Raw genomic sequence first — 95,108 nt, forward strand, 5'->3', positions numbered from 1 at the left:
GTAGGTCGATGCCGAATTTAGAAGAGAGAGCGAGTTCAAAAGACTCGCTCTTTTTGTATTTGGACGGTAATTTGTATTATTCATGACTATTTTCATTTAAGGATTTACGACTTCGGAGGGCAGTATGAAGAAGTTTGTGTAATTTTGTAGATAGAAAAGCGTAAAAATCAGAATAATATCCAAAATGCGCATTGCGTGTTTCTGATAACTTTGTTGTATTTATTGCGCATATTTAGGAGTTAGGTGCAATTTGCGGATTGCTCAACTTAATTTTGGAAATAACTCATTAATAAATTGATAATTAATAGAAAAATGAAAAAAGTTTTTGTGATTCTTTTGACTGTTTTTACGGTAACAAGTCTCTCGTTTGGACAAAATGCAAATAAAGTTTTAGAAGAAGGTAAACTTTTATATCGTTTAGAGAAAGCTTCTTGGTATGGAACGGACATATTCTTAGAGAAGTTTGCACATAAAAAAGATATTGCGGGTGGCTACCTATCCTACATGAATGAAAAAAATCAAATTGTCAATATCTTTTTTGAAAAAGGAAATCCGTCTCAGATTTTAGTTCGATTTGAGTTTGAAAGTATGCCTCAAACAAATCCAATAAAAATTGACACTATAAATCAAATTGCGACACAACAAGAAATGGATTTGATCGCAATTAGACAGGAAGCTGTTCAGCAAGTCTATGAAAACAAAGAGGGATTTTTCACCTTTTACGAAAACACGTCTCTAAATTTTATCCCATTGATTAGAAATGGTAAAAAACAAGTTTTTATTTTGACAGGCTCACAAGTTCCCAATGTAGTAAATATTGGGAATGATTACTTATTAATTTACAACAAAAAGCATAAGTTGACAAAAAAAGAAAAACTACACAATACACTTCTTCAGTTTAAAGGAAAATCTGATGACCCTGAAAATCCAATAACTTCAACACACCATTCTCACATTCTTTCGGATATAATTAACTCTACTGACATTTGTACGTTACTTTTATATAAGGATTTTGTAGAATGGAAACAACATTATGTAATTAGCAAAAAGTATGTGTCAATTTTTGACTTGGAAAAAGAGGATCTTGTTGTTTTAACAAGAAAAGCATGGGATAAGATAGCAAAATTTCAAGAAAAAAAACAATAAAAGCACCCAACAAGCGTAACCGTTTCGCAACCCTCAAAATCCTCTCAAAAAAACTGCCAACCTTGCCAAAACCGATTTCAAATAAACCGTTTTAAGCGAGGTTTGTTTTTCTCCCTGAAGCAAACCACAGCAGAATAACGCATAAAACGCCGAAATCGCCTGTTTTCAGCTATAATTCCTTTCTTTGTAATCGGAATTGATTTCAAAACATCAGTTAAGAACAGGTTCTTTACCGAAATCAAAATCGGTATAGGTACTTAATGCCGTTTTGAAACCCGACTAACTTCATTCACTCGACTAACAGTATTGAGTGAAGCTCGTTAATCGACCGCTATCTGTGTTCAACCGCTCGCTTTTCCATAGGCTTTTGAGAGAGAAGCCATGGCTTATTAGGGCATTTTCTTTACGCAATACTCCGTACGCTAAAAATGCCCCAATAAGCCGAGAGACTTGGCCCCTCCGGACACCCTGTAATAAGCAAATTTTTAATCGACATTTTCCGGTAAAGTTAAATCGACAAAACGAAGTCGAGACAAAGGGTTAATGCTATTAATTATATTGTTGAATATAAACGATTTATATTTTTTTTGGCACTACTTATTTTTTATTGAAAATGGATTTTCTGTTTCTCATACTATAGCTTTGTCCAGAGAGTTTTATAACCTCGCAGCGATACAAAAGTCTGTTAAGGATTGCGGAGGCGAACACTTCATCGTCCAGTGTTTTTGCCCACTCTGTCGGAGCCTTGTTCGTTGTGATTATCAATGAGGCATTCTCGTGGAGCGTGTTGATTAGGTTGAAGAACCACGCTAGCGAATCCTTTTTCACGAGCGATCTCGTTATAATGTTGCATATTTTACTTTTTCACGTGGTCAAGGCGTTGTTAATTTCATTGCTTTTGGCGGTACATCCCTTGGCTTGTTGATTCTTTTGACCCCATGATTTTTCTTCGATTTTTAATTGCGTATTGAATTGTGTTCGATTCGAGGTTATTGAAATTTTCGTGAAGATTAACTTTTCGATTTCTTATAGGTAAATTCAAGGTTTATTTTTTCGTTTTATTAAAAAGAAAAAACCTTGCAAATCAATCGATTTACAAGGTTTTCATTTTCCCAGTGAACTCGGCGGGAGTCGAACCCACAACCTCTTGGGCCGTAACCAAGTGCTCTATCCATTAAGCTACGAGTCCTTCTTGATTTCCGTGGCAAAGATAGAGAATGTTCTTTTTTCCTGCAAGAGTTAACGGAATTTTTTCAAATACTTTTTTTATGTTTGAAAAATAACAAAGTGGAGTGCATATAGTTTTTATTACTACATTTGTGTTACACTGTTCATGTACAAATGAATATGATAAAGTTAGGAGTAAGAGTCAGATAAATAGTTTTGTATGTTTAAATGTATAGCAGAAGGGTTTAAAAAGCGCCATTTGAAGAATATGGAGGTAAAAAATGAACGGGTATTGTCGTTTTATAATTTAGATGCGGCCAAAAAATGTGTCGTGTTTTGGGTGGCTGATGATGTCCCAGTGTCTTCTGTCAATAAGGTGCGGGAGGCTCTGGCCAAACATATGGACGTTTGTTTGCTTGCTTTTCTCCGGCAGCCCAAGTTGAATACGGAGCAAATACAGGATGCTATTTATCTAGATAGTTCCGGGATTTCTTACCGGGGAGAATTTCGTGATCCACGGGTGCAGGAAGTCGTGAACAGGAAGGAGGGACTGTTGATTGATTTGTCGTTGAAGCCGGATGTGTGGGGGGATTATATCGTGAAGTCGGCCAAGGCGTCTTGCAAGATTGGTTACGGTACGGGACATGATATTGATTTTGACGGGGTGCGGGATATAGATGATTTTATGGAGCGATTGTTTAAATTATTAACTAAGATAAATACGTATTGAAATGAAAAAGTTTTCGGGAGTAGGGGTTGCTTTAGTGACTCCATTTGACGAAACGGGACGTGTGGATGAACATTCTCTGAGGAACCTTGTGAATTACGTGATTGATGGTGGGGTGGATTATCTGGTAGCTTTGGGAACGACGTCCGAGGCGGCAACGATGACAGCGGACGAAAGAGCTTTTGTCGTGCAAGTGATTGCCGAAGAGAATGCCGGACGTTTGCCGATTGTTTTGGGAATCGGGGGAAATAATACGACTCAAGTGATCCATGATCTTGCCACGCTGCCTTATCTGCGGTTGGGAGATGCCATTTTGAGTGTTACCCCGTATTATAATAAACCTTCTCAACAAGGGTTGTATAATCATTTTAAGGCGATAGCCGAGCATACACCTCTTCCCGTGATCTTGTATAATGTTCCGGGGCGTACGTCCGTGAATATGACTGCCGCAATAACCTTGAAGTTGGCTCGTGATTTTGAGAATATCATCGCCATTAAAGAGGCTTCCGGGAATTTTGAACAGGCTACGGCAATCATTTCCGGTATGCCGGAGAATTTTATCTTCCTGTCGGGAGATGATGGTATTGCCTTACCGTTAGTATCTATAGGGGCCAGTGGCGTTATTTCCGTGATTGCAAACGTGATGCCGGGTGAATTCTCCACGATGCTACATTTGGCATTGGAGGGCGAGTACGGGGAGGCTCGGCAGATTCATTTGCAGTTGGGTGAGATGTTTAAAGCTCTCTTTGAAGAGGGAAATCCCGCGGGAATAAAAGCTGCGTTACATGCCAGAGGCGTGATTGCCTGCCAGAAGTTAAGATCTCCGTTATGCGAGGTGAGCGAGGCCTTGTATCAAAAAATAAAACGATTAGGTGAGTAATCACCTAATCGATACGACCCGGTTGAGAGCGTCTCAACCGTTTTCTTTTATATTCCCTGTATTGGTATAGTCCGATAAGTAATACCAGCACGATGGGCAGGAAAAAGTTGGTATATTTTAAGAATCTTCTATAAGAGTCGCTTACTACTTTTAGTGACTGATTCTCGATATATTTGTTTCTTAATTTAATTAGCCCGGAATCGTCAGCCAGCCATTCAATGGAGTTTACGGCAAAATTGATATTACTGATATAGAACGGGTCAAAGAATTTATCTTCCATGAAATCGGCATCCGTAATGACAACAATAGCACTGTTGTTATCTTCGTTGCTTAATAATGCGGCAACGGTATTGTTGGGTTGATTAAAGTCGTGTTTTCTTGTCCAAGTTTTATAAATGTCGAAGAATACCGGAACTTTTTGCACGCCTGAAATGGAAGATGATTTTGCCAACGGGGTGAACGTGTAAGCGGATGTCGTCTTTACATTCGTGATACTACTAGCAAATTGCAATAGCATGGCATTCAGTCCTTTTGTGATCACGTGAGAACTGAAGTTTTGGATGATAGGTATATACGGGAAATGGCGGTCGCTTTGGAGTTGTAGAAATCCTTGATCCTGAGTGACCAGTATGCGTCCGCAATAGTTATCCACGACGAAATCATAGTTGATTTTTAGCCCGAATTCTTCCAGCATATCTTCTATGCCGACCCGGTTGATGAAACCGTTATTCTGGCTGTAACTGATTTGTCCAACCGCATGATTCAAAGCAATATAGAGTCTTCCCCCTTGTTCCAAGTATTGCCCCAATCGAACGAGTTCTTCCTTGCTGAATGACTCTTTCGGTCCCACGATACAGATTACTTTGTAGTCATTCAAATCTGTAAACTGGTCTATGCGCATGGATTCAATCTTGGCACTATGGGATAGCTCATGCTCGATTAATTGAGTTTTTTGTCTCAACATTTCGTTATGGCCACGTAAGAAACCGATAGTCGGTTTCGTCGTGTCGCAAGCTTCTTTTAAACGGCGGGTAACCTCGTATTCTAGCGCCGTGGTCGGGAGAATGTTTATTGTCTCTTTTTTGTTGCCAATCTGGATGACGGCTCCAAAGTATACTTTTTGAATTTTCACCATGTCTCTCTCGGCGATTTCCTGGGCCATTGGTTCTATCCCTAGTTGTTCAGCCAGAGCTTCCTTGTCACTGTTGTTCGGTATGATCGTGTTTATGGTGAATGCTTTGTTACTGATTGTCTTGTACTCTTTCAGCAAGTGTCGGAATTCTCGTCCGAGTTTTATTTTGTCGGGCGTGAGACCTTCGGACATGAATAGGGTAACGGAAATATCCTTGTCGATTTTTTTGATCATCGTTTTGCTGACAGGGCTTAAAGAATATTTTTTGTTACTCGTGAGGTCGATCCTGATAAATAGGAAATAGGAAATAATATTTACCGCTATCAGTGATAAAATCAGGTAGGTCGGATTATATATCAATTTCTTTTTCATCACTTTCGTACTAAATATTAAAACCGATTTTTACAGATATAATGTCTTGCTAATGCTAAAAATATAATAATTAAGCTGATAAAGTATATCAAGTCTTTCGTGTCGATCACTCCGCGGGGGATGGCATCAAAATGTTCTCCAATGGAGAGGTACGTGAATAATGCTGCTATAAATCCGGCCCCCCAGAGTTCCGCAATGAATTCAAACAAAAGTACGAATCCGATCTCAATAGCAAACGTGATGAAGAAGGCCACGATCGTGTTCGGGGTGAGGGACGAGGCGAACATCCCGATACTGATGTAACATCCGCTGACCAGAATAAGCCCTAGGTAACCGCAAAAGCCAACGGCATGATCAACGTTACCCAGTGAGGCAATCGTGATATAGTAGGGAAGTGTCAATGCCAGACATATAACTACTTGTAATAGTATAGCAAAGAATTTCCCCATGATTAACTGCCATGTTTTAATCGGCTTTGAGAATAAGAGTTCGAAGGTTCCGTCTTTGCGTTCTTCTGAAATGCTTTTCATCGTGAGTGCCGGAATGAGGAAAAAGAGCGTCCAGTAAAACACATTGAACAGGTTGCTTAGAGAAGCTTGTCCGCTTGAAAAGATGTTTTTCCCGGAGAACCAGCAAGCGAATCCCGTTACACAAAGGAAGGCCGTGTATGCGATGTATATCAATAATGAATTGAATGCTACTTTTAATTCTTTGTTTATTATAACTTTAACTGCACCCATGAATTATTCATTTTGTGTAACTTTACGAAATATATCTTCCAATCTGGTTTGTACGGGAGTTAACTCGCTGATGTACCAGTTGTTTTTTTGACAAAGGTTAAAGATTGACTTTTCGATTTCTACATCGGGTTTACATTGGAGTTCGAAATTCTGTTTATGAATAATCTCGATATGGAGTACTCCCGGCAGATCGTTCAGTGCCTCGTGAATGTCGGTTGTTTCCCCACCCTTGATGCCTATTTTCAGGCAATATTCTGCATCCGATTTGCGACGAAGTTCGGATGTCGTGCCATTGGCCACGATTTTCCCGTTACTCATGATCATCACTTGATCGCAAGTTGTTTCGATTTCAGAAAGAATGTGGGAACTTAAAATAACTGTTTTTTCTTCCCCGATTTCTTTGATGATTTTACGGATTCCAAAAATCTGGTTGGGGTCAAGTCCTGTTGTCGGTTCATCGAGAATGACCACTTCCGGATCGTGAATTAATGCTTGGGCAATTCCTACCCGTTGGCGGAAGCCCTTGGATAATTCTCCGATCTGTTTGTGTTTATCGTTGTCTAACCCGCATAAACGAATCATATCTAAAACACGTGACGTGATTTTGTATTTAGGAATGTTGTGAAGTTTTGAAATAAAAAATAGGAAATCAATCACGTTCATTTCGTCATACAAAGGGTTACGTTCCGGGAGGTAACCGATGATGTTTTTTATTTTACCTGCTTGTTTCCAAATCGAATAGTCCCCGAATGTTATATTTCCGAAATCCGGTGTCAGTAGCCCTGCCATGATCTTCATAGTGGTTGTTTTACCCGCACCGTTAGGCCCTAGGAATCCAAGGATTTCACCTCTTTTTGCTTTAAAAGAAATTGAATCCACGGCTTTCTGATTTTCGAAAGATTTCGTCAGATTTTCCACAACTACGTCCATGGGCTGCTGTTATTAATTTCTACAAAAATAGTCATTCAAACCATTGATTTTTAGGTTTAATAATCTTTAACCGAGTAATTAACAAGGTTTTAATTTATATTGTTAAGATTTTAGCAATTATGTTAGCGTTTATCGTGTTTTACATAGTCTGTCCGAAGATTCTCTAACGATCAGTTCGCAGTTAATGATTTCTTTTTTAATCTGCGCATGCTTGCTGTTCAGAATCTGATCAAACAGAAGTTCGGCCGCAGCCCGTCCGATTTTTTCCGGGAACTGGTTGATGGAACTTACCGTCGGGTTCATGTAGCGTGAGCGTTTCGTGTTGGAGAAACCGACAACGGCAATGTCTTCCGGGATGTTAAGTCCTTTTTCCTTGATCGCCTCAATAGCCCCGATGGCCAAATCGTCTGTGATGCCGAATATGGCATCTGGTCTCTCTTTCCGGGAGAGTAACTGGCGTGTCGCTTCTTTTCCTGCCTCTACCGTGAAATCGGAACAGTGCCAGATTAGTTCTGTTTTAGCCGGAAGATGGTTGGCCTCCATGGCTTTTTCGTAGCCTTCCATGCGATTGCCTCCGATGGCAACGTTTTCGGGACCGCATAATAAAGCTATTTTTTTGCAACCTTCGGAAACGAGGTGTTGAACGGCTTGGAATGCAGCCGTGACACCGTCCGTCACGACCCGTGACACGTTGAGTTCATTCGTGGTACGGTCGAACAGCACGATAGGTGTTCCGGATTCCTGTATCATTTTAATGTGTTCATAGTCTTTCGTCTCGTGTGATAAGGCAAGGATAATTCCATCCGCCCGGTTGGCCATGAGTACTTCCACGCTTTTTTGTTCTTTTTGGAAACTTTCATTCGAGGATATGACTAAAACGTTGTAGCCGTGACCGTCTGCTACTTCCTCAATCGTTTTCACTACTGTGGCAAAAAAAGTACTAACGATCTGGGGAACAATAACTCCGATCGAATGACTTTTATGGGTTTTCAGGGCTACGGCGATGGGATTGGGTTTGTAACCGAGTTGTTTCGCCAGTTCCTGCACGGTTTTACGTGTTTGCGCGCTGATTTCGTGATTGTCTTTTAGCGCGCGGGAGACGGTAGACACGGATATATTTAATTTCTCTGCAATGTCTTTGATGGTTATTGGTTTTTGTGTCATATATTTTAGGTCTTGAGGGTTATGCTTTGGTTTGTAATTTCGGGTACGCTATACGGGCATGGTACACGTTTACAAGCATTTCTGTAAATACTCGTTTCACCGTGGAAATGTCTTTGAATGTCAAGTCTGCGTTAGAGAACCGTCCATCTTGAAGAAGGCCGTCAATCAAGTTATTCACCAGTTTGGTCAGGTTTTCTTCATCCTTTATTTCCAGAGCCCGGGAGGCTGCTTCCACTCCATCGGCCATCATGACTACGGCACACTCTTTTCTCACGGGGTCCGGACCGGGATAAGTGAACAGGGATTCATCTATTTCCTTGTCCGGGTATTTGTTTTTGAATGAGTAGTAGAAGTATTTTACTTTACTTTTACCGTGATGTGTGCGGATAAAGTCTTTGAGGACTTCCGGTAATTTGTATTTATTGGCAAGTTCCAAGCCTTGTGTCACGTGTTTGATAATGATCTGGGCGCTTTCGTCAAAATCCAGAGAATCGTGCGGGTTTAAGCCTCCTGTTTGATTCTCCACGAACATGATCGGGTTGTATGTTTTCCCGATGTCATGGTATAATGCCCCGGTACGGGCTAAAAGCGGGCTACCCCCGATGTGATAAATCGCTTCTTCTGCTAGGTTGGCAACCATTAGAGAGTGTTGGAATGTTCCCGGGGCCTTTTTCGTCAGGTTGCGTAAGGCCGGGTGATTCGGGTTAGAGTATTCCAGTAAACTGATTTCAGACGTGTACCCGAAGAGGCGTTCTACCAAGTAAAGGGCGGGATAAATTAAGCTTAACAAGCCGGTATTTATGATGAGGAACACGACAGCGAACAGATGTTTGGGTGCGAGGGTCCCCTCTTGTATGAGCGTGAAAGCCCCGTATACCAATATATAAGTTAAGAATATCAGACCTAGTGCAATAAATAGTTGAGAACGGCGTTGCAGGTGTGAGAGGCTGAACATGGCTACGATCCCGGCTGATATTTGCATGAAGAAGTACATATAATTGTTGGGAGCGTAGTAGGAAACCAGCAAGCTTGTACCGATCAATAGATAAAGAGCCGGTCTTGTCCCGAATAAAATGTTCACGATGATTGGGAAGAATAAAACGGGGATCGTGAGGATATTGATGTGTTGGAAGTAGCTGATACTTCCAAGGGCAATGGTTAGCAAAAACATACTATACAGGAAAAAGAAATCCCTGTTGTTGTAGAATAGCCGTTTCCGGGAGACATAGAGGAAGATGGAGAAACTCATGATGGCGATCAAGGTCAACACGGTTTGAGCTACCGAGATCCGGACTCGGTCAATGGTTGATCCCAAAGTTTGCTCGTGTTCTATCCGGAAAGATTCCAAAACTTTATATTTTTCGGGGGTTACTAGGTCGTTTTTGGATATGATAATATCTCCCCGATTGACCATTCCTTGGGTTGGTGTGATGCTTTTCACGCTGGTTTCAATGGCAAGGCCCGTTTTCCCGGCATCGTATTCGAGGTTCGGATTGATGTAATTGTTCAGGCCTAGACTGAGTATTCCTTCCTCTGTTGATTTAGAAAGGTGCAGGCTCTCGATGTATTTAACCAATGTTTCGTAGGCTTGCTTTAGCGTGTACACGTTGGAAAACTTTTCGTCGAAGGCAATGTTGTTCTTGACGATAAGAATATTTTTGATTTTAGCCGGATCCATTTTTTCCGGCATCAGTAGGATGCCTTTGGAATAAATTTCCCGTAGTTGTTGAATGATTTTATCCATATCTTTTCCGTTGTTCGCGGTTCGATATGTATTTATTTTTTCTGAAAGTTTGTTGATCTGGGCTTCAATATTTGTTTCTTTGAAGTTGAAAATGGGGGCTTGCTCTTCTTTGATTTTTTCAATGTCAGCGGCAAGTTCCTCGGCGCTTTTATGCAGCGGAAAATCTAAGGGTGCGATCAATGTCTCGTATTTCCAAGGCATTCCTTTTTGGTAAGAATATTTAAAGCCCTCTATTTTAGGAAGTAACAAGACAATGAGCCCACAAATAATGATGATCGTACTGATTTTAAACACGTATTGAATCGTACGGTGTTTTTTTGTTTTATTGTTTGGCATATCCCGGTTTTATCTTGAATTATCTTTGTTCAAAGATATAAATAAAATTTTAAAGCCTCCCATGGGAGGCTTTAAAATTGTTACAAGTTTCAGGTTGATCCTTCGGCTCTGCAGGTTACAAGTTTATGAGTTAGGCGGTTCTTGATATGTAAGATTCATGAACTTGTAACTTGCTAACCTGTAACTTGTAACCAGTAGATTTTGTTTTAAACAAAATCTACTGCATTCCTGCTGTTTCAACTTCAGTACTTACTTTTTTGATCAATCCTTGAAGTACGTTTCCGGGACCGATTTCTAAGAAAGATGATGCCCCGTCAGCCAGCATATTTTGTACGGTTTGAGTCCAACGTACAGATGCTGTTAACTGGGCAATCAAGTTCTTTTTGATCACCTCCGGATCAGACACCGGTTGTGCGTTCACGTTCTGGTAAACCGGGCATGAAGGTTGTGAGAAATGGGTGTTCATGATGGCATCGGCCAGTTCTTTCCGGGCAGGTTCCATCAGCGGAGAGTGGAAGGCACCCCCTACTTTTAACGGGAGAGCCCGTTTGGCCCCGGCTGCTTTTAATTTTTCGCAAGCGGTGGCAATTCCTTGTGTCGTTCCGGAAATAACGATTTGTCCCGGACAGTTGTAATTGGCAGGAACAACTACATCATCTATTTCAGCTAAAATGTTTTCGACAGTTTCATCCGGTAACCCGAGGATGGCGGCCATCGTGGATGGATTCGCCTCGCATGCTTTTTGCATGGCAAGCGCTCTGGCGTGAACAAGACGCAAGCCATCTTCGAAAGAAAGTGTCCCATTGGCGACAAGTGCGGAGAATTCTCCCAGCGAGTGACCCGCTACCATGTCCGGTTTCTCGTTTAACGATTTTGCAAGAATCACCGAGTGAAGGAATATCGCCGGTTGAGTTACTTTGGTCTGCTTTAAATCTTCGTCGGTTCCCTCGAACATCAGGTCCGTGATGCGGAATCCCAGAATTTCATTTGCCTTTTCAAATAACTCTTTTGCTTCGGGTGAGTTCTCGTACAAGTCCTTGCCCATACCTACGAATTGGGCTCCTTGGCCCGGGAAAACAAATGCTTTTTTCATACTCGTCATGTTTATTTCTTAATGAAATTTGTTACTAATTAATCGGATGAACTCTTCCCGTGTGGCGAGTTTTTCGAATGCCCCGCTGAAATCGGAAGTGGTCGTTACCGAATTTTGTTTTTGCACACCCCGCATCATCATGCACATGTGCTGGGCCTCAATGACCACGGCAACGCCGAGGGGATTGAGTGTATTCTGTATACAATTTTTTATGTCATTCGTCAGTCTTTCCTGCACTTGGAGCCTTCTGGAAAAGGCCTCAACTACCCGTGCGATTTTACTCAGCCCGGTGATGTATCCGTTCGGGATATAGGCCACGTGGGCGTGTCCGATGAACGGGAGCATGTGGTGTTCACATAGAGAATAAATTTCAATATCCTTGACGATCACCATCTGGCGATAATCTTCCTTGAACAGGGCGGAGCGAAGGATTTCTTCCGGGTTTTCCGTGTAGCCTCGTGTCATGAATTGCATGGCTTTTGCAACACGGTATGGGGTTTTCACTAATCCTTCTCTTTCGGGATCTTCTCCCAATAATTTTAGAATTTCTTTATAATGATAGCTTAATTTTTCAGTTCTTGCCTTGTTGTAATATTCTACTTTGCGGTAGAATTCTTCATTGTCATCCAATTCAGTGTATTTCATTCGTCCTCTCTTTTATGTACTTGACTCATTGCCTACATGGGTAATGAAAAATTGGCTACAAAGTAAAAGATAATAATTGAGAATTGAAAATCGTATGTTGAAAATGTGCGGGTTCAAACTCGCTAGCACTGCAACCCGTGCCAGAGGGCGGGGAAATAATTTCGGGGTAATTAAAATCTGATTTTTCTCTTGGGCTTTTGTTCGTGCTTTTGCACCATGTGATTTTCCGGTATTCCCGCCCTGAATGAACCGTTATAATACCCTGTTCATAGCTTACAGACGAGATAAAACCGAGACAAAGATGAGATAAAGACGAGTTGAATCATCTTTGTTCTTGTCGTACGTGGTCGGTTTGCCTCAGGTGAGTATTCTCCTGCTCTTTATATTGGTAGTTAAACAGGTATTTTAGGGTGTAGCCTTCCTTTGTCACGTTCGGGTGTCACGGTCTGATCGGTTGGGAAGGAGGGGGGGGTGTGGAAAATATTTCAGTACGATGATGCTATTATTAAATAAAAAAATGTATCTTTATCAAGCAAAAAATGTTGTATATGGAGTGGCTTGTTTTATTCATGCTGATCTTGATAGGTTTTGTCCTGTTAATACTTGAGTTTCTTGTTTTCCCGGGAGTGAACGTGGCGGGGATTTTAGGTTTTGCTTGCGTGGGAATCGCTATTTATATCGCTTATTCTACGATGGGAACGACGGTCGGGCATTTCACTTTGTTGGGGACGGCTCTTTGTGGTTTCGGAGTGACTTATTACGTCTTGCGATCGAAGACGTGGAAACGTATGCAGTTACACACGCAGATTGATAGCACGGTGGAAGGTGTGGATGAATCCATTCGGGAAGGAGATGTTGGGATGACGCAGGGACGCTTGGCGCCGATGGGAAAAGTACGGGTGGGGGACAGTGTGGTCGAGGCGGAATCCCGTTCCGGGTATATCGAAGAAAACCGGGAAGTCGTCGTGTTGAAAGTGTATAAAAATAAGATAGTAGTTAAATTAAAAACTGAATAGAAGATGGAGAGTAGTTTGTTTTTTCTGGTAGCGGTTATCGCCGGAGGTCTTTTTTTACTTTGGATGATCCTCTACTTTATTCCGATCGGCTTGTGGTTTCAAGCGTTAGTGTCTGATGTGAAAATATCTTTGTTGCAATTGGTTTTGATGCGTTGGCGGAAAGTGCCTCCCACGGTTATCGTTCGTGCCATGATCGAGGGGAAAAAGGCAGGCTTGGAGCTTTATCGTGACTTACTGGAGGCTCATTATCTGGCGGGGGGACACGTGGCTCAAGTGGTACATGCCTTGGTGTCCGCATCTAAAGCGAATATCGACTTGACGTTTCAAATTGCAACGGCCGTGGACTTGGCCGGTCGTGACGTGTTCGAGGCCGTACAGATGAGTGTCAACCCGAAAGTGATTAATACCCCGCCGGTGGCTGCCGTTGCTAAAGATGGTATTCAGTTGATAGCTAAAGCCCGGGTTACGGTGCGGGCTAATATCCGTCAGTTAGTCGGGGGCGCCGGGGAGGAAACTATTCTGGCTCGTGTCGGGGAAGGTATAGTGTCTTCAATCGGTTCTGCAGCCTCGCACAAGGAGGTTTTGGAGAATCCGGATTCTATTTCGAAGGTGGTGTTGAACAAGGGATTGGATTCCGGTACTGCTTTTGAAATTTTGTCTATTGATATTGCAGATATTGATATTGGTAAGAATATCGGGGCTGAATTACAGACCGATCAGGCTGAGGCTGATTTGAAAATCGCCCAAGCGAAAGCGGAGGAACGCCGTGCGATGGCTGTCGCTACCGAGCATGAAATGAAAGCGCTTGCACAGGAAATGCGGGCGAGAGTGATCGAGGCTGAGGCAGAAGTTCCTCGTGCCATGGCAGAGGCTTTCCGTAGCGGTAATTTGGGTATCATGGATTACTACAAAATGAAGAATATTGAGGCTGATACGCAAATGAGAGAATCCATTGCCAAGCCGAATGATAAGAAGAATAACCAAAAATAGTGAATGGACTTGAAAATGTGCAAGAGACTTAGAATTCAGCCCCATAAATGAAATTAAACGTAAGTAAGGATTTTTGCAGAAAGGATGGGATGGGTGTTATGTTGTATGATTTCAAAATCTGCTTGGTTATCTTTAAGAAATAGAGAGAGTTGTGAGATAGTTAGCATAAAAGTTGTTTTTATTGTGACAAGTAAAGGTAATAAATATCACTTGAATCCGTATCTTTGTAGGAAAGAAGGTAAAAATGGTATTGAAAAAACGGCGAGATCATATTTCAACAGACAGCCCTTCCCGGATGAAAGCTCCTAAATGGTGGCGAGTGGTGAGGCGTGTGTTCTTTTATGGTATTATTTTACCTGTATTCGTGTGTTGTTTGGGAATATTATTTTGTAATTATCGGATTTCCAAATACGGTGAAGGAAAAGTCTTTGGAGATACAGCATTCATTCCTTATAATAAAGTTGGTTTGTTATTGGGTACTTCTCCCCGGGTGAAAGGCGGGAAAACCAATCCTTATTTTAAGAATCGTATTGATGCGGCAGCGGAGTTGTTCGAGTCGGGTAAAATTAAATATATATTGATTAGTGGAGATAACCGCCGCCATAATTATAATGAACCTCAGGCCATGAAAGATTCTTTGGTGAATAGAGGCATCCCGAAAGAATCATTGGTGCTGGATTTTGCCGGATTGCGAACGCTTGATTCTATGGTACGTTCGAAAGAGGTTTTCGGACAGGATAGCGTGACGGTTATTTCTCAGCAATTTCACAATGAACGGGCGATCTATCTGGCTCGTCACTACGGGATACATGCTATCGGGTATAATGCTAAAGACGTGAGCGCTTACGAGGGACTAAAGACACGAATGCGGGAATTGTTGGCCCGGGTAAAAGTATTTGTCGATTTTTTTATCAACAAACAACCTCGTCATTTAGGCGAGAAGATTGAAATTCCGGGATAGACTATTCCGTTTCTTGTTCGAATTTTTTAATCAAGGAGAATAAATCTTCCCGGTTTGAGGTCAATTTCCCGTGAATATCCACTCTTGGAATCTTGTCACTTTTAATTCCGATGATAAGATACTGTTCGTAGTAGGGGTGATTTTAAAAAGAAAATCACGATAGATTAGTATCGTGATTTTCCAAAGCTATTATAAAAGTAATTCAATTATGGATTTATTTTACCCATACATTCAAAATCTCTCCGATAAACATTTTGTGCATGGCTTTACCGGCCCATTGTTTTCTTAGTTCCGGGTCAGAAATACCGTCAATGTTGATGGTTTGAGAAACCATTTTGCGGCACTCGATAATCATCCAAGCTTCCGAGAATGCCTTGCTACCGGAAGGAGTGGTGATCGGGGTTAACCCAGCCTCTTTTACCTTATCCTTGTCTTTACCGGAATTATGCCCGCAATAATTCAGAGCTTCCCGGTAAGTTTCCGTGTAGAAAGTTAATGTATAGGTATCCCCTTTATCCATGATGTCATAAGTGTAGCGTGCGGGATTGATAAAACAGAATGTCACCGGTTTGTTGTACAGGTTTCCGAGACCTCCCCAGCTTGCCGTCATCGGGTTAAACTGCTGGTCGTTTCCAGCCGTGATTAACATCCAGTCCTCGGATAACATTTTAATAATATTTCCCGGAATCTTGTCGGGAGCGATACGCTTGTAGCCTTGTAAAGCATCTCCCGGGGCGGCAGATATGGTGGCAACGGTTTGTACGGGAGCAACTTGTTGGGTCGTTGTGGTTGTCGTTGTGGCTACGGGGGCATTTTGTGCGCCTAAACTTTTTTGCGCCCCTTCGTTCAAACTTTCAACCAGATCAATGGTTTTGATTCTGAATTTTGCAATCCGGTTGATCAGTTTGGTCTGATCTTTATTCATCGCCTGCTTGTCGGTGATCCATTCTTCGGCAGCTAGACGTTCCCTGCTATCTTCCGGGTAAAGGTAGGTGATATTGGTTACTTCCACGTTGCATTTACCGGGAGTGCAAACAAAATTCATCCGGTAGTTTATTTTTGCCCGGTCCAGAGAAAAAGTCTTATCAGCAAAAACAATGTATTCGTTTCCATAGCAAGCAATTTGTCCCTCTTCCTTGTTCGAATAGGCAACCATTCCCCAATTTCCTTTATCTGTTTTGAAACGGGTATTCGCCCATGCTAGGATGGCGTCAAAAATTTGATCTTTAGAAAGATTCGGAGCGTTAATTTCCTGTGAAAAAACAACTTTTCCGTTTACTTCCGGAACGGCTCCGACCATGTATTTGCTTTGATCTTCTTCCTGGGCTAATACCAGCATGGGAAAAAAGCAAAGAATGAGTAATAAATTCTTCATCATGATATTCAAATTAATGTGTGTTTAAAACTAAACTAATAAAAGATTGCACATCGGCTTTCTCGTGGAGAATTATGCCGCATTCAAAGTTACAGAAATATTTCATACGTTCTTCGGCTTTTAACGAGAATTTGCAAGTGTGGCATTTTTCCTCAACTTGGTGGGGAAATTCCTCATTTTTTACTATAATATTCGTTTTGTATGATTTTGAAAAACATGAGGTTAATACTTTTTATTTAATATGGTATAATCTTTGAGAAATATGTAAAATAGTGACTTGCAGTTTGAATGACTAAAAGATAAATATAAAATAATTGGTATGGAAAAAACAGGAAGTTTGCTTGTAAGTAAAATTTTATGTGTGTTTCTCTGCTTGACCTTTGTGTTTTCGGCCTATGCACAAGATAGTGCAACAAAGGAAAAAGAAGAGAAACGTGTCATAAAAGGACGGGTTCTAGATGAAAATCGGGAACCGATGATCGGGGTTCTGGTCTTGATAAAAGGTACGACTCATGGGGTTACCACGGGTGTTGACGGGGATTACGTGCTAGAGTTTACAGAAAAGGAACCCACTTTGGAATTCTCTTTTCTCGGGTACGAACCTCGGGATTTTAAACTAACTCCAGCCCAGAAGGTGTTGAATGTTAATATGAAACCTTCCCGAATTCGAGTGAAAGAAGTGGTCGTAGTTGGTTTTGGTACGCAGGCTAGGGAGAAAGTGACATCATCTATCACGAAACTGCCGGCCGAGGCCTTGAAAAATGTACCTTATGCTAATGTTGCTACTGCCCTGCAAGGAAATGTATCCGGGGTGCAGGTGCAAAGTACATCCGGTCAACCCGGTGCGGCTCCGCGAATCATTGTTCGAGGCGGAACCTCTATTAATAACATGAACGGGGCAGCCCCGATTTACATTGTAGACGGGATCATTCGTACCGATTTGGCAGATATTAATAGTAACGACATTGAATCCCTGCAAGTGCTAAAAGATGCTGCATCTACGGCAATTTATGGTGCAAGAGCTTCTAACGGAGTTGTCATCGTGACCACGAAAACCGGGAAGCCGGGGAAAGTGCAAGCTACTTATTCCTATGGACTGACGGTTTCCGAACCGGGAGCGAAATATGATTTGGCCAGTGGAAGGGAATATATCGAGTTGAATCGGAAAAGTATGGTTTATGCATCCCGGTATAATGCCAATGCAATGGATCGTTTAGGTTCGGCTCTTGGGTTTGGTACCGGTAACGATTTGACTAAAAATACCTCTTTCACCACTCAATATCTAACAGAAGAAAACAAACATAAGTTGAATGAAGGTTGGGAAAGTATGCCTGACCCGATAGATCCATCTAAGACTATTATTTTTAAGGATACGGATTTTCAAGATCTGATTTATCAAACGGCTTATTCTCATTCGCATAACTTGACGGTTTCCGGGGGAAATGAAAGATCTACTTTTTATGCGGGACTTGGGTATATGGATAGCGAAGGAACCGCGATTACCACCAAGTACAAGCGTTTGTCGTTCAGTTTGAACGGGAGTATAAAATTGCGGGATAACTTGAACGTGGTCGGACGAGTGATGTACACGACTTCTTCCAATAATGAAGTATTCGGCTTGGCAGATATTTTCTATCGGTCAGCCACAACACCCCCGACAGCCAAATATACATACGAGGACGGAACGTTGGCCCCGGGACAAAATCGGAGTATCGGGAATCCCGTGTATCACTTGAAAAATGACGTGCGGAAAAATAGTAAAGACAATCTGTCTCTTTCTATCGCTGCCGATTGGGAAATTTTGCCCGGATTTTCTTTCACTCCGCAATTATCTTTGTATAAATACACGTATGACGGTTACTCATTTATCCCGGCTTACTGGAACGGTTCCATGACTTACAACGATTCGCGAGAAGCCACGGGATCTTATAACAAAACGATGCAAGGACAGATGGATTTGGTTCTGGGGTATCAGAAATTATTTGCCGAGTCGCATAATCTGGATGTGAAAGCGGGATTTTCTTATTTCGGTAGAGAAAAATCAACTCTTGAGGCCAAAGGAAGTGGAGCTGCTACCGATTTGATCCCGACATTGAATGCTGCGGCTATTGCTAAAAGTGTAAAAGGTGATGAAAGTGATCAGGTTATTGCCGGATTCTTTGCTCGCGTAAATTACGATTATAAAGATCGTTACTTGGTTTCACTCAGCGCCCGTTATGATGGGGCATCTAATCTGGGTGATGATCACAAATGGGGATTCTTCCCCGGAATATCCGTTGGTTGGAATGTACATAACGAGAAATTTTGGACTCCTTTACAAAACATCGTGAGTTTGAAATTACGTGCTAGTTACGGTGTCACGGGAAATATCAGCGGTTTGTCCGATTTCCAAGCACGGGGTGAATATTCGGTAGGAAATGTATATGACGGCACTTCTGCCATTTTGAATTCGGTGATCCCGAACCCTGATCTGAAATGGGAACAATCTAAAACTTTTGACATCGGTGCTGATATTGGTTTACTCAACAATCGGATAGGTATTTTGTTTGATTACTATCGGCGAGTTACCGATAATTTGATCACTTCTCTTTCTTTACCTCCTTCAACCGGGTTTGCAAGTATTTATACGAATCTTGGGCGTTTGGAGAATAAAGGTATCGAATTAGAGGTGAATGCAGCGGTTCTTCCGGCATGGTCCGGTTTACAATGGAACGTGGCCATGACGGCAACGCACACCAAACATAAGATTTTACGTTTGCCGGAGAACGGAGCGGAGAATAACCGTATTGGTGGAGAATATGTGTGGGTTCCTTCCAAGAAAGACTATGCTTGGATGGGTGGCTTGCAAGAAGGAGGAAGAGTAGGTGACATCTATGGGCATGTGTTGGAAGGTGTTTATGCTACTGACGAAGAGGCCCAAAACGATCCGATCGTGAACACGTTAATTCCCGGAAACGACAAGACAAAATACGGTGGTTATGCCAAATTCCGGGATGTGGATGGAAATGGTCAGATTGATTCGAAAGATAAAGTGTATCTTGGTAATTTCTATCCGACATGGAATGGCGGGTTTACCAATTCATTCAGTTTTCGAGGATTAACTTTTTCTGTTCGTTTTGACTATACACTAGGACATAAGATTTATAATTATGCCACTCGTTTTATGGATAATAACTCGCAGGGAGATGGAAACTTGACGAAAAACATGGCCAAGAACTCTTGGAAGCAACAGGGTGATCAAGCATCTATGCCGTGTTACATCTGGAATCAAGCTTATAACCTTCCGGTAAATTGTAACATTTACGTGGAGAAAGGTGACTTCCTTTGCTTGCGGGAAATGACCTTGGCGTATGAATTACCAAGGCGTCTGTTACGTAAAATAGGTCTTGCCGGAGTCCGGGTTCACGTGACGGGAAATAATCTTCATTATTTCACCGACTTCAAAGGACTGAATCCCGAAGAAGGCGGGCAGGATAACGGACGTTACCCCATTCCCCGGAATATTATTACTGGAATATCTATAACACTTTAATCCATGAAAAACAGAAGTATTATGTGTAGATTAAGAACACGATTATATCATATAGCTCTTGGGGTGGGAATGTGTCTTTCCATCGGGGCATGCGACTTGTTGGAAGTCGATCCGACAAGTGTTATCACGAGTGACTCTTTTTGGCAAACCGAATCGGATGCACAGGGAGGATTAGCCGGTATGTACGTGAAATTAAGAACAGAATCCGTAGAGAACCTTTTCATTTGGGGCGAATTGCGAAGCGAGACGTTGGAATCCGAGGCGATTGTCGGGGATAATTATATGAAGTACCGGGAGAATGATTTGAGTGCCAGTTTCGGTCCAAGTTGGCAAGGACTTTATTCTGTGGTGAATGCTGCTAATCTGATTTTGACTAAAGTGCCGGAGATCACGTTTTCTAGCGAGGATACGCGAAAATTGTTATTGGCTCAAGCCCACGCGATGAGAGCTTACGTGTATTTCACGATGGCTAAAATATGGGGTGGTGTTCCGATACGTACCGAACCTATGGAAAAATATGATGCAGCCACTGTTCATAAAGCGAGAGCCACGTTGGAAGAAGTGTTCACGTTAATTAAAGACGATTTGAAGGATGCGCTTGAGCTATTTCCTTCCGATGCATTCGAGACGGGGAGAAATCATTGGTCTAAAGCTTCCACGTTAGCATTGAAAGCAGATGTCTATTTGTGGACGGCCCGTCGGATGAATGGGGGTGAGGCTGATTTCCAAACAGCGCTAAAGGCTTGTGAAGATATACAACAGATAGGTGGTATTCGTTTATTGCCTGATTTTAAGGAGGTATTTACTTATGATAATAAAGGAAACGACGAAGTGTTGATGGCTATCAATTACAAAAAGGTAGAAGCAAGTAACAACTATTTTGATATGATGCATATTTCAGCTGCCACCTTGTCTCCGGATATAGAACCGGATATATTGGAGACGATAGGTGCCGGAGGAGGATTGATGGAACTTTCTCCTTCTAAACATCTACGCGCCCAGTATTCCGAAGAGGATAGTCGTCGGGATGTAACATTCCTAGAGATTTATAAAACGAAAGACAGCGGTCGCAGTTACTATGGAACGATGGCCATGAAATGTCGGGGTATCGTGGAATCCGGTGTGCGTTATTTTGTTGATGACATTATTTTGTATCGTTATGCTGATGTATTGTTAATGAAAGCGGAGGCAAAAAACGGTTTAAAGCAGGATCCTACTGCCGAAATGGAAGAGGTGCGTCAGCGGGCGTATGGGGAAAATTATGCTAATCATAAATTTGTGAACGGTACACCGGAAGAAAATGATGCCGCTATCTTGCAGGAACGTCTGTTGGAATTTGCCACGGAATGTAAGCGTTGGTGGGATCTGGTACGCTTTGACAAGGCTTTCGAGCTAGTGCCATCATTAGTCGGACGGGATAATCAGGAGTTATTATATTTTCCGATTCCGAATTCAGTGTTGAGCTTGGAACCTTTGGTTGAACCAAATTCTGCATGGCCGATGTAATGTTAATATTTTTTCTTAATTTAGCCGTCGAATACAATAAATCAAGAGACATGAATAATGAGGTGTTAGAAAGGCTAAAAGAAGAATATGGGGAGGATGACGACCTGATTCAACTATATGAAGATTGGGGGGATACTCCCTATTTACATGAAATATATCATATACTGGATGAACATGCATCTGATTGGGTGTTGGAACGTGAATTAGGTAGTTGGGCGGCAGAATTTATTCTGGATATTTTGCAGGAGCATGAAGAGGATTTAGAAGAGATGCCGGAAACCGAGCGGGTTGCGTTATTTAAAGAGGAGATCGAGGAACGATATGCTGATTTCAAAAGCTGTCATCAGTTTGCCCGGGTAAACAATCTCTCCTTGGAGTACGAAGAAGACGAGGATACGGGGTGTGAGACATTGGACGAGTACATCGCAGAGAATGGGGAAGAGATCGGTTTTCCTAAATATTAATCCTCGCTGATCCGAGAGAAAAATGGATTGAATTTTAATTATATTACTCCTGTCCTGATGGCAGGAGTAAATTTTTATGGTATGTTGCTAGAATAAAAAAGTGGTAAAAGTACATTGACTTTTACCACTCCTCCTTTATTATATTGCTAATCCAATCAGATTTCGATCTCGATCAATTTAGCCCCGGCAGTAACGGATTTCCCTTCTTGGGTCAGGATACGTTTTACTTTTCCGGCGTAATCACTTGTAATGTTGTTTTCCATCTTCATGGCTTCCAATACAAGTACGTTTTGTCCTTTACTTACAACATCACCCGGTTTAACGAGGATCTTGAAGATGTTACCCGGCATCGGAGCTTCAACCACTTTTCCGGTAATCGGTTCTTCTTTTTGAACTTCAGCGGTTTGTTGTGTTTGTTCCCCTTTATGCGTGGCCATATAACGGGCTTCTTTCTGTTTTGTCAAGAAGTTTTTGGCGACAGCAGGGAAAAGTTCCATCAAGAGGACTTCTTTCTCGTTCTCGGCCAATTTCACCCCACCGAATTCTGTTAACACGGGATTTTCCTGCATTTGATATTTTGACGTATCATACGGGGTCTCTTCACGGGTACCAGCAATTTTCAGACGGAATTCCGGATCAACAGGTACCGGGGTCTTTCCGTATTCACCTTTTACCAAAGCCACGAATTGATTAGATACGTTAGAATACATCGGTTTACCATTCTTGATGTCCAAGGCACAGTTCACTGCTTGAGCGCCTACAATCTGGCTGGTAGGAGTTACCAAAGGAGGAAGACCGGCTGCTAAACGAACCGTCGGGATTAATTTCATGGCATCTTCCAGAATATCCATGGAGTTCAATTGTTTTAATTGGGCTACCATGTTGGTGTACATACCTCCGGGAACCTCAGCTTTCTTCACGAGTTCGTTCGGTTTCGGGAAGTTGAAATAAGCTTCGATAGCATGACAAGCTTCCAACAATGCCTCTTCGTTGTTACTCTTGGCAGCAGCGATAGCATCATCGAATAATTTGTCAATGTTAGCCGGAAGTGTATCTGTAAGCGGGTTGAACGGATTCGGGAATTGTTTAACAGCATCGTATGCCTCCAATTCTTTACGAATCGTGTACAACTCTTTGTTGATCTTAGCAACAGCTTCCATGTTTACATCCAGTTCGATACCTAATTTCTTACAGAAAATGTAAATCAATTCGATAGCCGGAGCGGCAGGACCGCCAGCGAAATTCCAGATATTGGTATCAACGATGTCAACACCGTGTACAATAGCGGAAAGTACTGCACCTAATCCGTAGCCCGGGGTACAGTGAGTATGGAAGTCTACCGGAATCTTCAAATTGCTCTTGAATAATTGCATCATCTCGGAAATGCGAGCCGGGTTAATCAAACCACTCATATCCTTGATCGTGATCATGTCAGCTCCGAGAGCCTCCATTTCTTTTGCCTTATTCAAGAAATATTCGTTCGTGAACACGGGTTCGGGGTTCTTTTTCCCTTTTAACTTGTCCATCAAACTTAATTTCGGATATTTCGGGTCAATCGTGTAGCAAACAGCGCAATCAGCCATACCACCATATTTTTTCACGTATTTGATGGTCGATTTCACGTTGTTCACGTCGTTCAAGGCGTCGAAAATACGCATGATTCCTAAACCGGATTCGATAGCGTTTTTACAGAAACCTTCGATAATTTCATCCGTGTAAGGAGCGTAACCGAATAAGTTACGACCTCTGGAGAGGGCGGTCAACTTGGAGACATCACCGATAACGGCTTTGATTTTTTCCAAACGATCCCATGGATTTTCGTTCAAATAACGCATTACAGAGTCGGGAACAGCTCCTCCCCATACTTCCATTGCGTAGAACTTAGCATCCTTGTAAAAAGGTAACACGCGGTCCACTTGATTTTGGTTCATCCGGGTTGCAAATGAAGATTGTTGACCGTCTCTAAGTGTAAGATCTCGAATTAGTAATTTTCGTGCCATGTTTTATAAGAATTAATTGTTATGTGTTCTTTTAAATTCTGGATCAAATCTATTGAAAAGAAAAGAAATTTCCTAATGATATTCTTGAAATATCAAAGAAAAACTAACAATTTTTTTGAATCCTCGAAAATATGATTTTAATTTGTAACTTGAGATCGGATGTTTTATCCGTAACTCTGGTGAAATTTAATAAGTACGTCATGGAAAGAATCGCAATATTCCCGGGATCCTTTGATCCGTTCACGATCGGACACGAAGAAATCGTGAAACGTGGATTAAAAATGTTTGATAAAATCGTTATTGCCGTGGGGATTAATGCGGTAAAAAAAGAATTCTTGGACGTGGATACCCGGATTGCCATCATTCGTAAAGTTTTCGAAGATGTAGATAATGTCATTGTCATGAGTTATTCCGGTCTGACAGTAGATTTTTGCGAGCAAATGGGAGCTAATTTCATTATTCGTGGTTTACGTACTGCTGCTGACTTCGAGTACGAACGTGCTGTCGGTCAGGCAAACAAAGCGATGGATTCTTCCGTGGAAACCGTTTTCCTTTTAACTTCTCCCGAACATACTTTTATCAGTTCGACCATCGTGCGCGATATATTCATGAATGGAGGGAATGCCAATAAATTTTTACCAACAAACGTAACAATAGAAGATTTACGTCAATAAAAGAGAGAATTTGAAACATTTTAGTGTGTTTTTCCATATATATGAAGAGTATTAATAGATATTAGTACTGGGAAATTGTTTTATCTTTTGGAGAATAAGAATGTAGTAGTCAAGTGGTGTGAAATATAAATAAACGATCAATTATTGAAATACAAATTTACATTATTTTTTGACACTTGTAAAAAGATACTATTTTTTTTAATGGCTAATTATTAATACGTTTGAAAATTTTCGTAACGAATAGATAGGCAATCCTCTGAACATCATTAATTGATCGTTTGTTGAGGGGTTATGTTATTAAAAATAAAGTTTACATAAATGAAGTTAGGGGTGTAATGGATGGACGAGTTTGATAAAATATTGCAACTCTTGAAAAAAGGAGATCGACGAGGGTTAGAACTATTGTTCCACCATTTTTATAAACCATTGGTATTTTATGCCATGAATTTTCTTGTGCAACAAGAGGAGGCAGAGGATGCCGTACAAGAGGTTTTTATTAAGTTTTGGGAGGGAAAGCGTTTTCACGCTATAAAAAATAGTCTGCGTCCTTATTTGTATCAATCCGTGCGTAACTATTGTTTGAATTTGTTGGAAGGGAAAAAAGTGGTTCTTACGGAACCCATCAACTCGAGTATAGATATGGCCGAGAATGAATATTTAGATGAGTCGGAATGGAATACCCGTATTGATCAATTATATAAAGCGGTAGATCGTTTACCCGATCGGACGCGGGAAGTTTTTAAAAGAATCGTGCTGGACGGGAAACGGCATAAAGAAGTCGCAGAAGAATTTGAAATTTCCGTGACCACGGTAAAAACTCTTTTGGCAAGAGCATTAGCGGCTTTACGAGCCGAGTTAAGCGAAAAAACATATTCGATATTGTTACTCTTCGTGTAATTTTTTTGATTTTTTCTTCGAATTCTTGTCATCTATTTTTTCTTTTCTCCTGTCATAAGTATAGAACCAATGGAGAATAAATCATCATGTTACCAGAAAATATAGTACAATTGGCTTTGAAATCTCGTAAAGAGGGATTGACTGCAGGAGAGCGGGGATTTTTGAATCAGTGGCTTTTGGAGAACGTGGAATTGCAGGAAGAATTTCGCCAGTTGGTAGAGTGTGGTTCCGTAGTACAGGCGGATCGAGTATTTAAGGCCATTCAGATGAAAGATGCTTGGCAAAATGTGGAACAAAAACTTTCTTCCCGACCGGGTTGGAAAAAACGTCATCTGGCAATTCGTTGGAGCGTGGCAGCTGCGGTTGCAATTATGCTGACTACTGGAGGGATCCTGTTGATGCAGTCACCCGTAGAGACCGAGCCGGAGAAGTTAGCGCAAATAACCCCGGGAAGTTTGAAAGCCGTCTGGGTTTTAGAAGGTGGAGAGAAGTATGAGTTAAGCGAAAATCTGGGACGTGATATCACGAACAGCGGGGGAGCCACGATAGGTAAGGACTCTTTGAATACGTTGGTAATTCAAGGGGGTAACAGCGGGCAACGAAGTTCCGTACGGGTTCCGGAAGGAGGAGAATATCGGGTGGTTTTGAGTGATGGGACTAAAGTATGGATCAATTCGGGGAGTGAATTGACCTTTCCGATGAACTTTGGAAAAGAAGAACGTGTGGTGGAATTGAAAGGAGAGGCTTATTTCGATGTAACTAAAAGTAAAGAATGGCCTTTTATCGTGCGTACTTGTCGTTCCAGTGTGAAAGTGTTGGGAACCTCTTTCAATATTTGCAGTTATGAAGAAGACTCTCTTGAACAAGTGACCTTGGAACAAGGTGGAGTGGAAGTGAAACATCACGATGAGACCTACCTTTTACATCCGGGCGAGCAGTTCGAATTAGACACGACAAATGAAGAGATTGAAGTGAAACCTGTAAACGTGAAACTATATACCTCATGGATTGACGGTATGTTCCGTTTCCATAATATGCCGTTGGACTTATTGACTGTGAAACTGGAACGTTGGTATGATGTGCATTTTGTTTTCTCGAATGAAGATTGTAAAAACTACCGTTTCACCGGAGCCATTCGGAAAGATGTGGACTTTAATGAATTTATTCGTCTGATAGAACGGACGACAAATGTGAAATTTATTATAAATCAGAAGGATATAATAATACAAGAAAAATAAAAAGCAGGAAGTACGGCCATACTCCCCGCTTTGTTTAAATAAGATTCATGCTTTTTTCAAGAGCATGAGAGTACTAATTTCAAATACAAAAGTATGAAAAAAAAGAGAAACACTTGGTATCGTTACGGGAAAATACCATGTAAAAAAAGTTTATGTATCATGAGATTAACATTACTACTTATGATCGGTTTTGTGTTTCAGCTATCAGCAACGGGTGTGGCACAAAGCGTGAAGATCGAAAAACAGCACCAGACTTTGGAAACTGTATTTGAACAGGTTGAATCACAGACGGGCTTGTTGATCATGTTCAGCAATAACGAATTGGATGTGAATCGTAAAATAACTCTTGATGTTCGTAAATATACTTTGAATGAATTATTTCGTAAAGTGTTGGAGGGGACGAACATGGATTTCGACTTGGAACAGAATTACGTGATCATCCGTCCCGCCCGTCCGGTTGCCGTGCGGGACAGTGTGGTAAAAACGAATAAAATAAAAGGAGTTGTGGTGGATGCCCACGGGGAACCTCTTCCGGGCGTGACCGTTGTGGCCAAACGTGGGGAGATTCTAGTGACGGGAGCGGCTTCCGACGGAAGTGGTAAGTTCGAGATCGTGGTTCCGGCAGATATACGTGACTTGACGTTTACTTTTGTAGGGTATAAAACGGCCATTGTTCCGGTAGAACTGGATAAGGAAATGACCATACGTATGGAAGAAGAAGTGAGCGAGGTGGATGAGGTTGTTGTGACCGGTTATTTCACGAAATCAAAGTCCAGTTACACGGGAGCCGTGAAGAGCGTGACTGCCGAGCAGTTGAAAACCATCTCCGGTACGAACGTGGTTGCCGCATTGGCAGCCTTAACGCCCGGTTTGAATCTGGTAGAAAGAAGTGAGTTGGGGTCTAACCCGAATCACGTTCCGGAATTATTATTACGCGGTATGAGTTCTTTCTCTGACGGGACGACCCAAGTGAATCAACCGACGATCGTGCTGGATGGGGTTGAAATCAGTATGCAGGAATTGTACGATTTGGATATTAACGAGATCGAAAATATCACGGTGTTAAAAGATGCATCGGCAACGGCTCTTTACGGGTCTCGTGCTGCCAGTGGAGTTATTGTGGTGGAAAGAAAGAAACTGACGGAAGGCAGTATGCGGGTAGCTTATAATTTTACGGGTAACGTGCAATTCCCTTATCTGAAAGATTATGATATGCTGAATGCGGCCCAGAAATTGGAATACGAGCGTTTGGCAGGTTTGTACACGTCGGAAGTAAAAAAAGATGCTTGGGGAAATATCACGAATGAAGGAGAGCAATATGCGTTAGATAAATTATATAACGAGCGTTATCAAGAAGTGCAGCGGGGAGTAGATACCGATTGGTTGTCGCAACCGGCTAGAACGGCTTTTTCTCACGATCACTCTTTGCGTTTGTATGGTGGAGCCTCCAATATTCGTTATGAACTGTCCGGACGTTTCAATAACGTGCAGGGAGTTATGAAAGAGGACTACCGTCGTCGTTATAACTTGGGGTTCAAATTGGAATATCACGTGCAGAACAAGTTGACGATGGCGAATCGTACCACTTATAGCGAGGTGAATTACAAGCAATCTCCTTACGGTTCTTTTTCTAAATACGTGGAGATGAATCCTTATGATCGGATTTATGACCAGTACGGGGAGTATAATAAAAAGCTTTCTTGGAACTTGGATAATCCTTTGTACGAGGCTAGCTTGGGTAATTATGATATTTCAAAGGATAAATCCATCTCGAATACCACGGATTTTCGTTGGGAAATCAACAAATTGTTCCGTTTGTCGGGAAACTTTAATATCACGGTAACAAATTCTAATAACGAGGTATTTAGATCTCCCGATTCTCAAGATTTTAAAGACGAGACTGAACTTTCTAAAAAAGGTTCTTTGACCCAGAAAAATGGTAGTGGTGTGTCATACGCCGGAACCTTAACAGGGGCATTCAACCTGATGACCGATAATAACAGTTTGTATAGTGTGAATGCGGGTGTGGAAATCCGGAAGGAAACCAGCGAGTCCTCCACCATGACAGGAGTGGGCTTTTATGATGATGCGTTGAATTTCATGGGACAGGCCGCTGGTTATTCGGATCAAAAACCGACGGGAACACAGGCCGTCAGCACGGAATTGGGATTTTTCGTGAATGGAAACTATATGTATAACAATCGTTATTATGCTGACGTGGTATATCGGGTGACCGGATCGTCAAAATTCGGGGCAAACAACCGTTACGGTAGTTTCTGGTCTGCCGGGCTAGGATGGAACATACATAACGAAAGTTTCATTACTTCAAATAAGATTGATATTTTGAAAATCCGGGGTAGCTTGGGATACACGGGTAAGGTGAATTTCTCTCCTTTCCAAGCGATGACCATGTATCAATTTTCCGGTGATCTGGAATATTTGAACGGGATCGGGGCTATCCCGCAAGGAATCGGTAATAAAGATTTAGGTTGGGAACGGGAACTTTCCTATAACGTGGGAACAGACATCAGTCTTTTTGATCGTCGATTGAATTTCACGTTTGACGTTTACTTGAAAAAGACAACCGACTTGGTATTGGATGCCTCTCGTGCGCCGTCCACCGGAACGACTTCTGCCAAAGAAAATATCGGGGAGATGGAAAACAAGGGACTGGAATTTCAGGTAGATGGTATGCTCGTGCAGAGAAATGATTTCTACTGGCAGGTTGCGGCTACCGGAAGTATGAACCGGAACCGGATCTTGAAAATAAACAGTGCCTTGAAGAAAGCGAATGAAGATGCCAATAAGGTAGATTCGAAAACTCCGCTGGCACAATACGAGGAAGGTGAATCCACCTCGGCATTGAAAGTGGTTAAATCCGCGGGAATTGATCCGGCAACAGGACAGGAAGTGTTTATTAAATTGAACGGGGAGAGAACCTTCGAATACTCCGCGGATGATAAATTCGTGATCGGGGATACAGAACCGAAATTCCGGGGAACCGTTTCAACGAACTTGTTTTACAAGGGATTCAGCTTGTATCTGTTAGGTCGTTATGAATGTGGCGCTTACTTGTATAACACGACTCGTGCCACGAAAGTGGAGGGTGCAGACCCGAAAAAGAATGCAGATAAACGAGTTTTCAGCAGTCGTTGGAAAAATCCGGGTGATATAGCTTTCTACAAGGATATCGCTGATTCTGAAGGATGGGGGACGAACCCGAAACATACAGACCGTTTCGTGGAAAAAGAAAATGTGTTCACGTTGGGAACCGTGAATTTCGGTTACGAATTCAGACCGAACATCTGTTCCAAAATTGGGGTACGGAATTTACGTGTAGGAGTGAACTTGACGGACATCGTGCGTTGGTCAAACGTGAAAATAGAACGAGGGACCACTTATCTATATAGTAATGGGTTTGAATTCACGCTTAGTACAACATTTTAAAAGGAAAGATTATGAAGATAGGATTTAAAAATATAATGGTACTTTTAGCCTTAATCCTTGGGGGAAGTTCCTGTGACAGCTTTTTGGACGTGCAACCTAAAGGTGAGGTACTGGAAGGTGATTTACTGAAAGATGCAAAGGGATTTGAGAATGCCCTTTACGGGGTCTATGCCAAGATGGGGTCAACGAACTTGTACGGGCAGAATCTGAGTTATTCCGCTTTGGATCTGATGGCTCAATATTATACCTCTACAAATAACGAAGAGGTTGAGCCACTTATAAAATATGACTATACGAATACGAAAGCGGAAGATCTTTTTTATAATATCTGGTGTGATATGTATTCCAATATCGCCTATGCGAATAACGTGTTGGAACACTTGGAAAAATTTTCTCCTTCGGATATGCAATTTTACAATATTTATAAAGGAGAGGCTTTAGGTTTGCGTGCCTTCATGCATTTTGACCTGTTGCGTATTTTCAGCGAGCAAATCACGGTGAACGAAAGTGCTGACGGGATTCCCTATTCAACTCGGTTCTCGTTGTTTGCCCCGGACATTCTGAAATCCAAAGACGTGTACAAGCGGATTATTTCTGATTTAAGGTCGGCAGAACAATTATTAGATGATGATGAACTGTACGCGTCAGCCTCTTCGAACGCTAATTTCCTGAAAGACCAGAATATCCATTTTAACTTACAGGCGGTGCAAGCGACTTTGGCAAGGGTTTACTTGACGGAAGGAACACTCGATAGTGCCTTGTATTACGCGCAGCAAGTGATACAAGCTCCCGGTCTTTCCCTGTTGGATTACACGGATATTGCCGGAGATCTGGTGGGAAAATTGTCATCCAAGGAAACGGTATTCGGAATTTATTCCAAGAATTTTGCCGAACCGGTGATCAAGATACTGCACAATTCCCAGACCGCGTATTCTTTCGAAATGCGTTATAATATTCAACAATTATACCAGATTAATGGGGCCGGGAATGATTACCGCTGGGGTGCATGGTACACGTATAACAACACGATAAAATACTGGAAACTGGATAAACTGACAGATACTTACGTGCTGAATAACACGGAATATAACCGTCCGGCAGGTGAGATCCGCGGAATCAACATGATACGCTTACCCGAAATGTATTATATCGCGGCCGAAAGTGCCTTGAAGTTGGGTAATTACGATCAAGCTCTTGATTATTTTAACGAGTTGTTGGAAAGTCGGGGATTAGTTGCTTTAGACGATAGACTTCCGGCTGAAACCTTGACCGTTGACAAGATCACGGATGATCGGTATAAAGAATTTGTCGGGGAAGGACAATCCTTCTACCACATGAAACGATTGAATCTGGATATTCTTAATGTCGAGGGGCAGACCGTAACAGCCGACAAGAAAATCTACGTGGTGGACATCCCGTCACAAGAGTTCGAATTTAGAAGATGAAATGGTAAATAGAAAACATATGAGAAACATAACATATATATTCACCGGTTGCCTGTTCGTGCTATTCGGCATGGGATTGATCTCCTGCAATGAACAGGATTACAAGTTGTTCGATTCTTCCCGTACGGGAATTTACTTCACGGAAGACAGTGTGGTGTATTCTTTCGGGGTGACGAAACTGGAAGTTACTTCCTACGAGATGAAACTCCCCGTGAAGATCATGGGGGCTCCGGTTAAAGAGGTGCGTTCTTTCAAGGTGGAAGCCGTGGCTGCCAAGACTACGGCAGAGGCGGGAGTACATTACACGCTGCCGACTGAATTAATTATCGAACCGGATTCCGTGAATGGCGTGTTACCGGTAACGGTATTGCGTGAACATCTGGGAAGTGACGGGTATTGGCAGGTGGCTTTCCGTTTGCTGTCAACGGATGATTTTGAACCGGAGGCAGAGGTCGGGACCGTGTCTATTGCTTCTTTCAACAATATCGTAGAACCTCCGCAATGGAAAGATTGGTCTGGCAAAGTCGTGTGGCCGAATTATAAGTTGGGGGTATGGGACCCCGTGAAATGGGTTAAATTCATGGAATATTTCCGGGCGATGGAACAGACAGCTCCGGCTACCTACAAGGGGATGGTGGATATGTACGGGCCGAATCTGGAAAATGTACAATACGGGTGGATGGACGAGTATAATTACGCCGCGACCAAGTACATTCTGATCCCGATGTATGACTTCTTTGCCGCGAACCCGGAATTATTGCAAAGCGGGAAGAATGATATTCCGAAACCGTATTGATGAAATGAATTATTCATGTAGTAAAAACAGATTATTATGAAGTGGAAATATCTATATATATGGCTAATAGGCTTATTGGCAATCGGTTGTTTTGATGATGACACGACTGTTGACACGGTTCGGATCTCCGAGATCGCCATTGATACCAATAGTTTACAGAAAGAGTATAACAGGGACAAAAATCAAACTCTGGTGATTGACATCACTCCTTATGTGACCCAGAAGGAAAAAGACCTTCCGTTGACGTTCCAGTGGGACATGGATTACAAGTTTTATTCGGATTCGTCCGTCCTGTACGTGGACTGTCAGGATTTGGGAACCTTCCCGATGCGGGTGAAAGTGAGTAACGAGCATAGTAGTGCGTTCTACGAGTTCAAGTTGCATATTAATTCTCCTTATGAAGAAGGAATTACGGTGTTGAGTGAAAGCGGCGACGGGACGGGTATGCTTTCTTTCATGCGTCAGATGGCTGACGGAACCATGGGAAATTTTGAAACTCATTGTTTGACAATGAATAATCCCGGAGAGGTATTCCCGAAATCCCCCACGGATATGGCAAAAAGATTATCTCAGTTGTTTATCAGCTATAAAAATGATCCTTCGGTTTACGTGATCAATGCTAAAACGTTTGAATTGGAGAATATCGTGAAGGCTCCCGAGTTTTCAGATTTCCTTCCCGTGGTTATGATGTTACCAGACAACGAAGCTCGTACGGCTGTTGCCATATCTGAGAACGGCAAGGTTTATAATCTGGCCAGTATGGAAGGTTTGATTCTTACTCATACCATTTTGACTTCAACTTATTCCTCTGTTCAACACAGTTACTTCGGGGGGTATCAACCCTATTATTACCTGTGGGATGTAAACCAGCATACGATTTGTTATTACAATGGTTATACCGCCGAGTATTGCCAATATTTTGGTCCGATTTGGAATGGAGATCATGATGTAATTGCCATTTTTGAAAATGAGAAGGGTTCATCCTTTACTGTGTTGACCGAGTTGAACGGGGAGATATGGAAAACGTCTTTGAGTAACACGATTTATAAACTTGATGATAATTACCAGAAAGCTAGTGTCGATTATCGTGATGTGCAACGGGTGATAGCTAACCCGGTACTTAAAAAAGAGGATCCGAAAGTGGCCAGTCCTTCTTACCAGTGCTTGTTCTACGCGCAAGGTAACAAGATTTATCGTTGGTACTATTCGTCCACTTCGTTCCCGACTGAATCGTGGGCCACGATTGATGATATTTCGAATGCAGAGATCACGACAATGGCGATCAGTCCGGATGAATCCCAAGTGTACGTGGGAGCTTATCGCTCGGATGAATCCGGAGAAAACGGGTATATCTATATCTACGACACGAGAACCGGTCGTCTGATCAATTCTTACAAGAACGTGGCCTACAAGCCGATAAAAATAATGTATAAGGTAAAATGAAATATGTAATCAGTATTTTTCTTCTGCTTGCAACCATCGGTTGCAGGCAGAAAGGCCCAGCGGAGATTACCGGAACGGTGAATCCGGGAGAATATTCGGAGTATCAATTATTTATTGTTGACGGGGGCAAGAGAGATTCTTTGACTGTTGACGCTCAAACAAGGTTTTTCTCGCTCCTGTTGAATTGCGATACTCCCCGGATTGTGACCTTAATGGGAATCGTGGGAACCGGACAAAACAAGTGGCCGTTCGAACAGGCATTGTATATTGAACCGGGAACAAAAGTCAAGCTTGACATTCAATTCAAGAATCGGCGGGCTGAAATGACCGCGGATAAAAAGGATCGGAACAACACGGCGTTGATCACCTATAATCGTTTTTACTTGGATAAAAGTCGGTCGATATGGGAGAATCCGCCCGTGGCGAGTGAATTAAAAAATAGCATGAGTGAAATCCATACTCGTGTGAATGACGTGACAGAAGAACTCCGGCCCGCCAATATGGTGGAGAGCTATCTGCGAATACAGGCTTATTTATCTTTTGCACAGGCTTTGGATGGCGTGACGTATATGTATTCCCGGAATGGCGAGGCATTACCTGATGGTATGAGAGAACTGATTCCCCCGGTTTACGAGGTGTTGGATGATCCGATGGCTTTGCGTTTTTATAACACGAATACCTTCGTGTTCAATTACCTGAAGAAAGAACGGGAGACCCCCGAAGAACAGATTCAACTATTGAAAGAGCGCTTTACGGTTAAGTCTATCGTGGAATCCGTGAGTCGTCTAGTCTTACAGAGCTTCGTGACAGATTATAATTATAAAAATGGTTTCGAAGAAGGTTTACAGCGTTTGAAAAACATGACCGCCGATCTAGGGGAAGAAGGGGGGAAACTGGTGAAAGATTTCGAATCCAAAAAATATTCCATGGAAGGAGCCGCTTTACCCGACGTGACGCTGGAAGACGTGGATGGTAAAATTCACAAACTAACGGATTTCCGGGGAAAATATCTTTACGTCGACTTATGGGCCTCGTGGTGCGGCCCGTGTTGTCAGGAAGTTCCCTACTTGCAGAAACTGGAAAAACAATTAAAGAATCCGGCGGTGGAATTTATCAGTATCTCGCTCGATACGAATAAAGAGGCATGGAAGAAAAAGATGAAACAATTGAACATGCACGGTCATCAATATATCGTGACCGGAGATCAATTCGCCACGATGATGAACATCAAGGGAATACCTCATTTATTGCTTTACAGTAAAGACGGAACTTTGATGCAATACAAGGCGGATCGTCCCTCGTCAGGCGATAAAATACGAAATGTATTGACCCGGTTAAAATGAAAAAAAGCTTTTGCCCGGTTTGTTTATAAAGTTTGTTTTTTCTATAATGAAAAAGGGTTCCCCATGGAACCCCTTTTTCACACGAATGTGACTGATTAATTGAATATTAAACGAGAGTTTTTTTAATTGCTTGCTTAAAAACTGAATCCACTCTGGAAAATGTTTGACTGGCTGTAAGGAACCAAGTTCCCGGAGAATGTCAATTCTCTTCCATTTGTGTTTGAGCTTACGGTTACTGTCGAGTAATTACTCCCGTAGCCGAGGCGAACGGTAACTTGAGCGAATAAAGCGGCGCCCATCACGTTGAACGTGTAAGTGATATTTCCGTTTTTGTCAACTCTTTCGTTAATGCTGGAAGGCCAGCCGGTGAGCGTGATCCCGCCTAAACCGTTCGGTCCGGGATTAAACCCGTTGAATGCCAATTGCAATGAAACTTGATTGTTGTCCATGGCCACGAAGTTCAAGTTGTTCGTTACGGGAATGGCTGCCCCGAAATTGTTAAACAACGTGTTGGCCTGTAATACCCAACTGTTACTTTTAAGTGCTTTAACCGCGTCTTGGTAGGCGATCATGTTTTGTTGCTCGCGAACCATTCTGTTGTGCATCCTCATGCATTCCCTGTGCGCCTTTCTTTTAGCCCGTAGTTCTTTTTTTGTTTGTGCTTGCATTGCAAGGTCACTGAACAGGAATGTAGTCATTGCCAATAAAAAAATAATTTTTTTCATAGCGTCTCTTTTTTATTTTATTCTGATTAGTTTAGTTTACGAATTGACATATCCTCTCACCATCTTCTGCTAGTCCTTGAAAGAATGACTAATAGAATATTCAAATTCTATGGCGTATACGTCACGAAATCGGGCAGGGTTATCCTTATGTCTTTAAAAAAGATTAATTTTATAAAGCGGGTCTTACAGGAAGGTTATATCGTTACAACTCTTCACTTTTCAATACACCCAAGGTAGGGGAAGACTTTTGACCGTCTGCGGTGGTTGCGAAACCATAAATTACCAGATGATGGGAATTCCAATCTTTAGGCAGCTCCCAGGTTGTTTCTCCGGCCTCGGCTCTGGTTCCCAATATCACTTTCCGGCTCCGTCCCATCTGGGTTTCATAGATTGCCCCGTATAAGCAGTCGTTTTTATACATGTAAGGCATTAACGGCTGTTTTTTCCACCGGAAGATGATCCGGCGCCCGGCATGGTCAATTTTTGCCTCGATTACCGGTAAAGCCAAGGGACCGTCGGAAATGGCCAGTTGTAGCGTGTCAATCGTTACGTTTAACTCGTCATCGACTTCAACTTTCCCCATATTTAGAGCCAAAAAACGGTTGGATGCATCCTTTCTTGAAGAGGTGCAGAATCCGGAGGGTAAGATCGGGGTCAGATGGTGTTTGAAGAGCGATATGGTTTTCATGCGGGTTCTTTGCTTTAATTGTTGAAGAGTCTTCGCGTCTTTCCGGGAGAAAATTTTCGCTCTTGCCACTTGTTTGTCTTTCAGCTTGTAGCTGGTCACGTTACCCACGGTTCCCGATAGGTTTTCGAATATAGTAGATTCAAAAATTGCCATAATACTTTCGTGTTAAGATTTCGTCACTTGAAAATGAATTCCGGGAGAGAAGTTTTTCAAATCATCCCGTCCGAAGAAACAGTATAGATGTGCAGTTTGCCATTCGCCTTCTGGTAGAGTAACTCGTGCGTAACCATCTTTTCGTAGGGTATTCGTATCTTCCTGTAATACTGGGGTATAAGGCTCGTTGTCAAATATTACGGCTACCATTAACCGATCGGTGGATTGTGCAGTGATCGAGCTGGAGTTATCCGTCCAATGCAGTTCCGCGGCATTGGGTTGGGTCTGTTTCATCGTGGTTCCGAAAGGCAATTGTTGGCTACCGTCCGAAAACTCCAGACGGGAGTAGTCGATGTAATTGTTTGCCCCGAACAGGTTCATGTTTTTGCCTAGGAACCAGTGATACCCCGAACGTTTCTCGTTATACCGGGCTGCTAGATTGCAGATTTCTTTTAACAGACTACCATCCAAAGCTTTGTACATGGTTTGCGCTCCCGGAAGTTTTGCCCGTTGCATCTGTTGTTTCTCACTTTTGGGATTGCTTACCTTTTTTGGCCTTTTCCGGATAAACGTTTCGTTACCCACCCGGTAAATGATGTATTTATCCAGCTTTCCCGATATGCCGTCCAGTAGAGAGTCTTTCAATGATGCCATACTTTTTTATTTTTCAAGTTCGGTTTATAAACGTGATCAAATCCGGTTCACAAGGTGATACTATCTTTATTGTAATTTATATATGTATATAAATCGATGTAAAGATAATATATTAAATTTATAAAAACAATAAAATAATAACTTATTTTTTATTATAAATAGCGTTGAATAGGAAATGAATGGGAGTTGAATGGGAGTTGGTATATTAAAAATACGATAAAAATTCATGTAAAATATTATATATTTTATAGAATAGGGGATTAAATGTTTTAGATCGTGGGAGCTTTGGCGTATCAAGTAGAAAAGGAGCTGTCCAAAAAGTCATTTTTCAAACTCCCTCCCCCCTTCGGGGTACTCCCTCTATAAACAGAGGGAGAGTTGAAATACTCCCTGTCTTGGGTAAAGGCACCAGTTTATCCTCTGTTTATAGAGGAGATGGCACGAAGTGACGGAGGAGTTTTTGGAGGATAAAATGACTTTTGGGACAACCCCCTTTCATTACTACGAAATTGTAGCGGGTTTGTTCAAAGTTGGATATGATAGTCGCTAACTAGCGATTCTTCGCAATGGCTGGCGATAAAACAGATGATTTCTAATCCGTGGCAATCCATTCTTTGTCGTACTGGAAAGCACAACATGAATTATCCGGGGTCATGCAGAGTTTTCCCACCATCCTGTCGTGATAAAGTACATTTAGTTTATTGGTCCATTTCATTTCGTACTCGCTTTCTGTTTTTGTTTCTATTGATTGTTTCCAACTCTTCCATCGTGTTGTAGAGAGGGCGGGACAATAATTCTTTAATATCTTTGCTGTAACCTAATGCTTTGGCCATTGACACGAAAGCTGCTAGAGATATGGTATGTTTCTGTTCGAATTTGGCAATCGTGGGAGTGGGTACGCTGCTTAGCTTGGAAAGGGCGTCTCTTGATAGTCCTTTTTCCAATCTTCGTTGATGCAAATTTCTAGCTAGAATTTCCAGTAATTCATCCGGGGTGTCTAAATCAAAGTCGTATATTAAATTCATACTATAATATCTCTTATATGAATATTTCGTATTTATGGAATACGATAATATTCATTACAAATGATAATAATTTCTTTTTATTGAAAGAAATGTCTCGGGGAATTACCGGGAAAAGTAACTTCCCGGTAATTCTCGGAGATTGTATCGTGAGGCCATGACTTCTCCGTATGCACCACAGGAGCGAATGGCGATCAAGTCTCCTCGGTTGGTGAGGGGTAGTTCCCGGTCTTTGCCGAAACAATCAGATGATTCACAGATAGGGCCAACCACGTCGTATTTTTCATGTTCTCCCACGGAGGTCAAGTTTTCTATCCGGTGGAAAGCTTGGTAGAGAGCCGGACGTAAAAGGTCGTTCATTCCCGCATCCAAGATGACGAACTTTTTATGTTTCCCTTCCTTCACGTACAGGACACGAGAGACAAGGGAACCGCATTGTCCGACAAGGGATCGGCCTAGTTCGAAATGAAGTTGCTGACCCGGCTGGGCCTCGAAGAAATCAGCAAAAATTTGAAAATAAGAGGCAAAGTCGGGAATCAGACCACACGTGGGGCAATCGTAATTGATGCCTAATCCACCGCCGAAGTTCACGTGAGGGAGAATGATTCCCTGTTCTTTCAGGCGGGATTGTATTTCGTTTACTCTCAAACAAAGTCCTCGGAATACCGTGAGATCGGTGATCTGGGAGCCGATATGAAAATGTAGTCCGATAAGCTTGATGTGTTCCATTTCCCGGCAGGCCGTGATGGCGTGGTCTAGGTCGTAAAGGTAGAACCCGAACTTGTTTTCTTCGATTCCCGTGGTGATGTAATGATGCGTGTGGGCATCCACGTTGGGGTTTACCCGAAGAGCAACAGAGGCTTTTTTCCCCATTTCTCCGGCCAGCATGTTGATCACCTCTATTTCGGGTAAAGATTCGCAGTTGAAACAAAATATCTCTTTTTCAAGAGCCAGCCGGATTTCCTCGTCGCTTTTCCCGACTCCGGCATACACGATCTGTTCCGAGGGAAAACCACTTGCTACGGCTTGAGCCACCTCGTTACCACTCACGCAGTCCGCACCAATTCCGTGGCTTTGAATGATGTCAAGAATGTGTGGGTTGGCATTCGCTTTTATCGCGTAATGCAAATTGAATCCATGTTCGTTAGCTGCTTGGGAGGCGGCTTGAAGCGTGGCTTGTAGAAGAGTCGTGTCGTAGTAGTAAAACGGGGTCTTCAAGGTTTGAAATGTTTTGATGGTTTCTATATTCATGTGGGTCGGTTTATGAACTCATTTATTTAATAATCTTTCGCTAAGGGCCTCAAGTGCTTTTTGCTTGTCTGCTTGTTTCACGAGTAGAGAAATACTGTGTTCGCTGGCCCCGTAGGAGATCATGTGCAGGGGAATATCTTCCAGTGCGGTGAGAGCCCGAGCCGCGAGTCCGCTATTATTGATCGAGCAATCCCCGACGATGCAGATGATGGAAAGAGATTCTTCGACCTCGATTGTACCGTATTTCGTGAGGTCTTTTTTGATGTCTTCCAAGTGGCATGTACTGTCGATCGTGAGAGATATGGCAACTTCCGACGTGGCAATCATGTCGATCGGGGTTTTCCATGATTCGAATATTTCGAATACTTTCCGTACAAAACCGTAAGCGAGCAGCATGTTGCTGGATTTGACTTTTATGGCCGTGATCCCGTCTTTTGCCGCCACGGCTTTGAAATCTTTGATCGGGCTTTCTTTCGTGATCAGGGTTCCTTCGTCACTTGGGTTCATCGTGTTTTTCATGCGGACGGGGATATTGGCTTTTTTAGCGGGCTGAATGCTTGACGGGTGGAGAATCTTTGCCCCGAAATAGGCAAGTTCGGCTGCTTCATCAAAAGATAGAGAACGAATGGCTTTCGTATTTTTCACGTACCGCGGGTCGCTGTTATGTACGCCGTCAATGTCGGTCCATATCTGAATTTCATCCACTTTGAGCGCGGCCCCGATTAGTGCGGCCGAGTAGTCACTCCCCCCTCTTTTCAGGTTGTCTATTTCCCCGTAAGCGTTTCGGCAGATGAATCCTTGGGTGATGATAATACGTTCCGTGGCCGGGTTGGATAATAGTCGTTTTAAGTTTTGCTCGATATAAAAATAGTCCGGTTCACAGTCTTTGTCGATACGCATGAAATCCAAAGCGGACAGGAGCGTGGAAGGTATACCTTGTTCTTGTAAATAATAGTGCATTAGTGTGGTGGAAATGATCTCTCCTTGTGCAACAACGGCTTTTTCCTGTAACGGGTAAAAGTCCTTGTTGATGAATGAGCGGAGATAGGTGAAGATGGTTTGTACAAATTCTTGTCCCCGGTGCTTGAATTCTTCGGTACTGTAAAGGTCGCTAATGGTCATTAGGTAATCCAGTTCGAGATTTTGGATTGTCGTCAAAGCTTCCTGCCTATCATTGCGGTACAGATAGTTAGTTATGTCTACTAACGTGTTGGTCGTTCCGGACATGGCCGAAAGAACGACAATTTTGGGTTGGTCATCCGAGATTAATTTTGCCACTTCTTGAATTCGTTGCGCGGAGCCAACCGAGGTTCCTCCAAATTTTAATACGTTCATAAATTTATTGTTTTTAAATCATTTATTTCTTTACATGAAAAAAGCCCGTGTATTCACACAGGCTTTTTTCGACAGTTTTTTGACAACAGTGCGTTAGCCTGCAAAAAGCCTTTGCATGCACATCATCTGTTTATAGTTATTAGTATACCTTGTTTTCATTCTTCTTTTGTGTTTTTCACGATGCAAATATTGCATATTGAAATTGAAAAAGCAAGCCTTTGTTAAAATATTAACAGATATGTGGCTACGCCACGTTACAAGTTACAGGTTGGCAAGTTTCAAGTTCTTTTTTAACAACCTGCGCTGACCTGTAACTTTCCGCAAAAGTTATCTTTTGTGGAAAATGACGGCAGTCCAGTTGTCTTTTACTTTGTTGGATTGATAGGTTAGTTGCAAAAGTTCGGCTTTCTCGCGAATAACGGGAATATCTTCGGTGTAAAATCCGCTCATGATGAGGTAGCCGTTGTCATTAAGCACGTTCACGTATGCGGGCATATCATTCAATAATATATTCCGGTTGATATTGGCCAAGATGATGTCATAGTGTTCTGCCCCGTCTAGTAAAGTTGCATCCCCGATAAGAACACGTATATTGTTCATGTTGTTGGTGGCAATGTTTTCCATGGCGTTGTTGTAAGCCCATTCGTCAATGTCGATGCCGGTAACCGATTGGGCTCCAGCTTGTGCGGCCATGATAGATAGAATACCAGTACCACATCCCATGTCAAGGACTTTTTTGCCGGAGAAATTAGGTTTCATGTCTAAGATCGTTTCCAGTATGAGAGCAGTCGTGGCATGATGACCCGTGCCAAAACTCATTTTCGGGTCAATGATGATTTCGTGTTCGATGTTTTTAATCGTGGGATGGAATCCGGCTCTTACCAGAATCCGGTCTTGCACGAGGATAGGCGTGAAGTTTTCTTCCCAAATTTTATTCCAATCTTGGTTCTCGATTTCTGCTTTTTCCCAGGTGATCGTGTATAGAGACTGGAAGAAAGAAAGGATTTCTAATGACTTTACTTGTTCCTCGTTGAAGTTTTTGTTTGGTATGTAAGCTTTGAAACCGTCATCCGAGTATGAAAAACTGTCGTATCCGAGGTCGCCGAGTTCGGCAATAATCGCATCTGCAATGTCCTCCACGTAAGGGGAGATATGGAAAGTGAGTTCTGTATAAAACATGCTATCTGATTTTTTTGCAAATGTAGCAAAAAATCAGATAGCTATGCTCTTCACATGATTTTCTCTAGTTTATCGAGAGATTGAGCTATTTCTTGATCAGAAAGCTCGAAGTTCTGGAGATTTCCCCCAAGGTATTGTTCGTAGGCGTAGAGATCAATCATACCATGTCCGGATAGATTGAACAGGATAGTTTTGGCTTTTCCTTCGGCTTTGGCAATTTTCGCCTCCCGAATCGCTTGTGCTATGGCATGAGTGGATTCAGGTGCAGGAATTATCCCTTCGGTCTTGGCAAATAATATTCCGGCCTCGAAGGTCTCCAGTTGCGGAATGGCAACGGCCTCCATCAGTTTGTCCTTGAGTAATTGACTGACGATAACCCCGGCTCCGTGATAGCGTAAGCCTCCGGCATGGATACTTGCGGGTTGAAAATCATGTCCCAGCGTGTACATGGGAAGTAAGGGGGTTAACCCGACGGTATCACCGAAATCGTATTGGAACTGACCACGGGTTAATTTTGGACAGGATTGTGGTTCTACGGCAATTACCCGGGTATGTTTTCCTTCCTTCAAGTTCCTGCGGATGAATGGAAAACTGATTCCGGCGAAGTTTGAACCTCCCCCGAAACACCCGATCACGATGTCTGGTTCATCTCCCGCTTTTTCCATCTGGAGAAGTGCTTCCTCGCCGATGATAGTTTGATGTAATAATACGTGATTTAGCACGCTCCCCAGGGAGTAATTGGTTAGGGGATCTTGTGCGGCAAGCTCGACAGCTTCTGAAATGGCAATACCTAGGCTACCGGCCGAATCCGGATATTCTCGTAGGATTTTTCTTCCGGCTTCTGTCAAGTTACTCGGTGACGGTATCACGTCTGATCCCCACGTGTTCATCATCAACTTACGATAGGGTTTCTGGTTGTAGCTTACTTTTACCATGAACACTTTCAGGTCCAGACCGAAATGTTGGCAGGCAAAGCTTAATGCTGTACCCCATTGCCCCCCGCCGGTTTCTGTGGTGATGCGTTTGATGCCTTGTTTGTAATTGTAATAGGCTTGTGCGATGGCCGTGTTTGGTTTGTGAGAGCCGGCGGGGCTTGTTCCTTCGTTTTTGAAATATATTTTTGCGGGAGTGTCCAAGGCTTTTTCTAAAGCATAGGCTCGTACGAGAGGGGTCGATCTCCATATTTTGTACAAGTCTTGGACTTCATCGGGGATCTCGATGTAGCGTTCGGTAGCGAACTCCTGCTTTGCCAATTCTTGGGCAAATAGCGGGTAAAGGTCTTCCGGTTTTAACGGTTGTTTTGTTCCCGGATGAAGAGGGGGAAGGGGTTTGTTGGGCATGTCGGCCACGATGTTATACCATTGGATTGGCATTTCTTGCTCGGTGAGCATAAATTTTTTGATTGGTTTCATGATTTTTGATTTAAAAAAGGTGAATAAAAAAGAGAGCCTACTGTTTGTAAACAATAGGCTCTCTCTATATCTAATTATGCAATACAATCACATAACCTCATTGTTTACTATGAAGTTTAAAGAGATGCCACCACCAAGTTTGGGCTATGTGTTGATTGTATATCATGCTTTTTTATTTTATGAGGACAAAGCTATATAGAGATTTTCTTTTTTCCAAATTCTATCGTAAAAATAATGTTGTTAAATGAAATTTAATGCTTACATTTGCAGCATCCCACTCGAATTGAAGTTATAAAGACGTGTATTGCACAAAAGAGATTGCCTCCGGTGTGCATGGCACGTCTTTTTTGTTAAATTCAGAGTGGGATCTAATTTAATAAAGAGCCGGAGGCATTTCTTAATAAAGTTAGTTAAACGTTTGTTTTGAAGTTATTGTTATGTTTTTGCATAACAATTTTCGAAAATTCTAAATTGTCTTTGGTGGGGCCGTGATGGTGACCCACCTTTTTGTAACCTATACCGTCTTGATTACGTATAATTTCACGTTGAATTTCTAGCTAAACTAAATTTGAATATGATGAAAACTTTTGGAAGAATTGGATGGATTTGCATGATGGTGGTTACTGCAACTTTGATGTTTGTTTCTTGTGGGAATAGTCAGAAAAACAAGGTGCAGTCGGGGAAACAAGTACAAGAACCGGTAGGAGCCGTCGTGGAGGAGTCGGAAGTTGTCGTGGAGGTAGATAGTATTACACCCGATTCAACCACTCTGAATGCTAAAAGATAAAAGCTAAAAACTAAGAGTTAGTATTAATTCTTTTATCTTAAAGAAAAGCTCCCGGGAAACCGGGAGCTTTATCTTTAAAGTATCATCTGTGGCATGAATTCGAAACTGTTGTATTGGGGACGTAATCTCTCCGTATTGTAGAATTTGGGAACATCCACGATCTTTTTACTGCTGGTTACAATCTCGATCGGGGCGTTGTCATAGCGTCCGTTTCTTAGGATAACTAACCTGCCGTGTAATCCTTTGTTGATTAAATCTAGGGCAAGGTTCCCGTATGCCATAGGTACGATGGAATCCAGTGCATCCGGATCTCCACAGCGAACCAGATAGCCCAGTCTTTGCGTGATGGTGTTAATTACTTGTCCGTGGTTAAACTGTGGGGTAAGTTCTTTTAATTGTTGAGAGATCATGTTTCCGATACCTCCCAGTTTTTTATGTCCGAACATGTCTGTTTCTTCACTTTGGAAAATCATGTTGCCACCGGAAAAAGTGGCTCCTTCGGATACGAGAACCACCGAGTATTTGCTGGGATTCGTGAAACGATCCTCGCAAAGTAGTTCGGTCAGACGTTCGATGTTAAATTCGTATTCCGGAATCACACAACGGTTGGCAGCTCCGGCTAAGGTTGGTAGCATAGCCGTGAACCCTGCATAACGTCCGAAGACTTCCAGAACCAGTATTCGTTCGTGAGATCCGGCTGATGTCCGGAGATCATGCGTGAGGGCAATCGTACGGGTGATGCAGGTGCTGAACCCGATACAGTAATCTGTTCCGGGAACGTCGTTGTCCATGGTTTTGGGTATGGCCACGACTTTCACGCTTTCCTTGCTCAAGCGTACCGCATAACTCAACGTGTCGTCACCCCCGATCGGGATCAAGTAGTCAATACCCATGAACTCTAGGTTCTTTAATACTTCCGGGGTCAGATCGTTGATGTCGTTCGAGTATCTATCCTGTAAATGCTTGGGTACATTTGCCTTAGGTACGTGGGAAGCCCTAGTTCTGGATGTATGCAGGAAAGTACCACCGGTGCGTCCGGCCTTGTTCACGATTTCCTCTGTTAATTCAAAAAAATTACCGGAGTTGTCATATTGTGGATCTCGTACGATGTCAATCAGGCCACCCCAGCCTCTTTTGATTCCAATAACTTTATAGCCTTCGCGCAGGGCTCGAATAGTTACCGCTCTGATGGCTGGATTTAGGCCGGGAACGTCTCCTCCGCCGGTGAGTATCCCTATAATTCCTCTGTTTTTTTGTTGTCCCATAATGTAGTTGCTTTATGTTAGTAAAATCGAACTAATGTACACAAAATTGTTCAATTAATACGTTAAAATCGCTATTAAGTAAGTATATTTGTCTGTTTTTTATGGATAAAAGAATGTTAATATAATGATATGGAGAGTTTGAGAGTCTTTTGGGGAGAACTGGAAGCTTTTAGGTATGGGGTAATACTTCTGTTTGTGTTGACACTCACCTACATCTATCACGTTATTCGTCGGTGTGTGATCGTGTCTCGCAAAGTAAAACCGATAGATAAACAAGAGCATGAAGGGGTGTCGGTTATCATCACGTCACACAATAATGCGGAGTGTTTGAGGCGGAATTTACCGAGTTTTTTGATGCAAGCATACGATAATTTTGAGGTGATTGTGGTCGATGAATGTTCAGAAGATGACACGCAGGATGTATTGACCGAGATACAGAAAGATTATCCACAGTTGAGGTGTACGCGAATATTCCCGGACACGAAATTCAGATTTACTAAAAAATTGGCTATAAATATAGGTGTATTGGCAGCCAAGCATGATATATTGTTGTTTTCAGAGATCAATTGCCGTCCCTCTTCCATGTATTGGGTGAAGACCATGGAGTCATATTTTGATGAAAACACGGCGGCTGTCGTCGGTTTTGCAAATTATGATTTCACCGAGCAAAACGTGAGAAATTCGCGTATGTTTCGTTTCTTGCGCTTTATAAAGATGATGGTCATGGTGAAAAATAAAAAATATATTTTTGGGGATGGATGTAACATGGCTTACCGAAAATCGTATTATATAGAAAACCGTGGGTTCGCGAAGAATTCACAATCGTATTTAGGATACGATAATGATATGGTTAGAGAATTATCAAGGTTTGGGGCAATAAAGATGACAAAAGATCCGGACTCGTATGTGATAATTGATAAGAGTGACAAAAAAGGAGAAATAAACGAAGTTTCATATTATTATGCTAACAAGATGAGATTGGCAATGACGGAGAGGATTATGATAGATGGCGATATGATCGTGCGTTTGTTCTTTTATTTGACAGCTATTTGTTTGATTGTCTTAGGTTTTTACCCAATATACGTGTTTCTTGTCATGTTGACAGTATTTTTAACGGATGTAATTTTGTTAAATATTTGCGCTATTTGTCTGAAACAAAAAAAATTATTCCTAACTTCGTTTATTATTAGTACGATCGGTTTTGTTTATCGAGTGTACGAAAATGGATATTCATTTTTTAACAAGAGGAAATGGAGTTAACAAACAACTTGTCAGAGAAAGCTCTTTATGATTATAAGGTCGTGAAGAGGGCAATAACGGGAGATGAACAGGCTTATGCCGAGTTATTTAAGAGGTATAAGGATTCAGTATATTTTATGATACTGAAGATGGTGAATAACAGAACTGATGCGGAAGATTTAATGTTCGAGGCTTTCGAGAAAGCTTTCACGAGTTTGAATTACTATTCGCCTCAGTTTGCGTTTAGTACGTGGTTATTCAAAATTGCCTCTAATAACACGATTGATTTTATTCGGAAGAAAAAAGCCAAAATTGTTTCTTTGGATAAGGATGATATAAACCCTGATGATCGCGGGTATATCAATAGTGTACCGGCAGACGTGTTGAATCCGGAAGAGGAGACGATCCGTAAGCAGCGAGCTGAATTTATGCGGGAAAAAGTTGCCATGTTGAAAGGGCGTTACCGTAAATTGATAGAATTACGTTATTTTGAAGAGTATTCTTATGAAGAAATTGCTCAAGAGCTGGCCATTCCGTTAGGAACCGTGAAAGCTCAATTATTCCGTGCGAGAGAATTGCTATTGAATATTTTGCAGAATAGTGAAATCGCCCGGGAAAATGAAAGAGTTTAGCCTTCTATTTTTTTTTATATTCTTTTGCTTGGGAGTGCAAGGGCAGAGCCAAGATAAAGGCAATGTGTTTGTCACGGGTGTAGTTTGTGACCGGGACAGTATACGGCCATTACCGGAAGCGATCTTTCGGCTGGGGAAAGAGGTTCGAGGGGTTGATAAACAAGGGCGATTTTCATTGAGTGTACAAGTGGGGGATACCTTGCGTTTTTCGCATATAGGCTATGTTCCCATGCAAGTTGTTATTCCGGATAGTTTAAGAGAAAATGATTTCTTACTGGGGGTTTTTATGGTACGAGATACTGTTTTACTGTCGGAAGTTTTAATCTTGCCGCGTTTCCTTACGGGGGATTACAAGTCGAATGCTTTTTTGATGAATGCCCAGAACAATCTAAATCAAGCTATACATGCTGCGTCAAAACCGGTGAAAGCGATGGATCAGGAAATGAACAGGCGTATGATGATCGAGGATTTTGCCCGTAAGGTAGAAATGAAAGGAATGGTTGATGTGAAGTTAGGTATTGGAACTCAGTCTATCACAGCATTACAAGGATTGATGCGGGCTCGTCGGCAGGCGGAGAGAGGGAAAGTCATTAATATTGAGGAAATAGACCTGTTAAAGAAAATTTTTTATATAGAAAAAAGAGAAAAATCGGATAACTAAAGGAAGAAAGATTATCTTTGTATTCGAAACAAGCCTCGTGTGGGCCGAGATTTCAATGAATCGATTTATTAATAACAAAGTTACATTTTATGAAGAATTTGTCGATAGGATTAAATGTGTTATTGTTGATTGCTGTGATAGTTTTGTATATTTTGCATTTCAGTGGAAATAGTAAAAGTACGAGCAATCAAGGCGGTACTGTAACTATGAACGCTGATGCAAGAATTGTCTACATTAACATGGACACATTGCTTAACAATTATACTCAATCGAGAGAGTTGAATGAAGCGTTTTTAAAGAAATTGGAAGCCAATCGGACAGAGTTGAACATAAAAGTGAAGAACTTCGATCGTGAGGCTGCAGAGTTTCGGAATAAAGTGGAAAACGGTGGTTTTATGACTCGTGAAAGAGCCGAACAAGCCCAGATGGATTTGATGATCAAACAACAAAATTTGCAGAAATTGCAACAGGAAATGACCGAAAATGCTCAACGCGAGCAAATGGAAATAAACCGGAAGTTGTATGATGCGATCACAAATTTCTTGACAGAGTATAATAAAGCGAAAGGTTTCCAATTAATACTGAGTACGACGTTAGGCGGTAACGTGCTTTTCGCGCAAGAGGGATTTGATATTACCAATGATGTGGTAAATCAACTAAATGAACAATATAAGAAGAAATAAATAATAGCGAAGTGTGATAGAAGTCATTTTATCACACTTCTTGTTTGTTAGGTCCATAATAGTTGAGTCTTCGGTTTAAAGTCTATATTTTTATTATAAATGAATTTTAAATATACAATTGATATTACGGCTGATCCGGAGGAAGTCTTTACGGCATTGACGAATCCTTTTCAAATCGAACTGTGGAGTGGTTATCCCGCGGAAATGAAAGCAGAGGAAGGATTCGTGTTTTCTTTATGGGAGGGAGATATTTGTGGCGTGAATCTGGAGGTAAAGTCCAATCATTTGCTTGTTCAAGAATGGTTTTTCGGGGAGACGGATCAACGTTCTATTGTGACCATTAAATTAAAAAAAGACGGTCCCCGGACTCGTGTAGAATTAGAACATACAAATATTCCAGATGAGGTCTTCGAGGAGATCGTTGAAGGTTGGAAAGAGTATTACTTGGGTTCTATTAAGGGCCTATTGGAAATGTACTAATTCAGAATCAGTAAAAATACGGATTATTTTTTTGATTCTCGGTATTAACTTTGCCACAGAAATTATTCACTAAATTAATAAATTTCCAGATGAGCAAGTTAAAGATTTCCGAAGATTGGACCTCTACTATCGTGGGGTGGTTTATAATTCTTTTAGTCGTATTTCAATTAAAACCTCATTGGCCTTCTTTCAGTTGGCTGGATGCTGACGCATTAATGAATAAGGTTTTCACGTTGGATAACGTGGGACATGCTCTGATTGTTTTCTGTTTTATGTTCCTGATGGCATTGATTGCCGGGTTATTTACGGGTAAAAAATTGAAAATGATTGCTGCAAGTTTTCCGGTCGTGTTCTTCCTTACGCTTTTGGCCATGGTTGTCGGAGGAAATAAATTTCTAAAGGATTGGGGATTTGAAACCGTGATATTTAGTTTATTGATAGGACTTTTCATTAGTAATATATTTTATATTCCCAAGTGGTTGAAGGAGTCACTTTCTTCTGAACTATTCGTGAAGATCGGTTTGGTGTTACTTGGGACGACTGTACTCTTTGATGATTTGTTGAAAGCCGGGGCATTAGGATTGATTCAATCTTGTGTCGTTGTCTTTACCGTATGGAATTTCTGCTTTTGGTTATGTCGTAAAATGAAAATTGACAAAGAAATGTCATTGATGCTTTCCAGTGCTGTGTCCATTTGTGGCGTGTCTGCGGCTGTTGCTACTGCCGGAGCTATCAAGGGGGACAAAACAAAATTGTCATACGTGGTATCGTTAGTGTTGGTCGTGGCCGTGCCGATGATTTTGATCATGCCCGGTTTGGCTAAGTTGATGGGATTACCTGAGGATATGGCAGGGGCTTGGATTGGGGGAACGATTGACACGACCGGGGCCGTGGCTGCAACCGGAGCTATATATGGAGAAGTAGCCTTGCAGACAAGTACGATCGTGAAGTTCTCACAGAACGTGTTATTGGGAGTTGCGGCCTTCTTAATTAGTATTTATTGGTCTTATTCGAAGAAAGAGGTTACAGAAGAGAAACCGACGTTAAAAGTAATTTGGTTACGTTTTCCGAAATTCGTGTTGGGATTTGTTGCGGCTTCTCTTGTTTTTTCATTCTGCGTTGCTCCAGAGGTCGTGTCTGATGCTAAACCAATTTTGAAGAATATTCAAGGTATGTGGTTTGCCTTGGCATTTATGTCTATTGGGTTGGAGACGGATTTCAAAAGCTTGATAACCTCTGAAAATCGTCGTTCTACGTATGCTTTTCTGGGGGCGCAAGCGTTTAACGTGGTATTTACTTTATTTGTAGCCTGGATTCTTTTCGGACTAATCGCGTAACGGAGTTATAGAGTTTATAAGGTTACTTTATAAACTTTATGAACCTTGTGAACTTTATAAACTAAATATGATCGGATTACAGATATTGTTTGTAATTTTGTCCGTGATATTGAAGTTAAACAATAAAACCAGATAGAATATGAAATTTTTTATTGATACGGCAAATCTTGACCAGATTCGCGAGGCAAATGACCTTGGTGTGTTGGATGGTGTAACCACCAATCCGTCTTTAATGGCAAAAGAGGGTATCAAAGGTGACGAGAATTGTAGAAAACATTACGTTGAGATTTGCAATATCGTGGATGGTGATGTAAGCGCAGAGGTGATTGCGACTGATTATGAAGGTATGATTAAAGAGGGGGAGGAATTAGCCGCTTTGCACCCGAATATCGTGGTAAAAGTACCTTGTATTGCTGATGGCATTAAGGCTATCAAATATTTTACCAACAAGGGAATCCGTACGAATTGTACGTTAGTGTTCTCTCCGGGACAGGCTTTGTTGGCTGCTAAAGCTGGTGCAACTTACGTGTCTCCTTTCGTGGGACGTTTGGATGACATCAGTAGTGATGGGATCGAGTTGGTGGAAAAGATCGTGGATATGTATGCTTATTATGGTTTCAACACGCAAGTATTGGCCGCTTCAATTCGCCACACACAACATATCATTCAATGTATTGAGGCTGGGGCGGACGTTGCAACCTGCCCGTTGAGTGCGATCAAAGGTTTGTTAAAACACCCGCTGACGGATTCCGGTTTGGCTACGTTCTTGGCTGATCATAAGAAAGTGAATTCATAATTTACGATCATGCTTGTACGTTTATTCGAGGACAATCCCAATGATCGGGAGATTCGAAAGATCGTTGAGCTCTTGCGTGATGGTGGTGTTATCATTTACCCGACGGACACGATTTACGCGATCGGGTGTGATATAAATAGCGTGAAGGCCGTTCAACGGGTTTCGGCTATTCGTGGTGTGAAAGCAGAGAAAGCAAATTTCTCGATGATCTGTAAGGATCTGGGAAACATCGCTGCTTATGCAAAAGTAAGTAATGAAGAGTTTCGGTTGATGAAACAATATTTACCGGGACCATATACTTTTGTGTTGCCGGCTACCAGTAAGTTGCCCAATGTCTTAATGAATAGACGTAAAACAATAGGTATTCGAATACCCAAAAATTTTATTGTTCAGGCTATTGTCGAAGAGCTGGGCGGACCTTTGCTGACCACTTCTGTGAAAGCTGCTGAAGGAGAAGTCGAGGAATATATCACTGATCCGGAATTGATTCATGAGAAGTATAATCGTCTAGTTGATCTGGTCATAGACGGAGGATATGGGAATAATATTCCTTCGACAGTGATTGATTGTACGGGGGATGAAATTATTGTCACGAGGCAGGGATTGGGTGAATTGTAGGATATTTTTTAAGAATAGAGAGGCAGATAATTTCATCCGCCTCTCTATTCTTTTAGTAACGAGGTATTCCGGAATCTAAGCTCCGAAAATACCTCTCTTTGGGTGAGATCCAAATTATCTTGTGGGGGTAGAGATTACTTTTTCCAGAATGTTTTACTGAATAGAACGAGAACCGTGAATATTTCCAGACGTCCGACCATCATCAGAATGGATAAAAATATCTTGGCAAAGTCGTGTAGATTCGCAAAATTGTCCATAGGTCCAATCTCTCCAAATCCGGGACCCACGTTACTCATACTAGAGATAACAGCGCTACAAGCTGTGGCTATATCCTGAGTAAATAGTGACATGATTAGGCTGGAGATAGCGAAAATAAACATATACAGGATAAAGAAGCCCATCACTCCGGTCATAATATTGGGGTGAACGCTTTTCCCGTTATACTTGACATTGATAATTCCGTTAGGATGAATGATCCGTTTCATTTCGATAAACGAGTTTTTGAATAATAGATTGAGCCGGATACATTTTAAGCCACCCGAAGTTGAACCAGCACAGGCCCCGATGAATAAGAGTGCAAAGATGATGGCACCCGTGAGAGGTGGCCATAATAGATAGTCTGCGGTAGCGAATCCCGTTGTTGTCAGAATGGTAACTACTTGAAATATAGATTCTCGGATGCTTAATTCTAAGTTTGCATAACCGTTTAGGAATAGAACGATTGCGATGATTGCACTGGCTCCTAACGTGATGTAAAGATATAATTTGAACTCTTCATCATGAAACAATTTGCGGAATTTGCCGTGCAACATGACATAGAGTAAGCCGAAATTCGTTCCGGCAATGAACATGAATATAATGACCACATATTGGATGTATGCGGAGTCCCAATAGGCAAGGCTGGCTTGTTTGGTCGAATATCCTCCAGTAGCCATTGTTGTGAATGCGTGACAGATGGCATCAAAGAGATCCATATTTCCCAATAACAGTAAAATAGCTTGGGCAGCAGTTAGTGAAATATAGAGATACCACATACGTCGGGCTGTTGATTTGAAGGTTGCCGTAAATTTGTCATGTGTCGGACCTGGTACTTCGGCTACGAAGAGATCACGTCCCTCGATTCCCAAGCCGGGGATGATAGCTAAAAGTAACACGATGATACCCATACCGCCCATCCATTGAGTTAGGGAGCGCCAGAATAGAGTGGCATGTGGTAAGGCCTCGACGTTGTTTATTACCGAGGAACCTGTTGTTGTGAAACCGGACATGGTTTCGAATATGGCGTCAACAATTGACGGAATTGTTCCTCCGAATAAGTAAGGTAAGCAACCGAAGATGGTGAAGATGATCCACGTGCAGGTTACAATAAAATAGCCGTCTTTTTTAGCAAGTACCCGGTCTTTGACTTTCACTGTAAATGTCATGAGGCTCCCGACTCCCAGCGTGATGATCGCAGAGTAAACGAAAGCCATGAGATCGTTCTCCCCGTATATCAAGGCGACAATAATGCATAAGATAAGGAATGCGCTTTCTACAAATAATAGTTTCCCTATGATGTTGGTAATGAACCTAAAGTTGATCATTTTTGAAACAATTTGATTACTTTCTTCACGGCACTAGGTAAGGCGAAAATGACTACCTTGTCTCCTGCCTCGATCTGTACGTCTCCTTTAGCTATAATGGCATCTCCGTTACGGATAACACCCCCGACAGTTGCATTCTCCGGAAAATTCATATCTGCCAAAGTTTTACGGGTGATCTTGGAACCCGGTTCTGCTGTAACTTCGAAAACCTCAGCTTCCGAGAACGTGAGGAATTTCAAATGCTTTACATCCACGTTCATCGTGTAACGATAAATATGAGAGGCTGCAATTAATTTCGTGTTCACGAGAGTGCCAATACCGATGTTTTCTGCCAGATCAATGTAGTCGATATTCTCGACTTCAGCCACGCTCTTTTTTACCCCGAGCTTTTTAGCTAACAAGCAGGACAGAATGTTGGTTTCGGACGAGTGGGTTACACTGATAAAGGCATCCGTGTTTTTTATTCCCTCTTCTCGTAATAAGGCCAAATCTCTTCCGTCACCATTGATTACCAGCGTGGATTTTAATTTGTCGGCGATGAGAATACATTTCTCCCGATCCTTTTCGATAATCTTCACGTTGTAATTTTTCTCTAACAGGGAAGCCGTTTTGATACCGATACGAGAACCTCCCACGATAACAACATTCTTAACTTCATATTGTGATTTGCCACAAAGAGCGAATACATTGGGGACGTAGAAAGGCTTGGTTACAATAAATACCAAGTCTCCATAGCGGAAAGAGTCATTCCCTCGCGGGATAATAGTGTGGTCTGCTCGTTTGATAGCCACGACGCGGAAATGCTGGGCACCGTAACGTTCTGCCATTTTTATCAAGGTTAAGTTGAGTACCGGGGCATTCTCCCAAAGTTTGATTCCTAATAATTGCAGGCGGCCATCAGAGAATTCGTGTAACTGCCTTGAACCACTCTGTTTTAAGGAGGCTACAATTTCTTCCGCAGCCAATCGTTCCGGGTAAATCAGCGAATCAATACCGATCATTTTCAAGTACTCTTTGTTCTCGTCTTCCAAATATTCACTATTGTTTACCCGGGCAATGGTTTGTTTGGCCCCGAGTTTTTTAGCCAAGATCGCTGAATTGATATTTTGATCTTCTTGGTGATTGACTGCAATAAACAAATCACACTTGTGTACTCCTGCATCTTTCAATGCACCAATTGAGGTACAAGATCCCACAATTGACATAACATCCAATTGATTACCCAGTAATTCCAATTTTTCTTCATCGCTGTCAATCAGCATGATATTATGTTCTTGCTTGCTAAGCATATTCGCGAGATGTGTCCCCACTTCTCCTGCTCCCGCTATGACTATGTCCATTTTAGTTAGGTGTTAATTAACGAGCAAAATAAAGCATTATAATCCGAATTCCATAAAAAAATACCTATATTTTCAAGATAATTGTTCCCACTTCGCTTGTCTTGAAAAACGGGATCTGGTTCTTGAGACAGAACTTTTGCCAAGCTTGCGTGCAGCGACCCGTGTTCGAGTTGTCCATGATAATTTGCTGCGGATGGAACTTGAGTGAGTCGGGTGGGTAAATATTTTCGGTAATGATGACAATGTCTTCATTCGAAAATGTAGGGTAAGTGTGGTCAATTATTGATATAGAACATTGAGGAGATGACAGGTGATTCCGAATGAATTTTATTTGTTGTCCGACAAAAGCCTCATGGGTGGGTAAAGCTTGTAAGTGATTGGCTGTGATATAAGTGGACAAACCGTCATCGGGATTCGTGGTTTTGAGGTAAGTGTAATAACCCTTGTAATTCAATAAAATAGCAGAATGTTTGTAGAGATTACGAATCACGATTTCCTGATGGTTTTGGATATAGTACGTGAAACAGCCATGAAAAATGAGCAATATACTCATGCTATAACAGATAAATCTAAGGACGTGACGTTTTCTCGTGATTAAATAAATGATGCTAAGGATGATGATGAGGTAAAATAGTATGACGTGAGTTGCCGTTGGGTATAAATCCGGTAAGTTTATCACGACTCTGGAAAATAGTTGTAGGCTGAAAATAAATAGGTGTGCTAGACCTATGATGATATATGACAAGTAAAAACTGATGAATCCCGGTAATGCAAGTAGCATGATTCCTCCATATAAAAGAAAAGATGCGGTGGGTACTGCGATAAGGTTTATGAAGATACTGTTCAAACTGATGGAATGGAAATAATAAGCCATGATGGGTAGTGTCATGATCTGTGCAGAAAAACTGATGCAAAGTAGCGTGTATAATGGGCGAATGAACTTGTGCATCTTTTTAATTTGCATCAACGGGTAAATTAAAATGATTCCGGTGTAGGCCGCGTATGACATTTGGAAACTGACAGAATAGAGTAATTCCGGATTGATAAGAAGTGAAAAAAAGGCCGCAGCGGCAATGGCATTCGAGGGAATTGTTTCTTGCTTGAATGCCTCTCCAATCGTAATAAAGCTTAGGATGGTTGCTGCTCTACAAGCAGAGGGGGAGAGGCCGGTAATGCAGGCGACGAACCATATTAGCGGAATCAGAATCAAACGGGATTTTCTACTTTTAAAATGGAATAACCTTAATAGGCACAAGAAAAATGCGAATATGGCTCCTATATGTAATCCTGATATGGCAAGAATGTGAATCGTTCCCGTGTTTTGGAATAGTTCTTTCGTGGCGGAAGTAATTTCTTGTCTACATCCTAGGCAAAGAGCTGCTAATAGCTTGTATGTCGTGCTATCTGGGATGACCTGTTGTAGTTTAGTTGCTAAGTTATTTCGAATCATGTGACACACAGAATAAAGGTCTTGCGAGTGTCCGGTTTTATGGATTTCACCAACCGGAAAGCCTTTGGCCTGTATACCTTGGTGTTGTAAGTAGTTGTTGTAATTGAAATCATGGCGATTATGTGAGGTTTGTAAAGGGTATAATCTTATCAGCCCGGAAAGGGAATCCCCAACCGAGACTTTCATGGAATCTGGAATTTGTAAATACGTGCATAAATGAGGTGAGGAGATAACAAGCTTTCCGGGGGAAAGAATTTGATTGCAGCGTCCTGTTAATTGATAAGTTTCGCCTGAAATGATCGGGGGTGTCTTGGTATCCGATAGATATATCCCCGTGGAGAAAAGTCCGGTAAAAGCGAGTAGTACAAACGGAAGTCCGGAACGAACTTTCTGGATAATGAAAAGCAGGGAAAAAGATATAATAATGACACCTAAAATGAATGTCGAAGGAAAGCTTGATAAATATTGACTGGCAGTAATTCCCAAGATCAACGGGATCACGAGAAAGAGAAAAGGAAATCTATGCCAGTAAATAGGACGCAAACTAATTTCAAATTTTAGATTTTAAATTGAATGATTGACTGGCTCAAACAAGATAAGGTCCGAAGAATTCATGGATGTTATGAACCTTACGGACCTTATAAACTTACTTGGGTAATACTACCCTGTAACTTTGTTTGAATTTTCCGGCACTGATGTTATTCAGTTTTCCTTTGAGTAAACGTTTTTTCAATGCAGACAGGTGGTCCGTGAAGACAATCCCATCCAGATGATCGTATTCGTGCTGGATAATGCGGGCGCGAGTTCCCGTGAATTCTTCCACGTGTTCCACCCAGTTTTCATCCCGGTAGGCAATTTTTATCCGGTCTTTTCGCATAACATCTTCATGGATACCGGGAATACTTAGGCAACCTTCATTGAAGGGTACATCATCTCCCGAACGCTCTAAGATATGCGCATTGATAAAAGCTTTTTTAAAATCCTTGCAATCCGGATCCAGTTCCTCGAACGGGGAGCCGTCGATCACGAAAATACGAATGTTTTTTCCAATTTGCGGGGCAGCCAGTCCGACTCCATCTGATTCGTACATTGTTTGCCACATATCGTCGAGTAATTTACTCAATCCCGCATATTCCGGGGTGATGTCTTCGGAAACTTTCCGAAGAACCGGATGTCCATAAATGTAAATAGGTAAAAGCATTTTTAAATATTCAGATTTCTTTGTGATTCCATATACGATTGCAATATAATCGTGGCACTAATAGCATCGATTATCGCTTTGTCTTGACGTTGTTTCTTTTTTGCCCCACCTTCAATCATGGCTTTGTGGGCCAGTACGGAAGTGAAACGTTCGTCATACATAACGATGGGTATATCCGGTAGCTTACGACCGAGAGCGGTAAGAAAAGGTTTGATGTAGGTCATGCTTTTCGAATCCGTGTTGTCCATCTGCTTTGGATGTCCCACGACAATCAAATCTACTTTCTCTTTCGAGCAATAGTCCTGCAAAAATTGCAATACCTCATGTGATCTGACCGTGGTTAGACTGTTGGCAATAATTTGGCATGGATCGGTAACGGCTATGCCCACTCTCTTTTTCCCGTAATCAATAGCAATAATTCTTCCCAATCGATTATTCCTTTACAATGATGAAAATATCCTCGTTTTCTTTCTTCATTAAATACTGCTCTCTAGCAAACTTCTCAAGGTTATCCCGGTTTCCCAACAACTCTTCTTTCTTACGTTTGTCCTCTTCTATCTTCTCCCGGTAATACTTTTGTTCGTTCTCCAATTGGTTGATTTTTGAACGCAACTGTAACCGATCGATAAAACTGTATTTATCGAACAGAGCGATCCAGATAACAAATAACAGCCCCACGAAAGTGTATTTGTTTGCAAATCGCTGGAACAAATTTCTTGATGATAGTTTGTTTTCGTTTTGCATATCGCAAAGGTACAAAAAAAGAGACGGTTAAGAGAAATAAATGATAAATTTTTTCCGAATGGTCAAAAGTCCGGTTTTTACGCTGCATATTTATAAAAACGGGGAGAATATTTATACAGTAATTTGATTTACAGTGTTTTATGTTTTGATAAAAAAGGATTTTACCTATTTTTTGTATAACTAATTTCGCTAGCTTTGTGAACGCAGAATTTTTCGAATAGAAAAGAAGATAATAAATAAAATACGAGTAATGGAAAAAAAATTAGCAGTTATCGCGTTGGGAGGTAATGCTCTTTTGAGAGGAAATCAAAAAGGTACTATTGAAGAGCAAAATGCCAATACCATCGACACTTTGGAGAATTTGGTATATTTAATAAAAGAAGGATATAATCTGATTATTTCTCATGGAAACGGTCCTCAGGTTGGAAACGTTTTGATGGATAACGCTGCCGGTGTGGAGAAATATGACAATGCCGCTATGCCATTGGATGTTTGTGTGGCTTTCACGCAAGGACAAATCGGGTACATGATTGAACGTAATTTACGTAATATCTTGAAAGAACACGGGCTGCAACGTAACGTGATCTCCATGGTGTCACAGGTGATTGTTGACAAGAACGATCCGGCTTTACAGAATCCGACCAAACGGGTAGGAAAAATTTACATGAAGGATGAGGCTGATAAATTAGCTCAAGAGAAAGGTTGGGTGTTCAAAGAAGAGATCAAGGTAGAAGGTGGTTGGCGTCGAGTGGTTCCTTCGCCGGATCCGAAAGATTTTATGAATGCTGATTTGGTAGAGCGTTTGGCTCGTGAAGGAAACATCGTGATCACGACCGGTGGGGGTGGTATTCCGGTATATATTGATGAGAAAGGTGATATTCAACCGATCGAAGGGGTAATCGACAAGGATTTGGCTTCAGCCATGGTTGGAACCCGTGTAAAAGCGGATGAATTCTATATTTTGACGGATGTGCCTTATATTTATAAGGATTACAAGAAACCAACAGAGAAAAAATTGGAATTCCTTGATTATGCCGATACGATGAAGTATTTGGAAGAGGGAGTTTTTGCGGAAGGTAGTATGGCCCCGAAAATTCGGGCTTGTTTGCGCTTCGTGAAAGCCGGAGGGCAAAAATCCGTTATCACGGAGGCAACCAAGTTGGAAGATCGGAGATATGGTTCCAAGATTACAATGGAATACGAGGATGACAGAAGATAATTGAGAATTTAAAACTAAGAATTGGTTTTAGTTTTCGTTAGGATATATTATTTTTGACCGTTTTTATAAAAGAAAGATGCTTGTTATTTTTCAATTTGAAATTTAAAATCATAAATCTAAAATAAATAAAGTTATGGCTTTTAATTTGAGAAACAGAAACTTTTTGAAGTTATTAGACTTCACTCCGAAAGAGATTAAATACATGTTGGATTTGGCTGCTGATTTAAAGAAAGCAAAATATGCCGGCACCGAGCAACCTCGTTTGAAAGGTAAGAATATCGCTTTGATATTCGAGAAAACTTCAACTCGAACCCGTTGCGCTTTTGAAGTTGCAGCTTATGACCAAGGTGCTCATGTAACTTATCTTGGTCCTTCCGGATCTCAAATTGGAGTAAAAGAATCTATGGCTGATACGGCTCGCGTATTGGGACGTATGTTTGATGGTATCGAGTATCGCGGTTTTGCTCAGGATATTGTTGAAGAATTGGCTCGTTATGCAGGAGTTCCGGTATGGAACGGTTTGACCAATGAATTCCACCCGACTCAGATTCTGGCAGACTTTTTAACGATGATGGAGCATACCGACAAACCGTTGAATAAAGTGACTTTCGCTTATCTTGGTGATGCTCGTTTCAACATGGGTAACTCGTTGATGGTAGGTGGAGCTAAAATGGGTATGGATGTTCGTATTGTTGCTCCGAAAGAATTGCAACCGGATGCAGAATTGGTTGCTACTTGCAAGGCTATTGCAGAAGAGACTGGCGCTACTGTTACTATCACGGATAATGTAGAAGAAGGTGTGAAAGGTTGCGATTTCTTGTACACTGACGTATGGGTATCTATGGGCGAGCCTGCAGAAGTATGGGCAGAGCGTATCAAATTGTTGACCCCGTACCAAGTGAATAAGAGAGCTATGGAATTGACTGGAAACAAGAACTGCAAATTCATGCACTGCTTGCCGGCATACCATAACTTGGAAACCCAAGTAGGTCGTGACGTTTACAAACAATTCGGAATGAACGGATTGGAAGTAACCGAGGAAGTATTCGAATCAGAGAACTCCATCGTGTTCGACGAGGCAGAAAACCGTATGCACACGATCAAGGCTGTGATGGTTGCTACTTTGGGTGACTAATTACGTATAGGTCTTTTTACTAAGAATATATTCCGGGCGGTCCTGTCGTAGAAATTCGACAGGGCTGCTCTTTTTGTTTCCTTATGATGTTCGTGGTTGAGAAATACACGTAATACAATTAAAAATTATTTGTGAGGAAGGTTATTCTTCTGCTGACGATCAGGTGTATGCCGTGTTGTACGAAACCGTGTTGAAGAGAGGTAAGCTTATTTTGTTGAGAGCTCGTGGAGAGAACGGGAACACGAGTGAATCCTTGCCGGAAGAGTGGGATCCTGCGAATGTGAAAGGATATGCTTTTGCTACCACGAAAAATGGAAAGGCTGCATCGGATAGCGTTTGTCTGACGATAGCTTGATAAAAAGTGAAGCCTCCTGAAAGGGAGGCTTTATCTTTTATTTCGCATAGTCTGCCATGCAACTTTCACGGGTTCCGGTGATGTCGAAGATCACTTGCAGGTGCAAAAGTTCAAATATTTTCAACACTTCCGGTGTGAGGTTACAAAGTTTCAGGCTGGAACCGACACTTTTCGCTGTTTTGAAAAGAGCGATGATACAACCGATGGCGCTACTATCTACAAATTCAATGTCGTGAAAGTCGAAGAGCATTCGACAATCTTTATTATTTAACAAAGGTCTAAGTTCCGTTTTCACTTCGTCAGCCGACGCTAACGTGAAACGAGTCACGTCTACGAATTCGACAATGGTGATACCATTTTGTTCTGTTACTTTTAGAATCATTGTTTAATTAGTTTCTAAGGATTAATATGTAGTAAATTTATTCACAGTTGAATTAAGCAAAAGTAATCATTTTTACCGAGATTGCAAATAAGTTTACGGGCGGTTTGTTTCTGATTTCGAAGATTCAATTGACGTGCTAATATTTTTTTAGAAAGGGTAGGCAAGAACAATAAAAGTTTTAACTTTGCAGAGTGTTATTGTTATACTTTATAATATAATGAATATTTAAACGATATAAAAAATGAAGACTACTCCATTTACACATTTCCATGAGGAGCTTGGGGCAAGAATGGCTCCTTTTGCCGGCTACAATATGCCGATTGAATATACCGGTATTAAAGACGAACACAACACGGTTCGTGAAAAAGTGGGTGTATTTGATGTTTCTCACATGGGTGAATTTTGGGTAAAAGGCCCGAAAGCTTTCGAATTGGTACAGAAACTTACTTCTAACGATGTGGCGGCTCTTACGGATGGCAAGGTTCAATATAGCTGTTTCCCAAATGAAACGGGAGGTATCGTGGATGACCTTTTGGTATATCGTTTCAGCGCCGAGAAATATTTGTTGGTTGTGAATGCGGCCAATATCGAGAAGGACTGGGCATGGTGTACGAAATGGGCAAAAGAATTAGGTATGAACGTGGATACCGATTTGGAAAACGCTTCTGATAATATTTGCCAGCTTGCTGTTCAAGGTCCTTTGGCATTGAAAGCAATGCAAAAATTAACCACAGCTAACGTGGTAGATATGGAATATTATACTTTCCAAGAGATCCCGTTTGCAGGAATCGATAAAGTGATTTTCTCCACGACCGGATATACCGGGGCGGGTGGTTGCGAGATTTATGCATACGTGAAAGATGCCGAGAAACTTTGGCATGCCGTGTTTGAGGCTGGGGCTGAATTCGGAATCAAACCTGCCGGGTTAGGTTCTCGTGATACCTTGCGTCTGGAAGCAGGTTTCTGCTTGTACGGACACGAAATTGACGATGATCATTCTCCTATCGAGGCTGGTTTGGGCTGGATCACGAAATTCGTGCCGGGAAATGATTTCATTAACCGTGCTTATCATGAAAAAATGAAAGCGGATAAGCCGAGCCGTTACATGAAGCCGTTCGAACTTCAAGATAAGGGTATTGCTCGCCAAGGATACGTAATCGAGGATGCAGAAGGAAACGAGATCGGGGTAGTTTGCTCCGGAACTGTTTCTCCTTGGACCGGGAAGTCAATCGGTACGGGATACGTGAAGAGTGGTTTCCACAAGCTGGATACGGAGATCTTCATTCGTGTAAGAAACAAAGCTTTGAAAGCTAAAATTGTCAAGACCCCGTTCTTTTAGTCGGGTGCTTTTGAGCTAGACGATAACTAAGCACCCGGGAACGGGTGCTTAGTCTTTTTATAGAAGCAAAAACGTTTTCGAAGATGTTGAAGCTGTTGATTATTAGGCGGTAATAAAAACGAATAAAAATTACGGAAAAAAGTCTTTTATATGGACTTATTTTGCATCTTTGTAACGCGATTGCAAACAAGATTTTAATTAATTATCTACTTAAATATTTTAGAGATGAGAAAACACATTTTTAATGCCGGACCATGTAAATTGCCGGATTCTACATTGGAAAATGTATCAAAAGCAGTATTAGAGTTCGGTAACACGGGACAATCAATCATGGAAGTGTCTCACCGTTCTGCAGATTTTCAAGCTGTTTACGAAGAGGCTGTTGCCTTGTTCAAAGAAGTATTGAATATTCCGGAAGGATACTCGGTTCTTTTCTTGGGTGGTGGTGCTAGTATGCAGTTCTGCATGATCCCCTTCAACTTCTTGAAAACGAAAGCTGCCTATGTAAATACCGGAACTTGGTCAACTGCAGCTATTAAAGAGGCTAAAATGTGGGGTGAAGTTGAAATCGTTGCTTCTTCTGAGGCTGATGGATTTACTTATTATCCTGAATTCACGATTCCTTCAGACGTGGATTACATGCACATCACTTCAAACAACACGATCCGCGGTACGGAAATTTTCTATGATCCGACTTCTCCGGTGCCTTTGATTTGTGATATGTCTTCTGATATTTGCAGCCGTCCGGTTGACGTGTCTAAATATGCCATGATCTATGGTGGATGCCAGAAGAACCTCGGACCTGCCGGTGTTACCTTCGTGATCATTAAAGATGATTTCTTGAACAACGTGGTAGCAGACAGAATGATCCCGACTATGTTGAGATACAAAACTCACGTGGATAAAGAATCAATGTACAACACTCCTCCATGTATCAATATTTTCGGGGTGAAAGAAACCTTGAAATGGGTAAAAGCAATGGGTGGTGTTGAAGTTATGGAGAAATTAGCTATCGAAAGAGCTGACATGCTTTATGCTGAATTGGAAAGAAGCAAAGTATTCCGTCCGGTTGTAAAAGAAGGTTCTCGTTCAAGAATGAACATTCCTTTCTTGTTAAGAGAAGGATACGAGTCATTGGAGAAAGAATTCCTTGATTTCGCTAAGACTAAAAACTTGGTAGGATTGAAAGGACACCGTTCAGTAGGTGGATTCCGTGCTTCTACTTATAACGCTTGTACAATCGAAGACGTGAAAGCTTTGGTTGCTGCAATGCAAGAATTTGAAGCAAAACATATCTAATAATTGACGATTTACGATTTCGGATGTAGAATTGTCTTTCATGAAAATGAAGGCAATGATGGTCTGAAATCGTAAATCTTTTTTCATTTAAAATTGTAATTATCATGACTAAAGTATTAATCGCTACAGATAAACCGTTTGCTCCGGTTGCCGTTAACGGAATCAGAGAAATCGTAGAGGCTCAAGGATATGAGTTAGTTTTATTAGAAAAATATACTTCACAAGACGAGTTGATCGCTGCCGTTGCTGATGTTGACGCTATGATCATCCGTTCAGACAAAGCTACCAAAGAAGTAATCGAGGCTGCTAAGAATTTGAAAGTAATCGTTCGTGCCGGTGCAGGATATGATAACATCGACTTGGCTGCTTGTACTGCTCACAATGTTGTGGCTATGAACACTCCGGGACAAAACTCAAACGCTGTGGCCGAGTTGGCTTTCGGTATGATGGTTTATATGGCTCGTAACTTCTTCAACGGAAAATCAGGTTCCGAGTTGAAAGGTAAGAAGATCGGTATCCACGCTTACGGGAACGTTGGACAAAACGTTGGACGTATCGCTCGCGGATTCGGAATGGAAGTTTACGCTTTCGACCCGTTCATGACTGATGAGCAAATCAAAAATGCCGGGGCAACCCCGTTACATTCAGCTGAGGAAATGTACAAGATGTGTCAATACATCTCTTTGCATATCCCGGCAACAGAACAAACCAAGAAATCAATCAATTATGATTTGTTGAAAGATATGCCGAAGGGGGCTGTTTTGGTGAACACCGCTCGTAAGGAAGTTATCGACGAGGAAGGTTTGGCTAAATTGATGGAAGAAAGAGCTGATTTCCACTATATCACGGATATCGCTCCGGATTGTGATTGTTTCAGCAAATTCGAAGGCCGTTTCTTCGCTACCCCGAAAAAGATGGGCGCTCAAACAGAAGAGGCTAACGTTAACGCAGGATTGGCTGCTGCTCACCAGATCGTGAACTTCATAGAGAAAGGTGACGAGAAATTCAGAGTAAACAAATAAATCAATTTTAGATTTACGATTTATGATTCTGTGATTTTTCACGACGCTATTTGAAGCGTGGATCTGTGTGGTTGGAATCATTAAATCGTAAATCGTTAAATCATAAATATACTTATGGCAATAGTAAAACCATTCAAAGGATTACGTACACCATCTCAAGAAGTTTGTGAGGAATTGGCGTGTCTACCTTACGATGTGATGAATTCAGAGGAAGCCGCACAAATGGCTGCAGGAAAACCTCGTTCATTATTACATGTTACCAGAGCTGAGATTGACTGCCCTGCAGGAACTGATATTCACTCCGAGACTGTTTATAACAAGAGCGTGGAGAATTTCAATATGTTTCAGGAAAAGGGATGGTTGGTTCAGGATGAGGATGCTAAATTTTATATCTACGCCCAGACTATGGACGGAAGAACTCAATATGGTATCGTAGGTTGTGCCGCTTGTGAGGATTACATGAACGGAATTATCAAGAAACACGAGTTGACTCGTCCGGATAAGGAAGAGGATCGTATGATCTTGACCCGTTATGTAAAAGCTAACTTGGAACCGGTATTCTTTGCTTACAAGGCTGTTCCGGAAATCGACGCTATTGTTGAGGACATCGTGAAGAGTAGGAAAGCTGACTATGATTTCGTGGCAGAGGACGGATTCGGTCATCACTTTTGGGCTATCAACTGCCCGGAGACCAACAAACGTTTGGAGGAATTATTTGCAACAAAAGTTCCTTACACGTATGTTGCTGACGGACACCATAGAACTGCTGCTGCTGCTCGTATCGGTGCCGAGTTCAAATCAAAGAACCCGAACCACGATGGTACGGAAGAATATAATTTCTTCATGGCTGTTCACTTCCCGGATCATCAGTTGAAAATCATTGATTACAACCGTGTTGTAAAAGATTTGAACGGTTTGACCGAAGAGCAATTGTTGGCTAAATTGGGTGAACATTTCACGGTTGAAGATATGGGTACGGAGATTTACCACCCGGCTAAATTACATGAATTCAGCATGTACTTAGGCGGAAGATGGTATAAATTGACGGCTAAACCGGGAAGTTACGATGATAATGACCCGATCGGAGTATTGGACGTAACGATCCTTTCTAACCATGTATTGGCTGACATCTTAGATATTCAAGATTTGCGTACTTCTAAACGGATTGATTTCGTGGGCGGTATTCGCGGATTGGGTGAATTGAAACGTCGTGTTGATAATGGCGAGATGAAAGTGGCTTTCGCTTTGTATCCTGTTTCTATGGAGCAATTGATCAATATTGCCGATACCGGTAATATCATGCCTCCGAAGACGACTTGGTTCGAGCCGAAACTTCGTTCTGGAATGGTAATCCACAAGATCTAATAAGACTGGACTCAATAAAAAAGCGACTCGAAAGAGTCGCTTTTCTTATGCTTTATAGCGAAGCCATTTGTATAATTCTTTCCATGTGACTTTCTTCCCGTACATGAGGATACCTACCCTGTAAATCTTACCGGATAACCACGTGAAGAAAAGGAAGGAACCGACGAGTAAACCCATTGAAGTGATGATTTCCCATGCAGGAACACCAAACGGTATACGTACAAGCATGACGACCGGAGAGGTGAATGGGATGAGAGAACTCCAGAATACCATGGGTGATTCGGGGCTTTTCATGGCAGCAACACCGATGTAAAGGGCGACAACCAGAATGATAGACAGAGGGGTCATGAATTGCTGGGAGTCCGTTTCATTATCAACGGCTGCTCCAATGGCGGCAAATAATGATGCATATAATAAATATCCTCCGATGAAATAGAATAAGAAGGCTCCCACAAATTTCAAGATAAACATGGGATCAATGGTTTTTACCAGATTTTGGATGATTGCCAATTGTTCGGGGTTAATTTCCGTTCCTTGAGCAAACATATTTAGGTCGTTGGCATTTTTTAAAGCTTCCAAGTCAAGATTCGGCATGAAGAAAGCTTGAGAAATTAAAATAATACCTCCTCCCAAAACAATCCATATCAAAAATTGTACAAGTCCCACGGCTGCCACACCGATAATCTTTCCCAACAGGAACTGGAAGGGTTTTACCGAAGAAACTAACACTTCAATAATCCGATTAGTTTTTTCTTCGATAACACCTTTCATTACTTGAGAGGCATACATGAAAATAAAGAAGTAGATGATTAGCCCGGCAACCAGTCCGATAATTGACGTGATTTCGGACGAACTTTCTTTGGCATCTCCAGTGTCCGTGACAAGTAATGTCCTCACCAGTACGGGAGTTTTGGTGGCATCCAATTCCGTTTCCAAATCCGGCATCTGAGTTTTAGCGATCACTTCAGCACGTTTGACAGTTTCTATTTTCTGGCGTAATTGTGATGCAATCTCGTTTTTCAATTCCATGGGAACTTGAGACGTTGAGAATACCGGGATTTCGGCATGGGTCATGACATTGGCCGGGATGCGGGTAATGGCGTAAAAATCGTTCTTTTTCAGAAAATCAATATAGTCTGTTTCCGGTATCTCCTGATCGATATACGTGAAACTCGTGTTATTGATTTTTTGAAGCGGGGTTTCTAACGTTGATTCGTTGATAACGGCAATTGTACGCTCTTGGCTGTCGTCTCGTAGTAGCATCCACATGAGGAAAGCGTAGAATAACGCGAACAGGATCGGGACAAAAATGGTGACGACAAGGAAGGTCTTTTTACGGACTCTTGTGGTAAATTCCCGGTTTATGATAATGAGTATCTTGTTCATTTTAATTGAAAATTGAAAATTGAAAATTGAAAATGAGGTTTGGGAAACGTCATTCTGATTTTCAATCTGGGATAATTATTTTAATTTAAAATTTGAAATCATAAATCTAAAAATTATTTAGGCTTGCTCTTTTACGAGTTTTATAAAGATATCGTTCATGCTGGGAATGATCTTTTGATAAGAGATGATGTCTGTTTGGGGCAGGACTCTTGACAAAAGGGTGTTTGCCGGGCAATAAGTGTTTTGTTGCAAAATAATATCCTGACGGTCTCCTTCGACACGTTGAGATACTATCTCGAATTCTGAGCCGATTGTTTGTGCGGGTGAGAATTCTGGGTTGTAACGACAGCTGAGCTGGTATGTGTTACTGGCATACTTTTCACGAATCTGATTGATTGGTCCCTCGATGATCTTGCGTGATTTGTTGATTAAGGCGATATGGCTACAGATTTCTTCTACCGATCCCATGTTGTGTGTGGAAAAGATGATGGTTGTTCCTTTCTTGCGTAATTCGAGAATTTCCCGTTTCAGTAATTCAACGTTGATGGGGTCGAAACCGCTAAAGGGTTCGTCAAAAATCAGCAATTCCGGTTCATGAAGTACCGTGGTGATAAATTGTACTTTTTGTGCCATACCTTTGGATAGTTCTTCTACTTTTTTATCCCACCAAGCTTCAATCTCGAATTTCTCGAACCACATTTTAAGACGGACGATCGCCTCGTGTTTACTGATTCCTTTTAAGCGAGCCAAGTAAACGGCTTGTTCTCCGACTTTCATTTTTTTGTAGAGTCCTCGCTCTTCCGGAAGGTAACCAATCCGGTTGACATCAGACGGTTGCAGATGTTCATTTCTGAAAAATATTTCTCCTGAATCAGGGGCTGTGATTTGGTTAATAATTCGAATTAAGGAAGTTTTTCCGGCTCCATTAGGGCCTAGTAGCCCGTAGATGGCTCCCTCCGGGATATTGATTGACACGTCATCCAATGCCTTGTGGTTTGCATAGGTTTTGACGATGTTCAAGGCTTTGAAGAAACTCATAATCGGATATTTGTCAAAGGCTGCCGATTCGGCAGCCTTTGAAGTTATTTTATTTCAAACATTAAAGCGTCTTTAGGAAGTTTATCTCCTTTATTGACATGGATTTTTGTGATGGTGCCACTGATTGGAGCCAATATTTTGTTGTGCATTTTCATGGCTTCCAAGAGGCAAAGCAAGTCTCCAGCTTTAACTTCTTGACCTTCTTTCACGTACAGATCGATGATAGATCCCGGTATGTACGTGATAACGGCTCCCGGATCGGGTTTTTCCCATTGTTTCCGATGAATGAATTTCTCGGTGAATTGGGTTTTATATTGCAAGCCGTCGATTTCTAATAAATCGTATTTTGGTGTACTCATCGTGGTATAATTTTAGTTTAAAATGGAGGAATTCCATGTTTTTTAGCCGGAGTTAATACCGACTTGTTGCTGGATACCTCGATGGAGTGTTTCAGAATCTTACGGGTTTCTTCGGGTTCAATCACTGAGTCGATATAGCCTTTGGATGCGGCCACGTAAGGATTTGCGAATTTTTCACGATATTCGGCAACCTTGATTTTACGCATTTCTTCAGGATTTTCGGCAGCCATGATCTCTTTTTTAAAGATGATATTGGCAGCACCTTCCGGTCCCATTACTGCAATTTCTGCCGTCGGCCATGCGAACATGAAGTCAGCTTTTAAGTGACGTGAGTTCATGGCGATATAACCACCACCATATGCTTTTCTAAGGATTACGGTAATTTTGGGTACCGTAGCCTCGCTATATGCATAAAGAACTTTCGCCCCGTGACGGATAACACCCATGTGCTCTTGTTCAACTCCCGGCAAATATCCCGGCATATCCTCGAAGGTTACGATCGGAATATTGAAGGCATCGCAGAAACGGATGAAACGTCCGGCTTTATCAGAAGAGTCACAGTCTAATACTCCGGCAAGTACAGAAGGCTGGTTAGCCACGAAACCGATAGTCTCCCCGTCGATACGCCCGAATCCGACAACGATGTTTTTAGCGAACTCTTGTTGAATTTCCAAGAAGTCTGAATCATCGGCAACAGCACGGATTACATCGCGTACGTCGTAAGGTTGGGTAGGATCAGACGGAATGATTTTCTCGATCTTGTATTCCGGTCTTGGTGGCTTGGAGGGGAAAGGTTTAGCCTTAGCCTCGTTACTCCAGGGAATGAATGTCAACAATTTTTTGATCTGTTCGAAACACTCATACTCTGAATGAGCGAAGAAATGGGCATTACCACTGATTTCACTGTGAACTCTAGCTCCTCCGAGTTCTTCCATAGTCACGACTTCTCCTAATACCGTTTTTACAACTTCAGGTCCGGTAATAAACATTTTGGAAATGTTGTCTACCACGAACACGAAGTCGGTCAAGGCGGGAGAGTATACGGCTCCACCAGCGCAAGGACCGAGGATTACAGATAATTGAGGAATTACTCCGGACGCTTGGGTGTTACGGAAGAAAATTTCTCCGTATCCGGCTAAGGAGTCAACACCTTCTTGAATACGAGCTCCACCAGAATCGTTGATTCCGATCAAGGGTACTCGCATTTTTAAGGCATGATCCATGATTTTAGTGATTTTACGAGCATGCATCAAACCAAGAGAACCTCCGGCTACGGTGAAATCTTGCGCATAAATACATACAGGTTCTCCATAGATTGTTCCGGTACCAATGATGACACCATCACCATGAAGAACTTTCTTATCCATATCAAAATCTTTGGACTGATGCTCAACGAACATGTCGTACTCATGGAAAGAGTCTTTGTCCAAAATTGCTTCAATACGCTCCCGGGCTGTCAATTTCCCCATTGCAGCTTGCTTCTTAATCGCCTCTTCGCCACCTCCTTGAAGAACAATTTCTTTTCTCTTTCTTAAATCAAGAACATTTCTTTTAAGTGACATAAGTATTATTTTTTATTTATAAATGATAGGTTCTATTCAATGTTAGATTCCGCCTACCAAAATGCAAGATTACGAAAAAAAAATGAAGAAAAAAACACTATTTCGAATGGTTATGAATAAGATGTTGTCGGATAGTGTTTTAGGGAATGATATTCTGCATATAAATTTGTACTACTCCGTAACTCTATGGTTTAGTTGTTCGTTAAATTAAGCATTCGGTTTGTGGGTTGAGGAAAAGTATTATTGGGAAATGTGAGGTAAAAGCCTTGTCCCTAGTGGTCGAATTGGAGAAATAATTGTAGTTTTGTAGTTGATTAATCTTTGATGAAGAAAGGAAAATGAGATTTTTGCGAAAGCTTTTTAAATATATATTGAGAATTATCTTGGTTCTTTTTTCTTTGGTAATTCTTATCATGATTCTTTTGTATGTTCCAGCCATCCAGAATTTTGTGAAAGGGAAGGCGGAGCAGTACGTGAATAATAATTTGGACATGAAACTGTCGGTTGGGCGGATTTTGTTGAAATTTCCACTCGACTTGGCCGTTGAAAAGATTTATCTGGGACAGACGGAAAAAGACACGATGCTGTATGCCGATGTGATTCAGGTGAATGTTGCATTGACAAAACTTTTAAAGAAGGAAGTTGAAGTACGTCGTTTAGTCGTGGAGAATGCAGCGGTTAATTTCGGGGATTCTCTTTCCGGATTGAAAATGAATGTCGTTTTGAAGGAACTGAATCTTCGGGTGGATCGGTTGAATCTGTCCCAACAGGAGGCAGAGATCCCTTTCGTTGCTTTAAAAGGAGGAAAAATCCGGATGAATTTAGGCGGTGGGGAGTCTGCGGTTGATACAACCGGGGGGAGTGAGCCGGTTCGCTGGCGTTTTAAGGTTGGAGAGGTAACAATCGATAGCATTGATTATCAGTTGCAGGGGCTGCCTATGGGGGAATTCCATGCTGGGGTGGGAGAGGCTCGACTGAATGGAATGGATGTGGGGCTGGAAAAACAAACTGTTGAGCTAGAGAAAATCATGTTGCTTCGTGGTTTTTGCGATCTACTGATGGCAGAATCTACCGGGGAGCAAAGTGGAGCAGGGGTGGCGACGGAAGAAAGTATGCCTTGGCAAGTTCGGGTGGGGACGGTCGAGTTGGAGGATAATCGTTTTTTAATGAAACCGATGAGTGTTCCTGTTGATGCGGAGCAGTTCCCGGAAACAATTCGTATATCAGCGCTTTCGTTGAAAGTGGATAGCGTGTTCAATAAAGGAACAGAGGTGGCGGCAATTGTTCAAAATTTACGTTTCAAGGAAGGAAATGGATTAGATTTGCGAGATTTGTCTTGTCGGGTCAGTTTGGAAAGTGAACAGACTAACGTGTCGAATCTGATTTTAAAAACGAGTAATAGTCAATTGAAAATGAATGTTCGGGCGGAATCCGGGATAAGTGATTTCGGTATGGAAACTCCTTTTCAGTTATCGATTGATGGAAATATTGCCGGGCGGGATGTGCTATTATTTATGCCGGACTCCAATGATCAGTTAAATAACTGGTTATCGGATAAAGTTTTTTCTTTGTCTGGATTGATAAAGGGTAAGGTCGATCAGTTGAATATTGCTCATTTTGATGTTGGTGCAACAGGAGGTTTTTCTTTGAAGAGTGAGGGGAATGTGACATTCGTGACAGATATGGAAAAGGTTGCGGGAAAATTGGATATTGCGTTTGTCGTTGATCGGGGAGAGTATTTCGCACCTTTGTTGTCAGAGGATGGGGAGGCCGGATTGGTTATTCCGGATCATCTGTCATTAGTGACGGGTGTTAATATAGCGGATCAGGCGGTAAAAGTGGATATGGAGTTGAATCCCGGACGAGGAATATTACGTGCTGTTGCGGGCTATGGCTGGAAAGAAAATACCTATCGTGCAGAAGTTCATTTGAAAGATTTCGCTTTGGATAAATTCATGCCGAATGATTCGTTGGGGGTGATCACGGCTAATCTTTTGGCATCGGGCCGGGGCCTTGATTGGAAAGAGGCGATGGCGAAAGTGGATTTTGAATTAGCCTCCTTATATTATAACGGGTACGATTATAAAAATGTCGTTTTGGATGCGGCATTGAAGGATCGGGAGTTGGCCGGGGAACTATGGAGTGATAATCAGGAATTGAATTTGGGAATGAAATTCCGGTTACGGGCAGATGAGAACGCGTACAAGATAAATTTGAATGGAGATATTAAAAATGTAGATCTGAAAGGATTACATTTTATGTCGGAAAATATGGCTTTTTCCTTGGGACTGAATGTTGATGCAGAATTGAAGGCGGACAGTACATCGTCTTTACGGGCTGATTTTTCGAATATTGTTTTGCAGGATCTTGCTACCCGTAAGTTGGGAAATCTGGATATTACTTTCTCCGGTCTGCGAAACAAGACGTTGTTGGATGTCAAGGCGGGAGACTTGACCATGAAGTTTGAAGGGGATGGTGGAGGCTACACGTTAGTCGATCGTTTTAGTGCAGCTAGCGGATTGTTGGTTGAGCAGATTGAGAAGCATGATTTTAACATGGTGAGATTGAACGAACTGTTACCTGATTTCCGGTTAACCATAGATGCCAAGCAAGAAAATTTATTGAATGGTTACCTGAAAAGTAACGGAATTCGTTTTGAACGAATGGCTATAGATTTAGGAACAGATGTTTCCCATGATTTCGAGTTAAGTTCAAAGGTTTATGGATTGAATATCGAGGGAATCGTTCTGGATAGTGTGTTGATGTATGCAAAACAGAAGGACGTGGCTTTACGTTATGGCGTGGATGTTTTCGGAGCTAAAGATCAATTGGAAGGATTGGCCCAGCTGACCGTGGAAGGAAACGTGGAGTATGATCAGATAAACGTGAGAATACGTGAACACGCGAACGAGGAAGGGGAAATATTCAATATCGGGGCTAATATTGCTTTGCAGGATAGTGCTTTTAGCGTGAGTATTTCTCCCGATCCTCTTATCTTGGGATATGTTTCATGGCAAATAAACCGGGGCAATTTTATTCGTTTGAAACAAGGGGAAATTCCGGCAGCTAACTTGCAATTGCTGAATGGAGACAAGCGGATTCGTTTGATTTCGGAAGAAGATGCAGATCACAAACCGGCCTCCTTGATTGTAGATATTAAAGGTGTTGATTTGGGCGGTTTGTCTAAAGCGCTGTCATTTATCCCGGATATATCCGGTTTGTTAGGGATTGATGTGCAGATGTATAGCAAAAATAACGTGATTGATGTTAATGGGACGGTTAATGTGGACGAATTTTATTACGGGAAAGAGCGTGTGGGAGATTTGGGATTAGGTATTGAATATCGGTTGTCGCAACAGACAGAGCATGACGTGGATTTTTCCTTGTCGGTGGATGGGGTAAAGGCGCTTTTGGCTAAAGGTAGATTAATGACAGGGGTTGAAGATAAAAATATGGCCTTGGATATAGACATCCCTAAATTCCCTTTGCGGGTTGCGGGAGCCTTTACTCCTCCGGGTATAATGAAATTGGATGGAGACATGATCGGGGCTTTTCAAGTGAAGGGACAAATGGATCAACCATTGATAAATGGAGATTTGCGTTTCAAGGACGGAACCATAGAAGCTTTGATGATCGGGACGACCTTTAAAATAGATTCTTCGGCTATCGTGATTCATGATAATCTTTTGGATTTTAATCATTTCGGGTTGATTGCTCCTAATAAACAGCGATTAGAACTATTGGGAACGGTTGATTTCGCATCCTTCTCGGCCATAAAGATGGATGCCTCTGTTCAAGCTAAGAATTTCCAAGCCATGAAGGTGAAAGAAAATACGGAGACCATGGTTTACGGGAAAGTGTTTGTTGATCTCTCGGCAACCTTGAAAGGAATGTTGGATAATCTGAAGGTCAGGGGAAATATTAACTTGCTGGATAATAGTGAAGTCTATTACACGTTGAAATCTTCGCCTTTGGAATTGACGGACCGGAGTGCGGATGTCGTGCGCTTCGTTTCGTTCAGCGACACGACTCAATTGGCTGCGGCCGATGAGTTGCAGCAGATTAGTTCCGTGAATCTGGATTTGCTCATGTCCGTGAATATCGCACCGTTAGTTGGGTTGAATGTGTTGCTGTCGTCGAATGGGCAGAACCGGGTAGCAATAAATGGCGGGGGAAATCTGACTTATACATTGAATCCGGTGGGAGAGACCCGCCTCGTGGGAAGATACGTTCTGACGAGTGGAATCGTTTCTTACGGTCTGCCGGTGATCGGGCAGAAGGATTTCAAGATACAAGACGGTAGTTTCGTGGAATGGACTGGGGATCTGGCTAATCCGACCCTGAATATAACGGCAGCGGAGACAATTTCGGCTAGCGTGACGGATGATAGCCAGAAATCCCGCCTAGTGACGTTCAATGCCATGATCAAAATTTCAAACACGTTGGAGAAACTGGACATCACGTTTGATCTTGCAGCGGAAGGGGATATAACGATACAGAACCAATTGGCAGCGATGACAGCCGAGGAGCGTTCAAAGGAGGCGATGAACATGATGATTTACGGAACTTATTCCGGGCCGGGGACGGTGGCAAAGTCCAATGCTTCTGATAATGCCCTGAATAATTTCGTGGAAAATGAATTGAATCAATGGTCTCGGAAACATTTGAAGAATATGGATTTGACGTTTGGTATTAATACCTATAATCAAGTGTCAGAGGCAGGAGAATCCAAGAAAACGGATTATTCTTATCAATTTTCGAAACGACTGTTTAATAATAAGGTGCGGGTGAAAGTCGGGGGGCGAATCTCCACGGATAATGACCCTGCGGCCGGGGGAGTGGAGGAGAATCTTGTGGATGACATTGCCATCGAGTACGTGTTTGGAAAGAATCCGAACTTTTTTCTAAAGATCTTCCGGCACACGGGCTACGAGAGTGTCTTGGAGGGTGAAGTGACGCAAACCGGTATCGGTGTGGTATTAAGAAAGAATTTCCAAAAATTTATGGATATATTCCGCCGTAAAAAGAAAGTACAAGTAGAATCCAAAATAGAACCGATAGAAAATGAAAAGTCTGGGAAATAGTTTATTTGTTATTATAGTATTCATGATATTGGGTAGCTCTTGTTCTCAGACGAAGAGGTTGACCGAAGGTGAGGTGTTATACACCGGGGTGAAGAAGATGAATATAGAGACCGCCAAAGGGGTAAAGTTGGAGGGACCGAAAAGTTCGGCTATTTCCGGTCCGTTAGGTTTCCCGCCTAATAACCCGTTGTATGCTCCTTACATACGTTCCCCGTTTCCGGTTGGGTTGTGGGTGTATAACTGGAATGTGAAGAAAGAGAAGGGATTAAAGCATTGGTTATACAAAAAATTGGCCAAGAAACCCGTGTTAATCTCTGATGTACAGCCGGAACTACGCTTGAAAGTGGTGGAGAATGCTGCCAGCGAATACGGTTATTTCGGGGTGAAATCCAGTTACGAGATTATTCCGAACAAACGGAATCCCAAGAAAGCGAAAATCAGTTATAATGTTTATGTGCCGGAAGCTTACTTGCTGGGAACTGTTGAATTTTGGGGCTGGACGGGGAGAATGGATAGTCTGATACAGAGAACGCAACGGGGGTGCTTGTTAAAATCCGGGGCGGAGTATAATTTGTACACGATGGAAGATGAGCGAACCCGGATAACTAAAATGTTCCGGAATAGCGGGTATTATTATTTTCAATCGGATTATATCGAATTTTTGGTTGACACGACACGCGAAAGGCGGGTAGCGGATGTTCGTATTGCTTTGAAACATGGTGTCCCGGCGGTAGCCTTGCAACCGTACAAGGTGGGAAACGTGGAACTTGTTCTGGAAAATTCCGATCAGTCAGAGACACAAGATACCTTGTCTTATAAGGGGATAGAGGTGAAATACACGAAACCGTTGGACGTGAAGCCCAAGGTCCTCGCTCGTTCCATGCATTTACTTCCCGGAGACACTTATTCGTTCTGGCGACAGAATCGAACGCAGACGAGTCTGGCCCGGCTTGGGATTTTTAAATATACCAACCTGAACGTGACCCGGGCGGATAGCGTGAAAAAGTCCGGTTTCGGAAGTTTGGACTTTAGTATTAATGCCGTGTACGACTTACCGATAGAGACGGAAATAGAAGTAGATGTTTCCTCTAAATCCAATAATTTGCTCGGGCCCGGTTTGTCGTTGGGAATAACGAATAAGAATTTATTCCGGGGCGGGGAGAACCTGACCTTTAAGTTGAATGGGGCTTACGAATGGGAAATCGGGGATAAAAAGACAAATTCAAATTCCGGGTTAATCAATTCTTACGAGTTAGGTGTGAACGTCGGTTTGTCATTGCCTCGCTTGCTGGTACCTAACTTCCTGAAAAGTAGCAAGGAGTTTGCTGAACGTACGAATTTCCAGATTGGAGTAGATTTTTTGAATCGCCATACTTTTTTCCGGATGCTTTCTTTCACGGGATCTCTCAGTTATGATTTTCAAAGCTCGTGGCGAGTGTTCCACACGATAACACCTTTGAAGATCACGTACACCCATTTGTTGCAGACTTCGAAAGAATTTGATGAAACGATGGAGAATAACCCGGCGATAGCGATGAGTTTTAAAAATCAGTTGATTCCTTCCATGTCCTATTCGTACACTTATGACAGGGCGGCAACAAGACGGAATCCCAATCGATTGTACTGGCAGAATACGATTATGTCGGCAGGAAACATTCTTTCCGCCGTACAATATATCACGGGAAATCATCAGGGGCAAAACAAGAAGTTGTTCGGTAATATCTACTCGCAATTCTTGAAATTAACCTCTGAAGTAATCGTGTACCGTAAGATAACGGAAACCTCTCTACTGGCAACCCGCTTTATGGGGGGCATCGGTTGTGCTTACGGGAATTCCCGGGTGATGCCGTATAGCGAGCAATTTTATATCGGGGGAGCAAATAGTATCCGGGCGTTCACGATCCGGTCAATTGGGCCCGGTAGCTATCATCAGGAAAGTGATAACAAAACGGCTTATCTGGATCAGACGGGAGATATTAAATTGGAAGGGAACGTGGAACTTCGTTTCAAAATCATGTATCAACTGAATGGGGCTATCTTTTTGGATGCCGGTAACGTGTGGTTGTTGCGGAATGACCCGAAACGTCCGGGCGGGGAGTTTAAGTTGGCAGGTTTGTTAAAAGAGATTGCTTTGGGAACAGGTTTCGGCCTACGTTATGACTTTGGTTTTATCGTACTCCGGGGTGATCTGGGAATTGCTTTGCATACTCCTTACAAGAATCCGGATAAGTCGGGATATTATAATATCCCCAAGTTCAAGGATGGTTTAAGGTTCCACTTGGCGATCGGTTACCCGTTCTAAAGAAAAATATTGGCGTGAGATGACTTGAATTGTCATACTTTTATCGGCTTGATATTTCCTTTTGTACCCTTACTTTTGTTGATTATATTTTGAATTAAGTGAGAGTTAAGGGGGAGTTAAGTTATCAAGTAAGAGGAATTGACGTGTCCCCTAGGTTTTAAACCCGTTTAGCAACTGGCTTTGCTGTTTAGATAGAATATTTGTGAGATATTTGGAATGACCTATTTCCCCGTTACTTCCCCTTTATTTTGTTCCGGGTTTAAAATAAAAGAGCGTGCCATGCGGACACGCTCTTCTGGTGTGATTTCTTTTTCTAAAATTTTCCTGACAATTAGAATGCAAACATTACTCGTAATTGCAGTTGATGAAAATTCTCGTCATCCGGGAAATATACGTTACTCAAGTTAGCATATTGATATTCTCCCATGATTTTAATGTATTGATTGAAAGAATAATTCAATCCAAGTGTTACCGAGTGCATGGTACCCCCGTCAATACTAGAAGAATAGGGATAGTCTACAACTTTTCCGTTCGGGTAGAACTTGTGATTACCAATCAAGAAAATGTCCCCGTCAGTAATATCTGTTAAGTTCGTGCAAGAGTAGCGAGCTACGAGTTCCAAACCGCCTTTGTCACCCATGCCTTTTAATAAACCGTATTCGTCATCGTAGGTATAAGCTTTACCGCAAAGCAGGTAACCGAATTCCACGTAACCACCGTTCATGATCGTGGGACGCAATTTGTTTCCACTTCTCCATCCTTCAACATTCGTCCAACTTTGTTGGCCACCTAATTGACTTTCAAACAAGGTTTGATCATCACGGTCTTTCCATACTTTTTTCCAGATGAATTCTCCGCGAGCAAATACACGGTCGCTCTTGAATAAGAATTCAGGACTGATCGTGAAGGCATCTTTTGCCCAAGGAAGGTCACAACTTAAAAATTTAGTAGTTTCATCCACGTAAGTTTGCATGTTGGCAGCCACGTGCATGTTCGTTTTATAAACGCCATCTTGGTAAACCTCTCCACCGTTAATTCTTTGGTAACGTAATCCTGTACCGAATTGTAAGGTGATGTTGTTATCGTTGATAGGTTTCCATAACCAACGTCCACTTAAGCTAAATCCTTGATAACCTTCTTCTTGCTCGTTGTATTTCAATTGAGAGAAAATACCTTGATCGGCAAAGAAATGTCTGTTGAAGAATTTGTAAGTGGCTCCCAGTGACCGTCCCGGATCCAATGCTTGGGAAACTGACGGGCGGCTGATAAAGTGATAGTTATATGAGCTGGTCATCATGCTCATGCTTGACGGCTCGTTATAATAACCGGCTTTTACCAAATGGATTCCTTTTAAACTTTCTTTGAAGGTATATTGTGCGAATAGGTTTTTTTGGCTGAATTCACCGTTACCGAAGCCGAAGTCCGCGTAGATAAACAATTTTCCGTAAGTTAAAGAGGCGTGAATACGAGCGTCCGTGATGGCAGCACCGGATTTCATCGGGGTCCATTCCGTGTGATAATAAGCTACGTCTGCAAACATACGACCACCGATGCTTGCTTTAAGATTGTTTTCTTTATTGACATATTTCAATAAAGGATTTACATCTTCTTGGGCTTTCACTGCAGTGGTAGATAACATTGCGGCTACCATCATGGCAGGTAATAATATGTATTTTTTCATTACAATAATCGATTAAAAATTATTTTTCGTAACCTAAATTATCCAGTACCTCACGTGCATCCGGAATTTTCGTTGGTGCGGGAGATTTTCTGTAACCAAAGTCAACCATGTATTGAAGACTCATATCCGTGTGGTTCGTGAAGAATGCATCCAAGTAAGGAGCCTCGTAACGGGAACCACCATCACTTCCCCAGTTGTATTGGCCGAAATATTTAGCCATTTGGTCATAAGTATCGAATGAATACGGGTGATTCTTCATTTTTGCACGGTGGATCAAGTTGTGTTGCCACGGATAATTTAATTCAGGATAGTTGTTCGGGGCTCCGGCAATACAGGGTCCAATGAAATGTGCTTTGTATTTTACTGCCAAGTTGATGAAAGAGGCATATCCTTGAGGATCATCGTAAGTTAAGTCTGTTGCTCCGGTTCCTTTCCATAACAAGAAACACATCGGAACTTGACCATCAAATAGGTCGCATACGCGAGTTAAACTTTGTAACGAGAAAGTTTGAAGAATAACTTTTCCATTCGTGTTACCAACGTTAATTTTACCGTCTTTGTAGAAAGGATTGCTTTCAGATTCTTCACCTCCGGCGATAATGTTCATGTTAAGCTTTTCAGCGAATCCGGTTACATTTTCCATTTTTAACTCGTTGTATACCATTTGTTCAAAGTTAGATGGATTTAACCACGGCTCTTTGAATTCGATATAAATTCCGGGGATGTTTCCACTCGTACCGAGATCATCTTTAACATAGCCGAATTCATAACGAACAACTTTATCTTTTACACCGAAGTTTACCGGATTACTGAATTCTTCATTCGTTGCAACCATCTTTTTTACGACTCTTTCATTTTCGAGAGCATCTCCCCAGATATTTACATGACCTGTGGGTAGTGGGGCATCTTGAGCATACCTTTCCAATTTGAATCCTTTGGAATACATGATCAAGTCCTGAAGGGTAGAGATGTATTGATGATTCTCAGAAAATCCTTTACGGGCTTGTTCTTGACTAACAGCATCTTGATTGAACCAAGTTCCTGCATCCAAAAGCATCAATTCGTAGTAAGTATAAGAGCAGGGATAGTTGGGAACGAATGCTTTTTTATCCACGTCAATCAATGAATCGATTTTTTGTGCGCTGTAACCTAAAAGGTCATAATATTCCCTTCTTGTTTTTTCCGGGAATCTTTCACCAAAAACATCTTCAATATTTGTGGTACGTTTTAAGTCCGTGTCATGCAAGGCTAGAATAACACCGTCCTTAGAAACCTGTAAGTCTGCCTCCAGATAATCGGCTCCCATTTCACGAGCCCAACGATAAGCAGCTTCGGTTTCTTCCGGAGTCCAGTACGTGGAACCACGGTGAGCTACTACTGCATACTGGGGAACGTAATCCCGTACTTTTTGTAATTCTGTTGATAGGGTGTCTACATGTACACGCTCAGAGTCAACAAACGTGTCGTTAAATTTCTGATTTTCGCATGACATGAAAGCCAAGGCTATGCTACATGCCATTGCAATTCTCCATGATTTATTAACCATAATTTATTAAATTTGAATTATTTGGTATTCATTATTTTCTATTTTGCACAAGGTATTGTTCCTCCTTGTAAGTAAAGCCGACGAAAACGATCGACAAGGCACAAGCGATAAGCAACAGCACGAACGTCCCGTCCCACCCGAACGAACTTTCCGCCACGTATCCCATCACCACGTTCGCCAGGATAGCCGTCCCGAAGAAGTACCCGAAGAACCCGGTCAACCCGGCCGATGTCCCGGCCGCGTTCTTGGGAGCGAGGTCAAGAGCCTGCACCCCGATAAGCATCACCGGGCCGTAGATGAAGAAACCGATGGCGATCAAGGATAGCGTGACAATCATGTAGTTATCCGAGAACTGCCAGTAAAGGAAGATAAACAAGGCCACCAAGGCCATGAATATGATCGTCGTGATAGCGCGGCGTCCCTTGAACACCACGTCACTCAACCACCCGCAAACGAGGGTCCCGGGGATAGCCGCGAACTCGTAAGCGAAATAAGCCCAGCCGGCCTCTTTAATATCATACCCTTGCGCCTCCTTCAAGTAGGTCGGGGCCCAGTCCAGACAACCGTAACGAACCATGTAAACGAAGGCGTTAGCGATGGCGATAAACCACAACATCTTGTTATTCAGCACGTACTTGAAGAAAATCTCTCTCGTGGTGAGGACCTCTTCCTGTTTCTCGCTGTAATTCTTGGGGTAATCGTTCCGCCATTTCTCTATCGTCGGTAACCCGCAGGACTGCGGGGTGTCACGAATCAACACGTACGCCAGCAGGGCCACGAACAGGGCCACCGCCGCCGGGAAAATATAGGTACCAATGATAAAGTACTTTGAACTGTCCACCCCGTAGAACCACGACCCGAACCACATGGCGCCGTACACGGCCATCGGGCCCACGAGAGCGCCACCCACGTTATGGGCGCAATTCCAGATAGACATTTTCGTCCCGCGCTCCTTCACGGAGAACCAGTGAGTCATCACGCGGCCGCAGGGAGGCCATCCCATCCCGTTAAACCACCCGACTAGGAAGTTCAACACCGCCATGATCACGATGGAGGTCGTGCTTGCCCCGAACAGCTCGATCGGCACGGCCATGAACATCATGGACAGGGCCGCCAATGCCAATCCTAGAGGAAGGAACACGCGGGCGTTGCTACGATCCGAAACGCTCCCCATCAAGAATTTCGACAGGGCGTAGGCCACCGCGTTCAACGACAACACGATACTCAGCGATCCCTTGTCGAACCCGTAAGGTCCGGCGGGGTCTGTTAGAAACGGCATCGCCATCGAGAAGTTCTTCCGCACGATGTAATAGCCGGCGTAACCGATGAAGATGCCGACGAAGACCTGCCAACGCAGGCTCTTGTAAGTCGAGTCGATCTTACCTTCCGGTAATAAATCCTTGTGAGGTGCTGGTTTTAAAAAATTCCACATGTTATTAGATTTTTATTGTAAAAACCATTTACAACTACCTAACAACTTAATTACAAGAATATTAATAAAATTCGATTGATAAAGAGGTAATGCCTTAGTAGCTGTTCTAACTTGTATTTTGCATCATAAAAAGGATGGATAAAACCTCACAAATTTATTCATCCTTTTCGTTGTTCACAACAAACCTAGATTGTCGCTGTTAGTTGTTTTTCTAATCCAGCTAATTTCTGTGAAAGAAGTTCCATATCCCTGCTCACCTTCTCGTTCGTTATCTTTGCATAAATCTGCGTGGTTTTTATATTTGTGTGGCCTAGAATTCGACTTACGGTTTCAATGGGCATTCCTTTCGCCAATGTAAGCGAAGTTGAAAAGGTGTGACGGCCCACGTGAAAAGTAAGTTTAATCTTGAATCCGCATTGTTTACCGATGTTTTTCAATATATTATTACATGACCAGTTACTTGGAACGGCAAATAAACGATCATCCCCGGTCTTGCCTTCATATTTTGCAATTATTCGTTTGGGCACATCCAATAGTCGGATATTCGAATCGACATTTGTTTTCTGCCTACGCGTGATGATCCATAAATGGCCATCCAAGAATGTTTGCAGGTTATTCTTGGTTAAATTTTTAATATCGGAATAGGCCAATCCCGTAAATGCCGCAAAAACAAATAGATCACGCACAAGCTCATAGGATTTATTTTTCATGGGGGTTTTCATTAACAATTGTAGTTCCTCTTCCGAAAGAAAGCCCCGATCCACTTGTTCAGGACTGATCATATAACCTGCAAATGGATTAACAACAAGTAACCCTTCATTTCGTGCAACGGAGATAATATGCTTTACTCCGATCATATACAACCAAATTGTATTTGTACAACATCCCCGGACCGTACGTAAAAAATGCTCGAAACCGTTAATAAAAGAGAGATTTAATTCTTTTAATGATATATCTTCACGATTATATTCTTTCAGAATGTAAGCTTGCATTAGTTTATAAAGATTACAATATTTTTTGTACGTATTCTGGGTTCGACCGTTACCTACCTTACGAGCAAATAATTCATTATGCCAAGCGAACAACTTGAGAAACATATCTTGCTTTATACCAATTCCCAAATAAGCATTTTTTACTTGTTCAGCTGTAACACCTCCACCCGCTTGTATCATTTCTTGATAACGATTGTTTATTGTTACCCGAATTTGTTCCAACTGCCGGTTTATATCTTTCGCTTTCTCACTTTTCCCCATGGCTTTCCCTGCCTTACTGTCCCATAATTCAGGTGGAACGCTCATTTTAAGACTGAATTGAACAATTCCCTTGTTTATAGTTATTCTTCCCATTAATGGTAGGCTGTTATCACTTTTGGGAACGTTACGCTTGACGTAAAATAACAACTTGAATGTACTACGCATAATTCTTAATTTTTTTTATAATTGATAAGAAGTCAAAATAAAGTAAACACTTCCCATTTGACAAATTTTAGATATAATGAAGTTTACTCTTGCATCATTTATCATTCAAGAGTACATATAAAAAAGCAATTCTTTCATCTCTAAAAAGTAAAACTTAAAGTGCAAGAATTGTTTAAAGTATATTTGCAGCTTGCTAAATCAAGGTAACGGATAAGTAACTGAACAAACTCTTTATTATATTTCAATATTTGAAGGGATACAACCTCTATATTTCATCTTGCAAAGATAAATTACAGGGAGCTTGTATAATCCAATATTGTATGACTCTTAAAGCTTTTCAAATAATTTTTCCAACAAGATGGTCAACTTTCCTAACAAGACTTCATTCATTGTCATTAACTTTCTGACTTCTTCATCTCTAGCTTGTAACGAAGACGCTTGTTTGCCTACAATTTCTACAAGATGGCGAACCGTGAGTTCGTCGTTATCCCGCACAGAAAGATCTCTAGAAGTTTCCGCCGTTGCTGTATCTCCCTTACGATATTTGTCGCCTTCACCTGTTAAAAGCCATCTTCGATTTACTCCCAACAAACGACTCATCACTTCCAACTTTGTAGTGTCGGGTTTTGTTTTATTTTTCAAGTAGTTGGAAATCGTTGTTGCTGACATATGTAAGGCTTTCGCTACTTTATATTTTGTATACCCCTGCTCGTCCATTACCTTTTGTAATCTTTCTGAAAATGACATACCGCTTTATTTAGAATTACTATAAATTATGTTACTCTATCAAAAATAATCCAACATAAATTTGTTTTCATCCAAATTTGTACTATCTTTGAACATCGTTTGTTACAAATATAGCGATTATTGGTGAAAACCCCAAGCAATTGGGGCATGTTAATCGGTTGGTGATGTGAGGAGACAAAGCATTTTCCCGTTATGCTTTTTGTCTCCTCTTTTTTCTCAAGTATACCTTTTATTATATACAAAATTCATATACCATTATTATAGTGATAATTCTTCGTATAATCACAAATGAATACATTCCTAGAATACAAACGATTAAATGATAATCATGCTCTTCTACTTTATTAATATGGAATTTTGAAACTATTGAAATAAGATCCTCATGTATTTCTTTTTTCAGATTATTTTATTTCATTCGAAATAAAAATACTTTTCTTTTGTTTCGTTTTGATCAAAAAAATTGCTTTTAAATTTTGATATGTTTCGTTTTATTCATTTCTTTGTAGTGAAAAATAAAATTTCATACACATGAAGCAGAACGAAACTACACAATCGTTTGATGTGATAATCATCGGAGGTGGCGCTACCGGCGCCGGAACTGCCAGAGATTGCTCTCGCAGGGGTATAAAAACACTTCTATTGGAAAGATTCGACATCTCAACCGGTGCCACGGGGAGAAATCACGGCTTATTGCACAGTGGAGCCCGTTACGCCGTGACCGACAAAGAGTCCGCAGAAGAATGTATCAAAGAGAATATGACGCTCCGCAAAATTGCCAGTCATTGTGTAGAAGAAACAGATGGTTTATTCCTAAGTTTACCCGAGGATGATCTCAGCTATCAGGCTAAATTTGTCGAGGCGTGTAAGCAGGCGGGAATTCGTGCGGACATCATCGACCCGAAAGAAGCATTACGTCTAGAACCATCTGCAAACCGGGATATTATCGGGGCGGTAAGAGTACCGGATGGCGCCGTGGACCCGTTTCGCCTGACAGCATCCAACGTGATGGACGCCAAATTACATGGAGCAACGATACTCACATACCAAGAAGTCATCGAGATCATGCGAGAGCAAAATCGGGTGATTGGAGTAAAAGTTCTAGATCATAAAACAAACGAAATCAAATCCTATTATGCTACTATTGTTGTCAATGCCGGAGGAATCTGGGGACATAATATAGCAAAACTTGTGGATATTAATATAAACATGTTGCCTTCGAAAGGAGCATTACTGATTTTTGGACATCGAGTAAACAATATCGTCCTGAACAGGTGTCGTAAACCAGCCGATGCTGACATTCTTGTTCCGGGCGACACGATCTGCCTCATTGGAACAACATCTAGTAAAGTGCCTTTTGAAGAAATTGATCACATGAAAGTAACCCCGGAAGAGGTTGACATGCTGTTACAAGAAGGGGAAAAGATGGCACCCATTCTGGCTCAAACTCGTATATTAAGAGCATATGCCGGAGTGCGCCCGCTAGTTGCGTCTGACAACGATCCTAGCGGCCGAAGTGTAAGTCGGGGAATCGTACTCTTGGATCATGCAACCCGTGACGGGTTGGAAGGATTTATCACGATCACGGGAGGGAAATTAATGACCTACCGGTTAATGGCCGAGTGGACAACAGATTTGATATGCAAAAAACTCAACCTTTCTGCCATTTGTACGACAGCCACGGAAAAGCTTCCTGGTTCAAGGGAGAGTATAGAAGAAATCAGCAAAAAAATCATATCCGTACCTCTTACGCAACGCAATTCGACGATTTACAGGCATGGAGATATGGCCGATCGTTTTTCTGAAAATACGCCATTAGACAATAGCTTGATATGTGAATGCGAAGAGGTTTCTGTTGGCGAGGCAAAATACGCTTTAAACGAGCTGGATGTAAACAATCTGGTTGACTTGAGACGAAGAACTCGCGTCGGCATGGGAACCTGCCAAGGAGAACTTTGCGCGTGTCGTGCAGCTGGTTTAATGAGTGATATGAATAAAGTATGCACGAATAGAGCCAAGGCAGATCTTGCCTCTTTCTTGAACGAAAGATGGAAAGGGATGTCGCCCATTGCCTGGGGAGACACGTTACGCGAGAGTGAGTATACGGCCTGGATTTATGAAGGCGTTTGTGGTTTAACATCATCATCTAAGAAATAACATGAAATTCGATACAATCATCATCGGTGGTGGCTTATCCGGCTTAATTAGTGGAATTTATTTATCCCAACGGGGGCAGCGATGTGTTATCATATCATCGGGACAAAGTGCTTTGCATTTTTCTTCCGGTTCATTTGATTTGTTAAATAATTTACCCGATGGGACAAGCGTCCAAAAACCATTGGATGCGATAAGCGAACTCGTCAAACAAGCTCCCACGCATCCTTATGCCAAACTTGGCGAAAATAAGTTTAAGGAATTAACCCGACAAGCGGAAGAATTTTTAAAAAATGCAGGAATTTCGACCCAAGGGGATCACGAAGAGAATCATTATCGAGTGACTCCAATGGGGACATTGAAACCCACTTGGCTCACGCTTAAAAATTTATTAATAAGCGAAAACGAAAAATGTTTACCAATCCAGCATCCGGGCATCTTTAACATCACGGGATTCCTTGATTTTTACACGCGATTCATCGCGGATGAATTCCTAAAAATGGGAGCCAAATGCAGTATTCATTCTATCAATTTCCCGGCTCTTGAAAATTTGCGCAAGAATCCGACAGAGATGCGCTCCGTTAATATTGCCCGGGTATTTGACAAGCAGGAAAATATAGAAGAATTAGCCCGAATACTAAAAGCGGAAAGCGGAGATTGTGATTCAATTATTTTACCCGCAATCACGGGGTTGAATCGGGAAGATGTGGTAGATTACTTGCGAAAAGAAATCAACAAACCAATCTATCTCTTGCCAACTCTTCCTCCTTCCGTTCCTGGTATACATACACAACAAAAACTTCGTTCTGTTTTCCAACAAAATGGAGGTGTTTTCATGCTGGGAGATAATGTTTTACGCGCAGATATAAAAGGTAACAGAATTTCACAGATTTACTCTTTCAATCATGGGGACATTCCTTTCGTTGGACAAAATTTTATTCTTGCCACAGGAAGCTATTTCAGTCAAGGATTGATTGCCAGTACAGAAAAAATATACGAACCAATTTTTGATCTCGATGTAACATTTGCCCCGAATAGAACACAATGGTATAATAGCGATGTGTTTGATGCACAACCTTATCAATCTTTCGGGATCAAAACCGACAACACGTTCCGTTGTACCCGAGAAGGCAAAATCTTTGAGAATCTTTATGCAGCCGGGGCAATCCTTGAGGGATTCAATCCTTTGAAAGAGGGATGCGGGGCAGGAGTTTCCATTTTGAGTGCCATGTATATAGCAGAACAGATTTTAAGTAAATAAAGAAGCCATGAATCTCCAACAACATAATATCAGCGACAACAATTTTGAACAATGTATCAAATGTACGATCTGTACCGTTTATTGTCCTGTAGCAGCAGTAAATCCCAATTATCCGGGTCCCAAACAAGCAGGCCCCGATGGAGAACGCCTACGGTTGAAAAAATTCAACTTCTATGATGAATCCTTGAAATATTGTATTAACTGTAAAAGATGTGAAGTCGCTTGTCCTTCGAACGTGAAAATCGGAGACATTATCCAAGCAGCTCGAATTAAATATAGCAAAAAACAACCGAAACTCCGAGACTATATTCTAGCCAATACAGATCTTGTCGGAACGTTATCCACTCCGTTTGCCCCGATCGTGAATACAACTTTGGGCCTAAAGCCGGTGAAGGCAATTTTGGATGGGGTTATGAAAATCGACCATCGACGCACGTTCCCCAAATACGCTTTCGGCACTTTCGAAAGTTGGTATAAAAAAGTCGCAGAGAAACAAGCCGCCTATCCAAGCCAAGTAAGCTATTTCCATGGGTGTTACGTGAATTACAACAATCCTCAGCTGGGAAAAGATTTAATTAAGGTCATGAATGCTTTTAGCATCGGGGTGCAACTTTTAGAAAAAGAAAAGTGCTGTGGGGTCGCCTTGATTTCCAACGGATTGATCAAACAAGCGCAAAAACAGGCTCGTACGAATATAAATTCGATTCGAAAGTCCGTGTTGGAGAAAAAAATGCCCGTGATAGCAACGTCTTCAACCTGCACGTTTACGATTCGAGACGAGTATCCTCACTTGTTGGATATTGATAACGCTGATGTTCGTGAGGACGTGGAGTTGGCTACCCGGTATATCTATCGTTTATTAAGCCAAAAGAAAACAAAATTGAATTTCAAAACAGGGCAGAAAATCAAGGTCGCCTACCACACGCCCTGCCACATGGAAAAACTGGGATGGGCTTACTATTCTATCGAGTTGTTGAAATTAATCCCGAATATCGAATTAACCATATTAGATTCGCAATGTTGCGGTATTGCGGGAACCTACGGTTTCAAAAAAGAGAATTATAAAACCTCTCAAAACATAGGAGAACCTTTATTCAAGCAAATAGAAGCGCTTGACATTGATTACGTGGTTACCGATTGCGAAACATGCAAATGGCAAATCGAAATGTCCACCTCCAAACGTTGCGAACATCCTATATCAATATTAGCCAATGCATTAGAGTGATTTTAATTCCATCACTCTAATGCATTTTTTGATTATATATCGAAAATCAATGTGTTAAAATCAAAATTCAAACGATTTTTTTTCGAAAAACATTTTGTTTTAAAATTCAATTCTCATACATTTGTTGCATAATGAAACAATGCGATTGCGAAAAAGAAAGCAATCGATTTCGATTTCATTCGAGGAAGGAAGAAGTGCGGCGTCCATTAAAAGAATGATAATTATGAATCGGCAAAGAAACACGATACAAGAATGTATTTTTTTGGGAGGGTAGAACAAGTCCGTAGAGCCAAAAAAACGTGGAAGTGTGTTTATAACAAAATATTTTTACAATAAATCTAATAACATGTGGAATTTTTTAAAACCAGCACCTCACAAGGATTTATTACCGGAAGGTAAGATCGACTCGACTTACAAGAGCCTGCGTTGGCAGGTCTTCGTCGGCATCTTCATCGGTTACGCCGGCTATTACATCGTGCGGAAGAACTTCTCGATGGCGATGCCGTTTCTAACAGACCCCGCCGGACCTTACGGGTTCGACAAGGGATCGCTGAGTATCGTGTTGTCGTTGAACGCGGTGGCCTACGCCCTGTCGAAATTCTTGATGGGGAGCGTTTCGGATCGTAGCAACGCCCGCGTGTTCCTTCCTCTAGGATTGGCATTGGCGGCCCTGTCCATGATGTTCATGGCCGTGCCGATCGAGCTGTTCGGGGCAAGCACGACCTCCATCGTGATCATGGCGGTGTTGAACTTCCTAGTCGGGTGGTTTAACGGGATGGGATGGCCTCCCTGCGGCCGCGTGATGACTCACTGGTTCTCCGTGAAGGAGCGCGGGACGAAAATGTCTATCTGGAATTGCGCCCATAACGTGGGTGGCGCTCTCGTGGGCCCGATGGCCGTGTACGGCGCCATGTGGTTCGGGTCGTGGTTCTACGGGGTGGACAGTTCAAAGTACTTTATCATTGGTACCTATATTTTCCCGGCGGCGGTGGCCCTGTTCGTGGCCCTGCTGGCGTACGTGTTGATTCGTGACACCCCGCAGTCCTGCGGGTTACCGACGATAGAGAAATGGCGGAACGATTACCCCAAGAATTACAGCGAGAAACAGGAAGAGGTCCTCACCACGAGAGAGATTTTCTTCAAGTACGTGCTGAATAACAAGATGTTGTGGTTTATCGCCATCGCTAACGCCTTCGTTTACATGGTTCGTTACGGTTGTCTGGACTGGGCCCCGACCTACTTGAAGGAGGCGCAAGGGTATGATATTAAAGAGGCCGGCTGGGCTTATTTCGCTTACGAGTTCGCGGCTATCCCCGGGACCCTCGTTTGCGGGTGGTTGAGTGACGTGGTGTTCAAGGGACGCCGCGCTATCACGACGATCATATTCATGGCCTTGGTGGCCTTGTTTATCTTCCTTTACTGGCAGTTCTCGGATAACTACATGATTGTCACGCTATCCTTGATCGCCATCGGTTTCTTCATCTACGGCCCGGTGATGCTTATCGGGGTGCAGGCTCTTGACCTCGCTCCCAAGAACGCGGCCGGGACATCGGCCGGGTTGACCGGGTTCTTCGGGTACTTCTTCGGGACGGCTATCCTGGCGAACGTGGTGATGGGATACGTGGCGGAAAGTTCGTTCGGGTGGGACGGGACGTTCGTGCTGTTGCTTATCGCTTGTGCCTTGTCGATCGTTTTCGTCGGCTTTACTTACAAGGAGGAACAATACCTTGTGCAAAATAGAAAATAATGATGCCTTATTGAGGTGAAGAAATAGAATTATTCTGATCAACAATAAAAAATAAATTGTATGAATACAAAACATTTGACGAAAGGAATAGTGGTTATATTGTTGCTATTCATTACGTCCTCGATTTACGCGCAGACTTACCGGGAGATCAAAGGGTGGTCAAAGGAAATTAATGAGAGAATTGAAACATTCTTGAATACGACTTTAACCATGAATATTCGTAAAGTAGCGGTATTCGACGGGGATGGAACTGTGATCGGGCAAGCACCACACTATTTGGCGGATGAAGCTTTATATCGTTATGCCGATAAATATTATAAGGGCAAAAATGATAAGGTTTCCAAGGAAAAAATGGCTATTTTGAATCGGATGGTAAAAGACGGTAATAACGTGGGGAAGGTTTATGTCGAAGATCGTGCCCACTTTTTGGCGGGAATGACTCCGGAGGAAGTGGCAAAGTTGGGGTATGATTGCTATGTGGAGTCATATCAAGGAAAGTTTTACCCGGAAATGAAACAGCTTATAGCTAATTTGAAAGAGTATGGATTTGAGGTTTGGATATTGACAGCTTCTCCCGAGTTTTTATATCAAAAATTTTTATCAGAGGAATTGGGAATCCCCGAAGTAAATATTCTCGGGATGAAGTCTGTCGTGGTAGATGGGGTGTTGACAAATGAGATCGTGTTACCGATTCCGCAAGATGATGGGAAAGCGAATGTTATCCCGACTTTCATTAAAACTCGTCCACTTGTAGTGGGGGGAAATAGCCGGGGAGACATGGATATGCTAAACCAGTCTTGTGGTTTGAAGATTGTGGTGAACCCGGATGATAAAACTGTCCGGGGGCCGGAAGACGGTCCGATGCATGGTCTAACGGTGAAAGGGTACTGGGAAAAAGAAGGAGCCGTTATTGTTCGGTGCAATGATGTCCGAAATCCGAAAGTGCGTTTCCATACTTCAGAGTGGGGAATCAGAGAAAATGTGATTAATCCTAAAGAATAATTCTGTGAAGAATTATCCCGCATAGTTACAATAAACTTAATTTATGTCATTATGAAAAAAAACTATTTATTAAATGTATTGGTGTTATGTTGTGCCCTTTTTGTATGTACAATTGTCCGGGCCGAGTCTGATAAAGACGAACCTTCTAACACGAAAAGCGAGGTCGCACAAGCCAATAACGACGACCTTACAAAACAAGTAAATAAACTTCTTTCGATATTGCCTAAATTCTCTGGTTATATTCAAACCGGTTATAACTGGGGGGACAAGAATGGGGATAACAGATCATCATTCCAATTGAAACGTATGCGTTTGATCATTGATAAAAAAGTTTCAAAAACCTTTGATTTCCGTGCCCAGTTGGAGTGTTTCTCCGGATCGGTTGATAACTCTGCCTACAAGAAAAAAGTGATCACGGTAATGGACGCTTTTGTTAATGCTCATATCACTGATGCTTTGCATTTCCGTGCAGGTCAATATTATTTGCCGCTTGGTTTCGAGAATTATGATATTTCTCCGTCTACTTTAGAGACCGTGGATTTCTCGAACATCTGTTACCGTATGGTGTGTCGTAATGCGATCTCTTCTGCAGATCTTATTGATTATGGTCGTGATCTTGGAGTGATGGCTTATGGAGACCTTTTCAAAAGCAAAGATCAAAAATTTAGCTATCTGAGTTATCAGTTATCATTGACGAACGGTTATCTCCCGACATTGAACGATGACAATAAATCGAAAGATCTTGTGGGTCGTATTACAATCCGTCCGGTAGAGAAATTGCGTATCATCGGTTGTTACAATTGGGGAGAATATAAAGGTTTGAACGAAAATGGAGATGCGAAGGATTATCTTCCGATGAATCGTTTTATCACCGGTGCTTGGTATTATGATCCGAATGGTCTTGATGTTCGTGCAGAATACGGCCATATTCAAAGTGATGATGCTAACGTGAAGGAAGATGGTTTTTATGTGCTTGCAGCGTATAAGATTGGTAAGTTCTTACCGGTTGTACGTTATGATATGTACCGTGACAAAGCAGCCAAGACTTCTGCAAACAACAAGGATAACTTCCTTTTAGGTTGTACCTATGAAATAATCAAGGATGTTAAGTTCCAGGTAAATTATACCATTTCGGCTTATCCTGACAAGGTAAAAGATGCTGGAACAAGAACTGGTACGGGTAATAGCTTGCAAATCATGTGTCTTCTTAAATTCTAATAATACTTAATCTTTTTACCAACAAATTAAATTATTGGATTATGAATAAATTATTTTTCGCTCTGGCATTACTTTTTGTAGGAATGTCTGCAAATGCCCAACATCTGGGAACTGAGTATCGATTGAAAAGAGTTATTCCCGTGGCAGGACGTCAAGGAATTGCTATCGACAGTAACTATTATTATGTTTCCGACACCAAAGTTCTTTATAAGTATGATAAGCAAGGTAATCTTGTCATGAAGAACGATCAACCGTTCCAGAATCCTAAAATTGCTAACCACTTTGGGGATATTGACGTGTACAATGGAGAGATCTATTGCGGTATCGAGAAATTCGAATACGGACGTGGTTACAATATTGCCGTGTCAATTTATGACGCAGAGACTTTAAAATGGAAACGTGATCTTCCTTGGTCTCCTGAATCAGGACAGGTAGAGGTGTCTGGGCTTGCTGTTGATCGTGAGAAAAATATGGTTTGGATGTCTGACTGGGTGGATAGTCGTTACGTGTATTGCTATAGTCTTGAAACAGGACAATACTACACGAAAATGCAATGTCGTCCGACTCCCTACTGGTGCCAAGGAATCTTTATCGCTGACGGGAAAATGCTTTTCACTTCAGATGATGGAGAATCTTTATATAATATTCCAGATAATATTTATGTTGCTGACATTACGGAAGTGCATTTCACCGGTTTGCAGGAAGGAACTGAAGTGGTTAAAGATACTCCGTTCAGTGTGAAACTTGACAAAAACGGAAAGCCTGTAATGCGTAAAGGTAAAATTGCTGCAGGGGCAAAAGCCGGAAGAGTTGAGTTGTTTCGTGAGATGAGTGATTTCCGTCGTTCTGGAGAGATTGAAGGTCTTTCAATTGACCCGGTAAATGATGATTTGGTTGTTTTAAATAATCGTGGTACATTAATCGTTCTTGGTATGTCACAAGGTCCGTTCAAGGAAGAAGGGTATACCGGAGAAATTCATGAACTTTATATCTACGAGAAAGTAAAATAATTCTTAGCGAAGGAATCTGAGTTAGAAATAGACGATCCCCGAAGGTTTTATAAAAAACTCTGGGGATCGTCCTTTTTTATGTTCGACTTTAGAAATCACGAGTAGTTATTTGATCTTACATTGAATTACAATGTCCTGTATGATAAGGATTTGTTTAGTGTAACTATCTGAATGATAGTATAATAAAACAAAAAAGCAGCCAATTTATTGACTGCCACCTTTGAGCTGTTAATGGGATTTGAACCCATGACCTCTTCCTTACCAAGGAAGTGCTCTACCCCTGAGCTACAACAGCAACTTAAAAAAGAACTTACTCACTTTTCTTCCCTTCTTTTGAGCCTCTTGTCGGATTCGAACCAACGACCCCGAGATTACAAATCACGTG

Annotated in this window: 78 protein-coding genes and 2 tRNA genes; 42 read left to right on the top strand and 38 right to left on the bottom strand. The window is 41.9% G+C overall.

Going from position 1 to position 95,108, the window contains the following annotated elements:
• Window positions 1-312 precede the first annotated feature (312 nt).
• Window positions 313-1,146 (top strand): hypothetical protein, encoded by an 834-nt coding sequence (locus QVC79_RS16685; protein ID WP_151412194.1) that lies wholly within the window; start codon window positions 313-315, stop codon window positions 1,144-1,146.
• Between the two features lie 597 nt (window positions 1,147-1,743).
• On the opposite strand, the gene QVC79_RS16690 is transcribed toward QVC79_RS16685, so the two are convergent.
• Together QVC79_RS16690 and QVC79_RS16695 are read right to left on the bottom strand one after the other, a co-directional pair.
• Window positions 1,744-1,974 carry an ATP-binding protein gene (locus QVC79_RS16690; RefSeq protein ID WP_270595649.1) on the bottom strand — a complete coding sequence of 77 codons (231 nt, stop codon included), beginning with the start codon at window positions 1,972-1,974 and terminating at the stop codon, window positions 1,744-1,746.
• Between the two features lie 288 nt (window positions 1,975-2,262).
• Window positions 2,263-2,335, bottom strand: a tRNA-Arg gene (locus QVC79_RS16695).
• Window positions 2,336-2,533: 198 nt separating this feature from the next.
• On the opposite strand from QVC79_RS16695, the gene QVC79_RS16700 reads away from it, so the two are divergent.
• Together QVC79_RS16700 and dapA are read left to right on the top strand one after the other, a co-directional pair.
• The gene (locus tag QVC79_RS16700) at window positions 2,534-3,043 is read left to right on the top strand and encodes a DUF6913 domain-containing protein (RefSeq protein ID WP_270595650.1); all 510 of its coding nucleotides are present in this window, start codon (window positions 2,534-2,536) and stop codon (window positions 3,041-3,043) included.
• Window position 3,044: 1 nt separating this feature from the next.
• Window positions 3,045-3,920: a 4-hydroxy-tetrahydrodipicolinate synthase gene (dapA, locus tag QVC79_RS16705; RefSeq protein ID WP_270595651.1), complete on the top strand. Its 876-nt coding sequence runs from the start codon at window positions 3,045-3,047 to the stop codon at window positions 3,918-3,920.
• Between the two features lie 4 nt (window positions 3,921-3,924).
• Here the strand turns inward: dapA and QVC79_RS16710 are convergent, their stop codons facing one another.
• The 7 genes from QVC79_RS16710 to folE form a co-directional block, all read right to left on the bottom strand.
• Entirely contained in the window at window positions 3,925-5,424 is a 1,500-nt protein-coding gene (locus QVC79_RS16710) for a GldG family protein (protein ID WP_124315969.1), read from the bottom strand.
• Between the two features lie 17 nt (window positions 5,425-5,441).
• Complete coding sequence (locus tag QVC79_RS16715; RefSeq protein WP_124315968.1) at window positions 5,442-6,164, bottom strand: ABC transporter permease; 723 nt, start codon at window positions 6,162-6,164, stop codon at window positions 5,442-5,444.
• A 3-nt stretch (window positions 6,165-6,167) separates the two neighbouring features.
• The gene (locus QVC79_RS16720; RefSeq protein WP_124315967.1) at window positions 6,168-7,094 is read right to left on the bottom strand and encodes an ATP-binding cassette domain-containing protein; all 927 of its coding nucleotides are present in this window, start codon (window positions 7,092-7,094) and stop codon (window positions 6,168-6,170) included.
• Window positions 7,095-7,223: 129 nt separating this feature from the next.
• Window positions 7,224-8,258 (bottom strand): LacI family DNA-binding transcriptional regulator, encoded by a 1,035-nt coding sequence (locus QVC79_RS16725; RefSeq protein ID WP_118305592.1) that lies wholly within the window; start codon window positions 8,256-8,258, stop codon window positions 7,224-7,226.
• Window positions 8,259-8,277: 19 nt separating this feature from the next.
• On the bottom strand, window positions 8,278-10,338 hold the full coding sequence (locus QVC79_RS16730; protein WP_124315966.1) for an HD family phosphohydrolase: 2,061 nt from the start codon (window positions 10,336-10,338) through the stop codon (window positions 8,278-8,280).
• Window positions 10,339-10,555: 217 nt separating this feature from the next.
• Window positions 10,556-11,431 (bottom strand): ACP S-malonyltransferase, encoded by an 876-nt coding sequence (gene fabD / locus QVC79_RS16735; RefSeq protein ID WP_087421885.1) that lies wholly within the window; start codon window positions 11,429-11,431, stop codon window positions 10,556-10,558.
• An 18-nt stretch (window positions 11,432-11,449) separates the two neighbouring features.
• Complete coding sequence (gene folE, locus QVC79_RS16740; protein WP_087421569.1) at window positions 11,450-12,076, bottom strand: GTP cyclohydrolase I FolE; 627 nt, start codon at window positions 12,074-12,076, stop codon at window positions 11,450-11,452.
• A gap of 527 nt (window positions 12,077-12,603) precedes the next feature.
• Here folE and QVC79_RS16745 point away from each other — a divergent pair.
• From QVC79_RS16745 to QVC79_RS16755, 3 genes are all read left to right on the top strand, one after another.
• Window positions 12,604-13,092, top strand: a complete 489-nt coding sequence (locus tag QVC79_RS16745) for an NfeD family protein (RefSeq protein ID WP_455786254.1) — start codon at window positions 12,604-12,606, stop codon at window positions 13,090-13,092.
• A 3-nt stretch (window positions 13,093-13,095) separates the two neighbouring features.
• On the top strand, window positions 13,096-14,082 hold the full coding sequence (floA, locus tag QVC79_RS16750) for a flotillin-like protein FloA (RefSeq protein WP_027201591.1): 987 nt from the start codon (window positions 13,096-13,098) through the stop codon (window positions 14,080-14,082).
• 322 nt (window positions 14,083-14,404) lie between these two features.
• Window positions 14,405-15,043, top strand: a complete 639-nt coding sequence (locus QVC79_RS16755) for a SanA/YdcF family protein (RefSeq protein ID WP_373289790.1) — start codon at window positions 14,405-14,407, stop codon at window positions 15,041-15,043.
• Between the two features lie 214 nt (window positions 15,044-15,257).
• Here the strand turns inward: QVC79_RS16755 and QVC79_RS16760 are convergent, their stop codons facing one another.
• Window positions 15,258-16,421 carry a DUF4468 domain-containing protein gene (locus QVC79_RS16760; RefSeq protein ID WP_124315965.1) on the bottom strand — a complete coding sequence of 388 codons (1,164 nt, stop codon included), beginning with the start codon at window positions 16,419-16,421 and terminating at the stop codon, window positions 15,258-15,260.
• Between the two features lie 316 nt (window positions 16,422-16,737).
• Here QVC79_RS16760 and QVC79_RS16765 point away from each other — a divergent pair, with 316 nt between their 5' ends.
• From QVC79_RS16765 to QVC79_RS16775, 3 genes are read left to right on the top strand one after another with little or no spacing between them, the layout of a single operon-like run.
• Complete coding sequence (locus QVC79_RS16765) at window positions 16,738-19,950, top strand: SusC/RagA family TonB-linked outer membrane protein (RefSeq protein WP_124315964.1); 3,213 nt, start codon at window positions 16,738-16,740, stop codon at window positions 19,948-19,950.
• 21 nt (window positions 19,951-19,971) lie between these two features.
• Window positions 19,972-21,456, top strand: coding sequence for a RagB/SusD family nutrient uptake outer membrane protein (locus QVC79_RS16770; protein ID WP_270595652.1), 1,485 nt, complete (start codon window positions 19,972-19,974; stop codon window positions 21,454-21,456).
• Between the two features lie 50 nt (window positions 21,457-21,506).
• Window positions 21,507-21,920, top strand: a complete 414-nt coding sequence (locus tag QVC79_RS16775; protein ID WP_124315963.1) for a hypothetical protein — start codon at window positions 21,507-21,509, stop codon at window positions 21,918-21,920.
• 155 nt (window positions 21,921-22,075) lie between these two features.
• Here the strand turns inward: QVC79_RS16775 and QVC79_RS16780 are convergent, their stop codons facing one another.
• Complete coding sequence (locus QVC79_RS16780) at window positions 22,076-23,920, bottom strand: biotin/lipoyl-containing protein (protein WP_087419833.1); 1,845 nt, start codon at window positions 23,918-23,920, stop codon at window positions 22,076-22,078.
• Window positions 23,921-24,120: 200 nt separating this feature from the next.
• Between QVC79_RS16780 and coaD the strand changes: the two genes are divergently transcribed.
• From coaD to QVC79_RS16820, 8 genes are all read left to right on the top strand, one after another.
• Window positions 24,121-24,594 (top strand): pantetheine-phosphate adenylyltransferase, encoded by a 474-nt coding sequence (coaD, locus tag QVC79_RS16785; RefSeq protein WP_027202944.1) that lies wholly within the window; start codon window positions 24,121-24,123, stop codon window positions 24,592-24,594.
• 369 nt (window positions 24,595-24,963) lie between these two features.
• The gene (locus tag QVC79_RS16790; RefSeq protein WP_229783047.1) at window positions 24,964-25,491 is read left to right on the top strand and encodes a sigma-70 family RNA polymerase sigma factor; all 528 of its coding nucleotides are present in this window, start codon (window positions 24,964-24,966) and stop codon (window positions 25,489-25,491) included.
• Between the two features lie 86 nt (window positions 25,492-25,577).
• Entirely contained in the window at window positions 25,578-26,729 is a 1,152-nt protein-coding gene (locus QVC79_RS16795; protein ID WP_270595653.1) for a FecR family protein, read from the top strand.
• A 93-nt stretch (window positions 26,730-26,822) separates the two neighbouring features.
• Window positions 26,823-30,176: a SusC/RagA family TonB-linked outer membrane protein gene (locus QVC79_RS16800; protein WP_270595654.1), complete on the top strand. Its 3,354-nt coding sequence runs from the start codon at window positions 26,823-26,825 to the stop codon at window positions 30,174-30,176.
• 11 nt (window positions 30,177-30,187) lie between these two features.
• Complete coding sequence (locus QVC79_RS16805) at window positions 30,188-31,621, top strand: RagB/SusD family nutrient uptake outer membrane protein (RefSeq protein ID WP_287642524.1); 1,434 nt, start codon at window positions 30,188-30,190, stop codon at window positions 31,619-31,621.
• A gap of 19 nt (window positions 31,622-31,640) precedes the next feature.
• Window positions 31,641-32,417, top strand: a complete 777-nt coding sequence (locus QVC79_RS16810) for a DUF4843 domain-containing protein (protein ID WP_167513948.1) — start codon at window positions 31,641-31,643, stop codon at window positions 32,415-32,417.
• Window positions 32,418-32,453: 36 nt separating this feature from the next.
• The gene (locus tag QVC79_RS16815) at window positions 32,454-33,860 is read left to right on the top strand and encodes a hypothetical protein (protein WP_270595656.1); all 1,407 of its coding nucleotides are present in this window, start codon (window positions 32,454-32,456) and stop codon (window positions 33,858-33,860) included.
• Complete coding sequence (locus tag QVC79_RS16820) at window positions 33,857-35,203, top strand: TlpA family protein disulfide reductase (protein WP_270595657.1); 1,347 nt, start codon at window positions 33,857-33,859, stop codon at window positions 35,201-35,203. The genes QVC79_RS16815 and QVC79_RS16820 overlap by 4 nt, the downstream gene beginning before the upstream one ends.
• Before the next feature lie 134 nt (window positions 35,204-35,337).
• Here QVC79_RS16820 and QVC79_RS16825 read toward each other — a convergent pair whose 3' ends face one another.
• From QVC79_RS16825 to QVC79_RS16865, 9 genes are all read right to left on the bottom strand, one after another.
• Entirely contained in the window at window positions 35,338-35,928 is a 591-nt protein-coding gene (locus QVC79_RS16825; protein WP_270595658.1) for a DUF4251 domain-containing protein, read from the bottom strand.
• 202 nt (window positions 35,929-36,130) lie between these two features.
• The gene (locus QVC79_RS16830) at window positions 36,131-36,769 is read right to left on the bottom strand and encodes a DUF6266 family protein (RefSeq protein WP_270595659.1); all 639 of its coding nucleotides are present in this window, start codon (window positions 36,767-36,769) and stop codon (window positions 36,131-36,133) included.
• Window positions 36,770-36,781: 12 nt separating this feature from the next.
• A complete protein-coding gene (locus tag QVC79_RS16835) occupies window positions 36,782-37,423 on the bottom strand; it encodes a DUF6266 family protein (RefSeq protein WP_270595660.1) in 642 nt (213 codons plus the stop codon).
• Between the two features lie 592 nt (window positions 37,424-38,015).
• Window positions 38,016-38,138 carry a HipA N-terminal domain-containing protein gene (locus QVC79_RS16840; RefSeq protein WP_221230359.1) on the bottom strand — a complete coding sequence of 41 codons (123 nt, stop codon included), beginning with the start codon at window positions 38,136-38,138 and terminating at the stop codon, window positions 38,016-38,018.
• Complete coding sequence (locus QVC79_RS16845; protein ID WP_270595661.1) at window positions 38,122-38,448, bottom strand: helix-turn-helix domain-containing protein; 327 nt, start codon at window positions 38,446-38,448, stop codon at window positions 38,122-38,124. The genes QVC79_RS16840 and QVC79_RS16845 overlap by 17 nt, the downstream gene beginning before the upstream one ends.
• A gap of 102 nt (window positions 38,449-38,550) precedes the next feature.
• On the bottom strand, window positions 38,551-39,696 hold the full coding sequence (lysA, locus tag QVC79_RS16850; RefSeq protein ID WP_270595662.1) for a diaminopimelate decarboxylase: 1,146 nt from the start codon (window positions 39,694-39,696) through the stop codon (window positions 38,551-38,553).
• A gap of 18 nt (window positions 39,697-39,714) precedes the next feature.
• The gene (locus QVC79_RS16855; RefSeq protein WP_118305589.1) at window positions 39,715-41,031 is read right to left on the bottom strand and encodes an aspartate kinase; all 1,317 of its coding nucleotides are present in this window, start codon (window positions 41,029-41,031) and stop codon (window positions 39,715-39,717) included.
• A gap of 327 nt (window positions 41,032-41,358) precedes the next feature.
• Entirely contained in the window at window positions 41,359-42,210 is an 852-nt protein-coding gene (gene prmA, locus QVC79_RS16860; RefSeq protein WP_270595663.1) for a 50S ribosomal protein L11 methyltransferase, read from the bottom strand.
• 50 nt (window positions 42,211-42,260) lie between these two features.
• Window positions 42,261-43,622: a TrpB-like pyridoxal phosphate-dependent enzyme gene (locus tag QVC79_RS16865; protein ID WP_124316235.1), complete on the bottom strand. Its 1,362-nt coding sequence runs from the start codon at window positions 43,620-43,622 to the stop codon at window positions 42,261-42,263.
• A 574-nt stretch (window positions 43,623-44,196) separates the two neighbouring features.
• On the opposite strand from QVC79_RS16865, the gene QVC79_RS16870 reads away from it, so the two are divergent.
• On the top strand, window positions 44,197-44,409 hold the full coding sequence (locus QVC79_RS16870) for a hypothetical protein (protein ID WP_124316234.1): 213 nt from the start codon (window positions 44,197-44,199) through the stop codon (window positions 44,407-44,409).
• A 74-nt stretch (window positions 44,410-44,483) separates the two neighbouring features.
• On the opposite strand, the gene QVC79_RS16875 is transcribed toward QVC79_RS16870, so the two are convergent.
• Window positions 44,484-45,674, bottom strand: a complete 1,191-nt coding sequence (locus QVC79_RS16875) for a 6-phosphofructokinase (RefSeq protein WP_124316233.1) — start codon at window positions 45,672-45,674, stop codon at window positions 44,484-44,486.
• Window positions 45,675-45,803: 129 nt separating this feature from the next.
• Between QVC79_RS16875 and QVC79_RS16880 the strand changes: the two genes are divergently transcribed.
• The 8 genes from QVC79_RS16880 to QVC79_RS16915 all read left to right on the top strand — a co-directional run bounded on the left by QVC79_RS16880 (window position 45,804) and on the right by QVC79_RS16915 (window position 52,120).
• Entirely contained in the window at window positions 45,804-46,934 is a 1,131-nt protein-coding gene (locus QVC79_RS16880) for a glycosyltransferase (RefSeq protein ID WP_124316232.1), read from the top strand.
• Window positions 46,925-47,545 (top strand): RNA polymerase sigma factor, encoded by a 621-nt coding sequence (locus QVC79_RS16885; protein WP_027201599.1) that lies wholly within the window; start codon window positions 46,925-46,927, stop codon window positions 47,543-47,545. The genes QVC79_RS16880 and QVC79_RS16885 overlap by 10 nt, the downstream gene beginning before the upstream one ends.
• On the top strand, window positions 47,532-48,206 hold the full coding sequence (locus QVC79_RS16890) for a hypothetical protein (protein WP_124316230.1): 675 nt from the start codon (window positions 47,532-47,534) through the stop codon (window positions 48,204-48,206). The genes QVC79_RS16885 and QVC79_RS16890 overlap by 14 nt, the downstream gene beginning before the upstream one ends.
• An 89-nt stretch (window positions 48,207-48,295) precedes the next feature.
• Window positions 48,296-48,889: an OmpH/Skp family outer membrane protein gene (locus tag QVC79_RS16895; protein WP_124316229.1), complete on the top strand. Its 594-nt coding sequence runs from the start codon at window positions 48,296-48,298 to the stop codon at window positions 48,887-48,889.
• 99 nt (window positions 48,890-48,988) lie between these two features.
• Complete coding sequence (locus QVC79_RS16900; RefSeq protein ID WP_124316228.1) at window positions 48,989-49,369, top strand: SRPBCC domain-containing protein; 381 nt, start codon at window positions 48,989-48,991, stop codon at window positions 49,367-49,369.
• Between the two features lie 89 nt (window positions 49,370-49,458).
• Entirely contained in the window at window positions 49,459-50,706 is a 1,248-nt protein-coding gene (locus tag QVC79_RS16905; protein WP_124316227.1) for a YeiH family protein, read from the top strand.
• A 139-nt stretch (window positions 50,707-50,845) separates the two neighbouring features.
• Entirely contained in the window at window positions 50,846-51,502 is a 657-nt protein-coding gene (gene fsa / locus QVC79_RS16910; protein ID WP_027201604.1) for a fructose-6-phosphate aldolase, read from the top strand.
• Between the two features lie 9 nt (window positions 51,503-51,511).
• Window positions 51,512-52,120, top strand: a complete 609-nt coding sequence (locus tag QVC79_RS16915; RefSeq protein WP_124316226.1) for an L-threonylcarbamoyladenylate synthase — start codon at window positions 51,512-51,514, stop codon at window positions 52,118-52,120.
• A gap of 134 nt (window positions 52,121-52,254) precedes the next feature.
• Here QVC79_RS16915 and QVC79_RS16920 read toward each other — a convergent pair whose 3' ends face one another.
• The 6 genes from QVC79_RS16920 to QVC79_RS16945 all read right to left on the bottom strand — a co-directional run bounded on the left by QVC79_RS16920 (window position 52,255) and on the right by QVC79_RS16945 (window position 58,372).
• A complete protein-coding gene (locus tag QVC79_RS16920; protein WP_124316225.1) occupies window positions 52,255-53,703 on the bottom strand; it encodes a TrkH family potassium uptake protein in 1,449 nt (482 codons plus the stop codon).
• Window positions 53,700-55,043, bottom strand: a complete 1,344-nt coding sequence (gene trkA / locus QVC79_RS16925; protein ID WP_087421583.1) for a Trk system potassium transporter TrkA — start codon at window positions 55,041-55,043, stop codon at window positions 53,700-53,702. The genes QVC79_RS16920 and trkA overlap by 4 nt, the downstream gene beginning before the upstream one ends.
• A 64-nt stretch (window positions 55,044-55,107) precedes the next feature.
• Window positions 55,108-57,036, bottom strand: a complete 1,929-nt coding sequence (locus QVC79_RS16930; RefSeq protein WP_287642525.1) for a ComEC/Rec2 family competence protein — start codon at window positions 57,034-57,036, stop codon at window positions 55,108-55,110.
• A gap of 103 nt (window positions 57,037-57,139) precedes the next feature.
• On the bottom strand, window positions 57,140-57,694 hold the full coding sequence (gene def / locus QVC79_RS16935) for a peptide deformylase (RefSeq protein WP_087421585.1): 555 nt from the start codon (window positions 57,692-57,694) through the stop codon (window positions 57,140-57,142).
• 2 nt (window positions 57,695-57,696) lie between these two features.
• Window positions 57,697-58,122, bottom strand: coding sequence for a Holliday junction resolvase RuvX (gene ruvX / locus QVC79_RS16940; protein ID WP_270595665.1), 426 nt, complete (start codon window positions 58,120-58,122; stop codon window positions 57,697-57,699).
• A gap of 4 nt (window positions 58,123-58,126) precedes the next feature.
• Window positions 58,127-58,372, bottom strand: a complete 246-nt coding sequence (locus QVC79_RS16945; protein ID WP_239428311.1) for an FtsB family cell division protein — start codon at window positions 58,370-58,372, stop codon at window positions 58,127-58,129.
• 316 nt (window positions 58,373-58,688) lie between these two features.
• Here QVC79_RS16945 and QVC79_RS16950 point away from each other — a divergent pair, with 316 nt between their 5' ends.
• From QVC79_RS16950 to QVC79_RS16960, 3 genes are all read left to right on the top strand, one after another.
• The gene (locus QVC79_RS16950; protein WP_151412190.1) at window positions 58,689-59,657 is read left to right on the top strand and encodes a carbamate kinase; all 969 of its coding nucleotides are present in this window, start codon (window positions 58,689-58,691) and stop codon (window positions 59,655-59,657) included.
• Window positions 59,658-59,790: 133 nt separating this feature from the next.
• Window positions 59,791-60,792, top strand: a complete 1,002-nt coding sequence (locus QVC79_RS16955) for an ornithine carbamoyltransferase (protein WP_124316046.1) — start codon at window positions 59,791-59,793, stop codon at window positions 60,790-60,792.
• A gap of 163 nt (window positions 60,793-60,955) precedes the next feature.
• A complete protein-coding gene (locus QVC79_RS16960; protein ID WP_124316047.1) occupies window positions 60,956-61,147 on the top strand; it encodes a hypothetical protein in 192 nt (63 codons plus the stop codon).
• A gap of 37 nt (window positions 61,148-61,184) precedes the next feature.
• Here the strand turns inward: QVC79_RS16960 and QVC79_RS16965 are convergent, their stop codons facing one another.
• Window positions 61,185-61,529, bottom strand: coding sequence for an STAS domain-containing protein (locus QVC79_RS16965; protein WP_124316048.1), 345 nt, complete (start codon window positions 61,527-61,529; stop codon window positions 61,185-61,187).
• A 241-nt stretch (window positions 61,530-61,770) separates the two neighbouring features.
• Here QVC79_RS16965 and gcvT point away from each other — a divergent pair, with 241 nt between their 5' ends.
• From gcvT to QVC79_RS16985, 4 genes are all read left to right on the top strand, one after another.
• Window positions 61,771-62,868 (top strand): glycine cleavage system aminomethyltransferase GcvT, encoded by a 1,098-nt coding sequence (gcvT, locus tag QVC79_RS16970; protein WP_124316049.1) that lies wholly within the window; start codon window positions 61,771-61,773, stop codon window positions 62,866-62,868.
• Window positions 62,869-63,093: 225 nt separating this feature from the next.
• A complete protein-coding gene (serC, locus tag QVC79_RS16975; protein WP_270595666.1) occupies window positions 63,094-64,167 on the top strand; it encodes a 3-phosphoserine/phosphohydroxythreonine transaminase in 1,074 nt (357 codons plus the stop codon).
• A gap of 104 nt (window positions 64,168-64,271) precedes the next feature.
• The gene (locus QVC79_RS16980) at window positions 64,272-65,189 is read left to right on the top strand and encodes a 3-phosphoglycerate dehydrogenase (RefSeq protein WP_087421602.1); all 918 of its coding nucleotides are present in this window, start codon (window positions 64,272-64,274) and stop codon (window positions 65,187-65,189) included.
• Window positions 65,190-65,303: 114 nt separating this feature from the next.
• A complete protein-coding gene (locus QVC79_RS16985; RefSeq protein ID WP_124316051.1) occupies window positions 65,304-66,554 on the top strand; it encodes a DUF1015 domain-containing protein in 1,251 nt (416 codons plus the stop codon).
• Window positions 66,555-66,599: 45 nt separating this feature from the next.
• Here QVC79_RS16985 and QVC79_RS16990 read toward each other — a convergent pair whose 3' ends face one another.
• From QVC79_RS16990 to QVC79_RS17005, 4 genes are all read right to left on the bottom strand, one after another.
• A complete protein-coding gene (locus QVC79_RS16990) occupies window positions 66,600-67,940 on the bottom strand; it encodes an ABC transporter permease (RefSeq protein WP_124316052.1) in 1,341 nt (446 codons plus the stop codon).
• A 117-nt stretch (window positions 67,941-68,057) separates the two neighbouring features.
• Window positions 68,058-68,978, bottom strand: a complete 921-nt coding sequence (locus tag QVC79_RS16995) for an ABC transporter ATP-binding protein (RefSeq protein WP_124316053.1) — start codon at window positions 68,976-68,978, stop codon at window positions 68,058-68,060.
• A gap of 44 nt (window positions 68,979-69,022) precedes the next feature.
• A complete protein-coding gene (locus tag QVC79_RS17000; protein ID WP_270595668.1) occupies window positions 69,023-69,337 on the bottom strand; it encodes an acyl-CoA carboxylase biotin carboxyl carrier protein subunit in 315 nt (104 codons plus the stop codon).
• Between the two features lie 17 nt (window positions 69,338-69,354).
• On the bottom strand, window positions 69,355-70,899 hold the full coding sequence (locus QVC79_RS17005; RefSeq protein ID WP_270595669.1) for an acyl-CoA carboxylase subunit beta: 1,545 nt from the start codon (window positions 70,897-70,899) through the stop codon (window positions 69,355-69,357).
• Window positions 70,900-71,312: 413 nt separating this feature from the next.
• Here QVC79_RS17005 and QVC79_RS17010 point away from each other — a divergent pair, with 413 nt between their 5' ends.
• Together QVC79_RS17010 and tamL are read left to right on the top strand one after the other, a co-directional pair.
• On the top strand, window positions 71,313-75,983 hold the full coding sequence (locus QVC79_RS17010) for a translocation/assembly module TamB domain-containing protein (protein ID WP_270595670.1): 4,671 nt from the start codon (window positions 71,313-71,315) through the stop codon (window positions 75,981-75,983).
• Complete coding sequence (tamL, locus tag QVC79_RS17015; RefSeq protein WP_270595671.1) at window positions 75,964-78,285, top strand: translocation and assembly module lipoprotein TamL; 2,322 nt, start codon at window positions 75,964-75,966, stop codon at window positions 78,283-78,285. The genes QVC79_RS17010 and tamL overlap by 20 nt, the downstream gene beginning before the upstream one ends.
• 331 nt (window positions 78,286-78,616) lie before the next feature.
• Here tamL and QVC79_RS17020 read toward each other — a convergent pair whose 3' ends face one another.
• The 5 genes from QVC79_RS17020 to QVC79_RS17040 all read right to left on the bottom strand — a co-directional run bounded on the left by QVC79_RS17020 (window position 78,617) and on the right by QVC79_RS17040 (window position 85,109).
• Complete coding sequence (locus tag QVC79_RS17020; RefSeq protein WP_124316057.1) at window positions 78,617-79,966, bottom strand: porin; 1,350 nt, start codon at window positions 79,964-79,966, stop codon at window positions 78,617-78,619.
• A 19-nt stretch (window positions 79,967-79,985) separates the two neighbouring features.
• Window positions 79,986-81,512, bottom strand: coding sequence for a glycerophosphodiester phosphodiesterase family protein (locus QVC79_RS17025; RefSeq protein WP_270595672.1), 1,527 nt, complete (start codon window positions 81,510-81,512; stop codon window positions 79,986-79,988).
• A gap of 31 nt (window positions 81,513-81,543) precedes the next feature.
• The gene (gene pgtP, locus QVC79_RS17030) at window positions 81,544-82,944 is read right to left on the bottom strand and encodes a phosphoglycerate transporter protein PgtP (protein WP_151412241.1); all 1,401 of its coding nucleotides are present in this window, start codon (window positions 82,942-82,944) and stop codon (window positions 81,544-81,546) included.
• Window positions 82,945-83,129: 185 nt separating this feature from the next.
• Window positions 83,130-84,362, bottom strand: coding sequence for a site-specific integrase (locus tag QVC79_RS17035; RefSeq protein WP_270595700.1), 1,233 nt, complete (start codon window positions 84,360-84,362; stop codon window positions 83,130-83,132).
• Between the two features lie 327 nt (window positions 84,363-84,689).
• Entirely contained in the window at window positions 84,690-85,109 is a 420-nt protein-coding gene (locus QVC79_RS17040; protein ID WP_124317650.1) for a helix-turn-helix domain-containing protein, read from the bottom strand.
• Between the two features lie 528 nt (window positions 85,110-85,637).
• Between QVC79_RS17040 and glpA the strand changes: the two genes are divergently transcribed.
• The 7 genes from glpA (at window position 85,638) to QVC79_RS17075 (ending at window position 94,723) form a co-directional block, all read left to right on the top strand.
• Window positions 85,638-87,263, top strand: a complete 1,626-nt coding sequence (glpA, locus tag QVC79_RS17045; protein ID WP_124318288.1) for an anaerobic glycerol-3-phosphate dehydrogenase subunit A — start codon at window positions 85,638-85,640, stop codon at window positions 87,261-87,263.
• 1 nt (window position 87,264) lies between these two features.
• Window positions 87,265-88,521 (top strand): glycerol-3-phosphate dehydrogenase subunit GlpB, encoded by a 1,257-nt coding sequence (gene glpB, locus QVC79_RS17050; protein ID WP_270595699.1) that lies wholly within the window; start codon window positions 87,265-87,267, stop codon window positions 88,519-88,521.
• A gap of 7 nt (window positions 88,522-88,528) precedes the next feature.
• The gene (gene glpC / locus QVC79_RS17055; protein ID WP_270595698.1) at window positions 88,529-89,746 is read left to right on the top strand and encodes an anaerobic glycerol-3-phosphate dehydrogenase subunit GlpC; all 1,218 of its coding nucleotides are present in this window, start codon (window positions 88,529-88,531) and stop codon (window positions 89,744-89,746) included.
• Between the two features lie 346 nt (window positions 89,747-90,092).
• Complete coding sequence (gene pgtP / locus QVC79_RS17060; RefSeq protein WP_151412241.1) at window positions 90,093-91,493, top strand: phosphoglycerate transporter protein PgtP; 1,401 nt, start codon at window positions 90,093-90,095, stop codon at window positions 91,491-91,493.
• Window positions 91,494-91,553: 60 nt separating this feature from the next.
• Entirely contained in the window at window positions 91,554-92,495 is a 942-nt protein-coding gene (locus tag QVC79_RS17065; RefSeq protein WP_270595695.1) for an HAD family hydrolase, read from the top strand.
• Between the two features lie 51 nt (window positions 92,496-92,546).
• Complete coding sequence (locus QVC79_RS17070) at window positions 92,547-93,713, top strand: porin (RefSeq protein ID WP_270595694.1); 1,167 nt, start codon at window positions 92,547-92,549, stop codon at window positions 93,711-93,713.
• 41 nt (window positions 93,714-93,754) lie between these two features.
• A complete protein-coding gene (locus QVC79_RS17075; RefSeq protein ID WP_124317655.1) occupies window positions 93,755-94,723 on the top strand; it encodes a YncE family protein in 969 nt (322 codons plus the stop codon).
• 223 nt (window positions 94,724-94,946) lie between these two features.
• Here QVC79_RS17075 and QVC79_RS17080 read toward each other — a convergent pair.
• Window positions 94,947-95,018 (bottom strand) — tRNA-Thr (locus QVC79_RS17080).
• Window positions 95,019-95,108: the final 90 nt, after the last annotated feature.

Source organism: Butyricimonas sp. (assembly GCF_019423355.1).
Taxonomy (GTDB): Bacteria; Bacteroidota; Bacteroidia; order Bacteroidales; family Marinifilaceae; genus Butyricimonas; species Butyricimonas faecihominis.

What these genes read in the sequence shown, in the direction of transcription:
- QVC79_RS16920 (WP_124316225.1), bottom strand. Translation starts at nt 53,703, where the DNA reads ATGATCAACTTTAGGTTCATTACCAACATCATAGGGAAACTATTATTT.
- QVC79_RS16780 (WP_087419833.1), bottom strand. Translation starts at nt 23,920, where the DNA reads ATGGCACGAAAATTACTAATTCGAGATCTTACACTTAGAGACGGTCAA.
- QVC79_RS16895 (WP_124316229.1), top strand. Translation starts at nt 48,296, where the DNA reads ATGAAGAATTTGTCGATAGGATTAAATGTGTTATTGTTGATTGCTGTG.
- QVC79_RS16725 (WP_118305592.1), bottom strand. Translation starts at nt 8,258, where the DNA reads ATGACACAAAAACCAATAACCATCAAAGACATTGCAGAGAAATTAAAT.
- QVC79_RS16715 (WP_124315968.1), bottom strand. Translation starts at nt 6,164, where the DNA reads ATGGGTGCAGTTAAAGTTATAATAAACAAAGAATTAAAAGTAGCATTC.
- QVC79_RS17005 (WP_270595669.1), bottom strand. Translation starts at nt 70,899, where the DNA reads ATGTCACTTAAAAGAAATGTTCTTGATTTAAGAAAGAGAAAAGAAATT.
- QVC79_RS17040 (WP_124317650.1), bottom strand. Translation starts at nt 85,109, where the DNA reads ATGTCATTTTCAGAAAGATTACAAAAGGTAATGGACGAGCAGGGGTAT.
- glpC (WP_270595698.1), top strand. Translation starts at nt 88,529, where the DNA reads ATGAATCTCCAACAACATAATATCAGCGACAACAATTTTGAACAATGT.
- QVC79_RS16865 (WP_124316235.1), bottom strand. Translation starts at nt 43,622, where the DNA reads ATGAAACCAATCAAAAAATTTATGCTCACCGAGCAAGAAATGCCAATC.
- QVC79_RS16855 (WP_118305589.1), bottom strand. Translation starts at nt 41,031, where the DNA reads ATGAACGTATTAAAATTTGGAGGAACCTCGGTTGGCTCCGCGCAACGA.
- QVC79_RS17070 (WP_270595694.1), top strand. Translation starts at nt 92,547, where the DNA reads ATGAAAAAAAACTATTTATTAAATGTATTGGTGTTATGTTGTGCCCTT.
- QVC79_RS17065 (WP_270595695.1), top strand. Translation starts at nt 91,554, where the DNA reads ATGAATACAAAACATTTGACGAAAGGAATAGTGGTTATATTGTTGCTA.
- lysA (WP_270595662.1), bottom strand. Translation starts at nt 39,696, where the DNA reads ATGAATATAGAAACCATCAAAACATTTCAAACCTTGAAGACCCCGTTT.
- QVC79_RS16915 (WP_124316226.1), top strand. Translation starts at nt 51,512, where the DNA reads ATGCTTGTACGTTTATTCGAGGACAATCCCAATGATCGGGAGATTCGA.
- QVC79_RS16800 (WP_270595654.1), top strand. Translation starts at nt 26,823, where the DNA reads ATGAAAAAAAAGAGAAACACTTGGTATCGTTACGGGAAAATACCATGT.
- prmA (WP_270595663.1), bottom strand. Translation starts at nt 42,210, where the DNA reads ATGTTTTATACAGAACTCACTTTCCATATCTCCCCTTACGTGGAGGAC.
- pgtP (WP_151412241.1), top strand. Translation starts at nt 90,093, where the DNA reads ATGTGGAATTTTTTAAAACCAGCACCTCACAAGGATTTATTACCGGAA.
- QVC79_RS17025 (WP_270595672.1), bottom strand. Translation starts at nt 81,512, where the DNA reads ATGGTTAATAAATCATGGAGAATTGCAATGGCATGTAGCATAGCCTTG.
- QVC79_RS16890 (WP_124316230.1), top strand. Translation starts at nt 47,532, where the DNA reads ATGAAAGAGTTTAGCCTTCTATTTTTTTTTATATTCTTTTGCTTGGGA.
- fsa (WP_027201604.1), top strand. Translation starts at nt 50,846, where the DNA reads ATGAAATTTTTTATTGATACGGCAAATCTTGACCAGATTCGCGAGGCA.
- QVC79_RS16710 (WP_124315969.1), bottom strand. Translation starts at nt 5,424, where the DNA reads ATGAAAAAGAAATTGATATATAATCCGACCTACCTGATTTTATCACTG.
- trkA (WP_087421583.1), bottom strand. Translation starts at nt 55,043, where the DNA reads ATGGACATAGTCATAGCGGGAGCAGGAGAAGTGGGGACACATCTCGCG.
- QVC79_RS16950 (WP_151412190.1), top strand. Translation starts at nt 58,689, where the DNA reads ATGGAAAAAAAATTAGCAGTTATCGCGTTGGGAGGTAATGCTCTTTTG.
- QVC79_RS16985 (WP_124316051.1), top strand. Translation starts at nt 65,304, where the DNA reads ATGGCAATAGTAAAACCATTCAAAGGATTACGTACACCATCTCAAGAA.
- QVC79_RS16840 (WP_221230359.1), bottom strand. Translation starts at nt 38,138, where the DNA reads ATGAAATGGACCAATAAACTAAATGTACTTTATCACGACAGGATGGTG.
- serC (WP_270595666.1), top strand. Translation starts at nt 63,094, where the DNA reads ATGAGAAAACACATTTTTAATGCCGGACCATGTAAATTGCCGGATTCT.
- QVC79_RS16905 (WP_124316227.1), top strand. Translation starts at nt 49,459, where the DNA reads ATGAGCAAGTTAAAGATTTCCGAAGATTGGACCTCTACTATCGTGGGG.
- QVC79_RS16875 (WP_124316233.1), bottom strand. Translation starts at nt 45,674, where the DNA reads ATGGGACAACAAAAAAACAGAGGAATTATAGGGATACTCACCGGCGGA.
- folE (WP_087421569.1), bottom strand. Translation starts at nt 12,076, where the DNA reads ATGAAATACACTGAATTGGATGACAATGAAGAATTCTACCGCAAAGTA.
- QVC79_RS16880 (WP_124316232.1), top strand. Translation starts at nt 45,804, where the DNA reads ATGGAGAGTTTGAGAGTCTTTTGGGGAGAACTGGAAGCTTTTAGGTAT.
- QVC79_RS17075 (WP_124317655.1), top strand. Translation starts at nt 93,755, where the DNA reads ATGAATAAATTATTTTTCGCTCTGGCATTACTTTTTGTAGGAATGTCT.
- QVC79_RS16820 (WP_270595657.1), top strand. Translation starts at nt 33,857, where the DNA reads ATGAAATATGTAATCAGTATTTTTCTTCTGCTTGCAACCATCGGTTGC.
- tamL (WP_270595671.1), top strand. Translation starts at nt 75,964, where the DNA reads ATGAAAAGTCTGGGAAATAGTTTATTTGTTATTATAGTATTCATGATA.
- QVC79_RS16720 (WP_124315967.1), bottom strand. Translation starts at nt 7,094, where the DNA reads ATGGACGTAGTTGTGGAAAATCTGACGAAATCTTTCGAAAATCAGAAA.
- coaD (WP_027202944.1), top strand. Translation starts at nt 24,121, where the DNA reads ATGGAAAGAATCGCAATATTCCCGGGATCCTTTGATCCGTTCACGATC.
- fabD (WP_087421885.1), bottom strand. Translation starts at nt 11,431, where the DNA reads ATGAAAAAAGCATTTGTTTTCCCGGGCCAAGGAGCCCAATTCGTAGGT.
- QVC79_RS17035 (WP_270595700.1), bottom strand. Translation starts at nt 84,362, where the DNA reads ATGCGTAGTACATTCAAGTTGTTATTTTACGTCAAGCGTAACGTTCCC.
- QVC79_RS16765 (WP_124315964.1), top strand. Translation starts at nt 16,738, where the DNA reads ATGGAAAAAACAGGAAGTTTGCTTGTAAGTAAAATTTTATGTGTGTTT.
- QVC79_RS16685 (WP_151412194.1), top strand. Translation starts at nt 313, where the DNA reads ATGAAAAAAGTTTTTGTGATTCTTTTGACTGTTTTTACGGTAACAAGT.
- QVC79_RS16990 (WP_124316052.1), bottom strand. Translation starts at nt 67,940, where the DNA reads ATGAACAAGATACTCATTATCATAAACCGGGAATTTACCACAAGAGTC.
- QVC79_RS17010 (WP_270595670.1), top strand. Translation starts at nt 71,313, where the DNA reads ATGATTCTTTTGTATGTTCCAGCCATCCAGAATTTTGTGAAAGGGAAG.
- glpB (WP_270595699.1), top strand. Translation starts at nt 87,265, where the DNA reads ATGAAATTCGATACAATCATCATCGGTGGTGGCTTATCCGGCTTAATT.
- pgtP (WP_151412241.1), bottom strand. Translation starts at nt 82,944, where the DNA reads ATGTGGAATTTTTTAAAACCAGCACCTCACAAGGATTTATTACCGGAA.
- QVC79_RS16870 (WP_124316234.1), top strand. Translation starts at nt 44,197, where the DNA reads ATGATGAAAACTTTTGGAAGAATTGGATGGATTTGCATGATGGTGGTT.
- QVC79_RS16965 (WP_124316048.1), bottom strand. Translation starts at nt 61,529, where the DNA reads ATGATTCTAAAAGTAACAGAACAAAATGGTATCACCATTGTCGAATTC.
- QVC79_RS16810 (WP_167513948.1), top strand. Translation starts at nt 31,641, where the DNA reads ATGAGAAACATAACATATATATTCACCGGTTGCCTGTTCGTGCTATTC.
- QVC79_RS17000 (WP_270595668.1), bottom strand. Translation starts at nt 69,337, where the DNA reads ATGAGTACACCAAAATACGATTTATTAGAAATCGACGGCTTGCAATAT.
- glpA (WP_124318288.1), top strand. Translation starts at nt 85,638, where the DNA reads ATGAAGCAGAACGAAACTACACAATCGTTTGATGTGATAATCATCGGA.
- QVC79_RS16770 (WP_270595652.1), top strand. Translation starts at nt 19,972, where the DNA reads ATGTGTAGATTAAGAACACGATTATATCATATAGCTCTTGGGGTGGGA.
- QVC79_RS16835 (WP_270595660.1), bottom strand. Translation starts at nt 37,423, where the DNA reads ATGGCATCATTGAAAGACTCTCTACTGGACGGCATATCGGGAAAGCTG.
- QVC79_RS16805 (WP_287642524.1), top strand. Translation starts at nt 30,188, where the DNA reads ATGAAGATAGGATTTAAAAATATAATGGTACTTTTAGCCTTAATCCTT.
- QVC79_RS16885 (WP_027201599.1), top strand. Translation starts at nt 46,925, where the DNA reads ATGGAGTTAACAAACAACTTGTCAGAGAAAGCTCTTTATGATTATAAG.
- QVC79_RS17020 (WP_124316057.1), bottom strand. Translation starts at nt 79,966, where the DNA reads ATGAAAAAATACATATTATTACCTGCCATGATGGTAGCCGCAATGTTA.
- QVC79_RS16815 (WP_270595656.1), top strand. Translation starts at nt 32,454, where the DNA reads ATGAAGTGGAAATATCTATATATATGGCTAATAGGCTTATTGGCAATC.
- QVC79_RS16980 (WP_087421602.1), top strand. Translation starts at nt 64,272, where the DNA reads ATGACTAAAGTATTAATCGCTACAGATAAACCGTTTGCTCCGGTTGCC.
- gcvT (WP_124316049.1), top strand. Translation starts at nt 61,771, where the DNA reads ATGAAGACTACTCCATTTACACATTTCCATGAGGAGCTTGGGGCAAGA.
- QVC79_RS16825 (WP_270595658.1), bottom strand. Translation starts at nt 35,928, where the DNA reads ATGAAAAAAATTATTTTTTTATTGGCAATGACTACATTCCTGTTCAGT.
- QVC79_RS16795 (WP_270595653.1), top strand. Translation starts at nt 25,578, where the DNA reads ATGTTACCAGAAAATATAGTACAATTGGCTTTGAAATCTCGTAAAGAG.
- QVC79_RS16845 (WP_270595661.1), bottom strand. Translation starts at nt 38,448, where the DNA reads ATGAATTTAATATACGACTTTGATTTAGACACCCCGGATGAATTACTG.
- QVC79_RS16700 (WP_270595650.1), top strand. Translation starts at nt 2,534, where the DNA reads ATGTTTAAATGTATAGCAGAAGGGTTTAAAAAGCGCCATTTGAAGAAT.
- QVC79_RS16900 (WP_124316228.1), top strand. Translation starts at nt 48,989, where the DNA reads ATGAATTTTAAATATACAATTGATATTACGGCTGATCCGGAGGAAGTC.
- QVC79_RS16955 (WP_124316046.1), top strand. Translation starts at nt 59,791, where the DNA reads ATGGCTTTTAATTTGAGAAACAGAAACTTTTTGAAGTTATTAGACTTC.
- QVC79_RS16830 (WP_270595659.1), bottom strand. Translation starts at nt 36,769, where the DNA reads ATGGCAATTTTTGAATCTACTATATTCGAAAACCTATCGGGAACCGTG.
- def (WP_087421585.1), bottom strand. Translation starts at nt 57,694, where the DNA reads ATGCTTTTACCTATTTACATTTATGGACATCCGGTTCTTCGGAAAGTT.
- dapA (WP_270595651.1), top strand. Translation starts at nt 3,045, where the DNA reads ATGAAAAAGTTTTCGGGAGTAGGGGTTGCTTTAGTGACTCCATTTGAC.
- QVC79_RS16775 (WP_124315963.1), top strand. Translation starts at nt 21,507, where the DNA reads ATGAATAATGAGGTGTTAGAAAGGCTAAAAGAAGAATATGGGGAGGAT.
- QVC79_RS16995 (WP_124316053.1), bottom strand. Translation starts at nt 68,978, where the DNA reads ATGAGTTTCTTCAAAGCCTTGAACATCGTCAAAACCTATGCAAACCAC.
- floA (WP_027201591.1), top strand. Translation starts at nt 13,096, where the DNA reads ATGGAGAGTAGTTTGTTTTTTCTGGTAGCGGTTATCGCCGGAGGTCTT.
- QVC79_RS16760 (WP_124315965.1), bottom strand. Translation starts at nt 16,421, where the DNA reads ATGATGAAGAATTTATTACTCATTCTTTGCTTTTTTCCCATGCTGGTA.
- QVC79_RS16730 (WP_124315966.1), bottom strand. Translation starts at nt 10,338, where the DNA reads ATGCCAAACAATAAAACAAAAAAACACCGTACGATTCAATACGTGTTT.